At 67.7% G+C, this 112,007-nt stretch carries 110 protein-coding genes, 1 pseudogene and 1 riboswitch; of the genes and pseudogenes, 64 read left to right on the forward strand and 47 right to left on the reverse strand.

All coding sequences use genetic code 11. The annotated features are described in order from the left end of the window. The 3 genes from Q5H94_RS18845 to Q5H94_RS18855 form a co-directional block, all read right to left on the reverse strand. On the reverse strand, nt 1–2,233 hold a 2,233-nt coding region (locus tag Q5H94_RS18845), incomplete at its 3' end, for a TonB-dependent receptor (RefSeq protein ID WP_304562800.1). A gap of 68 nt (nt 2,234–2,301) precedes the next feature. Further along, a complete protein-coding gene (locus Q5H94_RS18850) occupies nt 2,302–2,787 on the reverse strand; it encodes a nuclear transport factor 2 family protein (RefSeq protein WP_304562801.1) in 486 nt (161 codons plus the stop codon). Between the two features lie 9 nt (nt 2,788–2,796). After that, complete coding sequence (locus Q5H94_RS18855) at nt 2,797–4,026, reverse strand: NAD(P)/FAD-dependent oxidoreductase (protein WP_304562802.1); 1,230 nt, start codon at nt 4,024–4,026, stop codon at nt 2,797–2,799. A gap of 90 nt (nt 4,027–4,116) precedes the next feature. Between Q5H94_RS18855 and Q5H94_RS18860 the strand changes: the two genes are divergently transcribed. From Q5H94_RS18860 to Q5H94_RS18875, 4 genes are all read left to right on the forward strand, one after another. Continuing rightward, entirely contained in the window at nt 4,117–4,299 is a 183-nt protein-coding gene (locus tag Q5H94_RS18860; protein ID WP_033967126.1) for a hypothetical protein, read from the forward strand. 139 nt (nt 4,300–4,438) lie between these two features. After that, complete coding sequence (locus Q5H94_RS18865) at nt 4,439–5,668, forward strand: efflux RND transporter periplasmic adaptor subunit (protein WP_304562803.1); 1,230 nt, start codon at nt 4,439–4,441, stop codon at nt 5,666–5,668. Between the two features lie 4 nt (nt 5,669–5,672). After that, a complete protein-coding gene (locus tag Q5H94_RS18870; RefSeq protein WP_304562804.1) occupies nt 5,673–8,903 on the forward strand; it encodes an efflux RND transporter permease subunit in 3,231 nt (1,076 codons plus the stop codon). Then, nucleotides 8,900–10,348, forward strand: coding sequence for an efflux transporter outer membrane subunit (locus Q5H94_RS18875; protein WP_304562805.1), 1,449 nt, complete (start codon nt 8,900–8,902; stop codon nt 10,346–10,348). Before Q5H94_RS18870 ends, Q5H94_RS18875 begins: the two co-directional genes overlap by 4 nt. A gap of 81 nt (nt 10,349–10,429) precedes the next feature. Here Q5H94_RS18875 and Q5H94_RS18880 read toward each other — a convergent pair whose 3' ends face one another. Continuing rightward, a complete protein-coding gene (locus Q5H94_RS18880; RefSeq protein ID WP_304562806.1) occupies nt 10,430–10,750 on the reverse strand; it encodes a phasin family protein in 321 nt (106 codons plus the stop codon). 167 nt (nt 10,751–10,917) lie between these two features. On the opposite strand from Q5H94_RS18880, the gene Q5H94_RS18885 reads away from it, so the two are divergent. Both Q5H94_RS18885 and Q5H94_RS18890 read left to right on the forward strand, forming a co-directional pair. Continuing rightward, nucleotides 10,918–12,099: a hypothetical protein gene (locus Q5H94_RS18885; protein ID WP_304562807.1), complete on the forward strand. Its 1,182-nt coding sequence runs from the start codon at nt 10,918–10,920 to the stop codon at nt 12,097–12,099. A gap of 34 nt (nt 12,100–12,133) precedes the next feature. Beyond that, a complete protein-coding gene (locus tag Q5H94_RS18890; RefSeq protein ID WP_304562808.1) occupies nt 12,134–12,622 on the forward strand; it encodes a bactofilin family protein in 489 nt (162 codons plus the stop codon). Here the strand turns inward: Q5H94_RS18890 and Q5H94_RS18895 are convergent. The 7 genes from Q5H94_RS18895 to Q5H94_RS18925 are packed head-to-tail and all read right to left on the reverse strand — an operon-like array spanning nt 12,619 to nt 19,021. Beyond that, nucleotides 12,619–13,068: an MAPEG family protein gene (locus Q5H94_RS18895; protein ID WP_304562809.1), complete on the reverse strand. Its 450-nt coding sequence runs from the start codon at nt 13,066–13,068 to the stop codon at nt 12,619–12,621. The two genes, Q5H94_RS18890 and Q5H94_RS18895, sit on opposite strands and share 4 nt — an antisense overlap. Before the next feature lie 18 nt (nt 13,069–13,086). Continuing rightward, nucleotides 13,087–14,517: a hypothetical protein gene (locus Q5H94_RS18900; protein WP_304562904.1), complete on the reverse strand. Its 1,431-nt coding sequence runs from the start codon at nt 14,515–14,517 to the stop codon at nt 13,087–13,089. Then, entirely contained in the window at nt 14,514–15,662 is a 1,149-nt protein-coding gene (locus tag Q5H94_RS18905) for a PDZ domain-containing protein (protein ID WP_304562810.1), read from the reverse strand. The genes Q5H94_RS18900 and Q5H94_RS18905 overlap by 4 nt, the downstream gene beginning before the upstream one ends. Nucleotides 15,663–15,676: 14 nt before the next feature. Further along, nucleotides 15,677–17,071: a dihydrolipoyl dehydrogenase gene (gene lpdA / locus Q5H94_RS18910; RefSeq protein ID WP_304562811.1), complete on the reverse strand. Its 1,395-nt coding sequence runs from the start codon at nt 17,069–17,071 to the stop codon at nt 15,677–15,679. Beyond that, nucleotides 17,064–17,492, reverse strand: coding sequence for an acyl-CoA thioesterase (locus tag Q5H94_RS18915; protein ID WP_431312196.1), 429 nt, complete (start codon nt 17,490–17,492; stop codon nt 17,064–17,066). Before Q5H94_RS18915 ends, lpdA begins: the two co-directional genes overlap by 8 nt. Further along, nucleotides 17,482–17,706: a hypothetical protein gene (locus Q5H94_RS18920; protein ID WP_304562813.1), complete on the reverse strand. Its 225-nt coding sequence runs from the start codon at nt 17,704–17,706 to the stop codon at nt 17,482–17,484. The genes Q5H94_RS18915 and Q5H94_RS18920 overlap by 11 nt, the downstream gene beginning before the upstream one ends. Nucleotides 17,707–17,713: 7 nt before the next feature. Next, nucleotides 17,714–19,021: a pyruvate dehydrogenase complex dihydrolipoamide acetyltransferase gene (locus tag Q5H94_RS18925; RefSeq protein ID WP_304562814.1), complete on the reverse strand. Its 1,308-nt coding sequence runs from the start codon at nt 19,019–19,021 to the stop codon at nt 17,714–17,716. Nucleotides 19,022–19,147: 126 nt separating this feature from the next. Here Q5H94_RS18925 and Q5H94_RS18930 point away from each other — a divergent pair, with 126 nt between their 5' ends. Then, nucleotides 19,148–19,603 carry a universal stress protein gene (locus Q5H94_RS18930; protein ID WP_304562815.1) on the forward strand — a complete coding sequence of 152 codons (456 nt, stop codon included), beginning with the start codon at nt 19,148–19,150 and terminating at the stop codon, nt 19,601–19,603. Between the two features lie 6 nt (nt 19,604–19,609). Here Q5H94_RS18930 and Q5H94_RS18935 read toward each other — a convergent pair whose 3' ends face one another. Next, on the reverse strand, nt 19,610–19,753 hold the full coding sequence (locus Q5H94_RS18935; protein ID WP_304562816.1) for a hypothetical protein: 144 nt from the start codon (nt 19,751–19,753) through the stop codon (nt 19,610–19,612). Between the two features lie 292 nt (nt 19,754–20,045). Between Q5H94_RS18935 and Q5H94_RS18940 the strand changes: the two genes are divergently transcribed. Next, nucleotides 20,046–21,353, forward strand: a complete 1,308-nt coding sequence (locus tag Q5H94_RS18940; protein WP_304562817.1) for a M28 family metallopeptidase — start codon at nt 20,046–20,048, stop codon at nt 21,351–21,353. A gap of 99 nt (nt 21,354–21,452) precedes the next feature. Here the strand turns inward: Q5H94_RS18940 and Q5H94_RS18945 are convergent, their stop codons facing one another. The 4 genes from Q5H94_RS18945 to Q5H94_RS18960 all read right to left on the reverse strand — a co-directional run bounded on the left by Q5H94_RS18945 (nt 21,453) and on the right by Q5H94_RS18960 (nt 24,235). Further along, nucleotides 21,453–22,481, reverse strand: coding sequence for an RcnB family protein (locus Q5H94_RS18945; protein ID WP_304562818.1), 1,029 nt, complete (start codon nt 22,479–22,481; stop codon nt 21,453–21,455). A gap of 137 nt (nt 22,482–22,618) precedes the next feature. Continuing rightward, nucleotides 22,619–23,104 carry a GAF domain-containing protein gene (locus Q5H94_RS18950; protein ID WP_304562819.1) on the reverse strand — a complete coding sequence of 162 codons (486 nt, stop codon included), beginning with the start codon at nt 23,102–23,104 and terminating at the stop codon, nt 22,619–22,621. A gap of 52 nt (nt 23,105–23,156) precedes the next feature. Further along, nucleotides 23,157–23,582 carry an alternative ribosome rescue aminoacyl-tRNA hydrolase ArfB gene (gene arfB, locus Q5H94_RS18955; protein ID WP_304562820.1) on the reverse strand — a complete coding sequence of 142 codons (426 nt, stop codon included), beginning with the start codon at nt 23,580–23,582 and terminating at the stop codon, nt 23,157–23,159. A 5-nt stretch (nt 23,583–23,587) separates the two neighbouring features. Next, nucleotides 23,588–24,235: an RluA family pseudouridine synthase gene (locus tag Q5H94_RS18960; protein ID WP_304562821.1), complete on the reverse strand. Its 648-nt coding sequence runs from the start codon at nt 24,233–24,235 to the stop codon at nt 23,588–23,590. 46 nt (nt 24,236–24,281) lie between these two features. On the opposite strand from Q5H94_RS18960, the gene Q5H94_RS18965 reads away from it, so the two are divergent. After that, a complete protein-coding gene (locus Q5H94_RS18965) occupies nt 24,282–25,178 on the forward strand; it encodes a M15 family metallopeptidase (RefSeq protein ID WP_304562822.1) in 897 nt (298 codons plus the stop codon). Nucleotides 25,179–25,220: 42 nt separating this feature from the next. Here the strand turns inward: Q5H94_RS18965 and wrbA are convergent, their stop codons facing one another. Further along, nucleotides 25,221–25,823, reverse strand: coding sequence for an NAD(P)H:quinone oxidoreductase (gene wrbA, locus Q5H94_RS18970; RefSeq protein ID WP_304562823.1), 603 nt, complete (start codon nt 25,821–25,823; stop codon nt 25,221–25,223). Between the two features lie 133 nt (nt 25,824–25,956). Then, complete coding sequence (locus Q5H94_RS18975; protein WP_304562824.1) at nt 25,957–26,667, reverse strand: pirin family protein; 711 nt, start codon at nt 26,665–26,667, stop codon at nt 25,957–25,959. A 226-nt stretch (nt 26,668–26,893) separates the two neighbouring features. Between Q5H94_RS18975 and Q5H94_RS18980 the strand changes: the two genes are divergently transcribed. Next, on the forward strand, nt 26,894–27,793 hold the full coding sequence (locus Q5H94_RS18980) for a LysR family transcriptional regulator (RefSeq protein WP_304562825.1): 900 nt from the start codon (nt 26,894–26,896) through the stop codon (nt 27,791–27,793). A 182-nt stretch (nt 27,794–27,975) separates the two neighbouring features. Beyond that, nucleotides 27,976–28,677: a response regulator transcription factor CtrA gene (ctrA, locus tag Q5H94_RS18985; RefSeq protein ID WP_304562826.1), complete on the forward strand. Its 702-nt coding sequence runs from the start codon at nt 27,976–27,978 to the stop codon at nt 28,675–28,677. Between the two features lie 177 nt (nt 28,678–28,854). Here the strand turns inward: ctrA and Q5H94_RS18990 are convergent, their stop codons facing one another. From Q5H94_RS18990 to Q5H94_RS19000, 3 genes are all read right to left on the reverse strand, one after another. Beyond that, entirely contained in the window at nt 28,855–29,283 is a 429-nt protein-coding gene (locus Q5H94_RS18990) for a BLUF domain-containing protein (protein ID WP_304562827.1), read from the reverse strand. Further along, the gene (locus Q5H94_RS18995; protein ID WP_304562828.1) at nt 29,280–29,747 is read right to left on the reverse strand and encodes a hypothetical protein; all 468 of its coding nucleotides are present in this window, start codon (nt 29,745–29,747) and stop codon (nt 29,280–29,282) included. The genes Q5H94_RS18990 and Q5H94_RS18995 overlap by 4 nt, the downstream gene beginning before the upstream one ends. A gap of 275 nt (nt 29,748–30,022) precedes the next feature. Then, nucleotides 30,023–31,666: an amidohydrolase gene (locus Q5H94_RS19000; protein WP_304562829.1), complete on the reverse strand. Its 1,644-nt coding sequence runs from the start codon at nt 31,664–31,666 to the stop codon at nt 30,023–30,025. A gap of 160 nt (nt 31,667–31,826) precedes the next feature. Between Q5H94_RS19000 and Q5H94_RS19005 the strand changes: the two genes are divergently transcribed. Beyond that, nucleotides 31,827–33,086 (forward strand): threonine ammonia-lyase, encoded by a 1,260-nt coding sequence (locus Q5H94_RS19005; RefSeq protein WP_304562830.1) that lies wholly within the window; start codon nt 31,827–31,829, stop codon nt 33,084–33,086. Nucleotides 33,087–33,252: 166 nt separating this feature from the next. Further along, nucleotides 33,253–34,044 (forward strand): arginyltransferase, encoded by a 792-nt coding sequence (locus tag Q5H94_RS19010; protein ID WP_304562831.1) that lies wholly within the window; start codon nt 33,253–33,255, stop codon nt 34,042–34,044. Between the two features lie 113 nt (nt 34,045–34,157). On the opposite strand, the gene Q5H94_RS19015 is transcribed toward Q5H94_RS19010, so the two are convergent. The 6 genes from Q5H94_RS19015 to Q5H94_RS19040 all read right to left on the reverse strand — a co-directional run bounded on the left by Q5H94_RS19015 (nt 34,158) and on the right by Q5H94_RS19040 (nt 41,646). After that, entirely contained in the window at nt 34,158–35,486 is a 1,329-nt protein-coding gene (locus Q5H94_RS19015; protein ID WP_304562832.1) for an amidohydrolase, read from the reverse strand. Continuing rightward, complete coding sequence (locus Q5H94_RS19020; RefSeq protein WP_304562833.1) at nt 35,486–36,295, reverse strand: transglutaminase family protein; 810 nt, start codon at nt 36,293–36,295, stop codon at nt 35,486–35,488. The genes Q5H94_RS19015 and Q5H94_RS19020 overlap by 1 nt, the downstream gene beginning before the upstream one ends. Next, nucleotides 36,295–37,230 carry an alpha-E domain-containing protein gene (locus Q5H94_RS19025; RefSeq protein WP_304562834.1) on the reverse strand — a complete coding sequence of 312 codons (936 nt, stop codon included), beginning with the start codon at nt 37,228–37,230 and terminating at the stop codon, nt 36,295–36,297. Before Q5H94_RS19025 ends, Q5H94_RS19020 begins: the two co-directional genes overlap by 1 nt. After that, complete coding sequence (locus Q5H94_RS19030) at nt 37,230–38,717, reverse strand: circularly permuted type 2 ATP-grasp protein (RefSeq protein ID WP_304562835.1); 1,488 nt, start codon at nt 38,715–38,717, stop codon at nt 37,230–37,232. Before Q5H94_RS19030 ends, Q5H94_RS19025 begins: the two co-directional genes overlap by 1 nt. A gap of 71 nt (nt 38,718–38,788) precedes the next feature. Next, entirely contained in the window at nt 38,789–39,622 is an 834-nt protein-coding gene (gene bla / locus Q5H94_RS19035; RefSeq protein WP_304562836.1) for a subclass B3 metallo-beta-lactamase, read from the reverse strand. Then, on the reverse strand, nt 39,619–41,646 hold the full coding sequence (locus tag Q5H94_RS19040) for a protein-disulfide reductase DsbD family protein (RefSeq protein WP_304562837.1): 2,028 nt from the start codon (nt 41,644–41,646) through the stop codon (nt 39,619–39,621). Before Q5H94_RS19040 ends, bla begins: the two co-directional genes overlap by 4 nt. 89 nt (nt 41,647–41,735) lie before the next feature. Between Q5H94_RS19040 and Q5H94_RS19045 the strand changes: the two genes are divergently transcribed. From Q5H94_RS19045 to Q5H94_RS19070, 6 genes are all read left to right on the forward strand, one after another. Then, on the forward strand, nt 41,736–43,415 hold the full coding sequence (locus Q5H94_RS19045; protein ID WP_304562838.1) for an alkaline phosphatase family protein: 1,680 nt from the start codon (nt 41,736–41,738) through the stop codon (nt 43,413–43,415). 181 nt (nt 43,416–43,596) lie between these two features. Beyond that, complete coding sequence (acnA, locus tag Q5H94_RS19050; protein ID WP_304562839.1) at nt 43,597–46,278, forward strand: aconitate hydratase AcnA; 2,682 nt, start codon at nt 43,597–43,599, stop codon at nt 46,276–46,278. A gap of 1 nt (nt 46,279) precedes the next feature. Then, a complete protein-coding gene (locus Q5H94_RS19055; RefSeq protein WP_304562840.1) occupies nt 46,280–46,642 on the forward strand; it encodes a GFA family protein in 363 nt (120 codons plus the stop codon). After that, nucleotides 46,639–46,890 carry a CBU_0592 family membrane protein gene (locus Q5H94_RS19060; RefSeq protein WP_341850122.1) on the forward strand — a complete coding sequence of 84 codons (252 nt, stop codon included), beginning with the start codon at nt 46,639–46,641 and terminating at the stop codon, nt 46,888–46,890. Before Q5H94_RS19055 ends, Q5H94_RS19060 begins: the two co-directional genes overlap by 4 nt. A gap of 62 nt (nt 46,891–46,952) precedes the next feature. Next, complete coding sequence (locus Q5H94_RS19065; protein ID WP_304562841.1) at nt 46,953–48,314, forward strand: C13 family peptidase; 1,362 nt, start codon at nt 46,953–46,955, stop codon at nt 48,312–48,314. Between the two features lie 255 nt (nt 48,315–48,569). Beyond that, entirely contained in the window at nt 48,570–49,955 is a 1,386-nt protein-coding gene (locus Q5H94_RS19070) for a helix-turn-helix domain-containing protein (RefSeq protein WP_304562842.1), read from the forward strand. A gap of 108 nt (nt 49,956–50,063) precedes the next feature. On the opposite strand, the gene Q5H94_RS19075 is transcribed toward Q5H94_RS19070, so the two are convergent. The 3 genes from Q5H94_RS19075 to Q5H94_RS19085 are packed head-to-tail and all read right to left on the reverse strand — an operon-like array spanning nt 50,064 to nt 51,467. After that, the gene (locus Q5H94_RS19075; protein WP_304562843.1) at nt 50,064–51,011 is read right to left on the reverse strand and encodes an aldo/keto reductase; all 948 of its coding nucleotides are present in this window, start codon (nt 51,009–51,011) and stop codon (nt 50,064–50,066) included. Nucleotides 51,012–51,015: 4 nt separating this feature from the next. Then, nucleotides 51,016–51,192, reverse strand: a complete 177-nt coding sequence (locus tag Q5H94_RS19080; RefSeq protein ID WP_304562844.1) for a hypothetical protein — start codon at nt 51,190–51,192, stop codon at nt 51,016–51,018. Then, nucleotides 51,189–51,467 (reverse strand): hypothetical protein, encoded by a 279-nt coding sequence (locus Q5H94_RS19085; RefSeq protein ID WP_304562845.1) that lies wholly within the window; start codon nt 51,465–51,467, stop codon nt 51,189–51,191. Before Q5H94_RS19085 ends, Q5H94_RS19080 begins: the two co-directional genes overlap by 4 nt. Before the next feature lie 137 nt (nt 51,468–51,604). Between Q5H94_RS19085 and Q5H94_RS19090 the strand changes: the two genes are divergently transcribed. The 12 genes from Q5H94_RS19090 to Q5H94_RS19145 all read left to right on the forward strand — a co-directional run bounded on the left by Q5H94_RS19090 (nt 51,605) and on the right by Q5H94_RS19145 (nt 64,503). Beyond that, a complete protein-coding gene (locus Q5H94_RS19090; RefSeq protein WP_304562846.1) occupies nt 51,605–52,570 on the forward strand; it encodes an ArsR/SmtB family transcription factor in 966 nt (321 codons plus the stop codon). After that, complete coding sequence (gene metF / locus Q5H94_RS19095; RefSeq protein WP_304562847.1) at nt 52,567–53,514, forward strand: methylenetetrahydrofolate reductase [NAD(P)H]; 948 nt, start codon at nt 52,567–52,569, stop codon at nt 53,512–53,514. The genes Q5H94_RS19090 and metF overlap by 4 nt, the downstream gene beginning before the upstream one ends. After that, nucleotides 53,511–54,572, forward strand: a complete 1,062-nt coding sequence (locus Q5H94_RS19100) for a homocysteine S-methyltransferase family protein (protein WP_304562848.1) — start codon at nt 53,511–53,513, stop codon at nt 54,570–54,572. The genes metF and Q5H94_RS19100 overlap by 4 nt, the downstream gene beginning before the upstream one ends. A 114-nt stretch (nt 54,573–54,686) precedes the next feature. Then, nucleotides 54,687–57,353 (forward strand): methionine synthase, encoded by a 2,667-nt coding sequence (metH, locus tag Q5H94_RS19105; RefSeq protein ID WP_304562849.1) that lies wholly within the window; start codon nt 54,687–54,689, stop codon nt 57,351–57,353. Between the two features lie 56 nt (nt 57,354–57,409). After that, entirely contained in the window at nt 57,410–58,567 is a 1,158-nt protein-coding gene (locus tag Q5H94_RS19110) for an HD-GYP domain-containing protein (RefSeq protein WP_304562850.1), read from the forward strand. A gap of 180 nt (nt 58,568–58,747) precedes the next feature. Then, complete coding sequence (locus Q5H94_RS19115; RefSeq protein ID WP_304562851.1) at nt 58,748–59,803, forward strand: MlaA family lipoprotein; 1,056 nt, start codon at nt 58,748–58,750, stop codon at nt 59,801–59,803. 87 nt (nt 59,804–59,890) lie between these two features. Beyond that, nucleotides 59,891–60,826 carry a right-handed parallel beta-helix repeat-containing protein gene (locus Q5H94_RS19120; protein ID WP_304562852.1) on the forward strand — a complete coding sequence of 312 codons (936 nt, stop codon included), beginning with the start codon at nt 59,891–59,893 and terminating at the stop codon, nt 60,824–60,826. Between the two features lie 72 nt (nt 60,827–60,898). After that, a complete protein-coding gene (locus Q5H94_RS19125; RefSeq protein WP_304562853.1) occupies nt 60,899–61,435 on the forward strand; it encodes a superoxide dismutase family protein in 537 nt (178 codons plus the stop codon). Nucleotides 61,436–61,650: 215 nt separating this feature from the next. Beyond that, nucleotides 61,651–62,313: an ATP phosphoribosyltransferase gene (gene hisG, locus Q5H94_RS19130; RefSeq protein WP_304562854.1), complete on the forward strand. Its 663-nt coding sequence runs from the start codon at nt 61,651–61,653 to the stop codon at nt 62,311–62,313. Nucleotides 62,314–62,440: 127 nt separating this feature from the next. Then, nucleotides 62,441–63,727 (forward strand): histidinol dehydrogenase, encoded by a 1,287-nt coding sequence (gene hisD, locus Q5H94_RS19135; protein ID WP_304562855.1) that lies wholly within the window; start codon nt 62,441–62,443, stop codon nt 63,725–63,727. 141 nt (nt 63,728–63,868) lie between these two features. Then, entirely contained in the window at nt 63,869–64,330 is a 462-nt protein-coding gene (nusB, locus tag Q5H94_RS19140; RefSeq protein WP_304562856.1) for a transcription antitermination factor NusB, read from the forward strand. A 5-nt stretch (nt 64,331–64,335) separates the two neighbouring features. Then, nucleotides 64,336–64,503, forward strand: a complete 168-nt coding sequence (locus Q5H94_RS19145; protein WP_431312198.1) for a DUF4169 family protein — start codon at nt 64,336–64,338, stop codon at nt 64,501–64,503. Between the two features lie 131 nt (nt 64,504–64,634). Here Q5H94_RS19145 and Q5H94_RS19150 read toward each other — a convergent pair whose 3' ends face one another. After that, a complete protein-coding gene (locus Q5H94_RS19150) occupies nt 64,635–66,191 on the reverse strand; it encodes a putative bifunctional diguanylate cyclase/phosphodiesterase (RefSeq protein WP_304562858.1) in 1,557 nt (518 codons plus the stop codon). A 137-nt stretch (nt 66,192–66,328) separates the two neighbouring features. On the opposite strand from Q5H94_RS19150, the gene Q5H94_RS19155 reads away from it, so the two are divergent. The 3 genes from Q5H94_RS19155 (at nt 66,329) to Q5H94_RS19165 (ending at nt 70,188) form a co-directional block, all read left to right on the forward strand. Further along, entirely contained in the window at nt 66,329–67,345 is a 1,017-nt protein-coding gene (locus Q5H94_RS19155; RefSeq protein WP_304562859.1) for a thiamine-phosphate kinase, read from the forward strand. A gap of 101 nt (nt 67,346–67,446) precedes the next feature. Further along, nucleotides 67,447–69,612 carry a sodium-translocating pyrophosphatase gene (locus tag Q5H94_RS19160; RefSeq protein WP_304562860.1) on the forward strand — a complete coding sequence of 722 codons (2,166 nt, stop codon included), beginning with the start codon at nt 67,447–67,449 and terminating at the stop codon, nt 69,610–69,612. Nucleotides 69,613–69,771: 159 nt separating this feature from the next. Then, nucleotides 69,772–70,188: a DUF7336 domain-containing protein gene (locus tag Q5H94_RS19165; protein ID WP_304562861.1), complete on the forward strand. Its 417-nt coding sequence runs from the start codon at nt 69,772–69,774 to the stop codon at nt 70,186–70,188. Between the two features lie 276 nt (nt 70,189–70,464). Here Q5H94_RS19165 and Q5H94_RS19170 read toward each other — a convergent pair whose 3' ends face one another. Next, nucleotides 70,465–71,463 carry an adenosine kinase gene (locus Q5H94_RS19170; RefSeq protein WP_304562862.1) on the reverse strand — a complete coding sequence of 333 codons (999 nt, stop codon included), beginning with the start codon at nt 71,461–71,463 and terminating at the stop codon, nt 70,465–70,467. 177 nt (nt 71,464–71,640) lie between these two features. Between Q5H94_RS19170 and Q5H94_RS19175 the strand changes: the two genes are divergently transcribed. Further along, nucleotides 71,641–72,321 carry an EI24 domain-containing protein gene (locus tag Q5H94_RS19175; RefSeq protein WP_304562863.1) on the forward strand — a complete coding sequence of 227 codons (681 nt, stop codon included), beginning with the start codon at nt 71,641–71,643 and terminating at the stop codon, nt 72,319–72,321. Next, entirely contained in the window at nt 72,318–72,683 is a 366-nt protein-coding gene (locus tag Q5H94_RS19180) for a hypothetical protein (protein WP_304562864.1), read from the forward strand. The genes Q5H94_RS19175 and Q5H94_RS19180 overlap by 4 nt, the downstream gene beginning before the upstream one ends. On the opposite strand, the gene queG is transcribed toward Q5H94_RS19180, so the two are convergent. Then, nucleotides 72,680–73,726 carry a tRNA epoxyqueuosine(34) reductase QueG gene (gene queG / locus Q5H94_RS19185; RefSeq protein ID WP_304562865.1) on the reverse strand — a complete coding sequence of 349 codons (1,047 nt, stop codon included), beginning with the start codon at nt 73,724–73,726 and terminating at the stop codon, nt 72,680–72,682. The two genes, Q5H94_RS19180 and queG, sit on opposite strands and share 4 nt — an antisense overlap. A gap of 114 nt (nt 73,727–73,840) precedes the next feature. Between queG and Q5H94_RS19190 the strand changes: the two genes are divergently transcribed. Then, nucleotides 73,841–74,776 carry an ABC transporter ATP-binding protein gene (locus Q5H94_RS19190; RefSeq protein ID WP_431312197.1) on the forward strand — a complete coding sequence of 312 codons (936 nt, stop codon included), beginning with the start codon at nt 73,841–73,843 and terminating at the stop codon, nt 74,774–74,776. Continuing rightward, the gene (locus Q5H94_RS19195) at nt 74,773–76,020 is read left to right on the forward strand and encodes an ABC transporter permease (protein WP_304562867.1); all 1,248 of its coding nucleotides are present in this window, start codon (nt 74,773–74,775) and stop codon (nt 76,018–76,020) included. Before Q5H94_RS19190 ends, Q5H94_RS19195 begins: the two co-directional genes overlap by 4 nt. On the opposite strand, the gene Q5H94_RS19200 is transcribed toward Q5H94_RS19195, so the two are convergent. Continuing rightward, nucleotides 76,013–76,297, reverse strand: a complete 285-nt coding sequence (locus Q5H94_RS19200) for a hypothetical protein (RefSeq protein ID WP_304562868.1) — start codon at nt 76,295–76,297, stop codon at nt 76,013–76,015. The two genes, Q5H94_RS19195 and Q5H94_RS19200, sit on opposite strands and share 8 nt — an antisense overlap. A 151-nt stretch (nt 76,298–76,448) precedes the next feature. On the opposite strand from Q5H94_RS19200, the gene msrB reads away from it, so the two are divergent. Next, a complete protein-coding gene (msrB, locus tag Q5H94_RS19205) occupies nt 76,449–76,934 on the forward strand; it encodes a peptide-methionine (R)-S-oxide reductase MsrB (RefSeq protein WP_304562869.1) in 486 nt (161 codons plus the stop codon). 1 nt (nt 76,935) lies between these two features. On the opposite strand, the gene Q5H94_RS19210 is transcribed toward msrB, so the two are convergent. Beyond that, nucleotides 76,936–77,505 (reverse strand): CHAP domain-containing protein, encoded by a 570-nt coding sequence (locus tag Q5H94_RS19210; protein ID WP_304562870.1) that lies wholly within the window; start codon nt 77,503–77,505, stop codon nt 76,936–76,938. A gap of 200 nt (nt 77,506–77,705) precedes the next feature. On the opposite strand from Q5H94_RS19210, the gene Q5H94_RS19215 reads away from it, so the two are divergent. Further along, entirely contained in the window at nt 77,706–78,158 is a 453-nt protein-coding gene (locus tag Q5H94_RS19215; RefSeq protein ID WP_304562871.1) for a hypothetical protein, read from the forward strand. Between the two features lie 111 nt (nt 78,159–78,269). Here Q5H94_RS19215 and Q5H94_RS19220 read toward each other — a convergent pair whose 3' ends face one another. Both Q5H94_RS19220 and Q5H94_RS19225 read right to left on the reverse strand, forming a co-directional pair. Beyond that, nucleotides 78,270–80,531 carry an NADP-dependent malic enzyme gene (locus tag Q5H94_RS19220; protein WP_304562872.1) on the reverse strand — a complete coding sequence of 754 codons (2,262 nt, stop codon included), beginning with the start codon at nt 80,529–80,531 and terminating at the stop codon, nt 78,270–78,272. 58 nt (nt 80,532–80,589) lie between these two features. After that, on the reverse strand, nt 80,590–80,973 hold the full coding sequence (locus tag Q5H94_RS19225) for a winged helix-turn-helix transcriptional regulator (RefSeq protein WP_304562873.1): 384 nt from the start codon (nt 80,971–80,973) through the stop codon (nt 80,590–80,592). 96 nt (nt 80,974–81,069) lie between these two features. Here Q5H94_RS19225 and Q5H94_RS19230 point away from each other — a divergent pair, with 96 nt between their 5' ends. Both Q5H94_RS19230 and mutS read left to right on the forward strand, forming a co-directional pair. Then, nucleotides 81,070–81,819, forward strand: coding sequence for an SDR family oxidoreductase (locus tag Q5H94_RS19230; protein ID WP_304562874.1), 750 nt, complete (start codon nt 81,070–81,072; stop codon nt 81,817–81,819). Nucleotides 81,820–81,999: 180 nt separating this feature from the next. Continuing rightward, complete coding sequence (gene mutS, locus Q5H94_RS19235) at nt 82,000–84,570, forward strand: DNA mismatch repair protein MutS (RefSeq protein ID WP_304562906.1); 2,571 nt, start codon at nt 82,000–82,002, stop codon at nt 84,568–84,570. Here the strand turns inward: mutS and Q5H94_RS19240 are convergent. Continuing rightward, nucleotides 84,554–85,027, reverse strand: a complete 474-nt coding sequence (locus tag Q5H94_RS19240) for a YbjN domain-containing protein (RefSeq protein ID WP_304562875.1) — start codon at nt 85,025–85,027, stop codon at nt 84,554–84,556. The genes mutS and Q5H94_RS19240 overlap by 17 nt on opposite strands. Before the next feature lie 131 nt (nt 85,028–85,158). Between Q5H94_RS19240 and Q5H94_RS19245 the strand changes: the two genes are divergently transcribed. The 3 genes from Q5H94_RS19245 (at nt 85,159) to Q5H94_RS19255 (ending at nt 88,770) form a co-directional block, all read left to right on the forward strand. Beyond that, nucleotides 85,159–87,909, forward strand: a complete 2,751-nt coding sequence (locus tag Q5H94_RS19245; RefSeq protein ID WP_304562876.1) for a [protein-PII] uridylyltransferase — start codon at nt 85,159–85,161, stop codon at nt 87,907–87,909. A 19-nt stretch (nt 87,910–87,928) separates the two neighbouring features. Next, on the forward strand, nt 87,929–88,312 hold the full coding sequence (locus tag Q5H94_RS19250; RefSeq protein WP_304562877.1) for a VOC family protein: 384 nt from the start codon (nt 87,929–87,931) through the stop codon (nt 88,310–88,312). 101 nt (nt 88,313–88,413) lie between these two features. After that, nucleotides 88,414–88,770, forward strand: coding sequence for a hypothetical protein (locus Q5H94_RS19255; protein WP_304562878.1), 357 nt, complete (start codon nt 88,414–88,416; stop codon nt 88,768–88,770). Nucleotides 88,771–88,933: 163 nt separating this feature from the next. On the opposite strand, the gene infC is transcribed toward Q5H94_RS19255, so the two are convergent. After that, on the reverse strand, nt 88,934–89,437 hold the full coding sequence (gene infC / locus Q5H94_RS19260; protein ID WP_304562879.1) for a translation initiation factor IF-3: 504 nt from the start codon (nt 89,435–89,437) through the stop codon (nt 88,934–88,936). 108 nt (nt 89,438–89,545) lie between these two features. Next, on the reverse strand, nt 89,546–91,540 hold the full coding sequence (gene thrS, locus Q5H94_RS19265; RefSeq protein WP_304562880.1) for a threonine--tRNA ligase: 1,995 nt from the start codon (nt 91,538–91,540) through the stop codon (nt 89,546–89,548). A gap of 169 nt (nt 91,541–91,709) precedes the next feature. After that, nucleotides 91,710–91,891, forward strand: a riboswitch (cobalamin riboswitch). A 191-nt stretch (nt 91,892–92,082) separates the two neighbouring features. Between thrS and Q5H94_RS19270 the strand changes: the two genes are divergently transcribed. From Q5H94_RS19270 to Q5H94_RS19280, 3 genes are read left to right on the forward strand one after another with little or no spacing between them, the layout of a single operon-like run. Further along, nucleotides 92,083–92,625, forward strand: a complete 543-nt coding sequence (locus Q5H94_RS19270; RefSeq protein WP_304562881.1) for a hypothetical protein — start codon at nt 92,083–92,085, stop codon at nt 92,623–92,625. Continuing rightward, a complete protein-coding gene (locus Q5H94_RS19275; RefSeq protein ID WP_304562882.1) occupies nt 92,622–93,557 on the forward strand; it encodes a cobalamin-binding protein in 936 nt (311 codons plus the stop codon). The genes Q5H94_RS19270 and Q5H94_RS19275 overlap by 4 nt, the downstream gene beginning before the upstream one ends. Then, nucleotides 93,554–94,219: a Dph6-related ATP pyrophosphatase gene (locus Q5H94_RS19280; protein ID WP_304562883.1), complete on the forward strand. Its 666-nt coding sequence runs from the start codon at nt 93,554–93,556 to the stop codon at nt 94,217–94,219. The genes Q5H94_RS19275 and Q5H94_RS19280 overlap by 4 nt, the downstream gene beginning before the upstream one ends. Here the strand turns inward: Q5H94_RS19280 and Q5H94_RS19285 are convergent. Next, nucleotides 94,216–95,037, reverse strand: coding sequence for an LD-carboxypeptidase (locus Q5H94_RS19285; protein ID WP_304562884.1), 822 nt, complete (start codon nt 95,035–95,037; stop codon nt 94,216–94,218). The two genes, Q5H94_RS19280 and Q5H94_RS19285, sit on opposite strands and share 4 nt — an antisense overlap. 145 nt (nt 95,038–95,182) lie before the next feature. Here Q5H94_RS19285 and Q5H94_RS19290 point away from each other — a divergent pair, with 145 nt between their 5' ends. From Q5H94_RS19290 to Q5H94_RS19350, 13 genes are all read left to right on the forward strand, one after another. Then, complete coding sequence (locus Q5H94_RS19290) at nt 95,183–96,589, forward strand: glutamate ligase domain-containing protein (RefSeq protein WP_304562885.1); 1,407 nt, start codon at nt 95,183–95,185, stop codon at nt 96,587–96,589. Between the two features lie 22 nt (nt 96,590–96,611). Next, nucleotides 96,612–96,866, forward strand: a complete 255-nt coding sequence (locus Q5H94_RS19295; protein WP_304562886.1) for a DUF6356 family protein — start codon at nt 96,612–96,614, stop codon at nt 96,864–96,866. A 74-nt stretch (nt 96,867–96,940) separates the two neighbouring features. Then, on the forward strand, nt 96,941–97,354 hold the full coding sequence (locus Q5H94_RS19300; RefSeq protein WP_304562887.1) for a hypothetical protein: 414 nt from the start codon (nt 96,941–96,943) through the stop codon (nt 97,352–97,354). Next, nucleotides 97,351–97,560, forward strand: a complete 210-nt coding sequence (locus Q5H94_RS19305; protein ID WP_304562888.1) for a helix-turn-helix transcriptional regulator — start codon at nt 97,351–97,353, stop codon at nt 97,558–97,560. The genes Q5H94_RS19300 and Q5H94_RS19305 overlap by 4 nt, the downstream gene beginning before the upstream one ends. Next, a complete protein-coding gene (locus Q5H94_RS19310) occupies nt 97,557–97,703 on the forward strand; it encodes a hypothetical protein (protein WP_304562889.1) in 147 nt (48 codons plus the stop codon). The genes Q5H94_RS19305 and Q5H94_RS19310 overlap by 4 nt, the downstream gene beginning before the upstream one ends. A gap of 62 nt (nt 97,704–97,765) precedes the next feature. Further along, nucleotides 97,766–98,887, forward strand: coding sequence for a YjgN family protein (locus Q5H94_RS19315; RefSeq protein WP_304562890.1), 1,122 nt, complete (start codon nt 97,766–97,768; stop codon nt 98,885–98,887). Then, nucleotides 98,862–99,971 carry a M48 family metallopeptidase gene (locus Q5H94_RS19320; RefSeq protein ID WP_304562891.1) on the forward strand — a complete coding sequence of 370 codons (1,110 nt, stop codon included), beginning with the start codon at nt 98,862–98,864 and terminating at the stop codon, nt 99,969–99,971. Before Q5H94_RS19315 ends, Q5H94_RS19320 begins: the two co-directional genes overlap by 26 nt. Before the next feature lie 375 nt (nt 99,972–100,346). After that, on the forward strand, nt 100,347–101,054 hold the full coding sequence (locus Q5H94_RS19325) for an alpha/beta fold hydrolase (protein ID WP_304562892.1): 708 nt from the start codon (nt 100,347–100,349) through the stop codon (nt 101,052–101,054). Beyond that, nucleotides 101,051–101,806, forward strand: coding sequence for a tetratricopeptide repeat protein (locus Q5H94_RS19330; protein WP_341850123.1), 756 nt, complete (start codon nt 101,051–101,053; stop codon nt 101,804–101,806). The genes Q5H94_RS19325 and Q5H94_RS19330 overlap by 4 nt, the downstream gene beginning before the upstream one ends. A gap of 74 nt (nt 101,807–101,880) precedes the next feature. Beyond that, nucleotides 101,881–102,312 carry a VOC family protein gene (locus Q5H94_RS19335; RefSeq protein ID WP_304562893.1) on the forward strand — a complete coding sequence of 144 codons (432 nt, stop codon included), beginning with the start codon at nt 101,881–101,883 and terminating at the stop codon, nt 102,310–102,312. Further along, nucleotides 102,306–103,367, forward strand: a complete 1,062-nt coding sequence (locus Q5H94_RS19340; protein ID WP_304562894.1) for an NAD(P)H-dependent flavin oxidoreductase — start codon at nt 102,306–102,308, stop codon at nt 103,365–103,367. The genes Q5H94_RS19335 and Q5H94_RS19340 overlap by 7 nt, the downstream gene beginning before the upstream one ends. Then, a complete protein-coding gene (gene gloB, locus Q5H94_RS19345; RefSeq protein WP_304562895.1) occupies nt 103,364–104,098 on the forward strand; it encodes a hydroxyacylglutathione hydrolase in 735 nt (244 codons plus the stop codon). The genes Q5H94_RS19340 and gloB overlap by 4 nt, the downstream gene beginning before the upstream one ends. Nucleotides 104,099–104,141: 43 nt before the next feature. Next, on the forward strand, nt 104,142–104,552 hold the full coding sequence (locus Q5H94_RS19350) for a hypothetical protein (RefSeq protein ID WP_304562896.1): 411 nt from the start codon (nt 104,142–104,144) through the stop codon (nt 104,550–104,552). Here the strand turns inward: Q5H94_RS19350 and Q5H94_RS19355 are convergent. From Q5H94_RS19355 to hslV, 4 genes are all read right to left on the reverse strand, one after another. Further along, a complete protein-coding gene (locus Q5H94_RS19355) occupies nt 104,549–106,654 on the reverse strand; it encodes a S9 family peptidase (RefSeq protein WP_304562908.1) in 2,106 nt (701 codons plus the stop codon). The two genes, Q5H94_RS19350 and Q5H94_RS19355, sit on opposite strands and share 4 nt — an antisense overlap. 2 nt (nt 106,655–106,656) lie before the next feature. Further along, on the reverse strand, nt 106,657–107,193 hold the full coding sequence (locus tag Q5H94_RS19360; protein ID WP_304562897.1) for a TlpA family protein disulfide reductase: 537 nt from the start codon (nt 107,191–107,193) through the stop codon (nt 106,657–106,659). 86 nt (nt 107,194–107,279) lie between these two features. Further along, the gene (gene hslU / locus Q5H94_RS19365; RefSeq protein ID WP_304562898.1) at nt 107,280–108,572 is read right to left on the reverse strand and encodes an ATP-dependent protease ATPase subunit HslU; all 1,293 of its coding nucleotides are present in this window, start codon (nt 108,570–108,572) and stop codon (nt 107,280–107,282) included. A 124-nt stretch (nt 108,573–108,696) separates the two neighbouring features. Then, nucleotides 108,697–109,254, reverse strand: coding sequence for an ATP-dependent protease subunit HslV (gene hslV, locus Q5H94_RS19370; RefSeq protein WP_304562899.1), 558 nt, complete (start codon nt 109,252–109,254; stop codon nt 108,697–108,699). A 125-nt stretch (nt 109,255–109,379) separates the two neighbouring features. Between hslV and Q5H94_RS19375 the strand changes: the two genes are divergently transcribed. Next, a complete protein-coding gene (locus Q5H94_RS19375) occupies nt 109,380–109,871 on the forward strand; it encodes a hypothetical protein (RefSeq protein WP_304562900.1) in 492 nt (163 codons plus the stop codon). 6 nt (nt 109,872–109,877) lie between these two features. Here the strand turns inward: Q5H94_RS19375 and Q5H94_RS19380 are convergent, their stop codons facing one another. Further along, nucleotides 109,878–110,216, reverse strand: a complete 339-nt coding sequence (locus Q5H94_RS19380) for a hypothetical protein (RefSeq protein ID WP_304562901.1) — start codon at nt 110,214–110,216, stop codon at nt 109,878–109,880. A 203-nt stretch (nt 110,217–110,419) separates the two neighbouring features. Between Q5H94_RS19380 and Q5H94_RS19385 the strand changes: the two genes are divergently transcribed. Continuing rightward, nucleotides 110,420–110,809 carry a UrcA family protein gene (locus Q5H94_RS19385; RefSeq protein ID WP_304562902.1) on the forward strand — a complete coding sequence of 130 codons (390 nt, stop codon included), beginning with the start codon at nt 110,420–110,422 and terminating at the stop codon, nt 110,807–110,809. Nucleotides 110,810–110,967: 158 nt separating this feature from the next. Next, entirely contained in the window at nt 110,968–111,411 is a 444-nt protein-coding gene (locus Q5H94_RS19390; protein ID WP_304562903.1) for a UrcA family protein, read from the forward strand. Between the two features lie 66 nt (nt 111,412–111,477). Here Q5H94_RS19390 and Q5H94_RS19395 read toward each other — a convergent pair. Continuing rightward, nucleotides 111,478–112,007: pseudogene (locus Q5H94_RS19395) on the reverse strand (hypothetical protein); the annotation flags it as partial.

A 112,007-nucleotide genomic window follows, 5' to 3' on the forward strand; every position in this document is an offset into this window, starting at 1 on the left:
CGCACCCCCCTCTCCCGCGCCCCCGCCCCCGCCCCCCGGCCCCCCCGCCGCCCCGCCTGCCCCGCCCCGCCGCCGCGTCGCCTCCGGCGCCCACGCCGCGCGCCCCCTCGCCGCCGCCGCCCGGCCCGCCGGGTCCGCCCGCGCCGGGCCCGCGCCCGTTCGGGAACAGCCCCTCCAGCGGGTTCGGTCCCTTGCCGGCACGGAACGCCTCGAACTCCTTCTGGATCTTGGACTTCAGCGGCACCGAGAAATTGACGCCCCAGCGCAGCTCGGACCGGCTCGTCTCGGCAAAGTTGATCGGCGTCAGGTCGACGCGGGTCAGATTGCCCGCCGCATCGCGGGTGAAGCGATTTGGGAACACCGCCGCGATCGCCGCCGTCGCGCCGGGGAAGCTGACGGTCGGGTTCTCGGTCCGCACATCGACATAGTTGGCGGAGAAGGAAATGTCCTTCGACGCCCACGGCTTCAGCGTCGCCTCCAGCTTGCGGGTATGCGCGCTGCTCGCCTTGAGCGACGGATTGCCGCCGCTGATCGTCGTCACATTGGCGGTCGTGCCGTTGACGTAATCGAACACGCGCACGTTGGCGGTGGTGATCTGCGGATTGCCGAGCTGCTGCGGCGTCGGCGCATCGTCGCGGTCGGTGGCGGAGGCGAGGATGCGCAACGCCGGGATCGGTGCCCAGTTGATACCGTAGCCGAGCGTCGTCAGCGTGCCGAAGTCGGAAAGCCGGTCGACCGCATAATTGAAATTGGCCGACAGCGTGCCGATCGCGCCCAGCACCTGTTTCGAGCGACTGGTCAGCGGCACGTCGATATTGATCTGCCCGCTCGCGATATCGCGCCCGACGTTGCCGCGCACATCGACGAGGTTGCGGACCGAGCGGCTGTCGAAGCTGTTGGTCTGCGCACCGATCTTGATGCTGGTCGAAACATCGCCCGCCGGGAGCTTGAACAGCGCGCCGCTCAGCAGGCCGTCGCCGGCCAGCGTCTGCGCGGTCGAATAGGCCTGATTGACCGGCGACGACCCGACCAGCCCGGCGAGCGGCCCATAGGGATTGGCGGTCGGATCGCCCGCGTTGAGCCGTGACTGGAACGTCGCCGCGTCGATGCCGGTATCGGTGAAAGTCTCGCTGTCGGTGCGGTCGAACGTGCCGATGAACGACCATTGCCACTTGCCGAGCGCGCCGTTGAAGGTCGCGCCGAGATGCCCGATCACCGACGAGTTCTTCTGGCTCAGCGGCAGGAACCCGTCCCGCAGAGCGCGGTCCAGCGTCACGTTGCTCGCGAAGGGCGAATACGGATTGCCCGCCGGGAGGCTCAGCGCGACGGTCGGCAGGCCCTGCAGCGACTGGCTGCTGGTCGCCTCGATCCGGCCGTTGAACGACGCGCTCGCCTTGCCGATCGACGTCGCATAGACGGCGTTGGCGACGAAATCGTTGCTCGACGGGATCAGCGTGCGATACGCGCCGAGGCCGCTGGTGTTCGCCGCGGTCGCGAAATTGCCGAGCGCGGGCCGCGTCGTCGCAGCGGACGCGGGCACGCCCAGCACGCTGCTGGTGCCGTCGCCGTTCGGCACGATGACGTTGCCGCCGATCGCGAAATTGCTCGGCGGCTGCACGATGCCGCGCTCGTCCTCGGTCAGCGCGGCAGTGTCCTTGTACGACAGGTGCAGGTTGGCGCGCGTGCCCTTGCCGATCTTGAGCACATCGACCTCGACCTGCGGCGTGTTGCTGCCGCCCGCCGTCGGCAACGTGTCGGTCAACTCGGTGGTCAGCGCGCGGAAGCGGCGGCGCAGCACGATGTTCACCACGCGCTGGTCGGCGCGGTAGCCGTATTTGAGCGCCACTTCCTCGGGCAGGATCTCGGCGCGCTGGATCGCCTCGGTCGGGATATCGCGGATCTCCGCGAAGCTCGAGATGCGCTTGCCGTCGAGCAGCACGACCGGAGCACCGCCGCTGCCGCGATCGCTGCGCGTCTGCGGCGCGAGTTCAGTAAGCAGGTCGGAGATCGAGTTGACGCCGTAGGAGCGGATATCGGCCGGGCTCAGCGTCAGTTCGGGCGGAATGTCGCCCTGCACCGATCCGGGCAACTTCTGCCCGCGCACGACGACTTCGCCGCCGGTCTCGTCATCCTCGGGCGCGGTCTGTTGCGGCGAAGGCGGCGCAGCTTGCGCGAGCGCGGCGACGGGCAGGCCGCCGAGAAGCAAAGTCAGCAGAACAGACGAACGACGCATACAGGCAATCCCCAAGAGACGATCGCCAAATGCCCGTCGATTGTCGCAAGATTATGCCAGTATCGGGATTATTGTGCGCCGCAACCTGTCGTGCGCGACGAATAGGTGATGGTCACGATCTTCCATGCGCCGTTTTCGCGCAGCAGGTCGAAATGGTTCACGCCGCAATGATGCGCCTGGCCGTTGATGCGAAAGACGAAGGGCGCCCACACCATCGCGATATCGCCGTCGATCTCGACCGCCGGATCGCTCATCGTCTCGCTCGCGCCGGCGGGACCGCTGGCGAAGGCGGCGACCAGCTCGCCGAGCGTGAGCCGCATGACCGAGCGCGTGCCGTCGGCATTCTCCTTGGCCGCGGTCAGCACGCCTTCGGGCCGCACCACCGATGCGCCCGCCTTCGGATCGTGCGTGCCGATCGCACCGAGCAGCGTCTCGACCGTCGCCAGCACCGCGGCGGTATCCTGTTCGGTATAGGGCACCGGATTGGCGGGCGGCAGTTTGTCGGTGGCTTTCTGCGGGGCCGCGAGCAGGGCGGCGGCAAGCAACAGGCTCATATATATTCCTTACGCGGGGATCATTTCCTTGAGCGGCACGCCTGCGTCGGCAAGGCGCGCCGGATCGATCGCCGCACCCGCCAGCACCAGCGCGCGGCCCTGGACATAATCCTTGGTCGCGTTGACGCAATCGAGCGCGATCACGCGGCCCGCCTTCAGATATACGACCGAGAAGCTGCGCGCCGCCACGTCGCCGCGCACGACGAGCGCGTCGTGCCCGGTCGAAAGCCCTACCGTCTGCAGGCGCAGATCATATTGGTTCGACCAGAACCACGGCACCGCTTCGTAATGAACCTCTTCGCCGACGATGGTCTTGGCGACGATGCTGGCCTGGTCGTTGGCATTCTGCACCGATTCCAGCCGGATCGTCGCACCATCGGCGAAGCGGTTCGAATGCGCCGCGCAGTCGCCGATCGCGAAGACATCGGGCAGGCTGGTGCGGCATTGCGCGTCGACCGCAACGCCGTTGCCACCCTCCGCGCCCGCGTCGATCAGCGGCGCCGTCGCCGGGATGATGCCGATGCCGACGATCACCATCTGCGCGGGCAGGATCTCGCCGTCCACAAGGCGTACGCCGGTCGCGGCACCGTCAGCCTCCTCGATACATTCGACGCCCACGCCCGTGCGCAGATCGACACCATGGGCGCGGTGCTCCGCCTCGTAGAAGCGCGACAGCGGTTCGCCGGCGACGCGCGCCAGCACGCGGTCGAGCGCTTCGAGCACCGTCACATGCTTGCCGAACTTGGTCAGCACCGCCGCCGCCTCCAGCCCGATATAGCCGCCGCCGATGACGACGACGCGCTCAACTTCTGGAAGTTCGCGCATAAGCTGGTCCACGTCGGCGCGGGTGCGCACCGCATGGACCCCCTTCAGGCTGTGGCCAGAGCAGACGAGTTTGCGTGGGGAGCCCCCCGTCGCCCAGATCAGCGTGCCGTAGCCGATCGTCTCGCCGCTCGCGGTCTCGATCGTGTGCGCGGCTGGCTCGACCTTCACGACGGCCGAGCCGAGCAACGTCGCCACCTCGCGCTCATCCCAGAATTTCGCAGGGCGGATCAGGATACGCTCGAATTCCTTGTCGCCCGCCAGATATTCCTTCGACAATGGCGGGCGTTCGTAAGGCAGCTCGGGCTCGTCGCCGATCATCGCGATCGTGCCCGCAAACTTGTTCTGCCTGAGCGCCACCGCGGCTTGCGCGCCGCCATGTCCCGCACCCACGATCACGACGTCAAAGCGCTTCAAGCCGTCCTCCATCCTGTCCCGCTCCTCTGCGGCACGATGCCCCTCATGTCGAGATGGCGCGTTTCTTCCGATTGGCGTAGCCCTTTCGCGATGAGCGAAGACCGATTCGAACGCCACCGCCAGCCCTGGACCACCGACGAGATCCAGAAGCTCCACACCCTTGCGAAGAAAGGCATGGCGCTCAAGGCCATCGCCAAGGCGCTGAAACGCAGCGAGGAATCCACCAAGGATCGCGCCAAGGCCGACGGGCTCACCATCGCCAAGCTGCGGTAAGCCCGAATCGGGCATGTTGCGCTGCAAAATTTGTAGAGTAAGGTCCGGAACGGAACGCGGTATCCGCATGTTTGGCCGTCCGTTGCGCAGCAGCAACGGCGATCGCATGGTCCGGGACGGATTTCGCGCTGGAGATAGAATGACGCCCGACCTGACTTCCCGTTCGCCTGCAGCCTTTCCGATTTTCCCAGCAACCCTCGCAATCCTGGTTTCCGCCGCTTTGCTGGCGGGCTGTTCGGGATCAGGCTCGCAGGGATCCGGCAGTACGGGCGGCGGCCGCAGAGGCCCGTCCGGCCCACCCGAAGTCGGCTATGTCATCGCGCAATATGCCAATGTCCCCGTCGTCACCGAACTCGCGGGGCGCACCACCGCCTTCGAAAGCTCGGAAGTCCGCCCGCAGGTTTCGGGTGTCATCTATCGCCGCTTCTTCACCGAAGGCACGCTGGTGAAAAAGGGCCAGCCGCTCTACCAGATCGACCCGAGCCTCTACCGCGCCTCCGCCAACCAGGCGCAGGCCAATCTTTCGAGCGCGCAGGCGCTGGCCGAAAGCTCGCGCATCAAGGCCGATCGCTACAAGCCGCTCGCGGATATCGAGGCGGTGGCGAAGCAGGACTACACCGACGCGCTCGCCGCATCGAAACAGGCGAGCGCGACCGTCGCGCAGCAGCGCGCGGCGCTCGACACCGCACGCATCAACCTGCGCTTCACCACCGTGCCCGCGCCGATCACCGGCCGCATCGGCCGCTCGCTGTTCACGGTCGGCGCGCTGGTGTCCGCCAGCCAGGCCGATCCGCTCGCCACGATCCAGCGGCTCGATCCGATCTTCGTCGATATCCAGCAATCGTCCGCCGACCTGCTGCGCCTGCGCAAGGCACTCGCCTCGGGCGGGGAGACGCCGGCCTCGGCCGCCGTCAAGCTGAAGCTCGAGGACGGCAGCGACTATGGCTATTCCGGCCGTGTCGAGTTTTCCGAAGTCGTGGTCGATGCCACCACCGGCACGGTGACGGTACGCGCGCAATTCCCCAACGCGCAGGGGTTGCTGTTGCCCGGCATGTTCGTCCGCGCCAGCTTCGCGCAGTCGATCGACAAGAACGCCTTCCTGGTCCCGCAGCAGGCCGTCGCGCGCACAGCCAAGGGCGAGGCGACGGTGTTCGTCGTCAACGGCAACAAGGCCGTGCTGCGCACCGTGACCGCGCCGCGCACGTCGGGCGCCAACTGGGTGGTGACGGCGGGCCTCAAACCCGGCGACAAGGTGATCGTGCAGGGCGTCGGCAAGACCAAGCCCAACCTTACCGTAAAGCCCGTCCCCGCCAGCCAGGCGCAAAAGATCGAGGCACCCAAGCAGGGCGCAGCCTCGTCGAAGGGCTGAGCGCGTGATCTCCAGGATCTTCATCGACAGGCCGATCTTCGCCTGGGTGATCGCGATCATCATCATGCTGGCGGGCATCGGCGCGATCTACTCGCTGCCGATCGAACAATATCCCGACGTCGCCCCGCCGCAGGTCAATATCCGCGCGACCTATCCCGGCGCCTCCGCGCAGACGCTGGAGAACAGCGTGGCGCAGGTGATCGAGCAACAGCTCACCGGGCTCGACGGGCTGCTCTATTTCAGCACGAGTTCGACCTCGCGCGGCCAGGTTACGATCAACGCCACCTTCCAGAAGGGCACCGATCCCGACATCGCGCAGGTGCAGGTGCAGAACAAGGTGCAGCAGGCGATCACGCGCCTGCCGCAACAGGTGCAGCAGCAGGGCCTGACCGTCACCAAGTCCAACCCGGACTTCCTGATGGTCGCCGCGATCTACGACACGACCGACCGCGTCACCAACCAGGACGTGTCCGATTATCTCGTGTCGAACATGCAGGATGCGCTCGGCCGTATCAAAGGCGTCGGCGACACCAACGTGTTCGGCGCGCAATATGCGATGCGCATCTGGCTCAACCCCGACAAGATGGCGAGCTACGCGCTGATCCCGAGCGACGTCACCACCGCCATCACCGCGCAGAATGCCGAGGTCGCCGCCGGCGAGATCGGCGGCGCGCCGAACCCGCCCGAACAGGTGCTGGACGCGACCGTCACCGCGCAGTCGCGCCTGTCCACGCCCGAGCAGTTCCGCAACATCGTCATCAAGACGCAGCCCGACGGATCGGCGGTGCGCGTCGGCGATGTCGCGCGTGTCGAGCTGGGTTCGGAAAGCTACGGCGTCGTCAGCCGCTACAACGGCCATCCCGGTGCCGGTTTCGCGATCAGCCTGGCACCCGGCGCCGACGCCATGTCGACCGCCGAGCTCGTCAAGGCCGAGTTCGCGCGGCAATCCAAGAATTTCCCGCACGGCTTCGCTTACGCCTTCCCGCAGGACTCGACGCTGTTCATCAAACTGTCGGTGGACGAGGTCGTCATCACGCTGATCGAGGCGATCATCCTCGTCGTCATCGTGATGTTCGTGTTCCTGCAAAGCTGGCGCGCGACGCTCATCCCGACGATCGCGGTGCCGGTCGTGCTGCTCGGCACCTTCGGCGTGTTCGCGCTGGCCGGCTTCTCGATCAACACGATGACGCTGTTCGGCCTCGTGCTGGCGATCGGCCTGCTCGTCGACGACGCGATCGTCGTGGTCGAGAATGTCGAGCGCCTGATGGACGAGGATCCCGACCTGTCCCCGCGCGATGCGACGATCAAGTCGATGGACGAGATCACCGTCGCGCTGGTCGCGATCGCGCTGGTGCTGTCGGCGGTGTTCCTGCCGATGGCGTTCTTCGGCGGATCGACCGGCGTCATCTACAAGCAATTCTCGATCACGATCGTCTCGGCGATGGTGCTGTCGGTGATCGTCGCGCTGGTGCTGACGCCTGCGCTCACCGCGCACATGCTGAAGCGCCGCAGCGAAGAGGAGCGGCAGAAGGCGCGCTCCCATGCCTTGTGGGGCATTCCCGCCTGGTTCGGGCGGCAATGGGAAAAATTCACCGGCTGGTTCAACGATGCGTTCGCCAGGACGACCGATCGCTATGTCGGCGCGGTCGGCACGGTCGTCGATCGCAAATGGCTGTTCCTGCTGATCTACGCGGGCGTCGTCGCGATTCTGGCGATCATGTTCATGCGCCTGCCGACCGGGTTCCTGCCGACCGAGGATCAGGGCATCGCGCAGTTGCAGTATAATCTCGCGCCCGGCGCAACGATCAACAGCACGATGATCGCGCAGAAGGAGATCGAGAAATACTTCCTGACGCAGGAGAAGAAGAACGTCTCCGGCCTGCTGACGATCGCGGGCGGCGGTGGCGGCGGCGCGGGCGGCGGCCAGAATGCGGGCCGCGGCTTCGTCGCCCTGGCCGATTGGGACAAACGTAGCGGCGCTGCCAACGGCGCGCCCGCCATTACGCAGCGCGCGACCAAGGCGCTGGGCGGTTTGCGCGATGTCGAGTTCTACGCGATCCAGCCGGGCGCGGTGCGCGGCCTGGGCCAGGGCAACGGCTTTACGCTCGAGCTGCAGAATACCGGCGGCATGAGCCGCGTCGAGTTCAAGGCCGCGCGCGACAAACTGCTCGCCGCCGCGCGCGCGGACAGCCGCCTTTCCGCCGTGCGCCCGACCGATCTCGACGACCAGCCGACGCTCAAGGTCGATGTCGATCCGCTCAAGCTCAGCACGCTCGGCCTCACGCAGGCCAACGTCAACGCGACGCTGTCGACCGCCTGGGGCGGCAGCTACGTCAACGACTTCAACGATCGCGGCCGCGTGAAGCGCGTCTATGTGCAGGGCGACGCCGAATATCGTTCCGAACCCGAAGACATCGGCAAATGGTTCGTGCGCACGTCGACGGGGACGATGGCGCCCTTCTCCTCGTTCGCGACGACGAGCTGGGCGACCGCGCCCAACTCGCTCGCGCGTTTCCAGGGCATTTCGTCCTACGAGATTTCCGGCCAGTCCGCGCCGGGCCAAAGCTCGGGCGAGGCGATGAACATCATGACCGAACTCGCCGCCAAGATTCCGGGCACCAGCGTCGCGTGGAGCGGCCTGTCCTATCAGGAGCGGCTGTCGAACGGACAGGCGCCGTACCTCTACGGCATCTCGCTGCTCGTCGTGTTCCTGTGCCTTGCCGCGCTGTATGAAAGCTGGTCGATCCCGGTCGCGGTGCTGCTTGTCATTCCTCTTGGGCTGGTCGGCGCGGTGTTCGCCGTCACGCTGCGGGGCTTGCAGAACGACGTCTATTTCCAGATCGGCCTGCTGACGACGATGGGCCTTGCCTCCAAGAACGCGATCCTGATGATCGAATTTGCCGAAGCTGCCGAAAAGCAGGGCAAGCGCGTGATCGAGGCCGCGCTGGAGGCCGCGCGGATTCGTCTGCGCCCGATCCTGATGACGAGCTTCGCCTTCATCTTCGGCGTGCTGCCGCTGGCGATCTCGACCGGCGCGGGCGCGAACAGCCGCGTCGCGATCGGCACGGCAGTGATCGGCGGAATGCTGACCGCGACGATCCTCGCGATCTTCTACATCCCGCTGTTCTTCGTGCTGGTGCGGCGCGGCGTGCGCGACGGGATGAAGGCGGTGCGATCGCGCCTGCATCACGACGATCCGCACCACGAAGAGCCCAAGCCGGAGGGCGCAGCATGAGGCACGTCGCCCCCCTGATCGCGCTGGCGCTTCTCGGCGGCTGCACGATGGCACCGAAATACGTGCGTTCCGCAACCCCGGTGCCCCCGGCATGGCCTGCGGGCGATGCCTATGCCAAGGCCGATACCGCGCCGCTTCCCGCGATCGGCTACCGCGACATCTTCCGCGATGCGCGGTTGCAGCGGATCGTCGAGCAGGCGCTCGTCAACAATCGCGACCTGCGCGTCGCAGCCGCCAATATCGCGGCGGCGCGCGCGGCGTACCGCATTCAGCACGCGGACCTGTTCCCCACCATCGATGCCGCAGCCAGCGACACCTACCGCAAGAACAGCGGCGCGGGCGTCAACAACAATGGCGGCGCGGCGGGCAGCATCGCCAACACCACCAGCGTCAGCGTCGGCACGACCGCGTGGGAAATCGACCTGTTCGGCCGCATCCGATCGCTCAACGACGCCGCACTGAACCGCTATTTCGGCACCGAGGCGGGGGCCGCTGCAACGCGCCTCACGCTGGTCGGCGACATCGCCACCGCCTGGCTCACCTACGCCTCCGACAAGAGCCTGCTCGCCATCGCCGAGCAGACCGCGGCAAACGCGAAGCAGAGCGTGACGCTGACCGGGCGGCGGCTGTCGGGCGGCATCGCGCCGCGCACCGATCTCGACCAGGCGCAGATCGTGCTGCGCACCGCCGAGTCCGATCTCGCGCAGCAGAAGACGGCGCTCGCGCAGGACGTCAACGCGCTGCAACTGCTGGTCGGCGCGCCGGTCGATGCGGCGCTCCTCCCCGCCTCGATCGAGGAAGCGGGCAAGAGCGTCGCCGAACTGCCCGCCGGGCTCGATTCGCGCGTGCTGCTGCGCCGTCCCGACGTGCTGCAGGCCGAATACGAACTGCGCGCCACCAATGCCGAGATCGGCGCGGCGCGCGCGGCCTTGTTCCCGACGATCTCGCTGACTGCGCTGGCGGGGTTCAGCAGCACCGCGCTGTCGAACCTCTTCACGGGCGGCGCGTTCAACTATTCGGTCGCGCCGAGCGTGAACTATCCGATCTTCCGCGCAGGCGCGGGCCGCGCCGGGGTGCGACAATCCGAGGCGCAGCGCGATGCCGCGCTCGCGACGTACGAAAAGGCGATCCAGACGGCGTTCCGCGAGGTTTCCGACGCGCTCGCAAGGCGCGGCACGATCGCCGATCAGCTGAAGGCGCAGGCCGATCTGGTCGCCTCGTCGTCGGACAATTACAAACTCTCCGACGCGCGCTACAAGGGCGGCATCGACAGCTTCCTGCAGAGCCTGACCGCGCAGCAATCGCTCTATTCCGCCCGCCGCACGCAGGTCGCGACGCAACTCGCCGCGGAGACCAACCTGGTTACGCTCTACCGCACACTCGGCGGCGACGCCTCCCTCGACGTGGCACCGGGCGACACGCGGCCGGTGCCCACGTCCCAATAGATTCCGTTCGCCCTGAGCGAAGTCGAAGGACGTGTCCCGAACACGTGCTTCGACTTCGCTCAGCACGAACGGTTATTGGGACTACTTCTTCGGCGGCACCACGACTTCGCGGCCGAATTGCAGGATCAGCTCGCCGATCTCGCGCGCCTGCGTCATCGATCGGCCGCCCTGTTCGCGGATGAAATCACCCTGGATCTTCATCACCTCGGACAGATCTTTAGCCTCCGCCGCCGCGCGCATCGCCGCGAAGGCCTGGCGCGTGTTGGTCTCGGCCTGGTCGAGCATCTTGAGGCCGAGCGTCGATCCGCCGTCGACGAATTTCTCGGCGGATTCGCGCGCAGTCTCGCGCATCGTTTCGGCGGCCTTGCGGGCGGGTTCGGTGAAGTCTTTGAGGTCAGCCATCGGACATCTCCTGCGGACGGACGCCGGCGTTCGTCGCCGGTCATCGCTGGCGCGAGCATATCACTTGGCGGCCCGACAGCAACGTGAACACGCTCCCCCGCAACGTTTCTTTACCGGGCGCTAACCATGCGCGTGCGACGGTCGGGGCCAGCAACGGAAATACCGCCTTGGCCGATACGAAGATCCTGCCGCCGCCCGTCCCCGTGTCGCTCGCCGCCGCGCTGGTGTTCTATGTGCTGTTCTGGCCGATCAACATGCAGGACATGGGCTATGATTACGTGCCCTGGCTGTCGCATATCATCGCCAAGGGGCCGCTGAACGCCTTCTCCGTGCCGTTCGCGGCCTATACGCCGCCCTATCTCTATCTGCTCGCCATCGTCAGCCCGCTGCACGACCTGTTGCCGCTGGCGACTTTGGTGAAGCTCGTCTCGCTCGCCGGAACGGTAGCGCTGGCGGCAAGCCTGTGGCGGCTGCTGACGACGCTCGAGGCGCCGCACGCCGCGCGCTGGGCCGCGCTCGTGCTGGCGCTTCCCACCACGGTCCTCAACGCCGCCCTGCTCGGCCAGAGCGATGCCTTGTGGGCCGCCCCCTGCCTGATGGCGCTCGACGCCGCGATCCGCCGCAAGCACGGCGCGATGCTGCTGTGGTGCGGCCTCGCGCTCGCCTTCAAGATGCAGGCGGTGCTGTTCGCGCCGTTCGTGGCTGCGGTGCTGATCAACCGCAAGGTCAACCCGGCGCTGTGGCTGCTCGCGCCGCTGGGATATGCGGCGGCGATGTTTCCGGCCTTCGCGCTCGGCTGGCCTGCGCGTGACCTGGCGCTGATCTATTTCCGTCAGGCGACGACCTTTCCGGGCCTGTCGCTCAACGCACCCAACATCTGGTTCGTGGTCGAGGGCGTGGCGCCGCGGATCGCCCCCACGCTCTCGGGCCTCGCCGTCGCCAGCGCGGCGGTGGCGAGCGCTCTCTACGTCGCACGCTTCTCCGCGCGGATGCCGGCGGGTGCGCGGATGCTGCCGGTCGCCTTGCTCGCGACGCTGATCACGGCAGGGCTGCTGCCGCACATGCACGAACGCTATTTCTTCCTCGCCGACCTGATCGCGCTCGGCTGGGCGATCGTCTCGCAGGAACGGCGCGCGTGGGCTGCCGCGCTGCTGATCCAGGCGGGGTCGACGCTGGCGCTCGGCAGCTACGTGTTCGGCGCGTCGTGGCTGGTGGCGATCGGCTTCCTCGCGATGGCGACCGCCACCGTGCTGGTCCTCGCACCGATCTTGAAGCCCCTCGCGGGCGACAATCCCCTCATGCTGCGCACGCTCCGCCGCGCCCCGCTGCACGAACGCCCGACGATGTGATAGCCCTGCTCCCCTTCGAGTCGGGGGATTTGGCATGGCGATCTTTTCAGGCAACGGCCGCGAGGCGGCGAACGGCACGGGCGCAGTGACGCCGGTGCCCGAACCCGCCTATCAGCCGCCCGCCCCCGCGACCAAGCGCAGCGCCTTCTCCGTGCTCGGCCCCGACATCGTCATCACCGGCAGCATCTCCGCGACCGCCGACCTGCATGTCGACGGCCGGATCGAGGGCGACGTCGATTGCGCCTGCCTCGTCCAGGGTCCGCAGAGCAGCATCAAGGGTGCGATCAAGGCGGAGAAGGCGCGGCTCGCCGGCCGGATCGAAGGATCGGTGCGCGCACGCCACCTGACGATCGAACGCGCCGCGCGGATCGACGGCGACGTCGAATATGAAGCGATCGCGATCGAGACCGGCGCATCGATCAACGGCCGGCTCAAGCATCTCGCGCAGGAAGTCATCCCGGGGCCGTCGCCCAAGCCGCTGGTGCTTTCGACGGTCGCGCCCGAGGACGACGTCGCGGCTTAGCCGCCGGCGGCGGAGATCACCGCCTGCGCGTGGAGCATGTCCACGAAGAAGACGATCCACATCGCCATCAGCACGAGCGCCGACAGCGCATAGGCCGCCGCGCGCCACGTCACCACCTTCGGGCCGATGTGGATGAAGCTGTGGATAATTCTGAGGATGACATACACCCAGGCCAGCACGATCTGCAGGTGATCGGCCTGCCGCGTGATCAGCAGCAGCGGCACCAGCGCGAAATACAGCAACGGCATCTCGAACAGGTTGCGGTAGTTGTTCGCCGGCATTTCGACCGGCTCGAAATAGCGCATCGCCGCCTCGGTCGTCGCGAAATCACTGTCGCGCGGCGGGTTGGCGCGGGTGTGGCGCCCGCGCTGATAGAACATCACCACGAACACCACGAAGATCAGCGCGACCAGCGCGAAAGTCGGCCACAGGATTCCGATCGGCATCGTCTCTCTCCCCCGTTGTTATTGCGGCGCGGGTGCGCCGTCATTCCAGTCGAGCATCGCGGCATAGCCCGGCGGCGGCGACGGCAGGCTGCGGCGCGCCATCGTGCCCGGCACGATCACCGCCGCGAGCAGGGCGATGCCGACGTAGAGCGTCCGCCGCTTCGGCATCGCCTCCGCCGCCAGCAGGATCGCGGCGAGCAGCGACGCGATCATCGGCCAGAGGTGATAGCGCAGGTCCGACGCGATGCTCACCACCGCGAAGCTCGCCTCCAGCGCCAGCGCCGACACCGCGAGCACCACCGCCAGATCGCCGAGCGGCGTGCGCCTGCGCCCCTGCGCCGCCGCCAGCACAATGCCCGCGACGACGATCCACACGATCGGCCAGCCGAGCGCCGTCTCCGCCATCCAGCCGCCCGCCGCCGCGAGGGTGCGCGCGACCGGCGCGGGCGAGGCGAGCCCGGCATTGTTGGGCTCCGATCCCGCCGGAGGTGCTGCCGAGGTCCAGCCCGCCGGCACGATCCACCGCAAGGTCGCATTGAGATGCGCGAGCCGGTGCCGCGCATAGGCGACGGGGTGCAGCAGGATCGCATCGATCCAGGCGCGGTGAAGCGCGCCGGAACGGTCGCCCTCGTACCGCGCGGCGATCACGCCGCAGCGCGACGGGCTGCCGAGCGGATCCCAGAAGAACGGCTGATAGCACCGCTTCTCCGCGATCAGCGCGCGATCCTCGGGCGTCAGCACCGCGCCGCCGAAATGGGCGATGCCCGCAAGATCGAACAGCGGCAGCGTATGCGTCACCCCCGTCACCTGCGCAGCCAGCAGGCGGTGGTTGATCGCGGGCGACACCGCCAGCACCGCGGCCACGCCCACGCCGATCGCGAAAGCGCGCCCCCACCACCGGCCCCACCAGCCGTCCCGTCCCGGCAGCAGCAGCACGCCGAGCGGCACGACCGCGAACACCGCGTTGGTCCGCACCAGCATCGCATAGGCCAGCAGCACCGCCGCCCCCACCCCTGCCGCGACCGGCACGCGCTGGCCCGGCAAGCGGCACCACGCCACCAGCCCCACCGCGCTCAGCATCGCGCCGAGCATCTGCGTGTCCTTCAGCACCGCGATCTGCCACGCGGCGAACAGCGGCAGCGCACCCGCGACGATCACCGCCGCCGCCGCGCGCGGCCGCCCGGCGCGCGCCAGCCCGCCCGCGATCAGCCCGAACCCGGCCCAATATGTCACAACCTGCAGCACCAGCAGTGGCGCGGCGCCCCCGCCCAGCGGCAGCAACAGCGACCACAGCCGGGCCATCACCGGCGGATGCCAGTCGTCGTACACGCCGCTCAGCGCCTGCGTGTACTGGACGACCGTGTCGTACATCGACACGCCCGGCCAGCCGAGCCAGAGCAGCCCCGCGCACAGCAATGCCGCCGCCAGCAGCGGCAGCCGCCCGATCATTTGCACGAAAGCGGCAGGAAATCCGCGCGCGGCACGCCGCCGACGGTGAACAATCGCTCAGCCGGGAACTTCACCGTCATGCCGCTCGCCGGCAGCGTGAAATCATAGACCGCGCCGCGCAGCCCCGCCATGCGCGTGCCGCAGACGCGCTTGCCGAGCGCGGCGAAGCCGATCGCCATCCCCTCGCCCATGCTGCCGGTCCAGCGGCCGACGCGCACCGTCACCGGCCCCGCATGATATTTGCCCGCGCGCGGCAGCACCTGTTCGGCCCATTGCCGCGCGATCCCCGTCTCGCGTTCCTCGCTCGGCAGATTGTGGACCTGATAGGGGCTGGCCTTGGTGACGAACCAGCCCATCACCGCACGCGCCACGCTCGTGTTGCCGCCGCTCGGCGTGTCGGTGAGGTCGATCGTCACCGGCGCGTTGGCCGGGATCGCCGCCATCGCCGCATCGAACGCCGCGATCGTCGCGGCATCGCCGAGGCTGTTGTTGATGCGGATCGTCGTGCCGTCGGTGGTCAGCGTCGGCTGATCGACATGGTCGTCGTAGAGGCTCGGCAGCGTGAGCGTCTTTGCTCCGCCAGTGCCCGAAAGCGTCAGCACGCGCGGCTGGTGCCGCCGCCCTGCCGCCAGCACGCGCGCGCCATAAGGTCCGCGCTCGCCCGCCGCGTCGAGCCCGATCCGCCCCCAGAAACCGGTAAGCGCCTGGTCGATCGGCACGCCGCCCACCGCCACCAGCTTCTCGCCGACCGTGACGCCCGCCTTCGCCGCCGGGCTGTCGGGCCGCACCGCGTCGATCACATAGCCGCCCGCCCCGCGCACGATCCAGAGATCGGCATAGGTCGGCACCAGCGCATAATCGTCCTTGAACGAGCTGCCGGTGATGGCGTGATGATCGGCCAGCGCGGTGATCGCATCCTCGGCGTAGCGCAGCAGGCTGTCGCGGTCATGGACCGCATCACGCTCCGCCGCGAGCTGCGGAGAGGCCGGTGCCTTCCCGTCGGGGAAACGGTCGAGATAGGCGTAATTGTCGGCGATGAGCGTATCGAGCGCCTTGGCGTCGCTCGCATAGCCCGCCGGGGACGGCTCCGCCGCGCCGAGCAAGCCCGGCGCGGCCAGTAGAATGAGAGTCCCCCAACCCCGCATCACGCATCCCCGTATCAGATATGCAGCGCCCGCCCGTATGCGCCCAGCACGCTCTCGTGCATCATTTCGCTGAGGGTCGGGTGCGCGAACACCGTCTCCATCAGCTCGGCCTCGGTCGTTTCGAGCTGACGCGCGATGACATAGCCCTGGATCAGCTCGGTCACTTCCGCGCCGACCATGTGCGCGCCGAGCAGCTCGCCGGTCTTGGCGTCGAACACCGTCTTGACGAAGCCCTCCGCCTCGCCGAGCGCGATCGCCTTGCCGTTGCCGATGAAGGGGAATTTGCCGACCTTAACCTCATGGCCCGCCTCCTTGGCCTTGGCCTCGGTCAGGCCGACGCTCGCCACCTGCGGACGCGAATAGGTGCAGCCGGGGATGTTCCACGTCTCGAAGGCGTGCGGCTTCTCGCCCGCGATCGCCTCGACGCAGACGACGCCCTCGTGGCTCGCCTTGTGCGCCAGCCAGGGCGGCCCGGTCACGTCGCCGATCGCGTAGAGCCCCTCGACGTTGGTGCGGGCATAGCCATCGACCTTGATATGCCCGCGGTCGGTGGCGACGCCGAGCGCCTCCAGCCCGATATTCTCGATATTGGGCACGATGCCGATCGCGACGATGGCGTGGCTGAACGTCTCGGTCGTGACCTTGCCGTCCTTGCCTTTCAGCTTCGCGGTTACGCCCTTGCCGTCGGTGTCGAGCGCCTCCAGCCCGGTGCCCGTCAGCAGCGTGATGCCCTGCTTGGTCAGCGCCTTGTCCATGAAGGCGCTGACCTCCTCGTCCTCGACCGGCAGGATGCGCGGCAGCATCTCGACGATCGTCACGTCGGCGCCCATGTCATTGTAGAAGCTGGCGAACTCGACGCCGATCGCGCCCGATCCGATGACGAGCAGCTTGGTCGGCATCTCCTCGGGCACCATCGCGTGGCGATAGGTCCAGATGCGCTTGCCGTCGGCCTTGGCGAAGGGCAGGTCGCGCGCGCGCGCGCCGGTCGCGACGATGATGTGCTTCGCCTCCAGCTCGGTCGTCTTGTCGCCCTGCTTGACGCTCAGTCTGCCTTTGGCCGTGAGCGTGCCGGTGCCTTCGTAGACCGCGACCTTGTTCTTCTTCATCAGCCCTTTGACGCCCATGTTGAGCTGGCCCGCGACCTTGCGGCTGCGCTCGACGATCTTCGTCAGGTCGAAACCGGGCTTCTCTACGGTCAGGCCGTAGTCGGCGGCGTGGGTGATGTAGTGATAGACCTCCGACGTGCGCAGCAGCGCCTTGGTCGGGATGCAGCCCCAGTTGAGGCAGATGCCGCCGAGCCGCTCGCGCTCGACGATCGCGGTCTTGAGGCCGAGCTGCGCGGCGCGAATCGCCGCGACATAGCCGCCCGGACCGGACCCGAGGATGACGAGGTCGAATGTGTCAGGCACTGGCGGTTCCTTCGATCTGCAGCGTAGCGTTGGTGATGGCCCGGGGGCGGCCATCTTCCCCCATCGCGACGAGTGTGAAACGCCCCTGCGCGGCGCGCTCGGTGCCTTCGCCGTGGCGGTCGCGGCGCCACACGGCGACGGCGACCGTCATCGAACTGCGGCCGGTGGCGACGATATCGGCGTGAAAGCTCACCTCGTCGCCGATGCGCACGGGGGCTGTGAAGCTGAAGGCGTCGGCCGCGACGACGGGCGCCTGCGCGCCGCTGTGCCGCGAGGCGACCGATCCGGCGGCGAGCGCCATCTGCCCCATCAGCCAGCCGACGAAGATATTGCCGTACGGGTTCGCGTCCGCCGCCATCGCGGTCGCGCGGATCGCCGGTGCGGTTTCGGGGGCCAAGATCTCAGACCTTTCAGCCATCATTGTGAATCGTCTGCACGCGACCGGCGCGATCGGCACGCCAGGCGCGACGGATCGGCCCGATCTGCAACAATACCTCGATCGCCATCGCGGCGAAGGCGATCGGCCATACCGTCCGGCTGATGCCGCCCACCGCCCAGGTCGCGGCGCAGGCGATCACCACCGCGACGCTGAGCCCGAGGGCAAGGAACAGCACTTCGACGATCGTGCGGCGCACGCCGGCCTCACGCCAGCATGGCGAGCGGCGCTTCGACCAGCGCCTTGAACGCCGCCATCAGTTCGGCACCGTCCGCGCCGTCGATCGCGCGGTGATCGAAGCTGCCGGTCGCCGACATGACGGTGGCGATGCCGAGCGCGCCGTCGATCACATAGGGCCGCTGCTCGCCCGCGCCGATCGCCATGATCATGCCCTGCGGCGGGTTGATGACCGCCTCGAACTGTTTGATGCCCATCATGCCCATGTTGGACAGGCTGGCGGTGCCGCCCTGATATTCCTCGGGCTTCAGCTTCTGCTCCTTGGCGCGCGCGGCGAGGTCTTTCATCTCGGTCGAGATCGCGGCGACGCCCTTGGTGTCCGCGCCCTTGATAATCGGCGTGATCAGCCCCGACGGCACGCTCACCGCAACCGAAATATCGGCGCGACTGAAGGTAATGAGCTGGTCAGGCGTGAACATCACATTGCACTTGGGCACCTGCATCAGGCTGACGGCGAGTGCCTTGATGAGCAGATCGTTGACCGACAGCTTCACGCCGCGCGCACCGAGCCCGGCATTGAGCTCGCCGCGCAGCTTCAGCAGAGCGTCGAGGCGGATATCGACCGTGAGGTAGATATGCGGGACGGTCTGCTTCGATTCGGTCAGGCGACGCGCGATCACCTTGCGCACGCCCGAGAGCTTCTCGGCGGTGTGGGGAATGTCGGGTACGCCCGCGACCGGCGCCGACGGCGCCTTGTCGGGCGCGGAAGTGGCGGGGGGCGCTGCAACCTTGTCCGCAGGCTTCTCGGCGGGCGCCGCGCCCGGCGACGCGCCGTCGAGATCGGCCTTGACGATACGGCCATTGGGGCCGCTGCCAGTCAGGGCCGCGAGATCGATATTCTTTTCGGCGGCCAGCCGCCGCGCAAGCGGGCTTGCGTTCGTACGACCAGTGGGCGGGGCGGGACGGGGCCGCTGGCCCACTGCGACCGCCTCGGCCGGCTTGGGCGCTTCGGCCTTCACGGGCTGCGCCTTGGCCAGTTCTTCCTTCTTGGGTTCTTCCTTGGAAGCCACTTCCTTCTCCGGCGCTGCCTCTTCGCCCTCGCCGTTCAGCGTCGCGATGACGGTGCCGACCTTCACGCCTTCGGTCCCGGCGGCGACGGTCAGCTTCCCGATCGTGCCCTCATCGACCGCTTCGAATTCCATCGTCGCCTTATCGGTCTCGATCTCGGCGAGGAGATCGCCGGACTTGACCGTATCGCCCTCCTTGACGAGCCACTTGGCCAGCGTGCCTTCCTCCATCGTCGGCGACAACGCAGGCATCTTGATCTCGATGGGCATGAAGACGTCCTTGCAGTCGATTCCTGGGGCGCACCGTCTCTCGCGCTCCAACCCGTTCCGGTCAAGACCATGCACTTGCGCTGGCGGCGTACCCGCGCCACCTATCGCGCCGTGGGAGCGGAAACGATGCGCGTCTATCTGGTGGTAATCGACAATAGTCCCGAAAGCGCAATCGCGCTGCGCTTCGCCGCGCGCCGCGCCGCCAAGACCGGCGGCGGTGTCGAAATCCTGACCATTATAGAGCCGCAGGAATTCATTGCGTTCGGCGGCGTGCAGGCGACGATCGAGGAAGAGGCGCGGCTGCATGCCGAGGGTCTTGTCGCCGGCGCCGCTGGCACCATCGTTGAGGAATCGGGTTTGCGGCCAGCGATTACGGTGCGGCAGGGCGACGGGCCGAAGGTCATCCGTGAGATGATCGCTGCCAATCCCGATATCGCAGCGCTGGTGCTTGGGGCGGCGGCGACCGGCGCACCGGGACCGCTGATCGCGCATTTTTCCGGGCATGACGCAGGATCATTGCCGATCCCGCTTATGATCATTCCCGGCTCGCTCGACCGCGACGCGATCGACCGGCTGAGTTGATCGGGATCAAACGATCAGGCTGACGCCGTAAACAATCACCGCCCACATCGCGATCGAGATGGGGAGCGCGTACGCGATACCGCGCATCGCGCCGGGATGGCTCTTCTTGGTGTCGAAGTAGTTTCCGTGGGCGACCAATTGATGTTTCATGTCACTCTCTCCTGGGGACATTAACCCTTACGTCATCCGCCTTGTTCCCTCCGAATCGCGGCGTCAACCATGTTTTTCTTCGTAAAAACAAGGCTTTATACTGCACCGCAGCAAATAGCGTGCCGACAGGGAGCCGCCCGCGGATTTTTTTCGTGTCACGCCAATGAAATGAGTCCCTCTTTGCTCTGCGGCGACGCAATAGCGCGACTCCTGCGTCGCACACGGCAAATGTAAAAAAATTCGACACGTGCCGCGCCTTGAAGCGCCGGCGCGATCCCGGCACCATGCGGCGATGCGCTCCCTCCCCCTGTTCGCCGGGCTCGCCGCCCTTGTCGCCACCTCTCCCGCGCACGCAAAGGAAGCGCCCGACCCGGCGCGACTGAAGGCCTCCGTCGAGAAGCTCGTGAGCTTCGGCACGCGCCATACGCTGTCGTCGCCCGACGATCCGGTGCGCGGCATCGGCGCGGCGCGGCGCTGGGCGGGCGGCGAGCTCACCCGCATCGCCGATGGCTGCGGCGGCTGCATCACCGTCGCCAATGTCGCCAAGACCTTCACCGGCCCGCGTGCGCCGAACGGCGTCGAGATCGTCGACGTGCTCGGCTTCCAGCAGGGCACCGAGCCCAAGCGCGTCATCATCGTCGGCGCGCATATCGACAGCCGCGTATCCGACGTGATGGACGCCACGAAAGACGCGCCCGGCGCCAACGACGATGCATCGGGCGTGGCGCTCGTGCTGGAGGCGGCGCGCATCCTGTCGAAGGAGAAATTCCGCGCGACCATCGTCTACGCCGTCTTTTCAGGCGAGGAGCAGGGCCTGTTCGGCGGGCAATTGCTGGCGGACACGGCGAAGGAAAAGGGCTGGACCGTCTCGGCGATGCTCAACAACGATATCGTCGGCAATACGATGGGGCAGAACGGGGTGCGCGTCGCGGACCGGGTGCGGGTGTTTTCCGAAGGCATCCGCGCGGCGGAGGACGGCCCCGCGCAGCTCGCGCGGCGCGGCAACGGCGGCGAGGACGACGGCCCCTCACGCGCGCTCGCCAAGGCTGTCGATGGCGTCGCGGCGGCGATCCCCGGCGGCATCGACGTGTTCGTCGACCGGCGGCCCGACCGTTTCGGACGCGGCGGCGATCACGAGCCGTTCCTGAAGGCGGGCTATCCGGCGATCCGCTTCTCGGTCGGCGCGGAGAACTGGACGCAGCAGCACCAGGATCTGCGCACCGAAGGCGGCGTGCAATATGGCGATACGATCGACAAGATGGACTTCCCGTATCTCGCCAAGGTGACGGCGATCAACGTCGCCACGATCCGCCGCCTCGCCTCGGCCCCCGCTGCGCCATCGGGCGTGACGGTCGGCGGCGCGCTCAGCTTCGACACGACGGTGACGTGGCAGCCGGTCGAGGGGGCGACGGGATATCGCATCCACTTGCGCCGCAACGATACGCAGGACTGGCAGAAGGCGATCGACGTGCCTGCGACCGAAACGTCGCGCGTGCTGAAGGACACGATCGTCGACGATCATTTCTTCGGCGTCGGCGCGGTCAGCGCGGACGGGGCGGAGAGCCTCGTGACGTTCGCCGGCCCGGAGCCGCGTAAGTAGACTTCGGCCTTCGCCGGGGAACAGGTGCGGCGCGATCGACGCATAAAAACGGGCCGGGGATCGCTCCCCGGCCCGCTCACTCCCCCCGGAGTAGCTCGTTCAGCTGCCGCAGACGCACTCGACCTTGGGCTTCGGGCGCCACTTGCGAACCGGCTTGCGCCAGACCTTCTTGGCGACGTAGCGCGTGCGCTCGACATATTCGGTCGTCGTCGTGGTGACCGACGGGGCCGACTGCACCACCACCGTCGTGGTCGTCGCACCCGGATAATAATAACCGCCGGCATAATAGCCGCCGGTCGAATAGGTCGTCACGCCACCGTTGGTCGTGATCGGCGGCAGCGGCTGATAGCCGGGGCCGCCCGGCGCGGGATAGCCGGCACGCGGGCCGGGGCCGTAGCCGGGCGCGGGATATGCTGCACCCTGATCGTAGCCGTCATCGGCGTAACCGCCGTCGGCATAGCCGTCCCAGTTGACGCCGCCGACATAGTCACGGACGCGGCCGCGCGTGTCGATCAGCACCGCATCGTCGTAATAGCGGCTCCAGTTGTAGCCGTAAGGCGGCGGCGCGAGGCCGTAGAGGCCGTAATCGCTGATGAAGAAGCTCGGCGCGATCCAATAGCTCGGCAGACGCCAGCCGCGGCTCGGGCGGCGATAGGCGTTCCAGCCGCCCGGCGCGTTCCAGCCACCCTGCCAGCGACCGCCGGTCATGCCGCCCCAGCGCGACCCGCCGCGCCAGCCGCCGCCGTTCCAGGTGCCGCCGCCGGTGTTGCCGCCGCCATGCCACTGGCCACCGCCGGCGTTGGAGCCGCCGCCATGCCATTGGCCGCCACCGTTGGACCCGCCGCTCCAGCTACCGCCGCCGGTCGTGCCGCCGTGCCACTGGCCGCCGTTGGCGCCACCGCTCCAGCCGCCGGGACGGCCGGGCGCGGGCATTCCCGGGCGCGGCATCTGCGGGTTGGGCATCGGGCGCATCGACGGCGCGGGCATCGCCGGGCGCGGCATCGACGGCGCGGACATGCCGGGGCGCGGGAAGCTCGCGCCGGCGCCGCGGATCGTCTGCTGCGCATCGGCGGGCATCGCACCGGCAAGGGCGGCTACCGCGACGGCGGCGATCGTAAGGCTTCGCATCGACACTTCACTCCCGTTGAGCCGCAGCGACAGGCCGCGCGCCCTCATAAGATTAACGTATCGGATACCTTTTCGGACGGTTTTCCGCCATCTTTATGCTTGGTTAAGGAGTGTCCCAGAACAGGTCAGCGCACGGATCAGCCCGCGAGCCGCGGCGCGATCAGCCGCACGAGCGCCTCGCAGCCTGCCGCGTCGCCTGCATCGAAGCGCGCGGGCAGCGGGCTGTCGAGATCGAGCACGCCGAGCAGCGCGCCCTGATACACGATCGGCACGACCAGTTCGGAGCGGCTTGCCGCGTCGCAGGCGATATGGCCGGGGAAGGCGTGGACGTCCTCCACGAGCTGCGTTTCCAGCGTCGCGGCGGCCGCGCCGCACACACCCTTGCCGACGGGGATGCGGATGCACGCCGCCTTGCCCTGGAACGGCCCGAGCACAAGTTCGCCCCCCACCATCCGGTAGAAGCCCGCCCAGTTGAGATCGGGCAGATATTCCCAGAGCAGCGCCGCCATGTTGGCCATGTTGGCGATGGCATCGGGCTCGTCCGCCGTCAGCGCATCGAGCGCGGCGGAGAGATCGCGGTAGAGTTCGGTCTTGGAAGCGGTGGCGATGTCGAAGGCGTACATGGGAAGCTCCGGTTTCCCCCGATATGGCGGCGGGGCGCGGTGCCCGCAATCCTCAGTCCAGCGACACGCGCCCGCGCCCGGCCTTCACGCCGGCGCGCTTCACCTTGCCCTCGACGCGGCGGGCCTGCGAGGCCTTGGTGGGCTTGGTCGGGCGGCGTTTCTTCGGGACGATCGTTGCCTCCTTGATGAGCGCGATCAGGCGTTCGCGCACTTCCTGCCGGTTGAGCAGTTGCGAGCGCGCGCCCTCGCTGCGCAGGATCAGCACGCCGTCCCGCGTCAGGCGCGATCCGGCCAGCACCGCCAGCCGGCTCTTCACCGCATCGGGCAGGCTTGGCGAGTTCGCCACGTCGAAGCGCAGCATCACCGCGCTGTCGGTGGTGTTGACGTGCTGCCCGCCCGGCCCGGAGGCGCGCGCGAAGGTCTCGCTCAGTTCCTCGCTGTCGATCGCGATCGAGCGGGTGATGGGGATGGCGACCATCGCACCTATGCCCCGAACCCGGCCTTCATGAAGCGTTCGGGCAAAGGTGCTTCGGCCGTGATCGGCTCCTTGCCGGCGCGCGGCACGATCAGCTCGGCGGCGTGGAGCAGGGTCTCGCACTCCCCGTTGCCGTAGATCGGGTCGCCCGCCACCGGCGCGCCGAGCCCTTCGAGCGCGTGGACGCGGATCTGGTGCGTGCGCCCGGTTTCGGGCCGGAACTCGACGAAGGCGCGGCCATCCTTGACCGCCAGCACTCGCCAGGCGGTGCGCGAGGCCTTGCCCGTCGCATCGCCCGTCATCCGCCAGCCCGCTTCCGCGCTGCTGACCTTGATGAGCGGCAGGTCGATCACGCCCTCCTCGCCCTCCGGCACGCCTTCCAGCACGGCGAGGTAGCGCTTCTGCACCAGCCCCTGTTCGAACGCCTGTTGCAGCTTCGCATGCGCCTTCGGATTGCGCGACAGGAGCAGGCAGCCCGACGTGTCGCGGTCGAGCCGGTGGACCGCCTGCGGCCAGCGCTTGAACCCGAAGGTCAGGCCGCCGAGATGGTTTTCGAGAGAGATCGATCCGTCGCGCGGGGGATCGACCGGCAAGCCCGCCGGCTTGTCGATGACGATCGCCTCGCCGTCGAGAAAAAGAACCTTGTTCGCAAGCATGTTGGCGTCTTGCCACTCCGCGTGACCCCATGCCAGAGCAATCGCCGTGTCCCCCCGGCTCGCTCATCCGATTCTGCGCCTGCTCGCGCTTGGCTTGCCGTCGCTGGCGATGGCGGCGACGCCGGAGCCGCTGTGCCCCGGCCAGACGGCGCTGCCCGGGCCGGACGGCCGCGTGCTCGGCCATATCCCCTATCGCCAGGCGCTCGACAGCGATCTCGTCGCCGCGCCCGCATGGTTCGCGGCGGGCGCTTCGTGCCTCGTCCACCGCGATGTCGCGCCCGATCTGGGCCGGCTGCTGAGCGCGGCAGCGGCGGCGCCGGGCGTCGGCACCCGGCTGCGCGGCATCTCGTGCTTCCGCTCGGTCGAGCGCCAGCGCGCGGTGTTCTGTTCGCAGATCGGCCCCGGCAAGCGTTGCAAGGATGCCGCCGAGCGCGCCCGTTCTGTCGGGCCGCCCGGCTTCAGCGAACATGCCACCGGCTATGCGATCGACTTCGGGCTGCGCCCCTCGCCGAACTGCGCCGACGTGAGCCCGTGCATCGCGCGCACGGTGGCGGGGCAGTGGCTGATCGCGCATGCGCGCGATTACGGGTTCGAACTGTCCTTTCCGGCAGGCAATGCGCAGGGTGTGACGTGGGAACCGTGGCACTGGCGCTGGGTCGGCACGTCGGTCTCGACGCCGGGCGCGGTGCAGGCACGGCTGCTGTTCAAGCGCGCGCGGGCCGATTTCCCGGCCAACCCGATGATCCGCGGGCTGTCGGACGAATGGCTGCGCGTGATCCAGCCGCAGACGCCCGCGCCGCCCGCGGTCGCCAGGCCACAGGGCTCGCCGTATCTGCAACCGTTGCCGCAGAGCTATTTCATCCAGCCGCTGCCGACGCCCACGCCGACCCCGATGCGGGACAGACGCGGACGCCGGATACAACCGGACGTGCTGAGCGACTGAGGCTAATAAGCCCCTCCCCTGAAGGGGAGGGGTTCAAAAAGCTCAGCCCTTCAGCTTCGCCGCCGTCTCGGCGATGCGCTTGCCCTGATAGCGTGCGCCGTCGAGATCGACCGAGCTCGGCTGGCGGCTGCCGTCGCCGTCCGCCAGGGTGGTGGCGCCGTAGGGCGCGCCGCCGTGGACTTCCTTGACGCCGGTCATCCCCTGGAAGCCGTAGTCGAGCCCGACGATCGTCATGCCGAAGTGCAGCAGGTTGGTGATGATCGAGAACAGGGTCGTCTCCTGCCCGCCGTGCTGGCTCGCAGTCGAGGTGAAGGCACCGCCGACCTTGCCGTTGAGGCTCCCTCGCATCCACAGGCCGCCGGCCGTGTCGAGGAACGCCGCCATCTGGCTCGGCATGCGGCCGAAGCGGGTCGGCGCGCCGATGACGATCGCGTCGTAACCGGCGAGCGCATCGACGCTCTCGATCAGCGGATGCGCGGTGTCGGTCTTGAAGTGTGCGGCCCTCACCACCGCCTCGGGCGCGGTTTCCGGGACGCGGCGGATGTCGACCTCGGCACCGCCGGCGCGCGCGCCCTCGGCGACGGCATCGGCCATCTGCTCGATATGGCCGTAGGAGGAATAATAAAGGACGAGAACCTTGGTCATGGGAAGTTCCTTCTTGCCCCCCTCCCGTTCACGGGAGGGGTCGGGGGAGGGCATGTCCGCAAAAAGCGGCGTCGATGGGGAGGACAGGCCCTCCCCTAGCCCCCTCCCGCAAGCGGGAGGGGGATTTCAGGGGTCATTCGGAGTCGACGAGCACCAGTTCGGTCTCTTCGAGCGCGCGGATCTCGACGGTCTGGCCGCCGCCGATCGCGATGCCGTCGCGGGCGTTGTAGCGCTCGCCGCCGATCTCGACCACGCCGGTGGCAGGCACGAGATAGGCGTGCCGGCCAGCGCCGACGGTGTGCGAGATCGTCTCGCCGGCATTGACGGTCGCCGCCAGCAGGCGCGCATCGGCGCGGATCGGCAGCGCGCCGCCCTCCTCGCCGATATCCTCGGCGAAGCCCGATGCCAGCGTCACGAACTTGCCGCTGCGGTCGCCCTTGGGGAAGGGCTTCGCGCCCCAGCTCGGCGAGCCGCCCTTGCGGGTGGGCTCGATCCAGATCTGGAAGAGCGTGGTCGGCTCCTTCTCGAGGTTATATTCGGCATGGCGCACGCCGGTGCCGGCGGACATCACCTGCACGTCGCCCGCGCCGGTGCGGCCCTGGTTGCCCATTGAATCCTGATGCGTGATCGCGCCTGTGCGGACGTAGGTGATGATCTCCATGTCGCGGTGGGGATGCGGCGGGAAGCCGCTGCCCCCGGCGATCTCGTCGTCGTTCCACACCCGGATCGCGCCCCAGCCCATGCGGGCCGGATCGTAATAATCCGAGAAGGAAAAGTGATGACGGGCGTTGAGCCAGCCGTGATCGGCGTGGCCGAGGCTTTCGAACGAACGTTTCTCGATCATGATGTGTCTCCCAATCCTTGGGGTGAAGTGTTGGGTGCAAGATAGGCGCGGCGATTGGCGCGTAAATGGAAACGGTGGAAACCGATCGTTTCATCCTTTAAGCCCCTCCCCTTCAGGGGAGGGGTTGGGGGTGGGGCGGAGTCTCACCGAGATCGCGCTCTGCGAGGCCTCCCCCACCCCAACCCTCCCCTGAAGGGGAGGGGCTAAGACGAAGGAGCCTGCCCCAATGCGCCTGCCCGATCTCGAAGCCTGGGCGATCTTCGCCTCCGTCGTGGAACATCGCTCGTTCAGCGGCGCGGCGGATGCGCTCGGCGCGTCGAAGGCGACGGTGTCGAAGGCGATCAGCCGGCTGGAGCTGCGGCTCGGCCAGTCGCTGTTCCACCGCACCTCGCGCCGCCTTACGCTCACCGAGAGCGGCACCGTGCTCGCCGATCACGCCCGCCGCATCCTCGCCGATGCCGAGGCGGCGGAAGAGGCCGCGCACGATGCCGCCACCGCGCCCGAAGGGCTGATCCGCATGACCGCGCCGATGACGCTCGGCCTCGTCACCGTGGCCCCCGTCGTCGCCGATTTCCTGAAGCTGCATCCCGGCATCGAGATCGACCTCAACCTCTCCGACGCCAAGGTCGATATCGTCGCGGAGGGGATCGACGTCGCGCTGCGCATCGCCAACCTGCCCGACAGCTCGCTGCGTGCGCGGCGGATCGGGCCGATCACGACGCATATCGTCGCGGCCCCCGGCTATCTGGCGAAGCACGGCCGCCCGACGCACCCCGCGCAGCTCGGCGAACATGCGGTGCTCGGCTACACCAACCTCACCGGCCCGCTGCGCTTTACCGGGCCGAACGGCGAGGAGGCGGCGTTCCGCCCGGCCGGGCCGTTGCGATCGAACAGCGGCGACGCGCTGCTGCCGGCGCTGCGGGCAGGGATCGGCATCGCGATGCTGCCCGATTTCATCGTCGATGCCGATCTGGCGAGCGGGACGCTGCAGGCGATCCTGACCGACTGGTCGCCGCCGCCGATCGCGCTGCATCTGATGACTCCGCCGGGCAATCTGCGCCCCGCGCGCGTCGAGGCGCTGATCGCGTACCTCGCCGAAAACCTCCGAAAGGTCTGCCCGGATTGAAGGCGAAAAGGGTTAAGCCGAATCACGTAAGTACTAACCGCAAAGCCCGCGACTCGCGCATTTCCGCGAGTTAGCGTTAAATTAACCTTTTGCGTTCATTTCTGATCTCGTTAAGAGTTTGGGAATTGAGTGCACCGAGCCGAGGGGGCGTTCGGGGCCGCGAACGACAGGGGAACTGCCAAATGCGCGTGCTGCTGATCGAGGACGAGCCGACGACCGCCAAGGCGATCGAGCTCATGTTGTCCTCCGAAGGATTCAACGTTTACTCGACCGATCTGGGTGAAGAAGGCCTCGATCTCGGGAAGCTGTATGATTACGACATCATCCTGCTCGACCTCAACCTGCCGGACATGCACGGCTATGACGTGCTGAAGAAGCTGCGCGTCGCCCGCGTGCAGACGCCGGTGCTGATCCTCTCCGGCATTTCGGAAATGGACAGCAAGGTGCGCTCGTTCGGCTTCGGCGCCGACGACTACGTCACCAAGCCGTTCCACCGCGAAGAGCTGACCGCGCGCATCCACGCCGTCGTCCGCCGTTCGAAGGGCCACAGCCAGTCGGTCATCCGCACCGGCAAGCTGGCCGTGAACCTCGACGCCAAGACGGTCGAGGTCGATGGCAGCCGCGTCCACCTGACCGGCAAGGAATATGCGATGCTGGAGCTGCTCTCGCTCCGCAAGGGCACGACGCTCACCAAGGAAATGTTCCTGAACCACCTCTATGGCGGCATGGACGAGCCCGAGCTCAAGATCATCGACGTCTTCATCTGCAAGCTGCGCAAGAAGCTCAGCCTGGCATGCGACGGCGAAAACTATATCGAGACCGTCTGGGGCCGTGGCTACGTGCTGCGCGAATCCGACGAGGTCGCCGCGACCGCGGTCGCCTAAGGCACTCGATAGAGCTCCCTGTTACCGGGAGACGGCCGCGATACCGGGGGGTGTCGCGGCCGTTCTGCGTTGCGGCCCAGCGATTGGCGAAGCTAGTCGCCGGCCCAAGCGACGCACGGCCGGCGGCGCTTCAAGCGCCGTCCGACGACGCGGCTTCGCCGCGTCGCGTTTCAGAAATCAAGCATCCACATCCGCCGGCACCGCGAGTCCGGCGATCAGCGCGATGACGCGGTCGACCTTGATCGTCAGATCATCGCCCACCGCGTGGCTGACGCCCACGACATGCTTGGCGACGTAACTCGACGGCCCGGAATAGGCCAAAGAGAAGTCCGCGAAGCTGCGCCCGATGATCGCCCATTCGCGCAGCACGATGACGTTGGTGTGGCGTGCGTCGCGACAGATCGAATCCATCAGATCGTGTACGGCATCGGCCGGCCCTTCGAGGATCTGCGCGAAATGCGCGCGCGTCGCGACCAGCGCGCCGGTGACGCCGAGCGCGGCGTTCTTCACGGACGCCGCGCTGACGATATCCTGGATCACCTCCTCGGCGCCCGGATCGATCGTCTTGTGGCTGACGTAGAGGAGGGATCGCTCGGGCAGGCTCACGCGGGGGCGCCACCGTTTGCGGCATAGGCCTGCAGCCAGGTTTCGGCGGCCGACAACGAGAGGAAGGATTCGCGCTGACCGACGGCGAGCGCGGCGCGCGGATGCGGTTTCGCCACCGACGATTCGACCACCGCGACGAGCCGGTCCTCTGGCCGGTAGATCTCGCTGTTCATCGCAGTGAATTGCAGGACCGAATCGGGGTTCTCCACCACCCAGCAGCGTACGTCGTAGAACGCCTTGAGCACGCCGTAGCGCCGCCGCGCCTCCTCGACGATGCGGCGCTGCTGGATGAAATAGAGCTCGGCATCCGGCCCGTACCAGATCCCGCCACCGCGGACGCGCACGGTTTGCGTGGCATCGTCGAGCCCGGCGGAAAACGCAGCCTGGCTGCGGTGCGACGGCTCCCACTGGACGAAGTGATCGAGTGCGATCGTGGGCATCTGGATGGCGGACATGAAAGACACGGTTCGGGCTCCCCTGTGCGCGTTGCACGCCCGATAGCGTTACGAGGGATTTAAGCCGGGCCGGTCGGGGGCGGAGAGTTCGACCAAGGTCTAAGGGGATGGGGATTTAGCCCTTTCCCGCGTTCGTGGAAAAGGCAGCGGAGACTGGGGTCGCGTTCTTCACGCGGCCCTAGCCGGAGCGGGTGAGAGTCTTCTTCTTTTTTCGGCGCGTGGTGGAGGAGAAGAAAGACCCTCCCTGCCCCTCCCGCGAAGGCGAGAGGGGAAAAGAGACCCCTCTATTTCCTGATCCAAACCTTCTCTCCGCCCACCCACGTCTGCTCGACCTTCATCGATCGCAACTCCGCCGGGGACGCCAGCAGCGGATCGCGGTCGACGATGATGAAGTCGGCACGCTGGCCCGGCGCAAGACGGCCGAACTTGTCCTCTGCGAAGCCCGCCCAGGCGGCGTCCATCGTATAGGCCTTCCATGCCGCCTCGCGCGTCACCGCCTCTTCGGGCCGCCAGCCGCCGAAGGGCTGGCCGTCCTTGTCCTGCCGGGTGAAGGCGGCGGCCCAGCCCGCCCAGGGATCGGGGCTCTCGACCGGGAAGTCGGTGCCGAACACGAGCGGTGCGCCGTTCGTCAGCATCGATTTCCACGCATAGGCCCCCGCCAGCCGGTTAGGCCCCAGCCGCGCCTCGGCCATGTGCATGTCGCTGGTCTGGTGGACGGGCTGCATCGAGGCGATCACGCCGAGCTTGCCGAAGCGCGGAAGATCGATGGGATCGACGATCTGCGCATGTTCGATGCGCCAGCGCCGGTCGCCCTTGAACGTGCCCTGCAACTCCTCGATCGCGTCGAGCACCTGCGCGTTGGCCTTGTCGCCGATCGCGTGGACGGCGATCTGGTAGCCGTCCATCGACGCGCGGACCATGCGGTTGCGGATGACGTCGTCGGTCATGAAGCCGAGGCCGGTTTCTCCCGCCGCGTCGCTGTACGGCGCCTTCAGCCACGCCCCGCGCGAGCCGAGCGCGCCGTCGGCATAGAGCTTCACCCCGCCCATCCGCAGCCGGTCCTTGTAGAGCCACGGCGTCGGCCCGCTCCCGCCGACGCGCACCGCCGTTTCCACGCCGTCGCCGTACGCCATGATGCGCACCCGCAGCGCCCCCATGTCGCCGAGCCGGCGGTAGCTCAGCCAGTCGTCGAGGCTCGTGCCCATGTCGGCGGCAGCGGTGACGCCGTAGCTGAGCAGGATTTCCTGCGCCTTCAACACGGCGACATCGAGCTCCTTGGGCAAGGGCTGCGGCACGACCTTGCCCACCAGCGCCTGCGCGGCATCGACCAGCACGCCGCTCGGCACGCCGCCGGCCGCTTTCTCGATGCGGCCGCCGGGCGGGGAGATGCTTTTGGCATTGAGCCCCGCCGCCTTCATCGCCGCGCTGTTGGCCCAGCTCGCATGGCCGTCGACGCGCTCCAGCCAGACCGGGCGGTCGGCCACCACCGCATCGATGTCGGCGGCGGTGGGGAAGCGGCCCAGGCCCCATTTCTCCTGGTTCCAGCCGCGCCCGAGGATCCATTTCTTGTCGGGATTGGCGGCAGCATAAGCGGCGATCTTCGCCGTCGCCTGCGCGAGCGAGGTCGTGTCCGACAGATCGAGCGCGAGCGCACCCATGCCGAGCCCCATGACATGGCCGTGCGCATCGACGAAGCCGGGCAGCAGCACCTTGCCCTTCTCGTCGGCGCGCCAGTCGAGCTGCGCGGGCCGCTTGTCGCCCGACTGCAGCAGGCGGATGACCTTGCCGTCGGGGGTCAGCAGGATCGCGTTGAAGCGCACGACCTTGCCGTCCTTGTCGAGCGTGATGCCGTTGACATTGTCGACCAGCGCATCCGCGAAAGCGGGGGTGGCAAGGGTGAGGGCCGCGAGGGCGAGCAGGGTGCGCATCGCCCAGCGATAAGGCGTGTTCCGTTGGCGCGCCAGATGGTCTAGTGGCGACCCCCTCAGCCGTTCGGGCTGAGCTTGTCGAAGCCCTGTCTTTCTTGTCGACGGTTGCAGAAGAAGTGCAGCCCTTCGACAAGCTCAGGGCGAACGGATGATGTGAAGAATGGCGACCCTGGCGAAAGCGACCGACGAAACCCTCCCCGTCACGATCGACGACGTGCGCGCGGCGCATGCGCGCATCGCCGACGCCATCGTCCGCACGCCGACCTTCATCAGCCGCACCTTGTCGAACCTGACCGGCGCGACCGTCTATCTGAAGTTCGAGAACCTGCAGTTCACCGCCGCCTACAAGGAGCGCGGCGCGCTCAACACGCTGCTGCAGCTCGACGCGGAGGCGCGCGCCAAGGGCGTGATCGCGGCATCGGCCGGCAATCATGCGCAGGGGCTGTCCTATCACGCGACGCGCCTCGGCATCGCCTCGACCATCGTCATGCCGACGACGACGCCGACGGTGAAGATCACGCAGACCGAAGGCCACGGCGCCAATGTCGTGCTGTTCGGCCAGACCTTCGACGCGGCGTACGAACATGCGCGCGAGCTGGAGGGCGAGCGCGGGCTCACCTTCGTCCACCCGTTCGACGATCCGCGCGTGATCGCGGGGCAAGGCACCGTCGCGATCGAGATGCTGGCCGACGTGCCCGCCATCGACACGCTGGTCGTGCCGATCGGCGGCGGCGGGCTGAGCTCGGGCATGGCGACGGTCGCGCGCGCGATCAGCGTGGAGCGCGGCGGCACGCCGATCGAGGTGATCGGCGTTCAGGCCGAGCTGTTCCCCTCGATGTACAACCGCATCAACGGCACCGACATGCCGTGTGCGGGCGATACGCTGGCCGAAGGTATCGCGGTGAAGGAGCCGGGCCGCGTCACCTCCAACATGGTGCGCGCGCTGCTCGACGATATCGTACTGGTCAGCGAGCGCAGCCTGGAGGAAGCGGTCAGCCTGCTGCTGCAGATCGAAAAGACCGTGGTCGAGGGCGCGGGCGCGGCGGGCCTCGCGGCCTTGCTCCAGCATCCCGAGCGCTTCCGCGGCAAGACGGTCGGCATCATCCTGTGCGGCGGCAATATCGACACGCGGCTGCTCGCCAACGTGCTGCTGCGCGATCTCGCGCGGTCGGGGCGGCTGGCGCGGCTGCGCATCGTGCTGCGCGATCAGCCCGGCGCGCTGTTCCATGTCGCGCGCATCTTCGATGCCGAGCGCGTCAACATCCTGGAGCTGGCGCATCAGCGCATCTTCACCAACCTGCCGGCCAAGGGCCTCAGCCTCGACGTCGAGTGCGAAACGCGGGATCGCGCGCACCTCGAGCGGTTGATCGCGGCGCTGCATGCGGAGGGGTATGAAGTGAGCCCGGTGGAGTTGGGCTGACCTTAAAGCCCCTCCCCTGAAGGGGAGGGGCTAAAAAAGGCGAGACTCACCGCCTCACCCGCGTTAACTTTCAATGATGGTAAAGCCGCTTTTCATCAGCCCGCTCCCGATTCATAAGGGTGCGTGGCCCGTGATCAGCGCTGGCCAGACAGGGGAATAACCGGCGGTGACCGCGCCTTTTCGCTTTCCACGATTCTTCGTTACCAGCCCCTCCCCATGCCCGTATCTGCCCGGCCGGCAGGAGCGGAAGGTGTTCACCGAATTGCGCGGGCCGCACGCCGGCGAGCTGAATGACGCGCTCGGCCGCATCGGTTTCCGCCGCAGCCAGTCGGTCGCCTATCGGCCGAGCTGCTCGGGCTGTTCGGCCTGCGTCTCGGTCCGCGTCGTCGCCACCGATTTCAAGCCCAACGGCACGCAGCGCAAGCAATTGCGCCGCAACGCCGATCTCGAAGTCACCGCCTGCCGCGCCTGGGCGACCGACGAACAGTTCCAGCTGCTGCGCCGCTACCTCGAATCGCGCCACCCCGGCGGCGGCATGGCGGAGATGGACGACGGCGACTATGCCGACATGGTCGAACATTCGCCGGTCAATTCCTTCGTCGTCGAATACCGCGAACCCTCGGTCAACGGCGAGCGCGGCAAGCTGATCGGCGCGTGCCTGACCGACCAGCAGGCCGACGGCCTGTCGATGATCTACAGCTTCTTCGACGCCGACAATGAGGAACGCCCCGGCCTCGGCAACCTCATCATCATGGACCACATCCTGCGCGCCCGCGCGGCGGGGCTGGCCTATGTGTACCTCGGCTATTGGGTGAAGGGTTCGGAGCGGATGGCCTACAAGGTCCGCTACCGCCCGATCGAGGTGCTCGGCCCCAAAGGCTGGACGCTGCTGACCGATGAGGACGCGACGTATCGCCCGCCGGCGCAGAAATATACGATGTTGGCGGATGAATTGTGAGCCAAGGCTGACCTAAAATCCGTTCGGGCTGAGCTTGTCGAAGCCCTGCCCTTCCTTTCTACGCGCGAGAAGAAGAACAGCCCTTCGACAAGCTCAGGGCGAACGGTGTCACGCTATTTTCCCGCCACGCTCAGCACCGCGAGCGTCAGCGTCGTCACGCCGGCCTTGATCGACGGCTCGGCGACCGGCGCGAAGAAGGGCGAGTGGTTGACCGGCATCGGTTTCCCTTCCGCCTTCCACTTCGCGATCGTCGCGGCATCGACGCCGCCGATGCTGAAATAGACCGATTTCGGCATGCCCGCGCTGACGAAGGCGGAGTAATCCTCGCTCGCCGTCCAGCCGGGGCCGCTTTCCGGCACGAAGCTCACCCGCGCGCCGAGCGCGGCCCTCAGCACCTCCGCGGTCGAGGCCGCCAGCGCATTGTCGTTGACCACCGTCTCGCCGCCGCTGGTGCGGCTGATGTCGGGCGCGGGCGCCCCCGCCATCGCCGCGACGGCATTGGCGGTGCCGGTGATGCCGTCGATCAGCAGCGTGCGCACCGCCGGCTCGTAGGAGCGCACCGTCAATTGCAGGTCGGCATGATCGGGAATGATGTTGGCGACGGTGCCGGCGTGGAACGAGCCGACCGTCACCACGCCGAACTTCTGCGGATCCTTGCGCCGGCTGATGACGGTCTGCACGTCGGTGACGAACTGCGCCGCCTCGACGATCGGGTCGATGCTCTTGTCGGGCATCGACCCATGCGCGCCGAGCCCCTTGAAGGTGATCTTCACGGTGTCGGACGCCGATGTCATCGCGCCCTGCTTGACCAGCACCGTGCCCGCCTCGCTCGGAAAGACGTGCGCGGCGAAACCGTAGTCGGGCTTGGGGAAGCGCGTGAACAGCCCGTCCGCCAGCATCGCCTTCGCGCCGCCGCCGATCTCCTCAGCGGGCTGCGCGATGAACATGAGCGTGCCGTGCCACTGGTCCTTCATCGCCAGCAGTGCCTCGGCCGTGCCGATCCACCACGCCATGTGGATGTCGTGCCCGCACGCCTGATCGACGGGGGTCATCTTGCCGTCGCTGCCCGGCTGCTGCGCCTTGCTCGCCCAGGGCAGGCCGGTCTTTTCCTCGACCGGCAGGCCGTCCATCTCGACGCGCACCAGCACGGTCGGGCCGTCACCGTTTTTGTAGAGCGCGACGACGCCGGTCTTGCCGACCTTCTCGGTCACAGTGAAGCCAAGCTTGCGCATCCGCGCCGCCAGCAGCGCGGCGGTGCGCGTCTCCGCGAAGGCGAGTTCGGGATGGCCGTGCAGATCCTTGTAGAGGCCTTCGAGATCGGGATAGGTCCTGGCGAGCGACGCATCGATCTTCGCCTTCGCCGCAGGCACGTCGAGCGGCGGCGCGGCGAAAATGGCGGATGGCAGCGCCAGCGCGCCCGCGAACAGCCAGCAGACCTTCATCACTGCCCTTCCCCGCCCTCGACATGCACGTCGACGTCCATTTCCTCGTCGCCTTCGCCCAGCCGCGATCCGGCGACCGGCGCCGCGCCCGCCGCATCGAGCGCGACGGCGATGCGGGCATAGGCCTCGTCCGCGCAGATGCCCGTCCACGGATCGAACGCGACCCAGCCGAGCCCGTCGATATGCACCTCGACCCAGCCGTGCGGCGCGGGCGCATCGTCGGCATCGACGGTGCTGTAGCCCGACACATAGCGCGCGGGCACGTTCAGGCTGCGCGCGGCCGTGGCGAGGATATGCGCGAGATCGCGCGAGGTGGCGGTCTTGAGGCCGAAGGCTTCGGCGGCGGTGCGGCCGGAAACCGGACGCCCCTCATCCAGCGTGAACTGCTTGCGTACGGCACCGTTCAGCGCATGCATCCGCGCGACCGGATCGTTCTCGCCCGCAACGGCATCGTTGGCGAAGGCGGCGATCGCGTCGTCGCGCTCGGTCAGCGGCGTCGCGCGCAGGAACAGCGGCGGCGGCAGCGGCTCGGCCGCGCCATTGACGACGCCGTGCGACGGGTTGGTCAGCACTTCGCCCGACACCGCGATCTCGATGCCGGTGATCGGCCCCTCGACATACAGCATCGTCACCTTGTTGCCGAAGCCGTCGCGCCCCTCGCGCATGCGCGCATCGCAATCGACGTGGAGCGACCAGCCCGTCACCGACTGGTCGTAAGTGTCTTCCGGCGAAAGCCGCAGCAATTGCGTAAGGCGCGCCTGCGGTTCCGAGAAGCGATAGACGGTGCGATGATCGATCGTGAGCCGCATCAGCCGAGCTTGAACTGGCGGCTGATCGCGAAGTGCAACTCGTCGTTCTCCGCCAGGAAATCCTGCAGATACTGGTGCAACCCGCCCGCGATGATCTGCCGCGACTGGGTCTTGACCATCCGTGCGTGCCGGTTGCGCGCCATCCGGTCCGCCTCGCCGTGCAAGCCGGTGCGCTTGGCGAGCAGGTTGAGGATATCGACCGCCTCCTCGACCGATGCCGCCAGACTGCGCGGCAGTTCGGATCGCGCAATCAGCAGATCGATGACGTTGGCGGGCAGCAGCCCTTCCGAATAGAACCAGCGATACGCCGTCACCGCCGACACCGTCTGCAGAATGGTCGTCCACTGGTCGCGATCGACCACGCCGCCGACCTGCTCGCCCTCGGGCAGCAGGATGTGGTATTTCACGTCGAGCAGGCGCGCGGTGTTGTCGGCGCGCTCGATGGCCTGGCCCAGCCGGATGAACCACGTCGTCTGGTTGCGCAGCATCCGGTGGATCGCACCCTCGAATCCGCGCGTCGCCGACTTCACCGATTCGATCAGGTTGAGCGTGGTCGCCGCGTTGCCGGTGGTCGCGCGGTTCTGGAACAGCAGCCACGCCTGGTTGATGCCGGTCCACGCCTCGCGGGTGAGCGCGGTGCGCACGGCGCGGGCATTGTCGCGCGCCATGTCGAGCGAGCGCACGATCGAGCCGGGATGCGTCGCATCGAGCGTCAGGAAGCGCGCGACGGGCTCATGCGCGATCGGCGCGCCCGTCTTGGCGAAGGCCTTTTCCGTCTCGGTCACGGCGAGCGCGCTGACCCACGCGACCTCCCCCGCCGGCCGCGGTGACAGCACATCGAGCCGCACGGTCGCCTCGACGAGGCGCGCGATGAAATCGGCACGCTCGACATAACGGCCGAGCCAGTAGAGCGAGAGAGCGGTCCGCGAGAGCATCAGCCGATCCCCTGGCTTTGCATCTGCGTTTGAGCAGGCGGAGCGGGCGGCGGGGCGCCATCGTCCATCAGCACGAAGCTGTCCTTGGTGCCGCCGCCCTGCGAGGAGTTCACCACCAGCGAACCCTCCTTCAGCGCCACGCGCGTCAGGCCGCCGGGCACCACCTGCACGCCGCGCGATCCGGTCAGCACGAAGGGGCGGAAATCGACGTGGCGCGGCGCGAGCCCGCTGTCCGCAAGCGTCGGCACGGTCGACAGAGCCAGCGTCGGCTGGGCGATATAGCGGTGCGGCTCGGCGATCAGCGCGGCGCGGAAGGTCTCGACCTCCGCCTTCGACGCGGTCGGGCCGACCAGCATGCCATAGCCGCCCGATCCGTCGACCAGCTTGACAACGACCTTCTCGAGATTGTCGAGCACGTATTTCAGCGCCTGCGGCTCGCGGCAGCGCCACGTCTCGACATTGGGCAGCTTGGGCTCGCTGCCCGAATAGAATTTCACGATCTCGGGCATGTACGAATAGATCGCCTTGTCGTCGGCGATGCCGTTGCCCGGCGCGTTGATGAGCGCGACATTGCCCGCCGCATAGGCCGCGATCAGCCCCGGCACGCCGAGCATCGAATCCGGGCGGAAGACGAGCGGATCGAGATAGTCGTCGTCGATCCGGCGATAGATCACGTCGACCTTCACCCGCCCCGCGATCGTGCGCATCCACACGACGTCGTCATCGACGACGAGATCCGCCGCCTCGACCAGCTCGATGCCCATCGAATCGGCGAGGAAGCTGTGCTCGTAATAGGCCGAATTGTAATGCCCCGGCGTCAGCACGACGCAGACGGGCGCGGCGACATTGCCCGGTGCGACCGACTTCATCGTCTCCAGCAGACGATCCGGGTAGGAGTCCACCGCCGCCACGCGGAATTCGCGGAACAGCTCAGGGCACAGCCGCAGCATCGCCTCGCGGTTCTCGAGCATGTAGCTGACGCCCGACGGGGTGCGGGCATTGTCCTCAAGCACGAAAAATTCGTCGGGCCCGGTCCGCACCAGATCGATGCCGCAGATATGCGCCCAGATGCCGTGCGGCGGGCGCATCCCCGCGATTTCGGGGCGGAACTGCGGGTTGCCGAAGATCAGGTCGGGCGGCAGGATTCCTTCGTCGAGGATGCGCCGCGCGCCGTAGATGTCGTCGAGAAAGGCGTTGATCGCCTGCACGCGCTGGATCAGCCCCTCGGACAGGCGGTTCCATTCGCTGTTGAGGAAGATGCGCGGCACGATGTCGAACGGGATGATGCGCTCGCTCGCATCGCTGTCGCCGTAGACCGCGAAGGTGATGCCGAGCTGGCGGAAGGTCGCCTCGGCCGCTTCCTGGCGACGGCGGAGCTCGGCGTCGGGCGTGCCGTCGATCCAGTTGCCGAGCGGCGATAGCGGGGCGCGGGGCACGCTCGAACCCGGCTGCCCCATGATCTCGTCGAACGCCTGTGCCAATGCCATCGAGCCGGAAACGCCCCCCAAGTCCGTAAGGCTCCATGCTGCGTCATGTTATTGCGCCGCACAAGAGGCGATTATCGCCTTTGCTGGCGCGAGAGCTCCTTCTCGAACGCGGTGCGCGCCTCGGCGACGATACGGGGCAGCGCCCTGCGATCGACGAAAGCGTCGCGATTCCCCGCCGCCGCGCGCGCTTCGCGGCCCAGCACATCGTTGAACTCGGGGTGCATCGGCAGGACGATATCGGCCTTCATCCGCGCCAGTCGCGCAAAGCTCTTGCGGTAATCGGCGACGATGCCGGGATAGGATTTGTTACCGACCAGCACGTTGCCGGCAACGGTGATGCTGCACGGAAACACCACCCGCAGCGTGCGGCCCCGGTCGGTGACGGGCAGCGACCAGGTCGTGCAGCCGGGCGTATGACCGGGGGTGAGCGTTGCGGTGATGCCGACGCCGCCCAATCGCACCGTCTCCCCGTCGCGCACGATGCGATCGACCGGGACGGCGGGGAAGAGCGTGTGGCCGTTCTCGTTGTCCGCCTCGTGCCGGCCCTTTCGCAACGCATCGGCATCGGCGGCGGAGGACAGCAGCAGCGCGCCGGTATCGGCCTTGATCGGCGCGAACCCGGCGTGATCGTAATGTGCATGGTAGTTGAGCATCAGCTTGAGCTGCCCGCCCACCACGCCGATCGCGCGCAAATTCTTCTCGATCAGGTCCGCGTCTTTCGCTTGCGCCGCGCTGACGAGGATCGCGCCCGCATCGGTCTTGATCGCATAGACGCCGAGGCCCTTCGTGCCGACGTACCAGACCGGCCCGGCGATATGGAACGGCGCTTGCGGTTCCGACCATTCGGGCTGCTGCGCGGCTGCCGGCGCGGCGAGCGACAAAGCGAGGGCAAGGAAACGTCTCACAGCGCCGCCAGCGTGCCCGGCGTCAGCACCTGCGGCAGTACCTGCGGCTCGGCAGCGCCCGGCGCGTAGTAGAGGTACAGCGGCACGCCAGCGCGATTGTGCGCCTCGATGAAGCGGCCGAGCTTCGCGTCGCCGTCGGTCCAGTCGCCGACCAGCACCGCGACATTCTTCTGCCTGAAGGCGGCGCGGGTCGCGTCGGTCTCGATCGCGGCCTTCTCGTTGACCTTGCACGTCAGGCACCAGTCGGCGGTGAAATAGGCAAAGACCGGGCGCTTCTGCGCGCGCAGTTGTGCGAGCCGGTCCTCGCTGAAGGGCTCTCCGGCGGCACTCGCGACCGCCACCTCGGGCTTGGGCAACCGCGCGATCGATCCGCTCGCGAAGGCCGCCACCGCGACGATGCCGATCAGCGCCGCCGCGCCGAACGCCTTGCCCTTCGCCTGCCGCGCCCCGCCCCACCACAGCAACACGCCGACCGCCAGCGCCGCGATCAACGCCGCCGTCAGCCCGTCGACCCCCGCCTGCCGCCCCAGCACCCACGCCAGCGCAATCGCCGTCAGCCACATCGGCACGCTGAGGACATGGCGGAACGTCACCATCCAGTTCCCAGGCTTCGGCAACATCTTCCGCAGCGCCGGTACGAAGCCCAGCGCGAGGAACGGCAATGCCAGCCCGAGCCCGAGCCCCGCGAACACCGCCAGCGCCGCCGCCCACGGCAGCACCAGCGCCGCGCCCAGCGCCGCACCCATGAACGGCCCGGTACACGGCGTCGCGATGAACGCCGCCAGCGCGCCGGTCGCGAACGCGCCGCCTGCGCCGCCCGCCTTGTTGACGAACTGCGGCGTCGGGATCTCGAACAGTCCGCCGAGGTTGAGCGACAGCGCCACCGTCAGCAGCAGCAGCACGACGATCGCGCGCGGATCCTGCAACTGGAACGCCCAGCCGACCGCGCTCCCGCCCGCGCGCAACGCGAGGATCGCCCCGCCCAGCGCCACGCACACCGCCACGACGCCGGCCGTATAGGCGAGCGCCTCCGCCCGCGCGCTGCGCTCGTCGAGGTGGCCGCGCGCGAGGCTCAGCGCCTTGAGGCTGAGGATCGGGAACACGCACGGCATGACATTGAGGATCAACCCGCCGAGCATCGCGCCGGCAAAGGCGATCAAGGTCGCCATCAACCAACCCTGCGCGGGCGCGGGCGGCGCGCTCCCGGCGACCGCGCCCGGCTGCGCCGTCACGCGCAGGCCCTGCTCGCCGCCGATCGCCAGCACGCCGCTAAGCGGCCCCGTTCCGGTGCCCTTCGCCTTGGTCGCGATCACGATCCGGTCGCCGTCGCGCGTGATCGTCTGCGGCGCGGCGAAATCGACCAGCTCCGTCGAGATCGGATAGAAATAAGCGTCGCTGAGCGGCGCGCTGGCCGGATAGGGCACCGCGATCCGCAACGCCGCGTCCTTCACCTCGAACGTGCCCGCCGCATCGAGCGGCTTCGGAATCGCCCGCCGCCACGCATCGAAGCGCGCGGCGTTCTCGGGCGTAATCGCCCCGTCGCCGATCGTAAGCTCAGTCGCCACGTCCGCGGTTTCCGGCACGCACACGCTCGCCGAGCAGACGAGATATGACGCGTGCAGCTTCACCGGCAACTTCGTCCCCGCCGCGAGGCCCGCCGGAACGTGCAACGTCACCAGCAGCGCATAGGGCTTTTCGAACACATAGTTCATCAGCCCCGCGACGATCAGCCGCCCCGGCAGCGGATAGGCGGGCGCGCTGGCGGTCACGCCCTTGGGCAGCGTCCAGGTGAAATCGGCCGGGAAGCCCGCATCACCCGTCGTCTGCCAGTAACCGTGCCAGCCGGCTTCCGGCTTCGTGTCGATCGCCAGCGTCACGTCCTTGCCCGCCGCCGGCGTCTCGCTCTCCGCGACGAGGCTCATCGCCAGATGCCGCTCGCCGATTGCCGGCAGGGCGTCCGCCTGTGCCGCACCCGCCCACAGCAAGGCCAGGATCGTCACGAACAGGTAATGAACAGCACGCATCTGCGGTCCTTGTGAGCGGGAAGCGGCTCGGCCATAGCGGCTGCGGGAGTGCCCTGTCCTCAAAAACGTCGCCAGTGAAAGGGAAAATCATGCAGCGCCCGAAAACTCTCATAGGTGCGGTCGCCGCGCTCCTCGCCGCTACGCCCCTTTCCGCGCAGACCGGCCCCACGCCTGTCGCGATCCCGCCGTCGAGCGCCCCCGCCGCCCCGCGCCCCGCACCCAAGCTGATCGTCGCGATCTCGGTCGATCAATTCTCGGCCGATCTGTTCGCCGAATATCGCAACCATTTCACCAAGGGTTTCGCGCGCCTGCTGACCGGCGACGTCTTTCCCTCGGGCTATCAGAGCCACGCCGCGACCGAGACCTGCCCTGGCCATTCGACCATCCTGTCGGGCTTCCGCCCCGCGCACACCGGCATCATCGCCAACACCTGGATCGACCAGAAATCGCCGCTCGCCGACAAGAGCATCTACTGCGCCGAGGATGAGAGCGTGCCCGGCAGCACCGCGAGCAAATACACCGTCTCCGACGATCACCTGCTCGTCCCGACGCTCGGCGAACGCATGAAGGCGGCGAACTCCGCCAGCCGCACCGTTTCGGTCGCCGGCAAGGACCGCGCGGCGGTGATGATGGGCGGCCACCGCAAGACGCTCGACGAGATCTGGTGGTGGGACGGCAAGGCCTTCGTCACCTACGCCGGCCGCGCCACGCCCCCCGTCGTCACGCAAATCAACGCGGCGGCGTCCGCGCGCATCGCCGAGCCGCAAGCGGCCTACGAGGAGCCCGCCTTCTGCGCCGGGCATGACCGCGCGATCCCGATCGGAGAGGGCAAGACGGTCGGCACCGGCCGCTTCGAACGCGAAGCCGGCAACGGGGCCAAGTTCCGCGCCTCCCCTGCCTTCGACGAGGCGATCCTTGCACTCGCCGCCGGGCTGGTGCGCGACATGAAGCTCGGCCAGGGCGACGCCACCGACCTGATCGACATCGGCGCCTCGGCGACCGATTATGTCGGCCACACCTACGGCACGTCCGGCGCGGAGATGTGCATCCAGCTCACCAATCTCGATCAGTCGCTCGGCCTGCTGTTCGACCAGCTCGACAAGACCGGCGTCGATTATCTCGTCGTCCTGACGGCCGATCACGGCGGCCACGACCTGCCCGAGCGTAACCGCGACCACGCCATGCCGATGGCCGCGCGCCTCAATCCCGAAACGACGACCAAGGCGGTCAACGCCGCCGTCACCGCGAAGCTCAAGCTGACCGGCGACGTTCTGCTCGGCGACAGCGGATCGGGCGATGTCTGGATCAACACCAAGCTGACCAAGGCGCAGAAAGCCGCCGTCCTGGCCGAGGCGCTCAAGGTCTATCGCGCCAACCCGCAGGTCGCCGCCGCTTTCTCCGGCGCGGAGATCGCCGCCTCGCCCGCGCCGAAGGGCCCGCCCGAGACGTGGCCGCTCATCATGCGCGCCAAGGCGTCGTACAATCCGTTGCGTTCGGGCGACATCGTCGTCGCGCTCAACCCGCGCATCACCCCGACCGATCCCTTGCACGGCGCGGTCGCCACGCACGGCAGCTTCTGGGACTACGACCGCCGCGTGCCGATCCTGTTCTGGCGCAAGGGCATGACCGGCTTCGAACAGCCGCTGTCGGTCGAGACGGTCGATATCATGCCGACGCTCGCCGGCGCGATCGGCCTGCCGCTGAGCGCACCGCTGCCCGACGGGCGCTGTCTCGATCTGGACGGCGATACCGGGACGACCTGTCCGTAAGGACAATAGCGCGGGCTTACTGCGAGTCGGTTGCACTGCAGCACACTTCCCCCCCGGCGATACGCTTGCTAAGGCCCGCGGCGACTCTCGCATTCGCCCCGCTCGTGGGCGCGCCAGCGGCGTAAGCGCCGCCTCCCCGCCGCGCTTCACGTGCCGGGGGTCACAACAGGGAAGGACCCGCATGACCGCCATCGGCCAGGATACGCTCGGAACCCGCGCAACGCTCGACGTGAACGGCGCGTCCTACGACTATTACTCGCTGACCAAGGCGGCGGAAAAGCTCGGCGACATCAGCCGCCTGCCCTTCTCGATGAAGGTGCTGCTCGAAAACCTGCTGCGCTTCGAGGACGGCGTCACCGTCAACCAGGACGATATCCAGGCGATCATCGACTGGCAGCAGAACCCGAACGCGCCCGACCGCGAGATCCAGTATCGCCCCGCGCGTGTGCTGATGCAGGATTTCACCGGCGTGCCCTGCGTGGTCGATCTCGCGGCCATGCGCGACGCCATCACCAAGCTCGGCGGCGACGCGGCCAAGATCAACCCGCTCGTCCCCGTCCACCTCGTCATCGATCACTCGGTGATGGTCGACGAATTCGGCACGCCCAAGGCGTTCGAGGATAACGTCGAGCTCGAATATCAGCGCAACAACGAGCGTTACGAGTTCCTGAAGTGGGGCAGCAAGGCGCTCGACAATTTCAAGGTCGTGCCCCCCGGCACCGGCATCTGCCACCAGGTCAACCTCGAGAACATCGCGCAGGCGGTGTGGTCCTCGGTCGCGCCCGACGGCAAGACGATCGCCTATCCCGACACCTGCGTCGGCACCGACAGCCACACGACGATGGTCAACGGCCTCGGCGTGCTCGGCTGGGGCGTCGGCGGCATCGAGGCGGAGGCCGCGATGCTCGGCCAGCCGGTGTCGATGCTGATCCCCGAAGTCGTCGGCTTCAAGCTGACCGGCGTGCTGGGCGAAGGCATCACCGCCACCGATCTCGTGCTGACCGTCACGCAGATGCTGCGCGCCAAGGGCGTGGTCGGCCGCTTCGTCGAATTCTACGGCCCGGCGCTCGACACGCTCAGCCTCGCCGACCGCGCGACGATCGCCAACATGGCGCCCGAATACGGCGCGACCTGCGGCTTCTTCCCGGTCGACGATGCGACGCTCGATTACATGCGCCTCACCGGCCGCAGCGAAGAGACTGTCGCGCTGACCGAGGCCTATGCCAAGGCGCAGGGCTTCTGGCGCCACGCCGACGCGCCCGATCCCATCTTCACCGACACGCTCGGCCTCGACGTGTCGACCGTCGTCCCCTCGCTCGCCGGCCCCAAGCGCCCGCAGGACAAGGTGATCCTCACCGAGGTCGACGACACGTTCAACGCCGATCTCGTCAAGGTCTACAGCCACGCATCGGCCAAGCGCGCACCCGTCGAGGGCCGCGACCATGACATCGGCGACGGCGACGTCGTCATCGCCGCGATCACGAGCTGCACCAACACCTCGAACCCCTCGGTGCTGGTCGCCGCCGGCCTCGTCGCGCGCAAGGCCAACGCCTATGGCCTCAAGCCCAAGCCCTGGGTCAAGACGTCGCTCGCGCCGGGCTCGCAGGTCGTGACCGACTATCTCGACAAGGCCGGGCTGACGGCGGATCTCAACGCGGTCGGCTTCAACCTCGTCGGCTATGGCTGCACCACCTGCATCGGCAACAGCGGCCCGCTCGCCGAGCCGATCTCGAAGGCGATCAACGGCAACGACATCGTCGCCGCCTCGGTTCTCTCGGGCAACCGCAACTTCGAGGGCCGCGTCTCGCCGGACGTGCGCGCCAACTTCCTCGCCTCGCCACCGCTGGTCGTCGCCTATGCGCTGAAGGGCACGGTCGTGGAGGATTTCACCACCACCCCGATCGGCCAGGCGACCGACGGCACCGACGTCTACCTCAAGGACATCTGGCCGACCAATGCCGAGGTCCGCTCGGTGATGGATGCCAATATCGATCGCGCCATGTTCCAGTCGCGCTACGCCTCGGTGTTCACCGGCGACACGCGCTGGCAGGCGATCGACGTCACGGGATCGGACACCTACGCCTGGCGCGCGGGTTCGACCTATGTCGCCAACCCGCCGTATTTCGAAGGCATGACGATGACGCCGGTGCCGACCGAGGACATCGTCGATGCGCGCCCGCTCGCCATCTTCGCGGATTCGATCACCACCGATCACATCTCGCCCGCCGGATCGATCAAGGCCGACAGCCCGGGTGGCAAGTATCTGCTCGAGCATCAGGTCTCGAAGGCCGACTTCAACAGCTACGGCGCGCGCCGCGGCAACCATGAAGTGATGATGCGCGGCACCTTCGCCAACATCCGCATCAAGAACGAGATGACGCCGGGCATCGAGGGCGGCGTGACCAACTACGTCCCGACCGGCGAGACGATGGCGATCTACGACGCCGCCATGCGCTACAAGGCGGACGGCGTGCCGCTCGTCGTCATCGCGGGCAAGGAGTACGGCACCGGATCGTCGCGCGACTGGGCGGCGAAGGGCACCAACCTGCTCGGCGTGCGCGCCGTCATCACCGAGAGCTTCGAGCGCATCCACCGCTCGAACCTCGTCGGCATGGGCGTCCTCCCGCTACAGTTCGCCGACGGCGTCACCCGCCAGACGCTCAAGCTCGACGGCAGCGAGACCTTCACCATCCTCGGCGTTGCGGACATCCGCCCACGCCAGGACGTCGACGTGACGCTGACGCGCGCCGACGGCACGGTCGAAACCTTCAAGACGCGCTGCCGGATCGATACCGTCAACGAGCTCGACTATTTCCTCAACGGCGGCATCCTCCAGTACGTCCTGCGCAAGCTGGCGGCGTGAGGTGACGCACGGCAGGCTGACCGGCGCGTGCCACTGCGGCGCGGTGACGGTCAGCCTGCCCGCGCGGCCCGACGGTCTCAGCCGCTGCAACTGCACGCTCTGTACCAAGACGGGCGCGGTCTGGGGCTATTACGATCCCGCCGATGTGACCGTCACCGGCACGCTCGACGGCTATGTCCGCGCCGACATGCCCGAACCCTGCCTCTCGACCGATCGCTGCCGGACATGCGGCTGCATCGTTCAGTGGCACGCGATCGTGCCGCTGGATTGCCCGCGCATGGGCATTAACATGAACCTGTTCGATCCCGCGGACATCGCCGGGATTGCGACGGACCATATCGACGGCCGCAGCTGGCCGCTGTGATCGCGATCGTCATCGAAGGCATCGGCTGGATCGCCGCCGTGCTGATCCTCGCGAGCTATCTGCTGGTGTCGATGGGGCGGCTGTCGGGCACGTCGGGGGCGTTCCAGTGGCTCAACGTGGTGGGTGCGGCGGGCTTCATCGTCAACTCGGGCTCGCACGGCGCATGGCCCTCGACCATTCTCAACGTCGTGTGGTGCCTGATCGGCGTGGTGACGCTGGCAAGGCTGTGGGGAAAGCGCGCGCCTTAAGGGAAGATTGAGAAGGTCGTTCTACGCCCACCCGGCAGCGACGGGTGGGAGCCGCTTAGGCCGTGACGGATATCAGGATCGCCCATCGACCGACCGAGGGAACGACCGACGGCGGCATCGGGATTCCAGGCTGGTATCGTCGTGCCTTCCCCAATTCGCCGGCGCGGATAGCGCTGCTGTGGGCGGCGGCGACGATCATCGGCATCGCCGAACACATCTGCTTTCCGGGCGACGGCGCAAACCTCGTCACCGCCGGCCTGTATCTGGCCGGGACGCCGATCTTCGCGGGTCTTCTCGCCGCATGGGGGATGCGGCTGCGCGGTGCCGCGCTGCATCTAATCAGCGCGTTCGCTTCGCTGGGCCTGGCGACGGGCCTGCTGGCGTTTCTGATGAAGCTCGACGCGCCGCCGGTCTTAGACGGCGTCATCGATGGTATCCGGTTCTGCCTCACCGTCGCCGGCAGCATCTACTTGGTCGAGGCTGGCTATCGGCCGGTTCGCAGCCGCCGGCGACGCCTAAGCGCAATCCTGCTGGCCGCACTACCCCTGTTCGGCGCGAATGCGTTGGCCGGCAGCGACTATCGCTTCTGGGCAGTCTCCGAAGCGATTCGCCCGCTGATCGGCCGCGCCGATCCGCCGGAAACCCGGTCGCGCGCGCCCGATATCGAACCCGACCTGCTCTGGGGCGCGCAGCCTGCTCTCATCGCGAAGCAGGCGGCCGCGTTCCAGCCGCGCGCGGCTGACGCGGCGAACGTCTATGCGGTGGCGGTGGCCGGGTCTGGCGCGCAGGATCTGTTCGGGCGGGAGGCCCATGCCGCGCTGCGTGCCGCCGCCGCGCATTTCGGCACGGCGGACAGGGGCGGCGCGCTGCTGTCGAACGCCGCCGACGATCAGATGCACGTCCCGCTCGCGACGCGCGATAACATCGCCGCGATGACGCGGACCCTCGCAGACCGCGCCGATCGCGCGCACGATCTGGTGTTTCTCTATCTCGCCTCGCACGGCAGCCGCGACGCCGAGTTGGCGAGCGACTTGTCCGATTATCAATCGGTCCAGACGATCTCCGCCACGTCGACCGCTGCGGCACTGAACGCGGCGGGGTTCAAACGGCGCATCATCGTGATATCGGCCTGCTACGCCGGCACCTGGATTCCCCCGCTCGCCGATGACGACACGATCGTCATCACCGCCGCCGCCAAGGATCGCACCTCGTTCGGCTGCGACGACAGCCGGCAGCTCACCTTTTTCGGCGAAGCATTTCTTGGCAGCCTGTCATCCCCGAAAATCTCGCTTCGGGATGCGTTCGAGGAGGCCAGGCGTAAGATTGCCGCGAAGGAGCGAAGCGGCCGGATGCTGCCCTCGCTTCCGCAGGTTCAGGTCGGGCGCAATATGCAGGCGGTGTGGCGGGAGCGCCCCGTTCGATAGCGGCCTCGTCCAGAGCCACGCCCCAGAACGAGGAATGCCCGCCGAGACGAGCTCGGCGGGCACCTTTCCTCCCCAGGAAAAACTTTCACGGCGGTGTCTGTGGCACCTGCTGTTCCCAGCCCGCGTAGCGCAAGTTGCGGAAACCGAGGCGTAATATTTCCATACAAGACGGTGCTGTTGTGAAATTATGGTGTCACGTTCACGTCTGATTGTAATGTTATTGACAAATTTTGCGCATTCGCCTTGATGCCGGACATGGCGGATCGCAAACTCTTCGCGGGACATTCGGTGAAGCGGCTGCGCCGCCGCGCGGGCCTGACGCAAGCGGCGATGGCGGAAACGCTCGCCATCTCCCCCAGCTACCTCAACCTCGTCGAGCGCAACCAGCGGCCCTTGTCGGCGGCTCTGCTCGTGCGGCTGGCCGAGGGGTTCGATTTCGATCCGCGCAGCCTGGCAGCGGGCGAGCCCGGCGGCGGCGAGGCGGCGGTTCGTCGGCGGCTCGCCGATCCGCTGTTCACCGATCTCGAGATCGATCGCACCCAGATCGAGGAATGGATGGCGGCCGCCCCCGGCGGGGTCGAGGCGTTCGCGCGCGCCTATGACCGGATCGGCGCAGGCGCGCTCCTCGCGGGCGATGCCACCGATCCCATCGCCGAGGTCCGCCGCGAGATCGAGCGCTGGCGCGGCCATTTTGCCGATCTCGACGCCGCCGCGGAGGCTGTCGCCGACGAGCTGCGGCTGGCGGCGGGCGATCTCTATGGTGCGATCGGCGAACGCCTGCGCGTGAAACACCAGCTCCAGATCCGCATCCTGCCGGTCGATGTCATGCCCGACCTCCAGCTCCGGCTCGACCTTCACGCGCGCCAGCTCCAGCTTTCCGAGACGCTCAGCCCCGCTTCGCGCACCTTCGCCGCCGCCCTCCAGCTCGGGCTGATCGAGGCGCGCGGCGAGATCGACGCACTCGCCAAGGGCGCCGCCTTCGCCGACCGCGCGGCGGAACGCCTCTACCGCCGCCACCTCGCCAGCTATTTCGCCGCGGCCGTGATGATGCCCTACGCCCGCTTCCTGCGTGCCTGCGAGGCGACCGGTTACGACCTCGAACTGCTCGCACATCGCTTCGGCGCGGGGTTCGAACAGATCGCGCACCGGCTGACGACGTTGCAGCGCGTCGGCGCGCGCGGCCTGCCGTTCTTCATCGTCCGCGTCGACCGCGCGGGCCAGACCTCAAAGCGCTTCGCCGGCGCTAGCGGCGCGGCGCTCGCCGAGACCGACGGCCGCTGCCCGCTGTGGACGATCCACGCCGCCTTCGACCGGCCCGGGGTGCTCAAGGTGCAGGTGGTGGAGCTGGAGGACGAGACGCGCTGGCTCACCCTGTCGCGCACCGTCGCGCCGGAAAGCCGCGGCCTCGGCGCGATCAACGCCGAATTCGCGATGGCGCTGGGGATTTCCGCCGATCTCGCGGGCACGCTGGCGGCAGCGCGCGGCATCGACCTCAAGGGCTCCGCCACCCCGATCGGCCTCGGCTGCCGCGCCTGCCAGCGCGGCGCCTGCCCGCAACGCTCCGCCCCGCCCGCCGGCCGCCCGCTGCTGATCGACGAACGCCAGCGCGGGGTGTCCGCCTTTACGTTCGGGCGGGACTAACGGCGTCCCCAATCCGTTCGGGCTGAGCTCGTCGAAGCCCTGTCCTTCTTTCCGCGGCTGCAAAGAAGAACAGCCCTTCGACAAGCTCAGGGCGAACGGGGATCGAGGCTAAGCCCCCGCCACATCCAGCCGCTCGATCTGCTCGGCGCTCAGCTTCAGCCGCGTCGAACCAAGCAGATCCTCGACCTGCGACACCTTGGTCGCGCTCGCGATCGGCGCGGTCACGCCGGGTTGCGCCGCCAGCCACGCCAGCGCGATCTGCGCCAGGCTCGCGCCCGTCTCCGCCGCGATCGCGTCCATCACCGCCAGCACGCCGGACTTGGTCTCGATCAGCTCGCCCATGCCGCCGCCGCGCACGCTCTGCTTCATGTCGCCGGCGCTGCGATACTTGCCGGTCAAAAAGCCCGAGGCGAGCCCGTAATAGGGCACGACGCCGATATTATGCTCGACGCAATAATCCTGCAGCTCGCCTTCGAAATCGTGGCGGTGGACAAGATTGTAGTTCGGCTCCAGCACCTGGAAATGCGGCACGCCTGCCGCGCGCGCCGCGTCGTTGACCGCCTTCAGCCGCGCCGCCTTGTAGTTGGATCCGCCGAGCGCGCGCACCTTGCCCTGCTTCACCAGCGTGCCGAACGCCTCCATCAGTGCGTCGAGCGGCACGCGCGGATCGTCGCGGTGGGCGAAATAGAGATCGATCGTCTCGACGCCGAGCCGCTTGAGCGACGCCTCGCAGCCCGCGATGATGCGATCCGGCGACAGATTCGCGCCCTTGTCGGCGTTAAGAAGCCCGACCTTGCTGGCGATCTGCACCTGATCGCGCTTGCCCGAAGCCTTCAGCCACGCACCGATGATCGTCTCCGATTCGCCGCCGGAATTGCCCGGCACCCAGGCCGAATAGGCGTCGGCGGTGTCGATCAGGCTGCCGCCGCCCGCGACGAAGGCGTCGAGTACCGCGAAGCTCTGCTTCTCGTCGATCGTCCAGCCGAACACGTTGCCGCCCAGCACCAGCGGCAGGATGTGGAAATCGGTCGCGCCGAGGCGGCGAAGGTCGGTCATAAGTCTAGTCCTCGTTGACGAAGGTCGCCGCGTTGGCATCGACGCTGTTGGCATCGAGCATCACCGCCGCGTCGTTAAGCGCCTGCGCCTCGCCCGGTGTCGCCGCACCGGGCGCGGAACTGCCCGATCCGCACGCGGCCAGCATCAGCAACGCGGCGCAGGGCAGCAGGCGCAGGATCATTCGTCGATCTCGTTGCCGGCGTCCTTCAACGCCTGCCCGGCCTTGCCGCGCGCCTTGTCGGTCGCATTGCCGAGCGCGCTCGCGGCATTGTCCATCTTGGCCTCGGCCGCGCCCAGCGCCTTGTCGGTGGCGTCCTCGGTATCGCGCGCGGCGGCGCTCATCGTCGCATTGGCATCGGCGGAAATCGCGGATGCCGCCTCCGAAGTCTCGTTCTGCGCCTTGGGGCTGCACGCGGCGAGCAGGCCGAGAGTAAGCAGGATGGCGGTCTTTTTCATGGTCGAAACTCTCCGTGGGGGATCGCGGGCAGGCCTAACCCAAGCCCGACAACGCGCGCAATCGACAGATCGCTCCGGCGTTTCACGCACACGTCGATTGACCGCATATAAAGATATCTTTATGTCTCGTGCCGACCATGACGATCGCCCTCGATATCTTCCGCGCGCTTGCCGACGGGACGCGGCTGCGCATCCTCGCGCTGCTGCGCTCGATGGAACTGTCGGTCGGCGAACTCGCGCAGGTGCTCGGCCAGAGCCAGCCGCGCGTCAGCCGCCACGTCAAGATCCTCTGCGACGCCGGCCTCGCCGAACGCCGCAAGGAAGGCAGCTGGGTGTTCGTGGCGCTCGGCGCGGGCGAGAAGGTCGCGCCCGTCGCCGCCGCACTCGATGCGTGGAACGCGGTACAGCCCGATCACTGGGCGACGGCGGATGCCGCACGGCTCGCGGCGGTTCGCGCCGACCGAGCTGCCTCGGCAGCGCAATGGTTCGAATCGAACGCCGGGCAATGGGACGCGATCCGCTCGCTCCACATCGCCGAGGAGCAGGTCGAGGCCGCGATCGAGGCGGCGCTGGCGGATGCGCCGGTCGGCCGCCTCGTCGATATCGGCACCGGCACCGGGCGGATGCTCGAACTGTTCGCCGGGTCGGCCGAATCCGCATTGGGCATCGATCGCAGCTCGGAAATGCTGCGCCTCGCGCGCGCGAAACTGTCGGGGCTCAATACCGCGGAGCTGCGCCAGGCCGATCTCTACGCGCTGCCGCTGCCCGATGGCGGCGCCGACACCGGCATCATCCACCACGTCCTGCATTTCGCGCAGCAGCCCGGCGCCGCCATCGCCGAGGCCGCGCGCGTGCTCGCCCCCGGCGGCCGGCTCCTGATCGCCGATTTCGCGCCCCACGACCGCGAGGAGCTGCGCGCGAAGGAAGGGCACACCCGCCTCGGCTTCGCGGACGAACAGATGGCGACCTGGTTCGCCGCGGCGGGCCTCGCGCCCGTAAAGACGGAAACGCTCGACGGTGGCGAGCTGACGGTGAAGCTGTGGCTTGCGCGCCGGGTGTCGGGCGCGCAGACGGCAGGCGTACAAGAGGTGAAGGCAGCATGACGATCTCGGTCTCGCAACTCGAGGAGGCCCGCCGCGCGCTCGACGCGCCGCTCTATGCCGACGTGGCCGGCGACATGACGGTGAGCTTCGAATTCTCCCCGCCGAAGACCGACAAGGCGGAAATCGCGCTGTGGGATTCGATCGAGACGCTGGCACCTTTGGGCCCGCGCTTCCTTTCGGTGACGTACGGCGCGGGCGGATCGACGCGCGACCGCACGCACGCGACCGTCGCGCGCATCGCGCGCGACACCGGCGTCCCCGCCGCCGCGCACCTCACCTGCGTCGAGGCGACGCGGGGGGAGATCGACGCGATCGCAGGGGAATATTGGGATGCGGGCGTGCGCCATATCGTCGCGCTGCGCGGCGACGTGCCCGGCGGCGCGCCCTACGCGGCCCATCCCGGCGGCTATGAGAACGCCGCCGCACTCGTCGAGGGCCTCAAGCGCCTGCATCCGTTCGAGATTTCGGTGGCGGGCTATCCCGAATGCCACCCCGATTCGCGCGATCAGGCGTTCGATCTCGACAATCTCAAGCGCAAGCTCGATGCCGGTGCCGACCGCGCGCTGACGCAGTTCTTCTTCTCGCCCGACACCTTCTTCCGCTACCGCGACGCGGCAGCGGCGGCGGGCATCGACGCGGAGATCGTGCCCGGCATCATGCCGATCGGCAGCTTCGCGGGCGTGCAACGCATGGCGGCGATGTGCGCGACGGACATTCCCGGCTGGCTGCTGCGCCTGTTCGAAGGCCTCGACGATCACCCCGCCGCGCGGCAGCTCGTCGCGGCGACGGTCGCGGCCGAGATGTGCCGCAAGCTCTACGCCGGCGGCGTCAAGCAATTCCACTTCTACACGATGAACAAGGCCGAACTCAGCTTCGCGATCTGCCATTTGCTCGGCCTGCGCGCGAAGACGGCGGCCAAAACCCCGGAGGTCGTCGCCGCATGAGCGCTCGCCAATCCCTGCTCGCCGAGGCCGCCAAGCGCATCCTCATCACCGACGGCGCGTTCGGCACCGAGATCCAGAACTGGAAGCTCGCCGAGGCCGATTACATGGGCAATCTCGGCCTGTCGAAGGACCAGAAGGGCAATAACGACATCCTCGCGCTGTCGAAGCCCGAAGTGCCCGAGACGATCCACCGCGCCTATTTCGAGGCCGGGGCCGATATCGCCGAGACCAATACCTTCTCCGCTAACGTCATCAGCCAGGCCGATTACGGGGCGGAAGGCCTGGTGAAGGACATCAATATCGAGAGCGCCCGGCTCGCGCGCCGCATCGCCGATGAATATCAGGCGAAGGACGCCGAAAAAGGTATTTGGCGCCCGCGCTTCGTGGCCGGCGCGATCGGGCCGACCAACAAGACGCTGTCGCTGTCGCCGGACGTCAATGATCCGGGCTTCCGCGAAATCGACTTCGATTACCTGAAAGACGTCTATCGCGAGCAGACCGATGCTTTGCTCGACGGCGGCGCGGACTTCATCCTGATCGAGACGGTGTTCGATACCTTGAACGCCAAGGCCGGCATCATGGCCGCGATCGAGGCGGGCGAGGCGCGCGGGGTCGACGTGCCGATCATGCTGTCGATGACGCTGACCGATCTGTCGGGGCGCAACCTGTCGGGCCACACGGTAGAGGCGTTCTGGCACGCGGTGCGCCATGCCAAGCCGGTGACGATCGGTCTCAACTGCTCGTTCGGCGCGGAGCAGCTCCGCCCCCACGTCAAGACGCTGTCGGGCATCTGCGACACGCTGATCATGGTCTATCCCAACGCGGGGCTCCCCAACGAGCTCGGCGCGTATGATGAACTGCCCGAGACAACGGCAGGGCTGGTGAAGGAATGGGCCGATGCGGGCCAGGTCAACATCCTCGGCGGCTGCTGCGGCTCGACGCCCGCGCACATCGCCGCGATCGCGAAGTCGGTGGCGGGCCTCAAGCCGCGCATCCCCCCGACCCCGCCGATCGTAACCCGCCTCGCCGGGCTGGAGCCGATGACGATGGCGGCGTAAACTCCCCCTCCCGCTTGCGGGAGGGGCTAGGGGAGGGCCTGTCCTCTAGTCGTCCGGTATTGACAGGCCCTCCCCCGCCCCCTCCCGCAAGCGGGAGGGGAGAAGAAAGACGCCATGACCTTCTCCTCGACCAACTTCGTCAACATCGGCGAGCGCACCAACGTCACCGGATCGGCACGCTTCAAGAAGCTGGTCATGGCGGGCGACTATCCCGCCGCGATCGAGGTGGCGCGGCAGCAGGTGGAATCGGGCGCGCAGGTACTCGACGTCAACATGGACGAGGGCCTGCTCGACGCGCACGAGGCGATGACGACCTTCCTCAAGCTCATCCAGGCCGAGCCCGACATCGCGCGCATCCCGGTGATGGTCGATTCCTCCAAGTGGGACGTGATCGAGGCCGGGCTGAAATGCGTCTCCGGCAAGCCGATCGTCAATTCGATCAGCATGAAGGAGGGCGAGGAGAAGTTTCTCAAGGAGGCCCGCCGCTGCATGGCCTACGGCGCGGCCGTCGTCGTCATGGCGTTCGACGAGGTCGGGCAGGCCGATACGCAGCAGCGCAAGATCGAGATCTGCGAGCGCGCCTATAACGTATTGATGACGATCGGCTTCCCGCCTGAGGATATCATCTTCGATGCCAACGTGTTCGCGGTCGCGACGGGGATCGAGGAGCATAACAATTACGGCGTCGATTTCATCGAGGCGGTGAAGGAGATCAAGGCGCGCTGCCCGCATGTCCATTTCTCGGGCGGTCTCTCCAACCTCAGCTTCAGCTTCCGCGGCAACGAGCCGGTGCGGCGCGCAATGCACTCGGTGTTCCTCTATTATGCCATCCCCGCCGGGCTCGACATGGCGATCGTCAACGCCGGCCAGCTCGACATCTACGACGATATCGATCCCGAACTGCGCGAGGCGTGCGAGGACGTCATCCTCAACAAGCCCGCCCGCAATCCCGACGAAACGCCGACCGAACGTCTGATCGCCATCGCCGAGCGCTTCCGCGGCACCGACGCCGCACAGGAAAAGGCCGCCGAGGAATGGCGCGGCTGGCCGGTCACGAAGCGGCTCGAACACGCCCTCGTCAAGGGCATCGATATGTACGTCGTCGATGACACCGAGGAATGCCGCCAGCAATTCGCGCGGCCGATCGAGGTGATCGAGGGTCCGCTGATGGACGGCATGAACGTCGTCGGCGACCTGTTCGGCAGCGGCAAGATGTTCCTGCCGCAAGTCGTCAAGTCGGCGCGCGTGATGAAGAAGGCGGTCGCCCACCTCCTCCCCTTCATCGAGGCGGCGAAGGAGCCCGGCGCGCGCGGCAAGGGCAAGATTATCATGGCCACCGTCAAGGGCGACGTTCACGATATCGGCAAGAACATCGTCGGCGTCGTGCTTCAGTGCAACGGCTTCGACGTGGTCGACATGGGCGTGATGGTGCCGTGGTCGGACATCCTCAAGGCGGCCAACGAGAACGACGCCGACATGATCGGCCTCTCCGGCCTCATCACCCCGTCGCTCGACGAGATGGTGACCGTCGCCGAGGAGATGAAGCGCGCCGGCATGACGATGCCGCTGCTGATCGGCGGCGCCACCACCTCCAAGGTCCACACCGCGCTGCGCATCGCACCCGCCTATGACGGCCCCGTCGTCCACGTTCTCGACGCCAGCCGCGCGGTCGGCGTCGCCTCTACTTTGGTCAGCGACACGATCCGCGACGAGTTCGTCCAGAAGACCGCCGACGATTACGAGGCGGTCCGCGTCGCGCGCGCCAACAAGGGCAACAACGATCTGCTCCCGCTGGCGAAGGCGCGCGCCAATCCCTTCCCCGTCGACATGGCACTCAAGCCACCCGCCCCCGCCAAGCCCGGCCTGCACGTCTTTCGCGACTGGGATCTGAACGATCTGCGCGAGGTGATCGACTGGACGCCTTTCTTCCGGGCGTGGGAACTGGCAGGCAATTATCCCGCCATCCTGACCGATCCGGTCGTCGGCGAAAGCGCCTCCTCGCTGTTCGCCGATGCACAGAAGATGCTCGACCGCATCATCGCGGAGAAGTGGCTGACGGCGCGCGGCGTCGCCGGGCTGTGGGTCTGCACGCGCCACGACGACGACGTGATCGTCGATACCAAGGGCGATTTCAATTCGGATGAGCTGATCGGGCTCGACATGCTCAACCTCGTCGACGGCACCGACGTGTTCCGCCTGCCCTTCCTCCGCCAGCAGATCGCCAAGCGCGAGGGCCGGGCGAATATGTGCCTCGCCGATTTCATCGACACCAAGGGCGACTGGATCGGCGGGTTCGCCGTCTCGATCCACGGCATCGAGCCGCATCTGGCGAAGTTCAAGGCGGCGATCGACGATTATTCGGACATCCTGCTGAAGGCTCTCGCCGACCGACTCGCCGAAGCCTTCGCCGAACGCCTCCACCAGCACGTCCGTCAGGAGCTGTGGGGTTATGCCCCCGACGAGCAGCTCACCAACGAGGCGCTGATCCGCGAGCAATATCGCGGCATCCGCCCCGCCCCCGGCTATCCGGCCTGCCCGGAACACAGCCTGAAGACGATGTTGTTCAAGATGCTCGACGCGCATCACAACACCGGCGCGACCCTGACCGAGAGTTTCGCGATGCTGCCGACCGCCGCCGTCTCGGGCTTCTACTTCGGCCATCCGCAAAGCGAATATTTCGGCGTCGCCCGCATCGGCGAGGATCAGGTGGTCGATTATGCCGCACGGCGCGGCATCGACATGGATACTGCCAAGCGCTGGCTCCGCCCCAACCTCGACTGACCCTGATCCATGTCAAAACGACATTGTTAACCGTTCCGCGGTAGCAACGTTTCGTCATGGAGAGCCCATTCCCCCTAGAGCTGGCAGCGACGCACCGTGCGCTCGGGGCAGGCGGGGTCGATACGGGAATCTTCGAATCGGACTGGCGCGGAGCGGATGTCGCGCCCGAAGCCCCGGCGCCCGCGCCTGAAAAGCGCGAGCGGACAATCCGCCTCTACAAGACCGCCAAGAAGGGCACCCCCGCCGAGGAACGCCGCCGCGCGGCGGAAATCGTTGCCGCCGCCCGCACCAAGGTGATCGGCGCGTTCGAAGATCTGCGCGAGGGCAAGACCCTCAAGATGGACGGCCTCACCCCGCTGGTCGAGGCGATCGCCGCCTCGGTGATCCGCGACCCTTCCGCCATTCCCGCCGTCACCCGGCTGAAGGCGCGCCACGAATATACCTATCTCCATTCGATCGCGGTGTGCGGCCTGATGGTCTGCCTCGCGCACGAACTCGATCTCGACGAGGCCTTGATCCACGAGATTGGCGTCGCCGGCCTGCTGCACGATATCGGCAAGGCGCGCGTCCCCAACCTGCTGCTCGACAAGCCCGGCCCGCTGACGCCCGAGGAATTCGCGGTGGTGCGCACGCACACCGTGCGCGGGCACGAACTGCTCCGTCATGCGGGCATCAAGTCTGAAATCATTCTCGACGTCTGCCGCCATCATCACGAGCGGATCGACGGGCGCGGATACCCCTATGCCATCTCCGGCGACGCGCTCAGCCTGTATGCGCGGATGGGTGCGGTGTGCGACGTGTTCGACGCCGTCACCTCGGCACGCTCGTACAAGAAGAGCTGGACGCAGGGCGAGGCGATCGCGTGGATGCGCGATACGGAGGGGCAGTTCGATCGCCGCGTGCTCGCCGCCTTCACCCGCATGATCGGGCCCTTGTCGGAAGGCACGCTGGTGCGCCTCGCCAGCGAACGCCTCGGCCTGATCGTCGCGCTCGATCCCGCCGATCCGGTCGACCGCGCCGCCGTTCCGCGACTCGGCGTCGTCGTGTTCCACTGCGCAGCATCGAACCGCCCGCTGCCGCTCAGCATCTCCGACGGCGTGACCGATGCGATCGTCAGCGCCGAGTTGCCGAGCTTCTGGCGATTCGAAAACTGGGGTGCCACCAAGGCAAGCATCTTCGCTTTTCTGGAAGAGCGCCGGGCCGCCGCTGCCTAGGCTGTACTTGGACAGCCATAATATTTTACATGACATTTACACTGCAGGTGTGGATAGGGCCGGTTGACGACGTCTCTGCAACGTGACGTATCAGAATGATTCCGGGGGGAATTACAGAATGCCCGTTCCCTTGGCCGCCGTGACGGCCGTGTATTCGCGTATCTTGAGACTGTTGGCCGTATGAGCACGACGACCTTTGCCCTGACGCTCGCGCTCAGCGGAGTGCCGGCGAATCACGACCGCAACGTGCCGGTGATGGAAGGCCTCGCCCCCGCCGTCAGCGCACCCGATGCTGCGGGCGCGTCGCTTGCAGCACCCGCAGCGCTGGTCGCCGCCGCCCCGCCGCAGGAAAGCCCGCAGGACAGCGCGCCGCCCGATTCCGACGCGCCCGACATCGTCGTGCGCGGGCATCAGGGCGATCCGCTCGCGGCGTTCAACACCAAGATGTTCGAATTCACGATGAAGGTGGATGCCATCGCGCTGCGGCCGGTGGCGATGGCCTATTCGCGCATCGTGCCGCAACCGATCTCGAACGGCATCCGCAACGGGCTCAACAACCTGCAGAGCCCGACGATCTTCGTGAACTTCATGCTGCAGCACCGGATCGGCAAGGCGGCGCACACGCTCGCGCGATTCGTCATCAACTCGACGATCGGCATCGGCGGCCTGTTCGACATAGCCAGCAAGAAGCCGTTCCGCCTGCGCCGCTACCAGAACGGGTTCGCCGACACGTTCGGCTATTACGGCGTGAAGCCCGGCGTGTACCTATTCCTGCCGGTGGTCGGCCCGACGACGCTGCGCGATCTCGTCGGCACCACGCTCGATCGTTTCGCGCTGCCGCTCGCGATCGGCAAGCCGTTCAACAAGCCTTATTATGTCCTGCCGGTCGGCGTGTTCCGCACGCTCGACAACCGCGCGCAGTTCGACGAGCGGCTGCAGGCGCTCTACCAGGGCTCCGATCCGTATGCGAAGCGCCGCGAGGATTATTTCCGGGACCGCGAGGCGCAGATCAACAGCCTGCACAGCCGCGCCTGGCAGATCCGCCACGGCCTGACGCCGAGCCAGCCCTATGCGGCGACGCCGCTGTCGCCGCAGGCTCCGGGCCCGCAGGGAACGCCACCGCCGCAGGCCAAGCCGATCTCCTCGATCACGCAGCCCGCGCCGCGCGTGATGATGGTCGCCAATGTCCCCGCGCCGCCCGCATGGCGGCCGCTGAAACTGTCCGCCGCCCGCTAAGGCGCGAGGAGGGGTTAACCCTCAATTCGCCTTCACAAGCGGCCGCCACCCGCGCATTCGCCTCCTGCTTACAGGAGCTTGCCCGATATGCGCCGTCTGCTTTCCATCGCCTTGCTCGCTCTTGCCGCGCCCGTCGCGGCGCAATCGGGGGGCGGGCCCTTCACCGTGCAGGAAACCGGCCAGAGCTTCGGCACACTGCAGGATGCGCTGATGTCGATCCGCGGGCAGGACGCGACGATCCTGATCGCGCCCGGCACCTACCGCCAATGCGCCATCCAGCAGGCCGGACATATCGTCTTCAAGCCGTCGGGCGCGCCGGGCAGCGTGATCTTCGAAGGCACGGCGTGCGAGGACAAGGCGGTGCTCGTGCTGCGCGGCAAGGCATCGACCGTCGACGGCCTCATCTTCCGCGGCATCCGCGTCGGCGACGGCAATGGTGCCGGCGTGCGCATCGAGACCGGCGACCTGACGGTCAGGAACTCGATGTTCCTCGACAGCCAGGAAGGCATCCTCGGCGGCGCGGGGGAGGCGATGCGGATCGCCATCGATCACACCACCTTCTCCGGCCTCGGCCAGTGCGACGAGAGCCCGAGCTGCGCGCATTCGATCTACCTCGAGAGCAAGGGGCCCGTCACCGTCACCAACTCGCGCTTCGAACGCGGACGCGGCGGCCATTACATCAAGGTGCGCGGGCCTCGCGTCAGCATCGTCAGCAACAGCTTCGACGATACGGCGGGCACCAAGACCAACTACATGATCGACCTGCCCAACGGCGCGACCGGCACGATCCAGGGCAACACCTTCGTGCAGGGCCGCAACAAGGAGAACTGGACCGGCTTCGTCGTCGTCGCCGCGGAAGTGCGCGAGAACAGCGCGGCGGGCCTGCGCGTCGAGGGCAACACCGCCAGCCTCGCCCCTGGCGAGACGCGGAGCCCCGCCTTCGTCGCCGATTACAGCCACGAACGCCTCGCGATCGGCGCGAACAGCCTCGGCAAGGGCATCCGGCCTTTCGAAACGCGCTGATTTTCGCCGGAACCGGTTGCGCCACCGCTGGTTAGCGTCCAGCGTTGCGGCTGCGCAATCATAGGAGGCTCCATGCGGATCGCGATCATCGGGACGGCGCTCGCCGCCACTCTGGCTCTGGGCGCGTGCAAGGAGGACGGCATGCAGACCGGCGCGCCGCTGGCAGAGGGCGCGCGCGCGACCGCAATGCTGCGCACCGCCGACGGTGCCGACGTCGGCCGCGCGACCGCGACCGAGGTGGCGGGCGGCCTGCGCTTCACCATCGACGCGATGGGCATCGCCCCCGGCACCCACGGCGCACACGTCCATACCACCGGCAAATGCGACGGCCCCGATTTCGCCAGCGCCGGTGGCCACTGGAACCCGACGGGCATGATGCACGGATCGATGAACCCCAAGGGCCCGCACGAGGGCGACATGCCCAACCTCGTCATCGGCGCGGACGGCAAGGGCACGATCGGCGTGACCATCCCCGGCGCGACGATGGCCGGTCTGCTCGACGCCGACGGCTCCGCCCTCGTCATTCACGCCAAGCCCGACGATCTGATGACCGACCCGAGCGGCAACAGCGGCGGCCGCGTGGCGTGTGGAATCTTCGCGGCAAGCTAGCGATCATTTACCCTCTCCCGCCTTCGCGGGAGAGGCTGCGTAGACTTGGGTCGCGTTCTTCACGCGGCCCTAGTCGGAGCCGGTGAGGGTCTTCTTTCGTCTCCGCATCGAAAAGAATACCCTCCCCTGCCCCTCCCGCGAAAGCGGGAGAGGAAATGGCCGTATCATCCCCTCTCCTTGCGCCGCCCCACACCGCCAAGTAAGGCCGCGCCAGCATGAGCGATCCGATCATCATCGCCGTCCCCAAGGGGCGCATCCTCTCCGAAGCGGTGCCGCTGCTGAAGCGCGCCGGCATCGTGCCCGAGGCCGCGTTCAGCGACGAGGACAGCCGGGCGCTGCGCTTCGCGACCGAGACGCCGGGCATCGACCTGATCCGCGTGCGCGCTTTCGACGTTGCGACCTTCGTGGCGCACGGCGCGGCGCAGCTCGGCATCGTGGGTTCGGACGTGCTCTCCGAATTCGACTATTCGGAGCTGTACGCGCCGGTCGATCTCGGCATCGGCCATTGCCGCCTCTCGGTCGCCGAGCCCGCGGCGCTCGCCGAGCGCGACGATCCGCGCGGCTGGAGCCATGTCCGCATCGCCACCAAATATCCGCACGTGACGGCGGCGCATTTCGAGGCGCGCGGCGTGCAGGCCGAATGCGTGAAGCTCAACGGCGCGATGGAACTGGCGCCGCTGCTCGGCCTCGCCCCGCGCATCGTCGATCTGGTCTCCTCCGGCCGCACGCTGAAGGAGAACGGGCTGGTCGAGGTCGAGGTGATCGCGCAGGTCTCCTCCCGCCTCGTCGTCAACCGCGCCGCGTTCAAGACGCGGCCGGAGATCGTGCCGCTGGTCGAACGCTTCCGGCAGGCGGTGGCACAAGAGGTGGCGGCGTGAACGCCGTGGAAAAAGCCCCTCCCCTTCAGGGGAGGGGTTGGGGTGGGGCGTCTCAGTCTCGCCGAGATCAGCTTTTGCGGCACTGCCCCACCCCCAACCCCTCCCCTGAAGGGGAGGGGCGCAAGTCGTGATCCGCCTCTCCACCTCCGATCCCGCCTTCGACCGAGACTTCACCGCGCTCGTCAACGCGCGGCGCGAGGTCGATGCCGACGTCGCGCGCGACGTGCGCACGATCGTCGCATCCGTGCGTGACGAGGGCGACGCCGCGCTCGCCGCCTTCACCAAGAAGTTCGACAAGCACGATCTGAACGAAACCGGCTGGCGCATCGAAAAGTCCGAATGGCGCGCCGCCTATGAGGCGCTCGACCCCGCCCTGCGCGAGGCGCTCGATCTCGCCGCCGCGCGCATCGCCGCCTATCACGAGAAGCAACGCCCCGCCGACAGCGACACGACCGACGCCGCCGGCGTCCGCCTCGGCGCGCGTTGGAATGCGATCGCGGCGGCGGGCATCTACATCCCCGGCGGCCGCGCGGCCTATCCGTCGTCGGTGCTGATGAACGCCATCCCCGCGCGCGTTGCGGGCGTCGAGCGGCTGGCCATGGTCACGCCGACCCCTAATGGCGAGGTCAACCCGCTTGTCCTCGCCGCCGCTTATGTCGCGAAGGTCGACGAGGTGTGGCGCGTCGGCGGCGCGCAGGCGATCGCCGCGCTCGCCTACGGCACGGGCCGAATCGCGGCAGTCGACGTCATCACCGGCCCCGGCAACGCCTGGGTCGCGGAGGCCAAGCGCCAGCTCTACGGCCTCGTCGGCATCGACATGGTGGCGGGCCCCAGCGAGATCGTCGTCGTCGCGGACGGCAGGAACCGCCCCGACTGGATCGCCGCCGACCTGCTAAGCCAGGCCGAGCACGACCCGACCAGTCAGTCGATCCTCTTCACCGACGATGCCGACTTCGCACGCGCCGTCGCCGCTGCCGTGGACGAACAGATCGGCGAACTTTCCACCGCCAAGGTCGCGCGCGCGAGCTGGGACGCGAACGGCGCGATCATCGTGACGGCGTCGCTCGAAGAGGCGATCCCGCTCGTCGACCGGCTCGCGCCCGAACATCTCGAACTCGCCTGCGACGATCCGCAGGCGCTGTTCGACCGCGTGCGCCACGCCGGCTCGGTGTTCCTCGGCCGCCATACGCCCGAGGCGATCGGCGATTACGTCGCGGGGCCCAACCACGTCCTGCCGACGGGGCGGCGCGCGCGCTTCTCCAGCGGCCTGTCGGTGCTCGATTTCATGAAGCGCACCAGCTTCCTGCAACTCGACCCCGCCAGCCTCGCGGCGATCGGGCCGGCAGCGGTGGCGCTGGCGGAGACCGAGGGTTTGCCCGCGCACGCGAAATCGGTGGCGCTGCGGCTCGATTGACATCGTCACCCCGGCCTTGAGCCGGGGCCCATCCCTCAGCGAACGCGCCGGCAAGAGGCTCGGACGGTGCGCGTGCGGCACGATAGGCCCCGGCTCAAGGCCGGGGTGACGAAAGTTTGAACCTCCGCTAAAGGCCCCCGAATGTCCCAACGTACCGCCGCCCGATCCAAGGCCCGCGCCGCCGCGCGCCTCGCCGCCACGCAAGCACTCTACCAGCACGAGATGGAGGGCACCCCCGTCCCGCGCCTGCTGCACGAATTCCACAATCACCGCCTCGGCGCGACGATCGAGGATGTCGAATATGCCGAGGCCGACATCGCCTTCTTCGACGATGTCGTGACCGGCGCGACCGCGCGCGCGGGCGAGATCGACGCCGCGATCAAGGCGAAGCTCTCGACCGGCTGGACGCTGGAGCGGCTCGACAAATCGATGCGCGCGATCCTGCGCGCCGGCACCTACGAACTGCTCGCGCGGGTCGACGTGCCGGTCGGCACCGTCATCAGCGAATATGTCGATGTCGCCCACGCCTTCTTCGACAAGCGCGAGGCGGGGTTCGTCAACGGCCTGCTCGACGGCATCGCCAAGTCGGTGCGCTCGGCTTGAGCGAGGTGATCAACCTCAGCCGCGTGCGCAAAGCGAAGCGCCGCGCCGAGGCCACGCTCCAGGCCGACGCCAACCGCATCGCCTTCGGCCGCACCAAGGCGGAGAAGGCGGCCACGGCGGCGGAACAGGTGAAGTCCGAGCGCGCTCTCGACGGCGCAAAACGCGAGCCCTGAGCTCCATCGTCACCCCGGACCTGTTCCGGGGTCCAAGGTGCCGCGCACGCACCGAAAGAGGCTCAACCGCAGCGTTCGCCGCCCGTTGGACCCCGGAACAAGTCCGGGGTGACGGGGTGTTTGCGGAAGCCTCAAGCCGCTGACCGCACCGCTGCCCTCGGCCCGTCCACCACCGGCATCGGGTTAGCGCCCGGACGCCCCATCAGGTATCCCTGCCCCATCGCGCACCCTTCGGCACGCAGGATCCTGTACTGCGCTTCCGTCTCGATCCCCTGCGCCAGCACCGGGATGCGGAAGGTCCGCCCGAGCCCCAGCACCGCCCGCACGATGCCCAGCACCTGATCGTTGCCCTCGATCTTCGCGACGAAGCTGCGGTCGAGCTTGATCTTGTCGAACGGGAACGAGCCCAGCACCTCCAGCGAGGAATAGCCGGTCCCGAAATCGTCGAGCGCCACCGCGACGCCCAGCGCCTTGAACTGGCGGAGCGCATGCAGCGCCTGCGCGCGGTTCGCGGCGATCACCGATTCGGTCACTTCGATCTCCAGTCGCCGCGGCGGCAGGCCCGAGAACATCAGCGCCTCGTGGATGCGCGCCGGCAAATCGGCCTCGCCAAGCTGCTGCGGCGACACGTTGATCGCGACCTTGCACGGGAAATTCCACCGCGCGGCCTCCGAACAGGCCCGTCCCAGCACCCAGTCGCCGAGCTCGCCGATCAGACCGTGACGTTCGGCGATCGGGATGAAGTCGGCAGGCGGGATCGCGCCGCGCAGCGGATGCGGCCAGCGCGCCAGTGCCTCGTACCCGATGATCGTTCCGTCGCTCATGTCGACCTGCGGCTGATACAGCACGTCGATGCCGCCGCGCGCGATCGCCGCCTTCAGGTCGGCGGCGAGCGCGCGCTGCTCGCGCATCTGCGCGTCGAGCGGCGCATCGTAGAAGCAGACCGGCGCGTCCGCCGTGGCGCGGTGGCGCGCGAGCACGGCATGGTCGAGCAACGTCGTCGCCGCACGCGAATCCTGCGGGAAGATCGCGACGCCGATCATGGCATGCACATCGACGCTCACGCCCTCGATCTCGACCGGCGCGGTGCAGGCGAGTTCGATCCGGCGCAGCATGTCGAGCATGGAAGTACGGTCGGCGAAGCGCGTCAGTGCCGCGTATTCGGCAGCGCCGAACTGCGCGAACGTCTCGTCCGTCAACGGGGCTCCCGCCAGCCGCGCGACGATCGCGCCGAGCACCAGATCGCCGAAACGCTGGCCGTAGGATGCGACGATCCCCTCGAAGCGATCCACCGTGACGGCGGCAATGGCGACCTGTGTGCCCGCCGCATCCGCCTCTGCAATCGCGCGGGCAAGATCCTGCTCGAAGGCGGCCCGGTCGAGCATGTCCGCCATGCGAGCCAGCGCGACCGGCGCCTCGCCCTTGTGATCGACCAGCCAGGCGAAGCCGCCGCCCGCGATCACCAGCATGCCGGCTGCCGCGACGATCAGCGCCGTCACCGGATCGACCGTCACGGCGCCGAACGCAGCCGCAAAAGCATAGCCCGCGCAGCCGAGCGCCGCCCCCGCCGTCGCCACCGCGAGCGCCAGCCACCCCGCGCCACCGCGCCGCACGAGATGCAGCGCCGCGATCGTCCCGCCCGCGCACACGGCGGCGGCGAGCAGCAGCAAGGTCAGGATGGTGGTCATGGTGGCGCGACGTTCCCACTCGGAGATTTTCGCGTCTCTCGTACGCCTGCTCTGGTTAACGTCGGGTTCGGGCCGTTTCGCAATGAGAACGATAGTTGCCGTTTTGGCAAACCGCGTTTGCCCCTAAGACTGCTTTCGTGACCGAAGCCGAATTCCTCGAGCGCCTGCGCACGCTGCCGCTGCATTCCGGCGCGCTGGCCTTGCGCGACGATGCCGCGCGGCTCGGACCCTATGTCCTCACCACCGATACGCTGGTCGAGGGCGTGCATTACCTCGCGGATGATCCGCCCGGCGATGTCGCGTGGAAGTTGATCGCGACCAATCTCTCCGATCTCGCCGCCAAGGGCGCGCGGCCCGCGGGCGTGCTGCTCAACTATCCGCTGCGCGGCCCAAAACGCCCCTCCCCTTCAGGGGAGGGGTTGGGGGTGGGGGAAGTCTCACCGAGACCGTCGCTCACGGCCCGCCCCACCCCAACCCCTCTCCAAAAGGGGAGGGGCTTAGAAGAAAGCGGCTGGGACGACGCCTTCCTCGCCGGCTTCCACGAAGCGCTCGCGCATTTCGAAACTCCGCTGCTCGGCGGCGATACCGTGTCCCTCCCGCCCGCCGCCCCGCGCGTCCTTACGCTCACCGCGATCGGCGAGGACGCCGCCGCCCCGCCCCGCACCGGCGCGCAGGCGGGCGACGCGCTCTACGTCACCGGCAGCATCGGCGATGCGGGTGCGGGCCTCGCCGTCGCGCGCGGAGAGCCGGGCCCCGCCGCGCTGCTCGCCGCCTATCGCCGCCCGCAGCCGCGCCTTGCCGAGGGCCGCGCGCTCGCGCCGCTCGTCCATGCCATGATGGACGTGTCGGACGGTGTGGTGATCGACGCGCGCCGCATGGCCGAGGCAAGCGGCCTCGCCGTCGCAATCGATCTCGCCGCGATCCCGCTATCGCCCGGCTATCGCACTTTCCGGGGCGACGCGCTCGCCGCGCGCCTCGCCGCCGCGACGGCCGGCGACGATTACGAACTGCTGTTCGCCGCCGCTACCGATCTCGCGCTGCCCGTACCCGCCACCCGGATCGGCAGCTTCCGCGCAGGCTCCGGCATCGCGCTCACCCACGCCGGATCGCCCGTCCCGCTGCCGGATTCGCCCGGATTCCAGCACCGCGCCTAAGCGGGTTGCCACGCCCGATTCGCGCATATACGCTTGAGCGCAGATAGGGACGGGAGAGGCCACGCAGTCATCATCCGCCCTGCACTAGGGGAAGGATACGCATGACGATCGTCTATGCTGCCATAATCTGTGGCCTGATTGCCGTGATCTACGGCGTGCTTACCAGCCAGCAAGTCCTCCGCGCACCCGCGGGCAACGAGAAGATGCAGGACATCGCCGCCGCCATTCAGGAAGGCGCGAAGGCCTATCTCGGCCGCCAGTATCGCACCATCGCCATCGTCGGCGTCGTCGTGCTGGTGCTGGTGTGGTTCTTCCTCGACAATCACGGCACGCCGGTCTCCGCCGTCAGCTTCGCGCTCGGCGCGGTGCTGTCGGGCGTGGCGGGCTATGTCGGCATGAACATCTCGGTCCGCGCCAACGTCCGCACGGCGGAGGCCGCGCGCACCTCGCTGCAGGGCGGCCTGACGATGGCGTTCCGCTCGGGTGCCGTCACCGGCCTGCTGGTGGCGGGGCTCGGCCTGCTGTCGATCTCGGGCACCTTCCTCTATCTCGCCGGGCATGACGGCGCGAATGCGGGCGCGCCCGTCGTCGTCAAGGCGCTGACGGCGCTCGCCTTCGGCGCCTCGCTCATCTCGATCTTCGCGCGTCTCGGCGGCGGCATCTTCACCAAGGCGGCGGACGTCGGCGCCGATCTCGTCGGCAAGGTCGAGGCGGGCATCCCCGAGGACGATCCCCGCAACCCCGCCACCATCGCCGACAACGTCGGCGACAATGTCGGCGACTGCGCCGGCATGGCCGCCGATCTGTTCGAAACCTATGTCGTCACCATCGGCGTGACGATGATCTCGGTCGCGCTCGCGCTGCGCAACGCCGATCACCTGCTCGCCATCATGTCGCTGCCGCTGATCGTCGGCGGCGTGTGCATCCTCACCTCGATCCTCGGCACCTTCATGGTCCGCCTCGGCTCCAGCGGCTCGATCATGGGCGCGCTCTACAAGGGCTTCTGGACCAGCGTCGTGCTGTCGATCCCGGCAATCTATTTCGCCACGCAATATACCCTCGGCGACATGCACGCGGCGATCGGCGGCAACGCCTTCCTCGACGGCAGCGGCGCGAGTGCCGAGGCCGTGGCGGGCACGGCGGCGGGCGCCATCACCGGCATGAAATTGTTCTGGTGCATGATGATCGGCCTCGCCGTCACCGGGCTGCTGGTGTGGATCACCGAATATTACACCGGCACCAATTTCCGCCCGGTGCGCTCGATCGCCAAGGCATCGGAGACCGGCCACGGCACCAACGTCATCCAGGGCCTCGCGATCAGCCTCGAATCAACCGCGCTGCCGACGCTCGTCATCGTCGTCGCGGTGGTGGTCGCCTATCAGCTCGCGGGCGTGATCGGCATCGCCTTCGCGGCGACCGCGATGCTGGCGCAGGCCGGCATGGTCGTGGCGCTCGACGCCTATGGCCCGGTAACGGACAATGCGGGCGGCATCGCCGAGATGGCGGGGCTGCCGGATGACGTCCGCCACCGCACCGACGCGCTCGACGCAGTCGGCAACACCACCAAGGCGGTGACCAAGGGCTATGCGATCGGCTCGGCGGCGCTCGCGGCGCTGGTGCTGTTCAATGCCTATACGTCGGATCTCGGCCGCGACTTCCCGTCGCTGACGGTCGATTTCCAGCTCTCCAACCCCTATGTCATCGTCGGGCTGCTGCTCGGCGCGCTGCTGCCCTATCTCTTCGGTGCGATGGGCATGACAGCGGTGGGCCGCGCGGCGGGTGCCGTCGTCGAGGAGGTCCGTGCGCAGTTCCGCGACGATCCGGGCATCATGGCGGGCACCAGCCGGCCCAATTATGCCCGCACCGTCGATCTCGTCACCAAGGCGGCGATCAAGGAGATGATCGTGCCGTCGCTGCTGCCGGTGCTGTCGCCGATCCTCGTCTACTTCATCATCGCGGGCGTGGCGGGCCAGGCCGAGGGCTTCGCGGCGCTCGGCGCGATGCTGCTCGGCGTGATCGTCTCCGGCCTGTTCGTCGCCATCTCGATGACCTCGGGCGGCGGCGCGTGGGACAATGCCAAGAAATATATCGAGGACGGCAATCACGGCGGCAAGGGCTCGGAGGCGCACAAGGCGGCGGTGACCGGCGATACGGTCGGCGATCCCTACAAGGATACGGCCGGCCCGGCGGTGAACCCGATGATCAAGATCACGAATATCGTCGCGCTGCTGCTGCTGGCGGCCCTCGCGGCCGCCGGCGCAGGCTGAGCAAAGCTCAGCAAGCGCGACCGGACGGCGGACAGGAGCGCGTAAGTCGCGCCCGATCCGGCCGACGACGGCGTGGCTTTGCCACGCCGTTCTTGCGTAGAGCCTCCTGACGGCTTTCGACCCATAGCGGACATCGGCGCGGTGGATTACGATGGACTGATGGAGCAAGTTTACCTTCTGCATCATGTCCGCGAAGACGACGAGTTTGGAGACGATGCCAAACTTATCGGCGTCTATCGAAGCCGCTCCAGCGCGGAGCGGGCGATTGCGCGGCTTTCATTGCAACCGGGCTTTAGAGATTATCCTGCCGGATTCGAAATCGGGGAATACGAACTTGACCGCGATCATTGGGAAGAGGGGTTTGTCCGGCTGATCGGGATTTTAATCCCGGTAGAAAAAGACGGCGTTGAGAAATTGAGCGCCGTCCAATCAGAATTGCTTACCGATGGCACCTTCGAAGTTATCGGACCGATGCCAGAGGATGAAATCTGGCGGTATCCACCCGGAACAATCGTGCAATGCGACGTTCAGGAGGATGAAAACGGTGAAGCACTCGTTGCCGTGTCTCGCGCTTAAGGGCGTTTGCGCACCGCAGTCGAAAGTCCGCTCTCCACCCAAAGCGGACATTCCGCTGTCCTACACGCCGCCCGTCTGCGAAAGTCGCCGCCGCTCTTTCGCATCGTCGGCTCACCTCTCGCGAAAACGCTCCCGCATCTGCCGGGAGGGTCGGGTCAGTGTGACCTTAGTGTGACTTTCCACACCCGATCGGTGCAATTTCGGAAACGATCGACCCGGACATTTTCGATTCAGGTGTCAATCTGTCAAGCAACGTATCACTTTTGCGCGGGTGCCTCACCCCAACTTCGCCGCCACCAACGCCTTCATGTCCGCCTGCGAGCGCGCGCCGTAATGCGAGATGATCTCCGCCGCGCAGATCGCGCCCATGCGCAGCGAATCCTCGATCGAGCGCCCCTGCGCCTGCCCGGCGAGGAAACCCGCCGCGAACAGATCGCCTGCGCCGGTCGTGTCGACCACCTTCTCGATCGGCTCGGCCGGCACCGCCACCACCGCGCCGCCCGATGCCGCGATCGCGCCGCGCTCGCTGCGAGTCACCACCAGCATCGGCACCTGCGCCGCCGCCGCCTGCACCGCCGCGTCGAAATCCTCGGTCTCCATCAGCGCGAACAGCTCGGCCTCGTTGGCGAACATGATGTCGATCAGCCCGTCCGCCATCAGCTTGCGGAAATCGCCGCCGTGGCGCGAGATGCAGAACACGTCGGAAAGCGTGAAGGCGACCTTGCGGCCTGCCTTGCGCGACACTTCGATCGCGGCGCGCATCGCTGCGCGCGGCTCCTCGGGATCCCACAGATAACCTTCGAGATAGAGGATCGCGGCATCGGCGATCATGCCGAGGTCGAGCGCGCTTTCGGGCAGGAACTGCGACGCGCCGAGGAAGGTGTTCATCGTCCGCTGGCCGTCGGGCGTCACGAAGATCAGGCAGCGCGCCGTCGTCGGCTCGCCGTCGCGCGCCGGCGTGGTGAAGTCGATCCCCACCGACTTGATGTCGTGCGCGAAGATCGTGCCGAGCTCGTCCGACGCCACCTGGCCGATGAAGCCGCATTTGCCCCCCAGCGCCGCGACGCCCGCGACGGTGTTCGCCGCCGACCCGCCGCTCGCCTCCACGCCCGGACCCATCTTGGCATAGAGCGCGTCGGCCTCCTCGGGCGAGAACACCAGCGCCATCGATCCCTTGGTCATCCCCGCTTCGACGATGAAGGCGTCGTCCGACTGCGACAGCACGTCGACGATGGCGTTACCGATGGCGACGACGTCATATTTGGGATTGGGCAAGGGAGTGCTCCTGACACGAAAAATGCCGTTCGCCCTGAGCGAAGTCGAAGGGCGTGTTCCGAGCACGTGCTTCGACTTCGCTCAGCACGAACGGGCTGCTGGTGGCGTCCTAGGTTTCCGCCGCTCACGACGCAACCTTGCGTTGACCCGCCAGCCCGCACGCCGCACGATCCGCCCATGATCCGCGCCTTCCTGCTCTCGATCGGTCAGCTCGGCGACCCGGCCTTCCTGCGCGTGCTGGCGAAATCGCTGGCGCTGACCATCGTGCTGCTGGTCGCCCTCGGCGGCCTCACGTGGTTCGCCGCCGAGCGGATCGCAGTGGCGTGGGGCGCGAGCGCGGGGACCGGCCACCTCGCCGGGGCGCTCGCGGTGCTCGGCGCGGTGGCGGCAAGCTGGCTGCTGTTCCGCGCCGTCGCCATCGCCGTGATGAGCATCTTCGCGGAAGAGATCGTCGTCGCGGTCGAGGCGAAACATTACCCGCAAGCCCTCACCGCCGCGCGGCACGTCGGCTTCGGACGGTCGCTTGCGCTGGGCCTCGGCTCGGCGGCGCGCGCGATCCTCGTCAACCTCGTCATCCTGCCGCTCTACGTCGTGCTGCTGGTGACGGGCGTGGGCACCGCGCTGCTGTTCTTCGTCGTCAACGGCTGGCTGCTCGGCCGCGATCTCGGCGAGATGGTCGCGGTCCGCCACGTCGCGCCCGAGGCGATGCGGGGCTGGCGCAGGACGAGCGCCGGCAGCCGCTTCGTGCTGGGGCTTGCGGGCACCGGCCTGTTCATGGTTCCGGTCGTGAACCTGATCGCCCCCGTGCTCGGCGCGGCGATGGCGACGCATCTGTTCCACCGAAAGGCCGCCGCTTGAGATTTCCCTTCGCGATCCTCGGCCTCGCCGCCGCCCTCGCCGCCTGCACCGGCGACGGCACGCCGCCGCCCGCCGCCGTCTCGGCCGTGCCCGTCCAGCGGGGCGGCGCTCTGCTCGACCGCGTCATCGGCCAGACCGCGCCGGCGCTCACCAGCCTGTTCGGCGCACCCGTCGCCGACATCCGCGAGGGGCCCGCGCGGAAACTCCAGTACGGCAATGCCACCTGCGTGCTCGACGCCTATCTCTACCCCAAGGGCCGCGCCGAGCCGACCGTCAGCTATGTCGACGCGCGCCAGCCCGACGGTAGCCCGATCGACAGGGCCAGTTGCGTTGGGGCCTTGCAGGTCGGCCGCAAACATTAGCCCTCAAGCCGCGCCAGCGCCCACTCGGCAGCCTCCGCCACCACCGCATCGGAATCGCCGAGCAACCGCCGCACCGGCTCGACCAGCGCCACCGATCCGCTGTTCCCCGCCGCGATCAGCGCGTTGCGCACCATCCGGTTGCGCCCGATCCGCTTGATCGGCGATCCGGCGAACACCGCGCGAAATCCCGCATCGTCGAGCGCCAGCATCTCGGCCAGCGACGGCGCGGCCAGCTCCGCCCTCGGCAGGAACGCCCGATTGGCGGCGGCGCTTTCCGCGAACTTGTTCCACGGGCACACCGCCAGGCAATCGTCGCAACCATAGATGCGGTTGCCGATCCCCTCGCGAAACTCGACCGGGATCGGCCCGGCATGTTCGATCGTAAGATACGAGATGCAGCGCCGCGCATCGAGCCGGTACGGCGCGGGAAAGGCGTCGGTCGGGCACGCCTTCTGGCACGCATCGCACGATCCGCAGGCTCCCCCGCTCGCCGCATCGGGCGAAAGATCGAGCGTCGTGTAGATCGCGCCGAGGAACAGCCAGCTGCCATGCTCCCGGCTGACGAGGTTGGTGTGCTTGCCCTGCCAGCCGAGCCCGGCGGCCTCGGCCAGCGGCTTCTCCATCACCGGCGCGGTATCGACAAAGACCTTGAGGTCCACGCCCGCCGCCTCGGCCACCAGCCACCGCGCCAGCGCCTTCAGCGCGCGCTTCACGACGTCGTGATAATCCGCCCCCTGCGCATAGGTCGAAATCCGCCCGATCTCCCCTTCCCCCGCCAGCGCGAGCGGATCGGTGGCCGGCGCATAGCTCATGCCGAGCGACACGACGCTGCGCACCTCCGGCCACAGGCCACGCGGGCTCTCGCGGTGATGCGCGCGCTCCGCCATCCAGATCATGTCGCCGTGCATCCCCTGTGCCAGCCACGCGTGCAGCCGGTCGGCGCTTTGCGGCGCGGCATCGGCACGCGCGATCCCGCACGCGGCAAAGCCCAGCTCCGCCGCCTTCGCCTTCAATCGCGTTTCGAGGGAAATCGAGGCATTCACGCCTCACCATATCCCGTTCGGGCTGAGCTTGTCGAAGCCCTGCCCTTTCTTCTAAACGTCGACAAGAAGAACAGCCCTTCGACAAGCTCAGGGCGAACGGAAAGTGGGTTGTCCTTGAGCAGTGAACTGGCGGTCAGCGCGAGCGGCCTCATCAAGAATTTCGGCGGGAAGCGCGTGGTCGACGGGGTCGATATCGCCGTGCCGAAGGGCGCGATCTACGGCGTGCTCGGCCCCAACGGCGCAGGCAAGACGACCACCTTGCGCATGCTGCTCGGCATCATCGAGCCCGACGGCGGCAGCCGCACCCTGCTCGGCGCAAGCCACCCGCGCGATGCCAGCGACCGCGTCGGCTATCTGCCCGAGGAACGCGGGCTGTACCCGGCGATGAAGGCCAAGGACGCCGTCGCCTTCCTCGGCGCGCTGCGCGGTCTCGATCTCGCCACCGGGCGCAAGCGGGCGGTGACGCTGCTCGAACAGGCCGGGCTCGGCCATGCCGTCGACAGCAAGATCCGCAAATTGTCGAAGGGCATGGCGCAGCTCGTCCAGTTGCTCGGCTCGGTCGTCCACCAGCCCGATCTGCTCGTTCTCGACGAACCCTTCTCGGGCCTCGACCCGGTCAATCAGGAAAAGCTCGAGGCGATGATCCTCGCCGAGCGCGATCGCGGCGCGACGATCCTCATGTCCACCCACGTCATGGCGCACGCGGAACGGCTGTGCGACCGGCTGACGATCATCGCCGGCGGCAAGCACCGTTTCGAGGGCACCGTCGACGAGGCGCGCGGGATGCTGCCGATGCGCGCGCGCTACGTGCCCGATCGCGAAGACCCCGGCCTCGCGGCCTTCCTCCCCGCCGACGCCGTGCAGACCCCGGCTGGCTGGCGCTTCTCGGTGCCGGACGGCGGCGTCGAGGCGGCGCTCAAACGGCTGATCGAGGGCGGCTACGGCATCGCCGGCCTGTCGATGGAGCGCCCCGGCCTGCACGATGCCTTCGTCCGCATCGTCGGCAGCACCGCCGCCGGAACCCCGCCCGCCGAGGAGACGCAGGCATGAGCACCACCGCCCGCATGCTCCGCCAGACGCTGACCATCGCACGCCGCGATTTCGTCGCCACCGTCTTCACGCCGACCTTCCTGCTGTTCCTGCTCTCGCCGGTCTTCATGCTCTCCTTCGGGCTGATCGGCGGCGGCGGTGCCGCTGCGGTGGCAAGCGGATCGGCCGAGAAGGCGCGCCTCATCGCCATCGTCGCCCCCGCGCGTCAGGCGCAGATGCACGAGATCGACACCCGCCAGCGCGATCTGTTCGGGCGCGGCGACGAGCCGCCGGTGCTGGTGCTGCGCGCGCCAGAGGCCGATCCTGCGGCGCAGGCGCACGCCGCCTTCAAGTCCGGCGACATGGATGCCGTCGCCGTCCTCTACGGCGACCTCGCCAAACCCACGATCCTCTATGTCGGCGGCGGTCGCGGCGCGCGCTACCTCGCCGGCCTCGCCGAAAACACGATACGCGCCGACAAGGCCGGCATGACGCCGCTGACCAAGGCCAACCTCGTCTCGATCGAGCGCAAGCAGGTCTCGTCGGGGGGACACAACAACGCCGCGCTGTTCAGCGTGCTGGGCATCTTCATCCTGTCGCTGATGCTGTCGGGCCAGGTCGTCGGCACGATGATGGAGGAGCGCAACAACAAGGTGATCGAGGTGCTCGCCGCCGCCGTCCCGCTGGAGGCGGTGTTCTTCGGCAAGCTGATCGGCCTGTTCGGCTCCGCGATCCTGTTCGTGCTGTTCTGGGGGACTCTGGTCAGCCAGTTGCCGATACTGCTGCCGGCGAGCATGGCGGGCGGCCTGTCGGGTATCGGCCCTGCGATCGGCATGCCGGTGTTCGCGATCCTGTTCTTCGCCTATTTCGCGATGGCATATCTGTTGCTCGGCGCCGTGTTCCTCGGCATCGGTGCGCAGGCGTCGACGCCGCGCGAGCTGCAGATGCTCTCGCTGCCGATCACCATCGTGCAGGTCGCGATGTTCGGCCTTGCACTGCGCACAGCCAATGGCGGCGGCGGCTGGCTGACGACCTTCGCGGAAGTGTTCCCGTTCAGCTCACCGTTCGCGATGGCCGCCCACGCCGCGATCTATCCGCAGATCTGGCCGCACATTGCCGCCCTCGCATGGCAGGCCCTATGGGTTGCTATCGCCATCACGATCGGCGCGCGCGCGTTCCGGCGCGGCGTGCTGCAATCGGGCGGAGGGAAGTTCAACTGGCAGGGTTGGTCGTATAGACCGCTCAGATTCCGAGCCCCTAGCTAGGCTTCACCGTCTCCACCGCGATCGTCGGTTCCGACGCGCCGGAACAATCGCCACCGCCGCGCGGCTCGACGGCGGGGGGCTGCTTGCGCCCCATCGTCCAGTTGGACGGCATCCGCACACGCGGGTTCGGCGCGCACCAGATTTCGCCGGTCTCGTTGATCGCCGTCACCCAGATAAGATTGTGCTCCTGCCCGTAATCGATCACCGCGATGGCGAATCCGGGCCCCTTGTCGAGAACATGCAACGGAACGGGCGGATCAAGCTGTTGAAACGTCATATATATCTTTCACGATGCCTCGGTCCTAAGCGCGCGACCACGCCGGCGGTTCCGACGCTTGATCGCTATCAACCGGAATCGCCGATGCATCTTTGGCGGTAACCGGCGCGTATGTGCGTCCGAAGACCGCTCGATAGCGCGAGGACAAATCATGCCGGATCGCCGCACCTTCCTGACCCTCACCACGACCGGCGCGGCCGCCGCCGCGCTGTTCGGCTGCCGCGGTGCCACTGCCGCTCCGCCCGAACATTTCGAATTCAAACTCACCGATGCGCAGTGGAAGGCGAAACTCTCGCCGCAGGCCTATCAGGTGCTGCGCCACGAAAGCACCGAAACGCCCTTCACCAGCCCGCTCAACAAGGAACATCGCAGCGGCACGTTCGCCTGCGCGGGCTGCGGCCTGCCGAACTTTTCATCCAGGACGAAATTCGACAGCGGGACGGGCTGGCCCAGCTTCTGGGCGCCGCTCGCCAATGCCGTGCGCACGCGCGAGGACGGCTCGCTCGGCATGTCGCGGGTGGAGGTGCATTGCCGCCGTTGTGGCGGCCATCTCGGCCACGTCTTCGATGACGGGCCGAAGCCGACCGGCAAACGCTATTGCATGAACGGCGTATCGCTGGCCTTCAAACCGGCCTGACTCAGAACGCTGCGACCTTGGTCATGCCGGTGCGTGCGCCGACGCTGGCGAGGGTCATCGGCACGGCCGGGGCATCGGCCTCCGGCGCGATGTCGAAGCTGCCGTCATGGTCGGCGTAGATGAAGCCCTTGGTCGGATAGGCCGTGGTGCCGAGCCCGCCCTGTGGGCCGTACCACACCTTTACCATGCTCCAGTCGCCGTTCGGCGACACATCGACTGCACGAACGTTCGTCTCCACGCCGCCGCGACGCGACCAGTTGGCATGCGTCAGCAGGACTTCGCGGTCGCTCACCACGCCGCTCACCATCGCGACATGACCGAGGCGCATCTTGCCGGTGGAAGAGAAAGCGAGAACCGCGCCGACCTTGGGCGCATGGCCGCGCGCATAGCGGCCAGCGGCCTGGCTCCACCAGGTGTTGGCGTTGCCGCGGATCTGAATGCCGGAAATGGTGCGGGCATAGGGAGCGCACTGCCAGAACTGCGCCGATGCGGGCGCGGCCACGACCGTCGATCCCATCAGGGCGCAGGACAACACCAGCGCGAATCGCGCTGCGATAGCTCGAAAATTCATGCGACCCCCCAAAGGTCTTTGGCTTCGTTAATCCTAACAAGCAGGTCGAACGACCGGAGGAAACCCCGCTTGCGGGACGAACGGAACCTTTTCCGACGAACCGTGTTTCAGGGACGATAACCGCCTTTTCGATCGTGCTGCGGCGCGGCGAAGTGCGGTTGCCCCTCGTAAATCTACGGGGGCAGGGCTAAGAATCACCGATGAAATCCGCCGTACCGGCTCTTTGCCTGCTTCTGCTCGCTTGCCATCCGTCGAGCGGCACCCCCGACGACACGACTCTCTACAACGGCAACCGGCAGGAGGAAGCGCTTTCGCCCGGTGTCCAGCCGGTGCGGATCGGCGAAACCGGCGCGGCCTTCGCGGCCTGCGCTGCGGTGGGAACGGTGACCGATCTGTCGCCCGGCGGACAGGCCTACCTCCCCTTGCGCGCCGCGCCGTTCGCGGAGGGCAAGGAGCTCGCGCGTCTGGCAAACGGCCAGTCGCTGGTGCTTTGCACGCGCTCGCTCGATCAGCGCTGGCAGGGTGTCGTGGTCCCCGACGCGAACGGCGGCGACTGCGGCGTCAGCAACCCCGTCGCCGCGCCCGAGGCCTATGCAGGGCCGTGCCAGTCAGGCTGGGTCTCGAGCGCGTTCGTGCGAGTGCGGGCGAACTAGGTGCCCAATTTCCGTTCGTCCTGAGCGGCGACGGAGCGAAGTCGAAGGCGCGCATCGAAAACGCAGTCCTTCGACAGGCTCAGCGGCTACTCAGGACGCGCGCTTGAGAGATCAGCGCGCGATTCCACCCGCCGCGAGCACCGCCAGCGTCACCAGCTCGCTCGCCGTCGAGGACATGGTGGCGATCTGCACGCTCTTCTCCATGCCGACCAGCATCGGGCCGATGACCGCGTCGCCGCCGAGCTCGCGCAGCAGCTTCGCCGAGATGTTGGCCGATTGCAGGCCCGGCATCACCAGCACGTTGGCCGGGCCGGAAAGGCGCGCGAACGGATAATTCGCCAGCTGCTTCGGATTGAGCGCCACGTCTGGTGGCATTTCGCCTTCATATTCGAAACCGACCTGACGGCTGTCGAGGATCTTCACCGCCGCGCGGACATTGTCGAGCCAGCTGCCCGCCGGATTGCCGAAGGTCGAATAGCTGAGGAAGGCGACGCGCGGCTCATGCCCCATCTTGCGCGCGACCGACGCAGTCTGCTCGGCGATGTCGGCAAGCTGCTCCGGGTTGGGCCGCTCGTTGACCATCGTATCGGCCAGGAACACGGTGTGGCTGCGCCCGACCAGCACGTGAATGCCGCAGGATGTCTCGCCCGCCTTCGGATCGATCACGCGGCGCACTTCGCGCAGGGCGTGCGCGTAGGTCCGCGTCGTGCCGGTGATCATCGCGTCGGCCTCGCCGAGCTGGAGCAGCACCGCGCCGAAGATATTGCGGTCCTGATTGATCATCCGTTCGCAATCGCGGCGCAGATAGCCGCGCCGCTGCAGCCGTTCGTAGAGGAAATCGACCATCCGCGGCACCAGCGGCGATATGCGGCTGTTGTGCAGCTCGTAACTTTCCGGGTCCGTCACGCCCAGCGCGCGGAGCCGGTCGGGCACGTCGTCGCGGCCGACCAGCACCGGCACGCCGTAGCCGCCGTCCTTGAAGGCGATCGCCGCGCGCAGCACGACTTCCTCTTCCCCTTCCGCGAACAGCACGCGCTTCGGCCGCGCCCGCGCGCCTTCATAGGCGAGCGTCAGCACCGACGTGGTCGGGTTGAGCCGCGCGCGCAGTTCCTGCCGGTATGCCTCGACGTCGAGGATCGGCTTGGTGGCGACGCCCGAATCCATCGCCGCCTTCGCGACCGCAACCGGCACGACCTCCATCAGGCGCGGATCGAACGGCGCGGGAATGATATATTCGGGCCCGAAGCTGTGCTGCACGCCGTAAGCCAGCGCGACTTCCTCGGGCACCTGCTGGCGCGCGAGCGCGGCCAGCGCCTCTGCGGCGGCGATCTTCATCGCATCGTTGATCCCCGTGGCGCGCACGTCGAGCGCACCGCGGAAGATGAACGGGAAGCCGAGCACGTTGTTGACCTGGTTCGGATAATCCGAACGCCCGGTCGCGACGATCGCGTCGGGCCGCGCCGCCATCGCCTCGGGCGGGGTGATCTCGGGGTCCGGGTTGGCCATCGCGAAGATGATCGGCTTGGGCGCCATCTTGCGCACCATGTCCTGCGTCACCGCGCCCTTCACCGACAGGCCCATGAACACATCCGCCCCGTCGAGCGCCTCGGCCAGCGTGCGCTTGTCGGTGACGACGGCGTGCGCAGACTTCCACTGGTTCATGCCCTCGGTGCGGCCCTGATAGATCACGCCCTTGGAATCGCACATGATCACCTGATCGCCGGGCACGCCCATCGCCTTGATCAGTTCGGTGCAGGCGATCGAGGCGGCCCCCGCGCCGTTCACGACGACGGTCAGATCTTTCATCGCGCGGCCCGTCAGGAAGGCGGCGTTGATCAGGCCCGCGGCGGCGATGATCGCGGTGCCGTGCTGGTCGTCATGGAACACCGGGATGTTCATCTTCTCGCGCAGCGTCTGCTCGATGATGAAGCATTCGGGGGCCTTGATGTCCTCAAGATTGATGCCACCGAAACTCGGCTCCATCAGCTCGACCGCGTCGATGAAGCGCTGCACGTCCTCGGTCTTGAGTTCGATGTCGATCGAATCGACGTCGGCGAAGCGCTTGAACAGCACCGCCTTGCCTTCCATCACCGGCTTCGAGGCGAGCGCGCCGAGGTTGCCGAGCCCGAGGATCGCCGTGCCGTTGGAGATGACGGCGACGAGATTCCCCTTGGCGGTATAGTCGTACGCGGTCGCCGGATCCTCCGCGATCGCCAGCACCGGCACCGCGACGCCGGGCGAATAGGCCAGCGCCAGATCGCGCTGCGTCGCCATCGGCTTCGACGCGATGATCTCGATCTTGCCGGGGCGCCCTTCCGAATGGAACAGCAGCGCCTCGCGCTCGGAAAACTGGACGGTGGATTCGTTAGACATGGGGAGGCCTCTCGTTATCGTTTCGCCTTAGACGCGATTAACCGCCAAGGGGAACCCGTCAGGGCAATATCCGGCTGTCAAAAGCGTCGCGGGAAGCGTGGATTCGCTCCAGATTGGCCGCCGCCCACAGCCAGACGCCGCAAAACGCCTGCGCGAGGCTGATACCGAGATCGGTCAATCTGTATTCGACGCGCGGCGGCACGACCGGATGGACGGTGCGGACGACGAGCCCGTCGCGCTCCATCGCGCGCACCGTCTGCGTCAGCATCTTCTGGCTGATCCCGTCAGACAATGCCGCGAGCCTGGAAAAGCGCAGCTCGCCATGTTCGGCCAGCACGTCGAGCACGACCATCGTCCATTTGTCGGCCACGCGCCCGATCACCTCGGTCACGAGTTCCTCGACGCGCGGGTCGATGTCGGTCGGCCAGGGAAGATCACCCATAGTATCCTTTCGGTAAGTACCGAACTTTCCGGTGCCTACTTTCCAATCGTAACTGAACGCCTATCTGGCGTCCACCATTCTGAAGGAGCGCCAATCATGGACATCACCGGCAACACCATTCTCATCACCGGCGGCGGATCGGGTATCGGCGAGGCACTCGCGCTGGCGCTGCAGGCGAAGGGCAACACCGTCATCATCGCGGGCCGCCGCCTCGACGCGCTGGAAGCCGTCGCCGCCAAGGCGCCCGGCATCGCCACCGCGCAGCTCGACATCGCCGATGCCGCTGCGATCGCGCCGTTCGCGGCGCAGATCGTCGCCGATCATCCCGCGCTCAACGTCGTCATTCACAATGCGGGCATCATGCAGCAGGAAAAGCTGCTCGAGGATTTCGACCTCGACCGCGTCGAGGCGACGATCGCGACCAACCTGCTCGGGCCGATCCGCCTGACCGCCGCCCTGCTCCCGCATCTGCGCGCGCAACCCAAAGCGACGATCGTGACGGTCTCATCGGGCCTGGCCTTCGTACCGCTGGTGCTGACGCCGACCTATTGCGCCACCAAGGCCGCGATCCACAGCTGGTCGCAGTCGCTGCGCAGCCAGCTTGCGGAGACGAACATCGACGTGATCGAGATCGCCCCGCCGGGTGTCGCGACCGATCTGATGCCGGGCCACGCCGACAACCCCAATTCGATGCCGCTCCAGGCCTATATCGACGAGACGATGGCATTGTTCGAGGCGCACCCGCACGGCCCCGAAAACACCGTCCAGCGTGTCCTCTTCCTGCGCAACGCGGAACGCGACGGGAAATACGCCGAGGTATATGCGATGCTGAACGGGTCGCATTAAGTCGCATTAAATCGTATCCCGTCACCCCGGACTTGATCCGGGGTTCCGCTTCTTCCCTCCGCCCGAAGAAAAAGCGGAACCCCGGCTCAAGGCCGGGGTGACGTTTTTGGGAAATCCGCCCCTTTGCGCCGACCCTAACGTCTCGCTATCGACGGCGGGATGACCTCCGCCCCCACCCCGATGATGGCGCAATATCTCGCGCTGAAGGCGGATGCGCAGGATTGCCTGCTGTTCTACCGGATGGGCGATTTCTTCGAACTGTTCTTTGATGACGCCAGGGCCGCCTCCGCAACGCTCGACATCGCGCTGACCGCGCGCGGCGAGCATGAGGGCAAGCCCATCCCGATGTGCGGCGTGCCGGCCCATGCCGCCGAAGGCTATCTCGCGCGGCTGATCAAGGCCGGCCACCGCGTCGCCATCGCCGACCAGACAGAGACGCCCGCCGAGGCGAAGAAGCGCGGCGGATCGAAGGCGCTGGTCGAACGCGGCATCATCCGCGTCGTTACGGCCGGTACGCTGACCGAGGAAGCGCTGCTCGACGCGCGCGCGGCCAACTGGTGCGTCGCCATCGGCGAGGCTGGCGGCGAGGTCGCCGTCGCCGCCGCCGACATATCGACCGGCCGTTTCGAGCTGATCGAAACGGGTGCCGCCAACCTCACCACAGAACTCGCGCGGCTCAACCCCGCCGAGACGATCGTCGCCGAGGACAGCGCCTTCGCCGAGGCCGCGACGACGCTGCGCCCCAAACCCGGCTTCGACAGCGCGCGCGGCGAGGCGCGGCTGCGCGAGCTCTACGGCGTCGCCACGCTCGACGGCTTCGGGGCGTTCAGCCGCGCCGGGCTGGCAGCGGCGGGGGGGCTGATCGCCTATCTCGATCATACCGCCAAGGGCGCGCTCCCCTTCCTGCGCCCGCCCGTCCTGCGCAACACCAGGGCGGCGATGGCGATCGACGCGGCGACGCGCGAGAGCCTCGAACTCACCGCCACGACGTCAGGCGCGCGCAAGGGCAGCCTGCTCGACGCGGTCGACCGCACGGTGACCGGCGCGGGCGCGCGGCTGCTCGCCGCCGATCTCGGCGCGCCGCTGCTCGACCGCACGGCCATCGAGGCGCGGCTCGATCTTGTCCGCCTTTTCCATGAAGACGGCGGGTTGCGCGAAAGCCTGCGCGCAACCTTGCGCGCCCTCCCCGATATCGGTCGCGCGCTCGGGCGGATCGCGGCGGGGCGCGGTAGCCCACGCGATCTCGGTCAGCTCCGCGATGGGCTCGACGGTGCGTGGCGGCTGGGCGAAAAGCTCGGCCGGATCGAGCAACCGCCCGCGCTGCTCGCCGATCTCGCCCCGCGCCTGCGCGGGCACGGCGCGCTGATCGACCTATTCACGCGCGCGCTCGTCGCGATGCCGCCGATCGACGCGTCGGACGGCGGCTATATCGCGCCCGGCTATGACGCCGCGCTCGACGATTTGCGCGACACCGGCGCGGGCGGCAGGCGGGCCATCGCCGCGCTGGAGGCGGACTATCGCAGCCGCACCGGCATCGCCTCGCTCAAGATCAAGCACAACGGCGTGCTCGGCTATCATATCGAGGTCGCGGCGCGCGTGGCGGACGCGCTGATGGCGCCCGACAGCGGCTTCACCCACCGCCAGACGCTTGCGGGCGTCGTACGCTTCAACGCCGCCGACCTGCACGAGGTCGCGATGAAGGTGTCGCAATCGGGCGCGCACGCCATCGCTGCCGAGGCCGCGCATCTCGAGGATCTGACGCAGACCGCGCTCGACGGGCGCGAGGCGATCGCCGCCACCGCCGACGCGCTCGCCCGGCTCGATGCGGCGGCGGGCCTCGCCGATCGCGCGGTCGAGGGCGGATGGGTCCGCCCCGCACTGGTCGACCATAGCTGTTTCGAGATCGAGGGCGGCCGCCATCCGGTCGTCGAGGATGCACTGGCGAAGCGCGGCGAGCGTTTCGTCGCCAACGACTGCAAGCTCAGCGAGGATTCGCGCCTGTGGCTCGTCACCGGCCCCAACATGGGCGGCAAGTCGACCTTCCTGCGCCAGAACGCGCTGATCGCCGTGCTCGCGCAGGCGGGCGCCTATGTGCCCGCATCCTCCGCCACGCTCGGGCTGGTCGACCGCCTGTTCAGCCGCGTCGGCGCGTCGGACAATCTCGCGCGCGGCCGCTCGACCTTCATGGTCGAGATGGTCGAGACGGCGGCCATTCTCGCGCAGGCGACGCCGCGCAGCTTCGTCATCCTCGACGAGGTCGGGCGCGGCACTTCGACCTATGACGGCCTTGCCATCGCCTGGGCCGTGGTCGAGGCGATCCACGAGGACAATCGCTGTCGCTGCCTGTTCGCGACGCATTATCACGAGCTGACCCGCCTCGCCGAACGCTGCGACGCGCTTACCCTGCACCACGTCCGCGCGCGCGAGTGGAAGGGCGATCTCGTCCTGCTCCACGAAGTGTCGGAAGGCCCCGCCGACCGCAGCTACGGCCTCGCGGTCGCGCGCCTCGCCGGGCTGCCTCCCGTCACGATCAAGCGCGCCAAGGCGGTGCTCGACAAGCTCGAGGCGGGCCGCGCCAAGACCGGCGGCCTCGCGGCGGGGCTGGACGATCTGCCGCTGTTCGCCGCCGCCGCACAGGAGGAGGAGAAAACGGTCGACACCTTGCGCGACGTCCTTGCCGCGATCGATGCCGACGCCCTCACCCCGCGCGAGGCGCTGGAGCAGCTCTACCGGCTCAAGGCGCTTCTGTAGCGGCGGCGCGCTTGGCTTCCAGGAAGCGCGTCAGCTTCACGTCCATCTCGGTGAACCAGGCGATGGCGTTCTTGAAATTGGCGCGCGTCACCTTGCCGACCACCGAATAATGCACCCATTCGCGCAGCTCGCCTTTCGGATTGACCGAGATCTTCAGGAAGCGATTGCTGGAATTCCATTCGTTCGCGAGTTCGGCGGTGTAGAACGGATCGGGCCGGTACATCGCCTGAAAGTCGAGCCCGGAGCACTTTCCCGTCTCGCAATCGTAGAGGTACAGGACGAACGGCGATCCATTGGCGGCGCTGTCGATCAGCGGCACGCCGTTTTCCTTCTTCAGGTCCGCGCGATATCCCGCCTGCTGCATCGCCGCCACGATCTGCTGCGGCGTGGCGAGTTCGAGCAGATCGCTGTCCGCCGGTGCCGCGGCGGCGAGCGCGATTGCCATCAAGACTGACATGGTCCGTTCCCCCACTGGAAATACTGCGTCCGGTCTATGGACCATCTACCGATCAGACGATTGTATTTCTTCCGCATCCGCCACGCCGCTGCCCTCGTGACGGACTGCGCGCGAGCCCCTATGTGCATCGGATGCCTTCGCGCTTCGACACCCTGCCGCAACGCCGTGCGATCATCGATCGGCGCGGCATCGCCGATGCCCTCGACGTGCTGGAGGCGAAGGATTCGGTCGCGCTGCGCATGGCCGGCACCGCGCTGCTGAAGGCCGCGCTCGACGCCGGCCGCGTCGAGATCGCGCGCCGCCTCGTCGAACATCCCTCGCGCGGGCTGGAGATCGCGGCGGCGCAGGCATTCCTGACCGACCAGATCGTCCGCCTGCTCTACGATTTCGCGACGCAGCGGCTCTATCCGGTTCACAATCCGACCGCGTCGGAGCGGATCGCGATCATCGCCGTCGGCGGCTACGGGCGCGGCGAGATGGCGCCCTATTCCGACGTCGATATCGGCTTCCTCACGCCCTGGAAGCAGACCGGCTGGGCCGAACAGGTCATCGAATCGATGCTCTACGCCTTGTGGGATCTCGGGCTGAAGGTCGGCCATTCCAGCCGCTCGCTCGACGAGATGGTGCGCCAGGCCAAGGGCGACATCACGATCCGCACCGCCCTGCTCGAGGCGCGCTACGTCTGGGGCGATCAGGCGCTCTATGACGAGGCCGCGCGCCGCTTCAAGGCGGAGGTGCAGGCCGACACCGCGCGCACCTTCATCGCCGAGAAACTCGCCGAGCGGAACGTGCGGCACAAGCGCATGGGCGACACGCGCTACGCCGTCGAGCCCAACGTCAAGGAAGCGAAGGGGGGCCTGCGCGATCTCCACACGCTCTTCTGGATCGGCAAATACGCCTATAACGTCAGCGAGCCGGGCGAGCTGGTCGAGGCCGGGCTGCTCAGCCGCACCGAATATCGCCAGTTCAACCGCGCCGAGAATTTCCTCTGGGCGGTGCGCTGCCACCTGCACAGCATCGCCGGCCGCGCCGAGGACCGCCTCACTTTCGACCTGCAGACCGAGATCGCCGACCGCATGCGCTTCGCCGACCGGCCGGGCAAGTCGAAGGTCGAGCGCTTCATGCAATATTATTTCCTGCAGGCGAAGCGCGTGGGCGATCTGACGGGCGTGTTCCTTGCGCATCTCGACGAGAAATTCGCGAGCCGTGGCAAGCGCTTCGGCCTCGCCGTGCTGGGCCGCCGCGCCCCGCGCAAGCTCGACGGCTTCGTGATGGAGCGCGGCCGCCTCGCCATTCCGGCGGACGATTTCTTCCAGAAGAACCCCGTCCGCCTGATCGAGCTGTTCGCGCTCGCCGACCTCCACAGCCTCGAGATCCACCCGCTGACCATCCGCGCCGCCGCGCGCGACGCGAAACTCGCCGACGATATCCGTCAGGACGGGCGCGCCAACGCGCTGTTCCTCGACGTGCTGACCAGCGCCCGCGATCCCGAGACGGTGCTGCGCTGGATGAACGAGGCGGGCGTGTTCGGCCGTTTCGTGCCCGATTTCGGCCGCGTCGTCGCGCAGATGCAGTTCGATATGTACCACCATTATACCGTCGACGAGCACACGATCCGCGCCATCGGCCTGCTCGCCCGCATCGAGAAGGGCGAGCTCGACGACGATCATCCGCTCGCCAGCGTGGTGATCCGCCAGATCGTGTCGCGGCGTGCCCTGTTCGTGGCGGTGCTGCTCCACGATATCGCCAAGGGGCGCGGCGGCGATCACTCGGTGCTCGGCGCGGATGTCGCGCACCGCCTCTGCCCACGCTTCGGCCTGTCGCCGGCGGAGACCGAGACGGTCGCCTGGCTGGTGCGCCAGCATCTCCTGATGTCGGCGACCGCGTTCAAGCGCGACCTGTCGGACTTCAAGACGATCCTCGACTTCACCGAACTGGTGCAGAGCCCAGAGCGCCTGCGCCTGCTCCTGCTGCTCACCGTCGTCGACATTCGCGCGGTCGGCCCCGGCGTCTGGAACAGCTGGAAGCGCCAGCTCCTCACCGATCTCTACGAGAGTGCCGAGGAGGTGCTGCGGCTGGGCCACAAGCAGAAGGGCCGCGGCGAACGCATCGCCGCCAAGCAGGATGCGCTCCGCGCGACGCTCGGCTGGGACGAGGCGCGCTTCGACGCGCTGCTCCGGCGCCTGCCCGATCCCTATTGGGTGGCCGAGCCCGATGCCGTGCTCGCCAGCAACGCCCACATGGTGTCTGCGGCGGGCGACGCACGCCTCTCGATCGACACGCAGGTCGATCGAGAGCGCGGCGCGACGCTCGTCACCGTCTATGCCGCCGATCATCCCGGCCTGTTCTACCGCATCGCCGGCGCGATCAGCCTGGCGGGCGGCAACATCATCGACGCGCGCATCCACACCACCCGCGACGGCATGGCGCTCGACAATTTCCTCGTGCAGGATCCGATGGGCGGATCGTTCGACGATCCCGCGCAGCTTACCCGCCTCAAGACCGCGATCGAGGATTCGCTCGCCTCGCGCACGCGCCTGTTCGACAAGCTGATGGCCAAGCCGCTCCCCCGCCCGCGCGCCGACGCCTTCCCGATCGCGCCCAACGTGCTGATCGAGAACAAGGCCTCGAACCGCTTCACCGTGATCGAGGTCAACGCGCGCGACCGCCCGGCACTGCTCCACCAGCTCGCGCACGCGCTCTATGATTCGAAGGTGACGATCCACTCGGCGCACGTCGCAACCTACGGCGAGCGCGCGGTCGATACCTTCTATCTGACCGATCTCACCGGCGACAAGATCGCCAGCACGTCGCGGCTCAAGACGATCGAACGCCGCTTGCTCGGCGCGGCAAGGGGTGAGAAACTCGTCGCAGCAGCCTGATCTGCGTGGAGATTCGACCATGCCCGTACTCGGAATCGGCGGACTGTTCTTTCGGAGCAGAGACCCCGACGCGCTGTCGGCCTGGTATCGCGAACACCTCGGCGTCGGCGCGGGTTGCAGCGCGGTCGAGGGCGCAGAGGCCGACGAATGGACCTGGCAGGTGGAGGGCGGCCCGATCGTGTTCGCGCCGTTCAAGGCCGACACCGACTATTTCGCCGCCGACAAGGCGTTCATGCTCAATTTCCGCGTGCGCGACCTCGATTCGCTGCTGGAGCAACTCAACGCGGCGGGCGTGGAGATCATCACCAAGCCCGAATGGAACGACCCCGCGACCGGCCAGTTCGCACGCATCCACGATCCCGAAGGCAATGCCATCGAATTGTGGGAACCGCCGGCCTCCTGACCCAGCCGTCGAGGCCACATCGTTGAACAATCAGAGGCACTTGCATGGCTGACGCGCCATCTTTTCGAATTGAGACGGATCCCGCCAGATCGCTGATCCGCATGACCTTCGTCGGATTCTGGGACGATGCGACAGCGACCGCCTTCGCGGTGGAACTCGATGCCGCGATGGACACGCTGGCAAGGGCGGGCTGCAGGCCGGGAACCTATCTCTATCACGCCGATTTCCGCGGCGCCGCGATCTGGTCACCGGCGATGGTCGAGCGGTTCCAGCGGTTCGCGGCGAGCGCCGGCACCAAGGCGCTCCGCGTCGCCATTCTCGTCGGCAGCACGCTGCAGAAGATGCAAACCAAGCGCATGGCCGAGGCGTACGATCACTACGGCTTTTTTCAGTCCGGCGAGGATGCCGAAGCGGAAGCCTGGCTGCTGGGCCACGCCTCGGCAAATCGCGGCACCTAGCGGTTACGGCTGAACAGCGGCATCCCGGACTGATCCGGGATTCTGCTTTTTAAAGAGGAGCCCGTCGCGGCGAAGCCGCGCCGTCGGCCGGGTTCGGCTTTGCCGACCCGCCGTCCGGTTCGTTCGCGAGACGCGGAATAGCTCTCGCTATTCCGCTCGAACTTCACTTCGGCGCCAGCACCATCAGCATCTGGCGGCCCTCCATGCGCGGATAGGCCTCGACCTTGGCGGTCTCGACCACATCGGCCTGCACGCGCTGGAGCAGCACCATGCCAAGCTGGCCGTGCGAAAGCTCGCGGCCGCGGAAGCGCAGCGTGACCTTCACCTTGTCGCCCTCACCGATGAACTCGATGATCTTCTTCATCTTGGTGTCGTAATCATGGTCGTCGATGTTCGGACGCATCTTGATCTCCTTGATCTCCTGCGTCTTCTGCGACTTGCGTGCGAGGTTCGCCTTCTTCTGCGCCTCGTACTTGAACTTGCCGACATCGAGGAACTTGGCGACGGGCGGATCGGCGTTGGGCGACACTTCGACCAGGTCGAGCCCGACCTCGCGCGCCTGCTCCATTGCCTCGCGCGTGTACATCACGCCAAGATTTTCGCCGTCCTGGTCAATGACCCGAACCTTCTGCGACTGGATGAATTCGTTGAAGCGAGGGCCATTCATCGGCGGCGCCTGGCGGTTCATGGGAGGACGTATGGGTATTGCTCCTGTGGTTTCTGTAACGTCCCTATATAGGGGAAATTAAGCGATCTTGAAAGGTGCGTGCCGCGACTATCGCAGATCGGGCGGGGTCGCCTCGGCCTTGAGCATCGCGATCACCTCGTCGAGCTTCAGCACCTGCTGCCGCTCGCTGCCCAACTGGCGCAGCGCGACGGTGCCTTCCTCCGCCTCGCGCTTGCCGACGACGAGCAGGTTCGGAACCTTGGCGAGCGAATGTTCGCGCACCTTGTAGTTGATCTTCTCGTTGCGCACGTCGGTCTCGACGCGCAGCCCCGCCGCCTTGAGCTTCTCCGCCACCTCGGCGGCATAGCCGTCGGCGTCGGACACGATCGTCGCCACCACCGCCTGCACCGGCGCCAGCCACAGCGGGAAGCGGCCGGCGTGATGCTCGATGAGGATGCCGAGGAAACGTTCGAACGTGCCGAGGATCGCGCGGTGCAGCATCACCGGGCGGTGCCGCTCGCCATCGTCGCCGACATAGGATGCATCGAGCCGCTCGGGCAGCACCGTGTCGGTCTGCAGCGTGCCGCACTGCCACGTCCGGCCGATCGCGTCGGTCAGGTGGAACTCCAGCTTCGGCGCGTAGAAAGCACCCTCGCCCGGCAATTCCTCCCACCCGAACTCCGGCGTGTCGCGCCCCGTCGCGGCGACGGCATCGCGCAGCGACTGTTCGGACCAGTCCCACATCTCTTCCGAACCGAAACGCTTGTCGGGGCGCAGCGCCAGCTTGATCGCGTATTTCTCGAAGCCGAGATCCTTGTAGATCACGTCGAGCAATTCGCAGAACAGCCGCACTTCCTCGACGAGCTGATCCTGCCGGCAGAAGATGTGCGCATCGTCCTGCGTGAACTGGCGCACGCGCATCAGCCCGTGGAGCGCGCCATGCGCCTCGTTGCGGTGGCAGCAGCCGAACTCGGCCATGCGCAGCGGCAGCTCGCGGTAGGATTTGATGCCCTGGCGGAAGATCAGCACATGCGCCGGGCAATTCATCGGCTTGAGCGCCATGAGGCCCGCCTTGCCCGACAGGATCGGACCCTCGTCCTCGGTATTGGGCACTTCGTCGGGCACCACGAACATATTCTCGCGGTACTTGCCCCAATGGCCGGACTGCTCCCACTGGCGCGAGTCCATCAGCTGCGGCGTCTTGACCTCGACATAGCCAGCGGCATCGAGCCGGCGGCGCATATACGCCTCCAGCGCGCGCCAGATCAGATAGCCCTTGGGATGCCAGAACACCGAGCCCTGCGCCTCCGACTGGAGGTGGAACAGGTCCATCTCCTGCCCGATCTTGCGGTGATCGCGCTTGGCGGCCTCCTCCAGCCGCGTGAGATGCTCCGCGAGCTGCTTCTTGTTGAGCCAGCCCGTGCCGTAGATGCGCGACAGCATCGCGTTGTTCTGGTCGCCGCGCCAGTATGCGCCCGACACGCGCGTCAGCTTGAAGGCATCGGGATCGAGCTTGCCGGTAGAGGCGAGATGCGGCCCCCGGCACATATCGAGCCAGTCCTCGCCCGACCAATAGACCGTCAGCGGCTCGTCGCCGGGCAGGTCTGCGGCCCATTCGGCCTTGAAATTTTCGCCCTGCTGCTTCCAGCGCGAGATCAGCGTCGCACGGTCCCACACTTCACGGCGCAGCGGCTTGTCGGCGCGGATGATGCCGCGCATCGCCTCCTCGATCGCGGGCAGATCCTCTTCCGTGAACGGCCGGTCTTTCGGCGCGAAATCATAGTAGAAGCCGTCGTCCGTCGATGGGCCGAAGGTGATCTGCGTGCCGGGGAAAAGCTGCTGAACGGCTTCCGCGAGGACGTGCGCATAATCGTGGCGCACCAGCTCCAGCGCGTCGGCCTCGTCCTTCGCCGTCACCAAAGCCAGTTTGGCATCGCCCTCGAACGGCCGCATCACGTCGCGCAGTTCGCCGTCGACGCGCGCGCCGAGCGTCGCCTTCGCCAGCCCCGGCCCGATCGCCGCGGCAATGTCCGCCGGGGTGGTCCCCGGGGCTACCTCACGGACGGAACCGTCGGGCAGCGTGATGCGGAACATTTCGGACATGGGAGATACGGGCTTTCTGCGTTGTGAAAGGCGCCGCTTATGCGGGCGGGAGCTATATAAGCAAGCGCGGAGCGATGTGCGAGCATGCCATGATCCGCTTTGAAAATCCGCGCGCGGCCGCTAGACGAAGCGCGGGCCTCTTCATCGCGGCCCGCAATCGCGCCGGTAACGGGAATGCAGTGCGCCCGCGTTTTGCGGGCAATTCTGCAGCTGTCCCTGCAACTGTGAGCGGCGAGCACGACGTGCAGGCGGGCAAGGCGACGCGCCCGCGGCCACTGAGCCGAAACGCCCTTGTGGGCGAGACGCTTGGGAAGGCGCATGTGGTGCTGTGACCCGCGAGCCAGGAGACCGCCCGGCGCGTGTCGCTCTTGCCCGGCTCATGGGATTGGCCGGGTGCGAATCCTTCGTCTGAGCGGCGAACATGCGGCCGGGGCCGCACCGGTCAGGGCTTGCGGGGCGCAATCGCGTCCGCCCCGCGCGTCTTGCCGGCCGTGAGTAGCGGACGCCCCGGCCTGGTCGCTCGACGCCTGGGATAAAATGCCATGTCTGCCACTCGCTCGACGAACGAATCCTTCCTCTGGCCGCTGGCGCTCGCCGCCACGGCGATCCTCGGCACGCTGGTGACCGCGTGCATGATGCCGTTCGTCGGCGTGGCGGTCGCCAGCGCCGCGACGATGCCGCGCGGTCGCGCCGCGCTGACCATCGGCGGGGTGTGGGCGATCAACCAGATGCTCGGCTTCGGCCTGCTCGGCTTCCCGCTCGATGCCTTCGCGCTGAGCTGGGGCGCGGCGCTGCTGCTCGCCAGCCTCGCGGCGATGCTCGTGGCGGCCACGCTCCTCGGCACGCGCCGCGATTTCGGCTGGCGTCTGTTCGCGGGTTTCGTGGCCGCCTTCGTCGCCTATGAGGCCGCGCTGTTCGCCTTCGCGCTCGTCGCGGGTGGTGCCGGCACCTTCACGCTGTCGATCATCGCGCAGCTCGCCGCCAATGATGCGCTGTGGTTCGCCGCGCTGATCGCGCTGCACCTTGGCCTGACGCGCGCCGCGCCGGGATGGTTCGGCGCGGGCCTCGCGCTCCGGTCGGCATGACCGCGCTTCCCCGCGTCGTCTCGCTGCTGCCGAGCGCGACCGAGATCGCGGTCGCCGTCGGCCTGGGCGACGGGCTGGTCGGCCGCAGCCACGAATGCGACTTCCCGCCGTTCGTGGCGGCACTCCCGGTCTGCACGTCGACCAAGCTCGAAAAAGGGCTGACATCGCTGCAGATCGACGACCGCGTGCAGGAGATCGTTCGGCAGGGCCTCTCCGTCTACGAAGTCGACGCGCCGCTGCTGCGCTCGCTGCGGCCCGACGTGATCCTGACGCAATCGCAATGCGCGGTCTGCGCCGTCACGCCGCGCGATCTCGAGGAGGCGCTGTCGGACTGGACCGGCACCGCGCCCGTGCTGCTTTCGTTCGCGCCCGATGCGCTCGGCGACGTGTGGGGCGATCTCCGCAGCGTCGGCGCAGCCACGGGTCGGGAGGCGGCGGCCGAGAGCGCGGTCGCGCAATTGCAGGACCGGCTCGAAACGCTGCGCGCGAAAAGCGCCGCGCGCGGATCGCGGCCCACCGTCGCCGCGATCGAATGGATCGATCCGCTGATGGCGGCCGGCAATTGGGTGCCCGAACTGATCGAGATCGCCGGGGGCACGCCCCTGTTCGCCGCACCGGGCCAACATTCGCCGTGGCTCGACTGGGATGCGCTCGTCGCCGCCGATTCCGATCTCATCGTGATGATGCCCTGCGGCTATCAGATCCCGCAGACATTGGGCGATCTCGCCCCGCTCATCAGCCGCCCCGGCTGGCGCGACCTCACCGCCGTGCGCAAGGGCCGCGTGTTCGTCGCGGACGGGCATCATTATTTCAACCGGCCGGGCCCGCGCCTCGTCGAATCGGCGCAGATCATCGCCGAGACTATCGCGGCGATGGACGGCGGCACGCATGAAGGCATGGGCTGGCGGCGGCTGGAGAGCGTACCCGCGTGACCCAGCCGGTGCTGATGTGCTGGAGCGGCGGCAAGGACAGCTGCGTCGCGCTCCACGACCTGCAACGCGCGGACGAGTGGCGCGTCACCGGCCTGCTCACCACCGTCACGCGCGATTACGACCGGATCAGCATGCACGGCGTCCGCGCCGAGCTGCTCGACCGGCAGGCGGCGGCGCTCGGACTGCCGGTCGAGCGCGTGTTCATCGATGCCGGGACCGACAACGGCGGATACGAGGCGGCGATGACGGCGGCGCTGGACCGGCACCGCGCGGCGGGCACGCGGCACGTCGCGTTCGGCGATCTCTTCCTCGAAGATATCCGCGCCTATCGCGAGGCGATGCTGCAGCCCCTGGGGCTGGAGGCGGTGTTCCCGGTCTGGGGCCGCGACACGCGCGCGTTCGCGGAAGCCTTCATCGCGGCGGGCTTCCGCGCGGTGCTGGTCTGCGTCGATCTGTCGGTGCTCGACGCCAGCTTCGCCGGTCGCGCCTATGATGCCGCGCTGCTCGCCGATCTGCCGCCCGGCGTCGATCCCTGCGGCGAGAATGGCGAGTTCCACAGCTTCGTCTTCGATGGCCCCGATTTCGCCGCGCCCGTCGCGATCGAGATCGGCGAGACCGTCATCCGCGACGGCTTCGCCTTCCGCGACCTGATTCCCGCCTAGATTACTCCGAACGGCACGACCTTGTTGGCCGCGTCATGCGCGATGTCGGCGGGGCCGAGATAGGGCACGCCCATCTCGCCGCACCAGCGCGTGATCATCTGCTCGGGCGTTTCGGCGAATTCGGGCGTGTTGGGGATTACGTCGGTGATCCGCCCCAGCCGCACCCCGGCGATGCCCTTCAACTGCGTCGCGTGCGCCATCTGGAACAGCATCCGGTCGACGCGGTAGAGCGGCTCGGACACTTCCTCGATCATCAGCACGTGATCGGTGAGGTCGGGCAGCCAGTGCGTGCCGATCAGCGCGTTGAGGATCGAGAGGTTGAACGCCGCCACCGGCCGCTTGCCGTCGAGGCTCGGCTCGAGCGAGGCCTTGTCGCCGTTCACCAGCCACGCGAGCGCGCGCATCGCGCAATGCCCCTGGTCGTCCTTGCGGTTGATCTCCGAACAGACCGGCCCATGTGTCGGCCGCCCGATCCGCGCGGCGTAGAGCGCGCCGAGCATAAAGCCGATGTCCGAATAGCCGAGATAGGTCTTGTGCTTCGCGGCTGTGCCGAGCTTCGGCATCACATCGTGCAGGATGCGGTTCGATCCGTAGCCCCCGCGCGCGAACCAGATCGCGTCGAACGCCGGATCGTTGGCGAACTCCAGGAACGCCGCCGCGCGCACCGCGTCCGATCCGGCGAAATGCCCGTCCTGCAGAAAGCATTGCGGATGGAACACGATCTCGACCTGCGGAAAGGTGATCGCCGCCAACGCCTTGATCCGCGGCTCGACGATGGGATCGATGCGGCCAGCGGGCGCGCAGACTGCGATTTTCATGGCTTCAATCCCGACCCTACCGACCCCTCAACCGTTCGTGCTGAGCGAAGTCGAAGCACGTGCCCGGGGCACGCCCTTCGACAGGCTCAGGGCGAACGGAGCAAGGGGTTGCCCGTCATTCGCCAAACACCGATAGCGTCGCACCATGGAATCCACCAAATCCTCTTTCCCAAATCCCTACTTCTTCGTCGGCGTCGGCGGGTCGGGCATGATGCCGCTGGCGATGATCCTGGCCGGGCGCGGCGCGGCGGTGTCCGGCTCGGACCGCTCGCTCGATCAGGCACGCCTGCCCGCCAAGTTCGAGGCGTTGCGCGCGCTCGGCATCGATCTGTTCCCGCAGGACGGCAGCGGCATCGTCTCGGCGGACCAGATCGTCGTCGCCTCCGCCGCGATCGAGGCGACCGTTGCGGACATCGTCGCCGCCGATGCGGTCGGCGCGAAGCGGCTCAGCCGCGCGCAATTGCTCGCCGACCTCTTCAACGCGAGCGACCTGCCGATCGGCGTAGCGGGAACCAGCGGCAAGTCCACCGTCACCGGCATGATCGGCTGGATCCTGCACGCCACGGGCCGTGACCCGACCGTCATGAACGGCGCGGTGATGAAGAATTTCGCAGCGCCGCAAGCGCCCTTCGCCTCGGCACTCGTCGGCGGCGGCGCGGCGTTCGTCAGCGAAGTGGACGAAAGCGACGGCTCGATCGCGCTCTACGCGCCCAAGATCGCGGTGCTCAACAACGTCAGCCTCGATCACAAATCGCTCGAGGAGCTGCGCGCGCTGTTCGGCGATTTCGCGGGCAAGGCCGAGACGGTGATCCTCAACATCGGCGACGAAGAGACCGCCGCGCTCGCCGCCGCGCTGCCGCGCGCGCCCGTCACCTTCGCAATCGAAGCCGCCGCCGATCTCGCCGCCGCCAACCTCGCGCCGGAGCCGTTCGCCATCGCCTTCGATCTGGTCGCGGACGGCGAGACGCACCGCGTGCGCCTGTCGGTGCCGGGCCGCCACAATGTTTCGAACGCGCTCGCCGCCATCGGCGCGGCGCGCGCTGCCGGCGTGCCGCTCGCCGATGCGATCGCAGCGGTCGCCGGCTTCACCGGCCTCAAGCGCCGCTTCGAGCTGGTCGGCGAAGCCAGCGGCGTCGCGGTGATCGACGATTTCGGGCACAACCCGGACAAGATCGCCGCCACGCTCGATACGCTCCATGCCTTCCCCGGCCGCCTGCTCGTGCTGTTCCAGCCGCACGGCTACGGCCCGCTCAAGGTGATGCGCCACGCCCTCGTCGCGATGTTCAGGGAGAAGCTCGGACCGGACGATATCCTCGTCCTGCCCGATCCCGTCTACCAGGGCGGCACCGTCACCCGCGAAGTCACCAGCGCCGACCTGATCGCCGACATCGGGGGCCTGTCGCGCCACATCCCCGACCGCGCCGAGGCAGCCGCCGCGCTCGTCGCCGAGGCCCGCCCCGGCGACCGCGTGATCGTCATGGGCGCGCGCGACGATACGCTCAGCCAGCTCGCCGCCGATATGCTGACACAAATCGGGCGCAGGCTCGTTTAGTCCCGCAAAGGAGTCGCCCCCGATGTTCCGCCGCCTGTTCCTCGATCATCCCGCTTCGGTCGGGGAGAGCTATGGCGAGCATTTCGGCGTCGCCACGCGCACCGGCATGACGATGATCGGCGCGGGCCTCGCGGCGCTCGTCCACGGCCTGCTCCCCTTCGCCTTCAAGACCACCGGCAGCCGCACCATCATCCGCCTCCACACCGAAATCGCCCAGAAGCGCGCGGCGCAGGCGGCCGCCGAGGACCAGAAGAAGACGGTGGAGTTCGTCATCTGATCTGACAAGCACGCTTGACTGACAAGCTCGCTTTACTGTAAAGCTTCCCTTACTGATTCGAAAGGGAGCTTGTCATGTCCTGCCATCCGCGCACCCGCGCTTTCCGGCGTTACAACATCCGCGTGATCTGGCTGAGCCTCGGCTATGCGGCCGCCATCCTGTTCGCGACCTATGCCTTCAGACATCACCTGCTGAGCGGCGCGATCGTCTATTTGATCGCCGTCCTGCCGGCCTTGCCGATCATCGGCATGTTCGTGGCGATGGGGCGGTACATCACGGAGGAGACGGACGAATATCAGCGCCTGCTCCTCACCCGGCAGATGCTGTGGGCGACCGGCTTCGCGCTGAGCGTCGCGACCGTCTGGGGTTTCTTGCAGGCCTATGACCTGATCGAGCGCGTCGACGGCTATTGGGTGGTGGTCCTCTGGTATTTCGGCCTCGGGCTCGGCAGCGTCGCCAACGCCGTGATCGAGCGGAGGGCGGCATGAACAACCGCCTCCGCGTGCTCCGCGCCGAGCGGAACTGGAGCCAGGGCGACCTCGCCGAGCGGCTCGACGTATCGCGCCAGAGCGTCAACGCGATCGAGACCGGGCGCTACGACCCCTCGCTCCCGCTCGCCTTCAAGATCGCCGAGCTGTTCGATCTCGCCATCGAACAGGTGTTCACCAGCCCGTCGAAGGAAACCCCGCAATGACCGCCGCACAGAAAGGCCGCCTCGCCGCCGCCATCGCCCTGCCCTTTCTCCTGCTCCATTTCGCCGCGCAGGCCGATGCCGCCGCGCACACCGTCGATCGCGTGACACACGTGCTGCGCGCCTGCCTCTCGGAACCGCGCTAACCACTTGCGACGCTTGACCGTTCCCCCGCGCTGCGCTCCAACGAGCGGGCCGGGGGAGCGCGATGCCGTACGATTCGAGGGACGATAAGGCTTTCGCCTTCGACGGGGACTGGCGCGAATTCGCGCCGATCGCGCTGACCAACCTGCTGCTCTGCGTCGTCACGCTCGGCGTCTATCTGTTCTGGGCGCGCACGCGCGAACGGCGATATCTCTGGAGCCGCACGCGCTTCATCGATGACCGGCTCGAATGGACCGGCACGGGGCTGGAGCTGTTCATCGGCTATGTCTTCGCGCTGGTGCTGTTCGCCATCCCCTTCTCGCTCATCAACTTCATCGCGCTGAACGGGGCGATGATGCGCGGGCACGAGGGGCTGGCGGCGCTGATCGGCTTCGTCATGTACCTGTTCCTCATCTCGCTGACCGGCGTCGCGATCTTCCGCGCGCTGCGCTACCGGCTCAGCCGCACGTTGTGGCACGGCATCCGCGGCGGCAGCGACGCCTTCGGGCTGGCGTTCGGCTTCAGCTATCTGTGGAAGACGGTGCTGGGCTCGTTCGCGCTCGGCCTGCTCATTCCCTGGTCGATGACAAGCCTGTGGAACGAACGCTGGGGCCGCATGAGCTTCGGCCCACACCGCTTCCATGCCGAGGCGCGCGCCGGGTCGATCTTCCTCAAGTTTCTGCTCTTCTATCTCGCGCCGATCATCGCGTTCTTCGTGATCGCGATCCTGTTCGCGATCTTCGGCGTGTTCGCGGCGATGCTCGGCGGCTTTCCGCAGGGCGGCAGCGAAGGCGGCGGCGCTCCGCCCGAGGGGTTCATGGTGATCCTCTTCGCCATCGGCGCGGCGGCCTATCTGCTGTTCTTCGTCGTGCTCGGCGTGGTCGCTTTGGTCTATTATTCGGCCTATTTCAGCGAGGCGGTCGGCAAGCTGACGCTCGGCGAGCTGCAATTCGCCTTCACCGCGACGACGAAGGACTGGATCAGGCTGTTCCTCGGCAATTTCCTGCTGGTGATCTGCACCTTGGGCGTGGGGCAGGTGTTCGTCGGCTATCGCAACTGGACGTTCTTCATCCGCCACATGCATGCGTACGGCGAAATGAACCTCGACACGCTGACGCAATCGACCACGCGCGAGCCGGGGCAAGGGGAAGGGCTGCTCGATGCTTTCGACATCGGCGCGATCTGACCGTAGCGACCCGCCCGGCACGATCCGGGTGTGGCATTACGACGGCGTCAACGGCCTGCGCCGCGCGCCGGTCTTGGTGGTGGACGGCGACCGCTTCACGCTGGCCGAGAACGGCGCGAGCGACGGCCCCTACGCCTTCGCCGATCTCCTCGCGCGCGACGCCGTGGCGGGCGAGACGGTATTCGGGCTCAAGGGCCGCACCGGCTGGCGCATCGGCTTCCCGGAAGGCGTGCCCGACGTCCTGAAGCCGCTGCTCCCCAAGCCGACGCGCTACGGCGGCTTCATCGACCGGATCGGCCTGTGGCCCGCCGCCGCCGGTTCGGCGGTGATCGCCGCCATCGTCGTGGTGATCGTGCTCAATTCCCCCAGCGTCCTCGCCCGCGCGGTGCCGCCCTCGGTCGAGCGCCAGCTCGGCGACCTGATGACCGGCGATTTCGGCGACCGCAGTTGCGCCGGGCCCAACGGCCCGCAGGCGCTCTCCGCGCTGGTCGAGCGTGTCGATCCCGGTGACGGCGACATCGACGTGCGCGTCGTCAATCTGCCGGTGGTCAACGCCGTCACGCTGCCCGGCGGGCATATCGTGCTGTTCGACGGGCTGATCCGCAAGGCTGTCTCGCCCGACGAGGTGGCGGGCGTGCTCGCGCACGAGATCGGCCATGTGAAGCACCGCGACGTGATGGAATCGCTGCTGCGGCAACTGGGGCTCAGCGTACTGCTCGGCGGGCTCGACGGGCATGTCGGCGGCTATACCAACGCATTGCTCGCCTCGGCCTATTCGCGCGATGCGGAAGCCCGCGCCGACGATTACGCGATGACGGCGATGCAGAAGGCCGCCGTCACGCCGCTGCCGACCGCGCAATTCTTCACCCGCCTGTCGAAGGGCGAGGATGCCAAGGGCGTCGGCCGCCTCACCGCCTATTTCGCCTCGCACCCGATGTCGCACGACCGCGCCGCCAAGTTCCTGGCGAGCGCGAAAACCCACAAGGGCGACCGCCCCGCGCTGGATGCGGACCAGTGGGCGTCGCTGAAGGGCATCTGCAAGACCGATCCCGAGGCGCAGAAGAAGCCGAGTTTTCGGTTCTGACGGGCGCAGGTGCGTCGTCCGGCATCGCCGGGGACGGCACCGCGCGCGAAGCGCAGCGCCCGGCACGGCCGGCGGGTCGGCGCGAAGCCCGAACCCGGCCGACGGCTTTGCCGTCGGCGCGCCTGTGGTGAAAGTACCCGCTGTCCTACACGCCGGAAACCTGCGACGGTGACGACCGCTCTTTCTCATCGTCGGCCGTCCGCGAACCGCAAATCCAACGCGCGTTCCCTAGGCACACGCGCGTCCGATCAGTGCAATTTTGGAAACAATCGAGCCTGACATTTTCGATTCAGGCGTCAATCTGTCAAGCGAGCTATCACTCTGGCAGACGCGCGACACTGGCGCCAACCCCGCCGCACTCCTAGAAGCGCGGCCATGACCGATCCCCGCCCCAAGCTCGCCTACCATCTCACCCCCGGCACCCGCCCGGCGGTCGTGTTCTTGCCCGGCTACGCCTCCGACATGACCGGCGGCAAGGCGACCGCGATCGAGGCTTGGGCGAAGGCGAACGGCCGCGCGTGCCTGCGCTTCGACTATGCCGGTTGCGGCGCGTCCGAGGGCGATTTCGAGGACCAGTCGCTCGCCGGGTGGCGCGACGACGTGCTGGCGATGATCGCGCTGATCGACGGCCCGGTCATCCTCGTCGGATCGTCGATGGGCGGCTGGCTGATGCTGCTCGTCGCGCGCGATCATCCTGCCAAGGTCGCCGGGCTGGTCGGCATCGCCGCCGCGCCCGATTTCACCGACTGGGGCTTCACCGTCGAGGAGAAGCTGGCGATCCTCTCCGAGGGGCGGATCGAGCGCCCCTCCGACGATCCCGCGCACCCGATGGTCTATACCCGCGCCTTCTGGGCATCGGGCGAGGCCAATCGGCTGATGTTCGGCCCCATCGCCATCGACGTGCCGGTGCGGCTGATCCACGGCATGGGCGATGTGGTGGTGCCGTGGAACCGCTCGCTGCGGCTGGCCGAGCTGATCCGTTCACCCGATGTGCAGGTCACGCTCGTCAAGGATGGCGACCACCGGCTGTCGCGCGAGGGGGATATCGCGCGGCTGCTCTCGCTGATCGAGGACATTGCGTGATCCTGTCCCTGTTGCTCGCCGCCGCGCAGACTGCCCCCGCGCCTCCGGCCCCCGCCCCCTCGCCGCTGGAGGAACGCTACGACCGCTGCATCGGCAGCGCGACGCGTCAGCCCGCCGTCGCCGAAAGCGAGGCGAGCCAGTGGCTGCTGCAGGGCGGATCGTTCCTGGCCCACCAGTGCCTCGGCATCGCCTATGCGACCGAGATGCGCTGGACCGCTGCCGCCACCGAGTTCGAGCTGGCGGCGCGTGGTGCGGAAGCCGCGAAGGATATGCGCGGCGCCTTCTACTGGGCGCAGGCCGGCAATGCCTGGCTCGCCGCCAAGGATGCGGTGAAGGCGCGCGCCGCGCTCGACGCCGCGCTCTCGCCGGGCTCGCTCAAGGGCATCCAGCGCGGCGAGGCGTTTCTCGACCGCGCCCGCGCCTTCTTCGCCGGCGGCGACGTGACGGCGGCGCGCGCCGATCTCGACCGCGCGCTGGTCGATGCCGCTGACGATCCGCTCGCGTGGTTGCTGTCGGCAACGCTGGCGCGGCGCGGCGGCGACCTGCCCCGCGCCAAAGCCGACATCGCCGAGGCGCTGAAACGCTCGTCCGACGATGCGGCGGTGCAGCTCGAGGCGGGCAACATCGCCGCCAGCGCGGGCGACGAGGCGGGCGCGAAGAACGCCTGGGACAAGGCCGCCAACCTCCAGCCCGGCAGCGACGCCAACCGCGCCGCCCGCACCGCGCTCCTGCAGTTCGAGGTCAAGCCGTAGCTGGCACCGAGCCGTCCGCAGCCCTATCTTGGCAATCTGCAATCACGGAGCGCCCTTTGAAATATCTCCACACCATGATTCGCGTTTCGGATCCCGACGCCACGGTCCGGTTCTTCGAGCTGCTCGGCCTCAAGGAAACGCGGCGCTTCGACAATGAGAAGGGCCGCTTCACGCTGATCTTCCTGGCAGCCCCGGAGGATATCGCCGAAAACGGCGAGCGCGCGCAGGCCGAGGTCGAGCTGACCTACAACTGGCCGCCCGAAGGCGGCTCCGGCGAGGCCTATGCCGGCGGGCGCAATTTCGGTCACCTCGCCTACCGCGTGCCCGATATCTATGCGACCTGCCAGCGGCTGATGGATGCTGGCGTGACGATCAACCGCCCGCCGCGCGACGGCCACATGGCCTTCGTCCGCACGCCCGACAACATCTCGATCGAGCTGCTGCAGGACGGCTATCTCGAACCTGCCGAACCCTGGGCGAGCATGCCGAACACGGGCGAATGGTGAGCGCGGCGCGCGCCTTTCTCGACCTGACCGGCGCGCGGTTTCCGGTGATCCAGGCACCGATGGCGGGGTTCGCCGGTGCCGATCTGGCGTCGGCGGCGATCGGCGCTGGCGCGGTGGGATCGCTCGCCTGCGCGACGCTGGATTCCGCCGGGGTGATTTCCGAGGTCGCTGCAATCCGGGGCCGTGCGGAAGGGCCGCTCAACCTGAATTTCTTCTGCCACACGCTGGGGCAGACGCCCGACGACAGCGCGTGGCGAGACACGCTGGCACCCTTCTACACCGCGGAAGGCGTTGCCCCACCAACGACCGCGCCGACGCTGCGCCGGCCCTTCGATTTGGCGATGGCCGAGGTGGTCGAGCAGGTCCGTCCCGAGATCGTCAGCTTCCATTTCGGCCTGCCCGCGCCCGACCTGCTGGCGGGCGTCCGGGCAAGCGGCGCGCTGATCTTCGGCAACGCCACAAACCTTGCCGAAGCGCGCTGGTTGGCCGCACAAGGGTGCGACGCGATCATCGCGCAAGGGTCCGAGGCGGGCGGGCACGCCGGCCATTTCCTCGACGGCCATCACCCGGTCGCACTCGCCAACCTTGTGCCGCAGATCGTCGCGGCGGTCGATGTGCCAGTCATCGCGGCGGGTGGCATCGCCGACGCGGGCGACGTGCGCGCGGCGATGGCGCAGGGCGCGGGGGCGGTGCAGGTCGGCACCGCCTATCTGCGCACGCCCGAAAGCCTTGCGTCCGCCACTCACCGTGTCGCGCTCGACAATGCTGGCGCGGAGGACACGGTTTTCACCAACCTCTTCTCCGGCGGCATGGCGCGGGGCCTGCGCAACCGGCTGATCAATACGCTCGGCCCGGTCCACGCCGCCGCCCCGCGCTTTCCTTATGCCAGCGCCGCGCTCGCGCCATTGCGGGCACAAGCGGAGCGCGAAGGACGCGGCGACTATTCGCCTTTATGGGCGGGCGCTGGCGTCCACCGCGCCAACACCGGGCCCGCCGCCGATCTCACCCGCCGGCTCGGTGCGGCGGCGCTCGTCCTTCAGGAGCAACACGCATGACCGCGCTCGAAATCGTCCGTATCCCGGTGCTGACCGACAATTACGTCTGGCTCGTCCACGACGCCACGTCCGGTGAGACCATGGTGGTCGATCCCGCCGTCGCCGATCCGGTGCTGGCCGAAGCCGACCGGCGCGGGTGGCGGATCGGGCAGATCTGGAACACGCACTGGCACCCCGATCACACCGGCGGCAACGCCGACATCAAGGCCGCGACCGGCGCGATCATCAGCGGGCCCGCCGGCGAGGCCGAGCGCATTCCCACACTCGACGTGCAACTGCGCGAAGGGGAGACGGTGCGGCTCGGCGATCATGTCGCGCAGGTGCTGGAGGCACCGGGGCACACCGCCGGGCACATCCTGTTCCATCTGGCGGAGGATCACGCGATCTTCGTCGGCGATACTCTCTTCGCCATGGGCTGCGGCCGCTTGTTCGAGGGCGACGCGGCGCAGATGTTCGGCAACATGCGCCGCCTCTCCGCGCTGCCCGAAGACACGCGCGTCTATTGCGCGCACGAATATACCCAGTCGAACGGCCGCTATGCACTCGTCGCCGAGCCGACCAACGAAGCGATCAAGCGGCGGATGCAGGCCGTGGACGCGGCGCGCGCGGCGGGCGAGCCGACCGTGCCCACCACGATCGCGGCGGAACGCGCCACCAACCCTTTCCTGCGCGCCGGAAGCGCAGCCGAGCTCGCGGAACGGCGCGCAGCCAAGGATGTTTTCAAGGGTTGAAGCTGCTATCCTCGGTAGCGGGGGACGTGAAAGGAACCGGACGATGTACCGCTTGATCCTGCCCGCGATGCTGCTGGTCGCCAGCTCCGCTGCCTTGTCCTCCGACAAGGGTTACGAGGCGCGCGAGGCCGCCGCCAACAAGGTTCGCCTCGACGATGCGTTGGCGGGGCTCGTGCCAGGCAAGCCGCAACAATGCGTCGAGACGCGCTTCACCGAAGGCACGCAGCGGATCGGCGATACGATCCTCTACGGCAGCTCGCGGCGAATGCTGTACCGTGTCGATACCAGCGGCGGCTGCCGGCTGGACGACGACGACATCATCGTCACCAAGGTCTTCGGCTCGCAACTCTGCGGCGGCGACCTGATCCAGACGGTCTCGCGCGTCGGCCGCTTCCAGACCGGAAGCTGCACCTTCCGCGAGGTCATCCCCTATCGTCGCGCGCCGAAACCCTAGGGTTTGACGCCCAGCTGGGTGAGCGTGAAGGCCAGCGCCTCGGCGGTATCGCGGTAGCGCTGGAACCGGCCCGACTTGCCGCCGTGCCCGGCCTCCATGTTGACGCGGAAGACGAGCGGCTTCCTGCCCGTCGCATTGGCGCGCAGCTTGGCGACCCATTTGGTCGGCTCGTAATATTGCACCTGTGAATCCCACAGGCCGGTCGAGACGAACAGCGCCGGATAGGCTTTCGCCGCGACATTGTCGTAAGGCGAGTAGCTCAGCATATAGTCGTAAGATGGCTTTTTCGCCGGATTACCCCATTCGTCATATTCGTTGGTGGTGAGCGGAATGCTGGCGTCGAGCATCGTCGTCACGACATCGACGAAGGGCACCTGCGCGTAGATCGCGGCATAGTCCGCCGGGGCCATGTTGGCGACGCCGCCCACTAGCAGCCCGCCCGCGCTGCCGCCCTGCGCCGCCACCCGGCCCTTCGCCGCATAGCCCTTGGCGACGAGATCGCGCGTCACGTCGATGAAGTCGGTGAAGCTGTTCTTCTTGTGAAGCAGATGGCCGTCGTCATACCATTTGCGGCCCATCTCCTGCCCGCCGCGAACGTGCGCGATGGCATAGACCATGCCGCGGTCGAGCAGGCTCGGCACCACCGGGTTGAACGCCGGATCCATCGAATTGCCGTAGCTGCCGTAGGCATATTGCAGCAGCGCCGCCTTGCCGTCCCTTTTGAAGCCCTTCTTATAGACGAGGCTGACGGGCACCTTCGTGCCGTCGCGCGCGGTCGACCAGACGCGCTCGGTGACGTAGTTCGCGGCATCATAGCCCGGCACCGGCTGCACCTTGAGCACACGCCGCTCGCCGGTCTGCGCGTTGACCTCGTAGGTGGTCTGCGGCGTCGTCAGCGAATCGTAGGTGTAGCGCAGCCAGCGTGTGCCCGGCTCCTCATTGGTCGCGATCGCCATCGCATAGGCGGGTTCGTCGGACTGGACGTAGGTCGCCTTGCCGACCGGCGGCACGATGCGCAGCCGCTTGACCCCGCCCGATCGCTCGGCGACGGCGATGAAACCGTCGAACGGCTTGAAATCCTCGATGAACACGTCCGCGCTGGTCGCGATCAGGTCCGACCACGCCGCCAGCCCTTCACCGACGCTGTCGTCGCCGACGACCATCAGCTTGTAATTCGGCGCCATCCGGTTAGTGCGGATGATCCAACGATCATCGATATGATCGGCCTGATATAGATGATCGCGCTCGCGCGGGGCGATGAGCTGGAAGCTCCCGGGGTCGGCGGCGGAGGTGCAGCGCTGCTCGGTGGCGACGGTGCTTTCTTCCTCGATGCAGACATACTTGTCGTCGGTGGTGCGCTTCAGCCCCATGTAGAAGCTGTCGTCCTTCTCCTCGTAGACGAGTCTGTCGGCGGAGGCGGGCGCGCCAAGCACATGCGCCTTCACCCGCTTCGACAGCAGGGTGACGGGGTCCTTCTCGATATAGAAGAGCGTCTTGTTGTCGTCGGCCCAGACGATATTGGGCTCGACGTTCGGGACGGTATCGGGGAGCGCCGCGCCGCCGGCGATGGCCTTCACCTTCAGCACATATTGCCGCCGCCCGATCTTGTCCTCCGCATAAGCGAGCAGGCGATCGTCGGGGCTGACGACACGGTCGCCGACGGAGAAGAAGCCACTGCCCGCCGCCATCTTCGACTGGTCGAGCAGGATTTCCTCGGGCGCGGTCATCGTGCCCTTGCGCCGCGCGACGATCGGATAGTCCGCGCCGGTCTCAAAGCGGGTGTAATAGTGATAGCCGTGCTTCAGATAGGGGACCGAGCTGTCGTCCTGCTTGATCCGGCCGACGATCTCCTTGAAGAGCGTGTCCTGCAGCGGCTTGGTCGGCGCGAGCACCGCATCGGCATAGGCATTCTCGGCCTTGAGATAAGCGAGCATCTCCGGGTTCTTGCGCGTGTCGTCGCGCAGCCAGTAATAGTCGTCCTCGCGTGCGCCGTTTGGCGACGTCACCTGAAACGGCTTCTTTGCGGCAACCGGGGGCTTCGCCGTCTGCGCGAGCGCCGACGCGGACATGACGAGTGCGAGCGCCAACACGCTGGTTTTCATGATCACTTGGTGCCTCCCGTCGTGACGGCAGCCGGTTTGACGGGTTCTTCGAGGATCGGGCCGACCAACTCCGCAAAGGTCTTGATGTTCATGGCCGTGGCCTTGGCGTAGCGAACGATCCCGTTGCGATCGATAATGTAATTCGTCGGGACGGCGTTGCCGATTGGCCCGTAATCGTCACTGATATATTTGACGAGCGGATAGTGCAGGACTTTGGTGAGGCGGCCCATGCGGCTGATATCGGCGGTATCCAGCGTCAGTACGCCGAAGATGCGCAACCCCAGCTTGGCACCGTTGACCTGCATCTGGTCCAGCGTCGGCATCTCCTCTTTGCAGGGTCCACACCATGTCGCCCAGAGATTGAGGATGACGACCTGGCCGCGCAGGTCGGCGAGCGTCACGCGCGTGCCGTCCGCAAGCCGCATCTTGAAATCCGGGGCAGGTTGACCGACGACGATCTTTTGCCGGGCCAGCGCCGGTGGCGCTGCCACGACAAGCATCGCGAACAGCGCCGCGAACGCCACCTTGTATTTGCCCATGCCGACGTTCCCCCTGCCGATATGGCGAGGAAAAGAAAAGGATAACGGGCTCAAGTCAAGCTATTGCACAGCCTCCGCGCGACGCCTCAGAGCACGAAGCGCGACAGATCGGTGTTGCGCGCGATGCCGGCAAGCTGTGCCTCGACATAGGCCGCATCGACCACCACCGTCTGCCCCTGTCGGTCCTCGGCCTCGAAGCTCACCTCTTCGAGCAGTTTTTCCATCACCGTCTGCAGGCGGCGCGCGCCGATATTCTCGATCTCGCCGTTCACCTCGGCGGCGATCTTCGCGACGGCGCGGATACCCTCCTCGGTGAATTCTACGCCGACGCCCTCGGTGGCGATCAGCGCGACATATTGCTGCGTCAGCGAGGCCTTGGTGTCGCTCAGGATCGCTACGAAATCGTCCTCGGTCAGCGCCTTCAGCTCGACGCGGATCGGCAGGCGGCCCTGCAATTCGGGCAGCAGGTCGCTGGGCTTCGCCACATGGAACGCGCCCGAGGCGATGAAGAGGACGTGGTCGGTCTTCATCGGCCCGTATTTGGTGGCGACCGTCGTGCCCTCGATCAACGGCAGCAGGTCGCGCTGGACGCCCTCACGGGACACGGAACCGCCGCGCACGTCGCTGACCGCGATCTTGTCGATCTCGTCGAGGAAGACGATGCCGTTCTCCTCGGCATCGGCCAGCGCGATGCGGCTCACCTCGTCCTGGTCGAGGCGCTTGTCGGCCTCCTCCTCGACCAGCTTCTCCCAGGCGGCGGGCACGGTGAGTTTCCGCCGCTTGAGCTGCTGTCCGCCGAAACCCTTCATCATCTCGGTAAGATTGATCATTTGCGGTGCCGCGCCGGGAATTTCGAACGGCATCTGCGGCGCGGCCTCGAGTTCGATCTCGATCTCGGTCGCGTCGAGATGACCGTCGCGGAAACGCTGGCGGAAGGCCTCGCGCGTCGCCTCGCTAGCGCCCTTGCCGGTGAGCGCGTCGAGCAGGCGGGCCATCGCCGCGTCCTCGGCCTTGTCCTTCACCGCAACGCGGCGGCGCTCCTTCTCCAGCCGGATCGCCTCCTCGACAAGATCGCGCGCGATCTGCTCGACATCGCGGCCGACATAACCGACCTCGGTGAACTTCGTCGCTTCGACCTTGATGAACGGCGCATCCGCCAGCTTGGCCAGACGGCGGCTGATCTCGGTCTTGCCGCAGCCGGTGGGGCCGATCATCAGGATGTTCTTCGGGGACACCTCGTCACGCAGATCCGCGCCGAGCCGCTGCCGCCGCCAGCGATTGCGCAGCGCCACGGCGACCGCCTTCTTGGCGTCCGACTGGCCGATGATGTGCGCATCGAGCGCGCGGACGATGGCCTTGGGAGTGAGTGCGTCGTTCATTCTTCTCTTCCAAAGCCCCTCCCCTTCAGGGGAGGGGTTGGGGGTGGGGGATGTCTCGCAGAGGGTGGCGCTTTTGACTGCCCCACCCCAACCCCTCCCCTGAAGGGGAGGGGCTAAGATCAGGTCAAGCCGCCTCTTCGATCGCTTCGACGGTCAGCCGGTCGTTGGTGTAGACGCAGACTTCCGCCGCAATCGCCATCGCCTTGCGGCAGATCGTTTCGGCATCGGCTTCGTAATCGACCAGCGCGCGGGCGGCGGCGAGGGCGTAGTTGCCGCCGGAACCGATCGCGGCGATGCCCGCCTCCGGCTCCAGCACGTCGCCGTTGCCGGTCAGGATCAGCGTCACGTCCTTATCGGCGACGATCATCATCGCCTCCAGGTTGCGGAGGTACTTGTCCGTCCGCCAGTCCTTCGCCAGCTCGACCGCCGCGCGCAGCAACTGGCCGCGGTGCTGCTCGAGCTTGCGCTCCAGCCGCTCGAACAGGGTGAAGGCATCCGCCGTCGCCCCGGCGAAACCGCCGATCACCGACCCGTCGCCGAGGCGGCGGACCTTCTTCGCATTGGGTTTCATCACCGTCTGGCCCTGCGTCACCTGGCCGTCTCCGGCGATGACGACGCGGCCGTTCCTGCGCACGCTGAGGATCGTGGTGCCGTGCCACACCAATTCATTGTTCCCGCTCATGCCGGGCGATGTGGGATCGTTCTCCGGGCGGCGCAATCCCCTACTTGGCCCCTTGCGAGGCTGACGGCCCTCCTATAGTTGCTGCGAAGTCAAACGGGAGGTCTACCATGATGAGCTTAGTAATCGTGCTGGCGCTGGCCGGACAATTCTCGATCCCGAAACCCTCGGTCACCGTTTCCGTGCCGACGGTGCGCGCGCCTTCGATATCGGCACCTTCCGTTCCGTCCATCTCGCTGCCGGTGAACGTCAAACCCGTGACAAGCACGGCCACGACGGCCGCCACCACGACAGCGCCCCAGCTTACGCTGAGCGAGCGGCGCGATCAGCTTATCCTGGGCAGCCAGGAATTGCTGAAGAGCGCGCGGGCAAAGCTCGCCGCGACGCCGGTCTCGGCGGCTCCGCCTGCGCCCGGCGCCGCGCCGGACCTGCGCGCCGCGCTCGACGCGCAGATTCAGACGACGGCGACCGACTACGACTTCATGGCGCGCCATTCCCGCAGCGACGCGGCGGGTCTGGAAGCGGCGATGGACAAATCGGCGAAGTCCAACGAAGCGCTGGCGAACATCCTGAAGAAGATGTCCGAAACCTCCCAGACGACCACCGGCAACCTGAAGTAACCGGGCTCAGTTCAGCAGCGCCTCCGTCGTCCGGTCCTCGGTAAAGCCCGTGGCGACGGTGGTCGCGGGGCGCAGACCCTCGCGCTCGCTCGCCGGGACGGGGGCGGTCGGATCGGGGCGAAAGGCGTCGGGCGCGCGGTTGGTGCCGGCCGGGGCGGCATCGAGCGCCAGATCGGGCGCGGCATGTTCGCCGCCCGCCGGCAGCAGGCGATCGAGCAGACCGAAGCGGAACGCCGCGGCAACGCCTGCCGCCAGCGCACCGAACCCGGCGGCGACGCCGATCGCGGTGTTGCGGGCGGAGTGATCGGCCTTGAAGCGGCCGTGGCTGTCGCGTGCCTGAACCATCTGAAATCTCCTCGTTAATCCCGCTCGTCGCCCAAACCAGCGGTGCGGCGCGTCGTTCCCGGGATGCGGCGAAGCGTGCCCGATCCGCCGCCGCCGGGGCCTGCCCGCCCGGAACGGCCCGCGCCGCCAAAGGTTAACAGCGCCCATGGGGCAACCAACCCCGCCGGCTTCGAGAGCGGACGGCGGACGACAGGAGCAAGACCATGCGAACTCCCCTCAAGATCGCCCTCGGTGTGGCGTTGATGGGCGCGGCCGCACCGGCGCTCGCGCAGAGTGACACCTATTACGGCGATGCCGATGACGTGACCGTCTACGGATCGCGCGTGCCAGACGACGTGACGACATTGTCGCAGCGGGTGAGCTACGACGATCTCGACCTGCGCTATGCCGCCGACCGCGAGGTGCTGCGCGGGCGGGTGCGCGACAGCGCCGCCGACGTCTGCGAACGGCTCGGCGAGAGCGATTCCGGCCGCAGCTTCGGCTCCTCGTGCCGCGACGACGCGCTGAACGGCGCGATGCGCCAGGTACGCTATGCCGAGCGCCAGTACGGCCCGGCATACAGCTATCTCAGCGCGCGCCGCCGCGATTACTGACATCACCGGCACGTTCGGATCGGGGCCTCGCGGTGCGGGGCCCCATTTCGTGCGGGGCCCCTCCCCGTCGGGCTTGCGCGCCGGAACCGCCTCCGGTCATAAAGGTTAACGCCGAGACACCGGCTTTCGAGTCGGCGGCGTAACGAGGAGGTTCCAGGATGCGTTTTCCGTTCGTATCGGCCGCGATCGGCCTGCTCGCCATCGCCGGGGCGGCACCCGCTTCGGCACACCAGATCCAGTATCCGCGCGATTACAGCGCCGACGATATCGTCGTGTACGGCACGCCGCGCCTGCCCGACGAGGTGACCTCCGCCTCGCAGCGGGTGAGCTATGCCGACCTCCACCTGCAATATCCCGAGGACCGCCGCGAGCTGCGCCGCCGCGTCAGTTTGAGCGCGGACTATGTCTGCGACGCGCTGGGCGAGGACGACCGGGCGAGCAGCAGCCTGCTGTCGACCTGCCGCGACGTCGCGATCCGCGACGCGCTGCGGCAGGTGCGCAGCATCGAGGCGCGCTACGCCTGGGAGGACAGGCGCTATGGCGACCGCGCGTATAGCGACCGCGCGCCGAGCCACGTGTGGTTGCCCAGCCGCGAGTGGTGAGGCGCGGCGGAGCAGCGACATTAGAGTTAGAGTTCGCTTGACAGATTGACGCCTGAATCGAAACTGTCAGGCGTCATCGTTTCCATTTTCGCTCCAATCCTCCAGCCGCGCACGCACCTCCGCATCGCTCAGCACGGGCGGGAGGATCGCGTCGATATCCTCCAGCATCGCGGGGAAGAGCTGATGCAGTTCCACGTCCGATAGATTGGGGTGGATCGGCGCAGGCTGATGCCGCAAGGCCCCCAGCAGCATCCGCGTATCATATTCGACGCGCGTGCCGACCTCCTGCCCGCGCCAGCGCACCGCGACTTCCGTTCCGTTGATCGCCCGGTCGATCGCGAGATCGAGCATCGCCCGCCGCGCCAGCATCATCGCCGTATCCCAGGCGAGCGAAAAGACCGAATTGGGCATCCGGTTACGCAACTGATAGGCGGACTGGCGCGACAGCCCGACATGATCGGCGGCGAGGTTGACGCTGCCCTGCTGCGCGAGATGTTCGATGAACGCGCGCTGGCGCTCCGGCGTCCAGCCGGGCGCGCTCAGGCGGCGGAGCGCCACGAGCGCGCGCGGCGCGGAGGGCACGAGCACCTCCGCCC

Origin of the sequence: Sphingomonas immobilis (genome assembly GCF_030580995.1) — a bacterium.
GTDB lineage: Bacteria > Pseudomonadota > Alphaproteobacteria > Sphingomonadales > Sphingomonadaceae > Sphingomonas > Sphingomonas immobilis.

Bases quoted from the DNA above. Each gene is read 5' to 3' on its own strand.
- Q5H94_RS18850 (WP_304562801.1), bottom strand. From the start codon at position 2,787: ATGAGCCTGTTGCTTGCCGCCGCCCTGCTCGCGGCCCCGCAGAAAGCC.
- Q5H94_RS18860 (WP_033967126.1), top strand. From the start codon at position 4,117: ATGAGCGAAGACCGATTCGAACGCCACCGCCAGCCCTGGACCACCGAC.
- Q5H94_RS18865 (WP_304562803.1), top strand. From the start codon at position 4,439: ATGACGCCCGACCTGACTTCCCGTTCGCCTGCAGCCTTTCCGATTTTC.
- Q5H94_RS18875 (WP_304562805.1), top strand. From the start codon at position 8,900: ATGAGGCACGTCGCCCCCCTGATCGCGCTGGCGCTTCTCGGCGGCTGC.
- Q5H94_RS18880 (WP_304562806.1), bottom strand. From the start codon at position 10,750: ATGGCTGACCTCAAAGACTTCACCGAACCCGCCCGCAAGGCCGCCGAA.
- Q5H94_RS18890 (WP_304562808.1), top strand. From the start codon at position 12,134: ATGGCGATCTTTTCAGGCAACGGCCGCGAGGCGGCGAACGGCACGGGC.
- Q5H94_RS18895 (WP_304562809.1), bottom strand. From the start codon at position 13,068: ATGCCGATCGGAATCCTGTGGCCGACTTTCGCGCTGGTCGCGCTGATC.
- Q5H94_RS18900 (WP_304562904.1), bottom strand. From the start codon at position 14,517: ATGATCGGGCGGCTGCCGCTGCTGGCGGCGGCATTGCTGTGCGCGGGG.
- Q5H94_RS18905 (WP_304562810.1), bottom strand. From the start codon at position 15,662: ATGCGGGGTTGGGGGACTCTCATTCTACTGGCCGCGCCGGGCTTGCTC.
- Q5H94_RS18915 (WP_431312196.1), bottom strand. From the start codon at position 17,492: ATGATGGCTGAAAGGTCTGAGATCTTGGCCCCCGAAACCGCACCGGCG.
- Q5H94_RS18925 (WP_304562814.1), bottom strand. From the start codon at position 19,021: ATGCCCATCGAGATCAAGATGCCTGCGTTGTCGCCGACGATGGAGGAA.
- Q5H94_RS18930 (WP_304562815.1), top strand. From the start codon at position 19,148: ATGCGCGTCTATCTGGTGGTAATCGACAATAGTCCCGAAAGCGCAATC.
- Q5H94_RS18935 (WP_304562816.1), bottom strand. From the start codon at position 19,753: ATGAAACATCAATTGGTCGCCCACGGAAACTACTTCGACACCAAGAAG.
- Q5H94_RS18940 (WP_304562817.1), top strand. From the start codon at position 20,046: ATGCGCTCCCTCCCCCTGTTCGCCGGGCTCGCCGCCCTTGTCGCCACC.
- Q5H94_RS18945 (WP_304562818.1), bottom strand. From the start codon at position 22,481: ATGCGAAGCCTTACGATCGCCGCCGTCGCGGTAGCCGCCCTTGCCGGT.
- Q5H94_RS18950 (WP_304562819.1), bottom strand. From the start codon at position 23,104: ATGTACGCCTTCGACATCGCCACCGCTTCCAAGACCGAACTCTACCGC.
- arfB (WP_304562820.1), bottom strand. From the start codon at position 23,582: ATGGTCGCCATCCCCATCACCCGCTCGATCGCGATCGACAGCGAGGAA.
- Q5H94_RS18960 (WP_304562821.1), bottom strand. From the start codon at position 24,235: ATGCTTGCGAACAAGGTTCTTTTTCTCGACGGCGAGGCGATCGTCATC.
- wrbA (WP_304562823.1), bottom strand. From the start codon at position 25,823: ATGACCAAGGTTCTCGTCCTTTATTATTCCTCCTACGGCCATATCGAG.
- Q5H94_RS18975 (WP_304562824.1), bottom strand. From the start codon at position 26,667: ATGATCGAGAAACGTTCGTTCGAAAGCCTCGGCCACGCCGATCACGGC.
- Q5H94_RS18980 (WP_304562825.1), top strand. From the start codon at position 26,894: ATGCGCCTGCCCGATCTCGAAGCCTGGGCGATCTTCGCCTCCGTCGTG.
- ctrA (WP_304562826.1), top strand. From the start codon at position 27,976: ATGCGCGTGCTGCTGATCGAGGACGAGCCGACGACCGCCAAGGCGATC.
- Q5H94_RS19000 (WP_304562829.1), bottom strand. From the start codon at position 31,666: ATGCGCACCCTGCTCGCCCTCGCGGCCCTCACCCTTGCCACCCCCGCT.
- Q5H94_RS19005 (WP_304562830.1), top strand. From the start codon at position 31,827: ATGGCGACCCTGGCGAAAGCGACCGACGAAACCCTCCCCGTCACGATC.
- Q5H94_RS19015 (WP_304562832.1), bottom strand. From the start codon at position 35,486: ATGAAGGTCTGCTGGCTGTTCGCGGGCGCGCTGGCGCTGCCATCCGCC.
- Q5H94_RS19020 (WP_304562833.1), bottom strand. From the start codon at position 36,295: ATGCGGCTCACGATCGATCATCGCACCGTCTATCGCTTCTCGGAACCG.
- Q5H94_RS19025 (WP_304562834.1), bottom strand. From the start codon at position 37,230: ATGCTCTCGCGGACCGCTCTCTCGCTCTACTGGCTCGGCCGTTATGTC.
- Q5H94_RS19030 (WP_304562835.1), bottom strand. From the start codon at position 38,717: ATGGCATTGGCACAGGCGTTCGACGAGATCATGGGGCAGCCGGGTTCG.
- Q5H94_RS19040 (WP_304562837.1), bottom strand. From the start codon at position 41,646: ATGCGTGCTGTTCATTACCTGTTCGTGACGATCCTGGCCTTGCTGTGG.
- Q5H94_RS19045 (WP_304562838.1), top strand. From the start codon at position 41,736: ATGCAGCGCCCGAAAACTCTCATAGGTGCGGTCGCCGCGCTCCTCGCC.
- acnA (WP_304562839.1), top strand. From the start codon at position 43,597: ATGACCGCCATCGGCCAGGATACGCTCGGAACCCGCGCAACGCTCGAC.
- Q5H94_RS19070 (WP_304562842.1), top strand. From the start codon at position 48,570: ATGGCGGATCGCAAACTCTTCGCGGGACATTCGGTGAAGCGGCTGCGC.
- Q5H94_RS19075 (WP_304562843.1), bottom strand. From the start codon at position 51,011: ATGACCGACCTTCGCCGCCTCGGCGCGACCGATTTCCACATCCTGCCG.
- Q5H94_RS19080 (WP_304562844.1), bottom strand. From the start codon at position 51,192: ATGATCCTGCGCCTGCTGCCCTGCGCCGCGTTGCTGATGCTGGCCGCG.
- Q5H94_RS19085 (WP_304562845.1), bottom strand. From the start codon at position 51,467: ATGAAAAAGACCGCCATCCTGCTTACTCTCGGCCTGCTCGCCGCGTGC.
- Q5H94_RS19090 (WP_304562846.1), top strand. From the start codon at position 51,605: ATGACGATCGCCCTCGATATCTTCCGCGCGCTTGCCGACGGGACGCGG.
- metF (WP_304562847.1), top strand. From the start codon at position 52,567: ATGACGATCTCGGTCTCGCAACTCGAGGAGGCCCGCCGCGCGCTCGAC.
- Q5H94_RS19100 (WP_304562848.1), top strand. From the start codon at position 53,511: ATGAGCGCTCGCCAATCCCTGCTCGCCGAGGCCGCCAAGCGCATCCTC.
- metH (WP_304562849.1), top strand. From the start codon at position 54,687: ATGACCTTCTCCTCGACCAACTTCGTCAACATCGGCGAGCGCACCAAC.
- Q5H94_RS19110 (WP_304562850.1), top strand. From the start codon at position 57,410: ATGGAGAGCCCATTCCCCCTAGAGCTGGCAGCGACGCACCGTGCGCTC.
- Q5H94_RS19115 (WP_304562851.1), top strand. From the start codon at position 58,748: ATGAGCACGACGACCTTTGCCCTGACGCTCGCGCTCAGCGGAGTGCCG.
- Q5H94_RS19120 (WP_304562852.1), top strand. From the start codon at position 59,891: ATGCGCCGTCTGCTTTCCATCGCCTTGCTCGCTCTTGCCGCGCCCGTC.
- Q5H94_RS19125 (WP_304562853.1), top strand. From the start codon at position 60,899: ATGCGGATCGCGATCATCGGGACGGCGCTCGCCGCCACTCTGGCTCTG.
- hisG (WP_304562854.1), top strand. From the start codon at position 61,651: ATGAGCGATCCGATCATCATCGCCGTCCCCAAGGGGCGCATCCTCTCC.
- nusB (WP_304562856.1), top strand. From the start codon at position 63,869: ATGTCCCAACGTACCGCCGCCCGATCCAAGGCCCGCGCCGCCGCGCGC.
- Q5H94_RS19150 (WP_304562858.1), bottom strand. From the start codon at position 66,191: ATGACCACCATCCTGACCTTGCTGCTGCTCGCCGCCGCCGTGTGCGCG.
- Q5H94_RS19160 (WP_304562860.1), top strand. From the start codon at position 67,447: ATGACGATCGTCTATGCTGCCATAATCTGTGGCCTGATTGCCGTGATC.
- Q5H94_RS19165 (WP_304562861.1), top strand. From the start codon at position 69,772: ATGGAGCAAGTTTACCTTCTGCATCATGTCCGCGAAGACGACGAGTTT.
- Q5H94_RS19175 (WP_304562863.1), top strand. From the start codon at position 71,641: ATGATCCGCGCCTTCCTGCTCTCGATCGGTCAGCTCGGCGACCCGGCC.
- Q5H94_RS19195 (WP_304562867.1), top strand. From the start codon at position 74,773: ATGAGCACCACCGCCCGCATGCTCCGCCAGACGCTGACCATCGCACGC.
- Q5H94_RS19200 (WP_304562868.1), bottom strand. From the start codon at position 76,297: ATGACGTTTCAACAGCTTGATCCGCCCGTTCCGTTGCATGTTCTCGAC.
- msrB (WP_304562869.1), top strand. From the start codon at position 76,449: ATGCCGGATCGCCGCACCTTCCTGACCCTCACCACGACCGGCGCGGCC.
- Q5H94_RS19210 (WP_304562870.1), bottom strand. From the start codon at position 77,505: ATGAATTTTCGAGCTATCGCAGCGCGATTCGCGCTGGTGTTGTCCTGC.
- Q5H94_RS19215 (WP_304562871.1), top strand. From the start codon at position 77,706: ATGAAATCCGCCGTACCGGCTCTTTGCCTGCTTCTGCTCGCTTGCCAT.
- Q5H94_RS19220 (WP_304562872.1), bottom strand. From the start codon at position 80,531: ATGTCTAACGAATCCACCGTCCAGTTTTCCGAGCGCGAGGCGCTGCTG.
- Q5H94_RS19225 (WP_304562873.1), bottom strand. From the start codon at position 80,973: ATGGGTGATCTTCCCTGGCCGACCGACATCGACCCGCGCGTCGAGGAA.
- Q5H94_RS19230 (WP_304562874.1), top strand. From the start codon at position 81,070: ATGGACATCACCGGCAACACCATTCTCATCACCGGCGGCGGATCGGGT.
- mutS (WP_304562906.1), top strand. From the start codon at position 82,000: ATGATGGCGCAATATCTCGCGCTGAAGGCGGATGCGCAGGATTGCCTG.
- Q5H94_RS19240 (WP_304562875.1), bottom strand. From the start codon at position 85,027: ATGTCAGTCTTGATGGCAATCGCGCTCGCCGCCGCGGCACCGGCGGAC.
- Q5H94_RS19245 (WP_304562876.1), top strand. From the start codon at position 85,159: ATGCCTTCGCGCTTCGACACCCTGCCGCAACGCCGTGCGATCATCGAT.
- Q5H94_RS19250 (WP_304562877.1), top strand. From the start codon at position 87,929: ATGCCCGTACTCGGAATCGGCGGACTGTTCTTTCGGAGCAGAGACCCC.
- Q5H94_RS19255 (WP_304562878.1), top strand. From the start codon at position 88,414: ATGACCTTCGTCGGATTCTGGGACGATGCGACAGCGACCGCCTTCGCG.
- infC (WP_304562879.1), bottom strand. From the start codon at position 89,437: ATGAATGGCCCTCGCTTCAACGAATTCATCCAGTCGCAGAAGGTTCGG.
- thrS (WP_304562880.1), bottom strand. From the start codon at position 91,540: ATGTCCGAAATGTTCCGCATCACGCTGCCCGACGGTTCCGTCCGTGAG.
- Q5H94_RS19270 (WP_304562881.1), top strand. From the start codon at position 92,083: ATGTCTGCCACTCGCTCGACGAACGAATCCTTCCTCTGGCCGCTGGCG.
- Q5H94_RS19275 (WP_304562882.1), top strand. From the start codon at position 92,622: ATGACCGCGCTTCCCCGCGTCGTCTCGCTGCTGCCGAGCGCGACCGAG.
- Q5H94_RS19285 (WP_304562884.1), bottom strand. From the start codon at position 95,037: ATGAAAATCGCAGTCTGCGCGCCCGCTGGCCGCATCGATCCCATCGTC.
- Q5H94_RS19290 (WP_304562885.1), top strand. From the start codon at position 95,183: ATGGAATCCACCAAATCCTCTTTCCCAAATCCCTACTTCTTCGTCGGC.
- Q5H94_RS19295 (WP_304562886.1), top strand. From the start codon at position 96,612: ATGTTCCGCCGCCTGTTCCTCGATCATCCCGCTTCGGTCGGGGAGAGC.
- Q5H94_RS19300 (WP_304562887.1), top strand. From the start codon at position 96,941: ATGTCCTGCCATCCGCGCACCCGCGCTTTCCGGCGTTACAACATCCGC.
- Q5H94_RS19305 (WP_304562888.1), top strand. From the start codon at position 97,351: ATGAACAACCGCCTCCGCGTGCTCCGCGCCGAGCGGAACTGGAGCCAG.
- Q5H94_RS19310 (WP_304562889.1), top strand. From the start codon at position 97,557: ATGACCGCCGCACAGAAAGGCCGCCTCGCCGCCGCCATCGCCCTGCCC.
- Q5H94_RS19315 (WP_304562890.1), top strand. From the start codon at position 97,766: ATGCCGTACGATTCGAGGGACGATAAGGCTTTCGCCTTCGACGGGGAC.
- Q5H94_RS19320 (WP_304562891.1), top strand. From the start codon at position 98,862: ATGCTTTCGACATCGGCGCGATCTGACCGTAGCGACCCGCCCGGCACG.
- Q5H94_RS19325 (WP_304562892.1), top strand. From the start codon at position 100,347: ATGACCGATCCCCGCCCCAAGCTCGCCTACCATCTCACCCCCGGCACC.
- Q5H94_RS19335 (WP_304562893.1), top strand. From the start codon at position 101,881: ATGATTCGCGTTTCGGATCCCGACGCCACGGTCCGGTTCTTCGAGCTG.
- Q5H94_RS19340 (WP_304562894.1), top strand. From the start codon at position 102,306: ATGGTGAGCGCGGCGCGCGCCTTTCTCGACCTGACCGGCGCGCGGTTT.
- gloB (WP_304562895.1), top strand. From the start codon at position 103,364: ATGACCGCGCTCGAAATCGTCCGTATCCCGGTGCTGACCGACAATTAC.
- Q5H94_RS19350 (WP_304562896.1), top strand. From the start codon at position 104,142: ATGTACCGCTTGATCCTGCCCGCGATGCTGCTGGTCGCCAGCTCCGCT.
- Q5H94_RS19355 (WP_304562908.1), bottom strand. From the start codon at position 106,654: ATGAAAACCAGCGTGTTGGCGCTCGCACTCGTCATGTCCGCGTCGGCG.
- Q5H94_RS19360 (WP_304562897.1), bottom strand. From the start codon at position 107,193: ATGGGCAAATACAAGGTGGCGTTCGCGGCGCTGTTCGCGATGCTTGTC.
- hslU (WP_304562898.1), bottom strand. From the start codon at position 108,572: ATGAACGACGCACTCACTCCCAAGGCCATCGTCCGCGCGCTCGATGCG.
- hslV (WP_304562899.1), bottom strand. From the start codon at position 109,254: ATGAGCGGGAACAATGAATTGGTGTGGCACGGCACCACGATCCTCAGC.
- Q5H94_RS19380 (WP_304562901.1), bottom strand. From the start codon at position 110,216: ATGGTTCAGGCACGCGACAGCCACGGCCGCTTCAAGGCCGATCACTCC.
- Q5H94_RS19385 (WP_304562902.1), top strand. From the start codon at position 110,420: ATGCGAACTCCCCTCAAGATCGCCCTCGGTGTGGCGTTGATGGGCGCG.
- Q5H94_RS19390 (WP_304562903.1), top strand. From the start codon at position 110,968: ATGCGTTTTCCGTTCGTATCGGCCGCGATCGGCCTGCTCGCCATCGCC.